The sequence below is a fragment of the Marivirga sericea genome (genome assembly GCF_900177665.1).
GTDB classification, from domain to species: domain Bacteria; phylum Bacteroidota; class Bacteroidia; order Cytophagales; family Cyclobacteriaceae; genus Marivirga; species Marivirga sericea.
Genome location: NZ_FXAW01000005.1, coordinates 173,014 through 288,356 on the forward strand (window position 1 = coordinate 173,014; position 115,343 = coordinate 288,356).

102 protein-coding genes, 1 other RNA gene and 1 riboswitch (1 of these 104 running past the window's edge) are annotated in these 115,343 nt (G+C 35.1%); of the genes, 49 read left to right on the forward strand and 54 right to left on the reverse strand.

Annotated features, from left to right (window positions below; genetic code table 11):
- The 5 genes from B9Y84_RS12580 to B9Y84_RS12600 form a co-directional block, all read left to right on the forward strand.
- Nucleotides 1-857, forward strand: partial view of an MBL fold metallo-hydrolase gene (locus B9Y84_RS12580; protein ID WP_085517734.1) — the 3' portion only. 607 nt of this gene lie to the left of the window's left edge; 857 of the gene's 1,464 nt are visible here — the last part of the coding sequence; its start codon lies off the left edge, out of view; the stop codon is at nucleotides 855-857.
- Nucleotides 858-999: 142 nt separating this feature from the next.
- Nucleotides 1,000-1,983, forward strand: coding sequence for an alpha/beta hydrolase family protein (locus B9Y84_RS12585; protein ID WP_085517735.1), 984 nt, complete (start codon nucleotides 1,000-1,002; stop codon nucleotides 1,981-1,983).
- Between the two features lie 36 nt (nucleotides 1,984-2,019).
- Nucleotides 2,020-2,442: a hypothetical protein gene (locus B9Y84_RS12590; protein ID WP_085517736.1), complete on the forward strand. Its 423-nt coding sequence runs from the start codon at nucleotides 2,020-2,022 to the stop codon at nucleotides 2,440-2,442.
- Nucleotides 2,443-2,548: 106 nt separating this feature from the next.
- A complete protein-coding gene (locus tag B9Y84_RS12595; protein WP_085517737.1) occupies nucleotides 2,549-3,856 on the forward strand; it encodes a serine hydrolase domain-containing protein in 1,308 nt (435 codons plus the stop codon).
- 168 nt (nucleotides 3,857-4,024) lie between these two features.
- The gene (locus tag B9Y84_RS12600) at nucleotides 4,025-5,824 is read left to right on the forward strand and encodes a S9 family peptidase (RefSeq protein ID WP_085517738.1); all 1,800 of its coding nucleotides are present in this window, start codon (nucleotides 4,025-4,027) and stop codon (nucleotides 5,822-5,824) included.
- Here B9Y84_RS12600 and B9Y84_RS12605 read toward each other — a convergent pair.
- Entirely contained in the window at nucleotides 5,821-6,621 is an 801-nt protein-coding gene (locus tag B9Y84_RS12605) for a helix-turn-helix domain-containing protein (protein WP_085517739.1), read from the reverse strand. The two genes, B9Y84_RS12600 and B9Y84_RS12605, sit on opposite strands and share 4 nt — an antisense overlap.
- Before the next feature lie 114 nt (nucleotides 6,622-6,735).
- Here B9Y84_RS12605 and metG point away from each other — a divergent pair, with 114 nt between their 5' ends.
- From metG to B9Y84_RS12620, 3 genes are all read left to right on the forward strand, one after another.
- Nucleotides 6,736-8,802 carry a methionine--tRNA ligase gene (gene metG / locus B9Y84_RS12610; protein ID WP_085517740.1) on the forward strand — a complete coding sequence of 689 codons (2,067 nt, stop codon included), beginning with the start codon at nucleotides 6,736-6,738 and terminating at the stop codon, nucleotides 8,800-8,802.
- Between the two features lie 14 nt (nucleotides 8,803-8,816).
- The gene (locus B9Y84_RS12615) at nucleotides 8,817-9,473 is read left to right on the forward strand and encodes a phosphoadenylyl-sulfate reductase (protein ID WP_085517741.1); all 657 of its coding nucleotides are present in this window, start codon (nucleotides 8,817-8,819) and stop codon (nucleotides 9,471-9,473) included.
- Nucleotides 9,474-9,877: 404 nt separating this feature from the next.
- The gene (locus tag B9Y84_RS12620) at nucleotides 9,878-11,875 is read left to right on the forward strand and encodes a sensor histidine kinase (protein ID WP_085517742.1); all 1,998 of its coding nucleotides are present in this window, start codon (nucleotides 9,878-9,880) and stop codon (nucleotides 11,873-11,875) included.
- Between the two features lie 2 nt (nucleotides 11,876-11,877).
- On the opposite strand, the gene B9Y84_RS12625 is transcribed toward B9Y84_RS12620, so the two are convergent.
- Nucleotides 11,878-12,969 (reverse strand): hypothetical protein, encoded by a 1,092-nt coding sequence (locus B9Y84_RS12625; protein ID WP_085517743.1) that lies wholly within the window; start codon nucleotides 12,967-12,969, stop codon nucleotides 11,878-11,880.
- 187 nt (nucleotides 12,970-13,156) lie between these two features.
- On the opposite strand from B9Y84_RS12625, the gene B9Y84_RS12630 reads away from it, so the two are divergent.
- A complete protein-coding gene (locus B9Y84_RS12630) occupies nucleotides 13,157-14,086 on the forward strand; it encodes an NAD-dependent epimerase/dehydratase family protein (protein ID WP_085517744.1) in 930 nt (309 codons plus the stop codon).
- Nucleotides 14,087-14,158: 72 nt separating this feature from the next.
- Here the strand turns inward: B9Y84_RS12630 and mtaB are convergent, their stop codons facing one another.
- Nucleotides 14,159-15,481 (reverse strand): tRNA (N(6)-L-threonylcarbamoyladenosine(37)-C(2))-methylthiotransferase MtaB, encoded by a 1,323-nt coding sequence (gene mtaB, locus B9Y84_RS12635; RefSeq protein WP_085517745.1) that lies wholly within the window; start codon nucleotides 15,479-15,481, stop codon nucleotides 14,159-14,161.
- Nucleotides 15,482-15,815: 334 nt separating this feature from the next.
- Between mtaB and B9Y84_RS12640 the strand changes: the two genes are divergently transcribed.
- The gene (locus B9Y84_RS12640) at nucleotides 15,816-17,978 is read left to right on the forward strand and encodes a glutamine synthetase III family protein (RefSeq protein ID WP_085517746.1); all 2,163 of its coding nucleotides are present in this window, start codon (nucleotides 15,816-15,818) and stop codon (nucleotides 17,976-17,978) included.
- A 66-nt stretch (nucleotides 17,979-18,044) separates the two neighbouring features.
- On the opposite strand, the gene B9Y84_RS12645 is transcribed toward B9Y84_RS12640, so the two are convergent.
- The 5 genes from B9Y84_RS12645 to tsaD are packed head-to-tail and all read right to left on the reverse strand — an operon-like array spanning nucleotide 18,045 to nucleotide 21,311.
- On the reverse strand, nucleotides 18,045-18,566 hold the full coding sequence (locus B9Y84_RS12645) for an HNH endonuclease (protein ID WP_085517747.1): 522 nt from the start codon (nucleotides 18,564-18,566) through the stop codon (nucleotides 18,045-18,047).
- A gap of 41 nt (nucleotides 18,567-18,607) precedes the next feature.
- The gene (locus tag B9Y84_RS12650) at nucleotides 18,608-19,399 is read right to left on the reverse strand and encodes a C40 family peptidase (protein ID WP_085517748.1); all 792 of its coding nucleotides are present in this window, start codon (nucleotides 19,397-19,399) and stop codon (nucleotides 18,608-18,610) included.
- Between the two features lie 3 nt (nucleotides 19,400-19,402).
- A complete protein-coding gene (smpB, locus tag B9Y84_RS12655; RefSeq protein WP_013452226.1) occupies nucleotides 19,403-19,867 on the reverse strand; it encodes an SsrA-binding protein in 465 nt (154 codons plus the stop codon).
- A 29-nt stretch (nucleotides 19,868-19,896) separates the two neighbouring features.
- Complete coding sequence (locus tag B9Y84_RS12660; protein ID WP_085517749.1) at nucleotides 19,897-20,292, reverse strand: thioesterase family protein; 396 nt, start codon at nucleotides 20,290-20,292, stop codon at nucleotides 19,897-19,899.
- Nucleotides 20,289-21,311, reverse strand: coding sequence for a tRNA (adenosine(37)-N6)-threonylcarbamoyltransferase complex transferase subunit TsaD (gene tsaD, locus B9Y84_RS12665; RefSeq protein WP_085517750.1), 1,023 nt, complete (start codon nucleotides 21,309-21,311; stop codon nucleotides 20,289-20,291). Before tsaD ends, B9Y84_RS12660 begins: the two co-directional genes overlap by 4 nt.
- Nucleotides 21,312-21,316: 5 nt before the next feature.
- Between tsaD and B9Y84_RS12670 the strand changes: the two genes are divergently transcribed.
- From B9Y84_RS12670 to B9Y84_RS12700, 7 genes are all read left to right on the forward strand, one after another.
- Complete coding sequence (locus B9Y84_RS12670; RefSeq protein WP_085517751.1) at nucleotides 21,317-25,930, forward strand: translocation/assembly module TamB domain-containing protein; 4,614 nt, start codon at nucleotides 21,317-21,319, stop codon at nucleotides 25,928-25,930.
- 53 nt (nucleotides 25,931-25,983) lie between these two features.
- Nucleotides 25,984-27,285, forward strand: a complete 1,302-nt coding sequence (locus B9Y84_RS12675; protein ID WP_085517752.1) for a cryptochrome/photolyase family protein — start codon at nucleotides 25,984-25,986, stop codon at nucleotides 27,283-27,285.
- Nucleotides 27,286-27,311: 26 nt separating this feature from the next.
- Complete coding sequence (locus tag B9Y84_RS12680) at nucleotides 27,312-28,190, forward strand: DUF2279 domain-containing protein (RefSeq protein WP_085517753.1); 879 nt, start codon at nucleotides 27,312-27,314, stop codon at nucleotides 28,188-28,190.
- Between the two features lie 11 nt (nucleotides 28,191-28,201).
- Nucleotides 28,202-29,191: a Smr/MutS family protein gene (locus tag B9Y84_RS12685; protein ID WP_176223793.1), complete on the forward strand. Its 990-nt coding sequence runs from the start codon at nucleotides 28,202-28,204 to the stop codon at nucleotides 29,189-29,191.
- Nucleotides 29,192-29,313: 122 nt separating this feature from the next.
- Nucleotides 29,314-29,694, forward strand: coding sequence for a hypothetical protein (locus B9Y84_RS12690; RefSeq protein WP_245830865.1), 381 nt, complete (start codon nucleotides 29,314-29,316; stop codon nucleotides 29,692-29,694).
- Between the two features lie 102 nt (nucleotides 29,695-29,796).
- Nucleotides 29,797-30,215, forward strand: an RNA gene (rnpB, locus tag B9Y84_RS12695) — RNase P RNA component class A.
- A gap of 35 nt (nucleotides 30,216-30,250) precedes the next feature.
- Complete coding sequence (locus tag B9Y84_RS12700) at nucleotides 30,251-31,405, forward strand: sigma-54-dependent transcriptional regulator (RefSeq protein ID WP_085517756.1); 1,155 nt, start codon at nucleotides 30,251-30,253, stop codon at nucleotides 31,403-31,405.
- Nucleotides 31,406-31,416: 11 nt separating this feature from the next.
- Here B9Y84_RS12700 and B9Y84_RS20935 read toward each other — a convergent pair whose 3' ends face one another.
- A complete protein-coding gene (locus B9Y84_RS20935; protein WP_262494121.1) occupies nucleotides 31,417-31,548 on the reverse strand; it encodes a hypothetical protein in 132 nt (43 codons plus the stop codon).
- Nucleotides 31,549-31,827: 279 nt separating this feature from the next.
- On the opposite strand from B9Y84_RS20935, the gene B9Y84_RS12705 reads away from it, so the two are divergent.
- Nucleotides 31,828-33,825, forward strand: coding sequence for a tetratricopeptide repeat-containing sensor histidine kinase (locus B9Y84_RS12705; protein WP_085517757.1), 1,998 nt, complete (start codon nucleotides 31,828-31,830; stop codon nucleotides 33,823-33,825).
- Here B9Y84_RS12705 and B9Y84_RS12710 read toward each other — a convergent pair.
- Nucleotides 33,822-35,843 carry a transporter substrate-binding domain-containing protein gene (locus B9Y84_RS12710; protein ID WP_085517758.1) on the reverse strand — a complete coding sequence of 674 codons (2,022 nt, stop codon included), beginning with the start codon at nucleotides 35,841-35,843 and terminating at the stop codon, nucleotides 33,822-33,824. The genes B9Y84_RS12705 and B9Y84_RS12710 overlap by 4 nt on opposite strands.
- A 145-nt stretch (nucleotides 35,844-35,988) precedes the next feature.
- Between B9Y84_RS12710 and B9Y84_RS12715 the strand changes: the two genes are divergently transcribed.
- The 4 genes from B9Y84_RS12715 to cysM are packed head-to-tail and all read left to right on the forward strand — an operon-like array spanning nucleotide 35,989 to nucleotide 39,589.
- The gene (locus tag B9Y84_RS12715) at nucleotides 35,989-36,816 is read left to right on the forward strand and encodes an ion transporter (protein ID WP_085517759.1); all 828 of its coding nucleotides are present in this window, start codon (nucleotides 35,989-35,991) and stop codon (nucleotides 36,814-36,816) included.
- 54 nt (nucleotides 36,817-36,870) lie between these two features.
- Entirely contained in the window at nucleotides 36,871-37,890 is a 1,020-nt protein-coding gene (locus B9Y84_RS12720) for a pirin family protein (RefSeq protein ID WP_085517760.1), read from the forward strand.
- 3 nt (nucleotides 37,891-37,893) lie between these two features.
- The gene (epsC, locus tag B9Y84_RS12725) at nucleotides 37,894-38,706 is read left to right on the forward strand and encodes a serine O-acetyltransferase EpsC (protein WP_085517761.1); all 813 of its coding nucleotides are present in this window, start codon (nucleotides 37,894-37,896) and stop codon (nucleotides 38,704-38,706) included.
- 1 nt (nucleotide 38,707) lies between these two features.
- The gene (cysM, locus tag B9Y84_RS12730) at nucleotides 38,708-39,589 is read left to right on the forward strand and encodes a cysteine synthase CysM (RefSeq protein ID WP_085517762.1); all 882 of its coding nucleotides are present in this window, start codon (nucleotides 38,708-38,710) and stop codon (nucleotides 39,587-39,589) included.
- Here the strand turns inward: cysM and truA are convergent.
- Genes truA through B9Y84_RS12750 form a run of 4 tightly spaced genes read right to left on the reverse strand, consistent with a single transcriptional unit; the run spans nucleotide 39,579 to nucleotide 42,135 of the window.
- Nucleotides 39,579-40,364 carry a tRNA pseudouridine(38-40) synthase TruA gene (gene truA, locus B9Y84_RS12735; protein ID WP_085517763.1) on the reverse strand — a complete coding sequence of 262 codons (786 nt, stop codon included), beginning with the start codon at nucleotides 40,362-40,364 and terminating at the stop codon, nucleotides 39,579-39,581. The genes cysM and truA overlap by 11 nt on opposite strands.
- Before the next feature lie 6 nt (nucleotides 40,365-40,370).
- Nucleotides 40,371-40,841, reverse strand: a complete 471-nt coding sequence (locus B9Y84_RS12740) for a hypothetical protein (RefSeq protein WP_085517764.1) — start codon at nucleotides 40,839-40,841, stop codon at nucleotides 40,371-40,373.
- An 8-nt stretch (nucleotides 40,842-40,849) separates the two neighbouring features.
- On the reverse strand, nucleotides 40,850-41,275 hold the full coding sequence (locus tag B9Y84_RS12745) for a DUF2141 domain-containing protein (protein ID WP_085517765.1): 426 nt from the start codon (nucleotides 41,273-41,275) through the stop codon (nucleotides 40,850-40,852).
- Nucleotides 41,272-42,135: a hypothetical protein gene (locus tag B9Y84_RS12750; RefSeq protein WP_085517766.1), complete on the reverse strand. Its 864-nt coding sequence runs from the start codon at nucleotides 42,133-42,135 to the stop codon at nucleotides 41,272-41,274. The genes B9Y84_RS12745 and B9Y84_RS12750 overlap by 4 nt, the downstream gene beginning before the upstream one ends.
- Before the next feature lie 244 nt (nucleotides 42,136-42,379).
- Here B9Y84_RS12750 and B9Y84_RS12755 point away from each other — a divergent pair, with 244 nt between their 5' ends.
- Nucleotides 42,380-44,104 carry an alanine/glycine:cation symporter family protein gene (locus B9Y84_RS12755; protein WP_085517767.1) on the forward strand — a complete coding sequence of 575 codons (1,725 nt, stop codon included), beginning with the start codon at nucleotides 42,380-42,382 and terminating at the stop codon, nucleotides 44,102-44,104.
- 99 nt (nucleotides 44,105-44,203) lie between these two features.
- Here B9Y84_RS12755 and B9Y84_RS12760 read toward each other — a convergent pair whose 3' ends face one another.
- Together B9Y84_RS12760 and B9Y84_RS12765 are read right to left on the reverse strand one after the other, a co-directional pair.
- Nucleotides 44,204-44,557: a hypothetical protein gene (locus B9Y84_RS12760; protein WP_085517768.1), complete on the reverse strand. Its 354-nt coding sequence runs from the start codon at nucleotides 44,555-44,557 to the stop codon at nucleotides 44,204-44,206.
- Nucleotides 44,558-44,731: 174 nt separating this feature from the next.
- The gene (locus B9Y84_RS12765; RefSeq protein ID WP_085517769.1) at nucleotides 44,732-45,589 is read right to left on the reverse strand and encodes a fructosamine kinase family protein; all 858 of its coding nucleotides are present in this window, start codon (nucleotides 45,587-45,589) and stop codon (nucleotides 44,732-44,734) included.
- A gap of 147 nt (nucleotides 45,590-45,736) precedes the next feature.
- Here B9Y84_RS12765 and B9Y84_RS12770 point away from each other — a divergent pair, with 147 nt between their 5' ends.
- From B9Y84_RS12770 to B9Y84_RS12790, 5 genes are all read left to right on the forward strand, one after another.
- Complete coding sequence (locus B9Y84_RS12770; RefSeq protein WP_085517770.1) at nucleotides 45,737-46,240, forward strand: dihydrofolate reductase; 504 nt, start codon at nucleotides 45,737-45,739, stop codon at nucleotides 46,238-46,240.
- 126 nt (nucleotides 46,241-46,366) lie between these two features.
- A complete protein-coding gene (locus B9Y84_RS12775; RefSeq protein WP_085517771.1) occupies nucleotides 46,367-48,946 on the forward strand; it encodes a PAS domain-containing sensor histidine kinase in 2,580 nt (859 codons plus the stop codon).
- Entirely contained in the window at nucleotides 48,943-52,965 is a 4,023-nt protein-coding gene (locus tag B9Y84_RS12780; RefSeq protein WP_085517772.1) for a chemotaxis protein CheB, read from the forward strand. Before B9Y84_RS12775 ends, B9Y84_RS12780 begins: the two co-directional genes overlap by 4 nt.
- 49 nt (nucleotides 52,966-53,014) lie before the next feature.
- Entirely contained in the window at nucleotides 53,015-54,022 is a 1,008-nt protein-coding gene (locus B9Y84_RS12785; RefSeq protein ID WP_085517773.1) for a response regulator, read from the forward strand.
- Between the two features lie 57 nt (nucleotides 54,023-54,079).
- Entirely contained in the window at nucleotides 54,080-56,365 is a 2,286-nt protein-coding gene (locus tag B9Y84_RS12790) for a DUF5916 domain-containing protein (protein WP_085517774.1), read from the forward strand.
- A gap of 186 nt (nucleotides 56,366-56,551) precedes the next feature.
- On the opposite strand, the gene B9Y84_RS12795 is transcribed toward B9Y84_RS12790, so the two are convergent.
- Entirely contained in the window at nucleotides 56,552-57,091 is a 540-nt protein-coding gene (locus B9Y84_RS12795; protein ID WP_221406429.1) for a DsrE family protein, read from the reverse strand.
- A gap of 175 nt (nucleotides 57,092-57,266) precedes the next feature.
- Between B9Y84_RS12795 and B9Y84_RS12800 the strand changes: the two genes are divergently transcribed.
- Entirely contained in the window at nucleotides 57,267-58,019 is a 753-nt protein-coding gene (locus tag B9Y84_RS12800) for a methyltransferase family protein (protein ID WP_085517776.1), read from the forward strand.
- A gap of 61 nt (nucleotides 58,020-58,080) precedes the next feature.
- Here the strand turns inward: B9Y84_RS12800 and B9Y84_RS12805 are convergent, their stop codons facing one another.
- Together B9Y84_RS12805 and B9Y84_RS12810 are read right to left on the reverse strand one after the other, a co-directional pair.
- Nucleotides 58,081-58,755, reverse strand: a complete 675-nt coding sequence (locus tag B9Y84_RS12805; protein WP_085517777.1) for a hypothetical protein — start codon at nucleotides 58,753-58,755, stop codon at nucleotides 58,081-58,083.
- Nucleotides 58,755-59,441, reverse strand: coding sequence for an SGNH/GDSL hydrolase family protein (locus B9Y84_RS12810; protein WP_085517778.1), 687 nt, complete (start codon nucleotides 59,439-59,441; stop codon nucleotides 58,755-58,757). Before B9Y84_RS12810 ends, B9Y84_RS12805 begins: the two co-directional genes overlap by 1 nt.
- 305 nt (nucleotides 59,442-59,746) lie before the next feature.
- On the opposite strand from B9Y84_RS12810, the gene B9Y84_RS12815 reads away from it, so the two are divergent.
- Nucleotides 59,747-61,306, forward strand: coding sequence for an OmpA family protein (locus tag B9Y84_RS12815; protein WP_139828031.1), 1,560 nt, complete (start codon nucleotides 59,747-59,749; stop codon nucleotides 61,304-61,306).
- Here B9Y84_RS12815 and B9Y84_RS12820 read toward each other — a convergent pair.
- The 4 genes from B9Y84_RS12820 to B9Y84_RS12835 form a co-directional block, all read right to left on the reverse strand.
- Entirely contained in the window at nucleotides 61,294-61,650 is a 357-nt protein-coding gene (locus tag B9Y84_RS12820; protein ID WP_085517780.1) for an MmcQ/YjbR family DNA-binding protein, read from the reverse strand. The genes B9Y84_RS12815 and B9Y84_RS12820 overlap by 13 nt on opposite strands.
- A gap of 134 nt (nucleotides 61,651-61,784) precedes the next feature.
- Complete coding sequence (locus B9Y84_RS12825; protein WP_139828032.1) at nucleotides 61,785-62,984, reverse strand: hypothetical protein; 1,200 nt, start codon at nucleotides 62,982-62,984, stop codon at nucleotides 61,785-61,787.
- Between the two features lie 50 nt (nucleotides 62,985-63,034).
- Nucleotides 63,035-64,315 carry a DUF2851 family protein gene (locus B9Y84_RS12830; protein WP_085517782.1) on the reverse strand — a complete coding sequence of 427 codons (1,281 nt, stop codon included), beginning with the start codon at nucleotides 64,313-64,315 and terminating at the stop codon, nucleotides 63,035-63,037.
- Nucleotides 64,316-64,536: 221 nt separating this feature from the next.
- Nucleotides 64,537-65,088 (reverse strand): hypothetical protein, encoded by a 552-nt coding sequence (locus B9Y84_RS12835; protein ID WP_085517783.1) that lies wholly within the window; start codon nucleotides 65,086-65,088, stop codon nucleotides 64,537-64,539.
- Nucleotides 65,089-65,254: 166 nt separating this feature from the next.
- On the opposite strand from B9Y84_RS12835, the gene B9Y84_RS12840 reads away from it, so the two are divergent.
- Both B9Y84_RS12840 and B9Y84_RS12845 read left to right on the forward strand, forming a co-directional pair.
- Entirely contained in the window at nucleotides 65,255-66,487 is a 1,233-nt protein-coding gene (locus B9Y84_RS12840) for a nucleoside recognition domain-containing protein (RefSeq protein ID WP_085517784.1), read from the forward strand.
- 86 nt (nucleotides 66,488-66,573) lie between these two features.
- Nucleotides 66,574-66,852, forward strand: coding sequence for a TIGR03643 family protein (locus B9Y84_RS12845; RefSeq protein ID WP_085517785.1), 279 nt, complete (start codon nucleotides 66,574-66,576; stop codon nucleotides 66,850-66,852).
- Between the two features lies 1 nt (nucleotide 66,853).
- Here the strand turns inward: B9Y84_RS12845 and miaE are convergent, their stop codons facing one another.
- Genes miaE through lpxK form a run of 3 tightly spaced genes read right to left on the reverse strand, consistent with a single transcriptional unit; the run spans nucleotide 66,854 to nucleotide 70,371 of the window.
- Entirely contained in the window at nucleotides 66,854-67,453 is a 600-nt protein-coding gene (miaE, locus tag B9Y84_RS12850; protein WP_085517786.1) for a MiaE family protein, read from the reverse strand.
- A 22-nt stretch (nucleotides 67,454-67,475) separates the two neighbouring features.
- Nucleotides 67,476-69,344, reverse strand: a complete 1,869-nt coding sequence (locus B9Y84_RS12855) for a putative porin (RefSeq protein WP_085517787.1) — start codon at nucleotides 69,342-69,344, stop codon at nucleotides 67,476-67,478.
- Nucleotides 69,345-69,348: 4 nt separating this feature from the next.
- Entirely contained in the window at nucleotides 69,349-70,371 is a 1,023-nt protein-coding gene (gene lpxK / locus B9Y84_RS12860; RefSeq protein WP_085517788.1) for a tetraacyldisaccharide 4'-kinase, read from the reverse strand.
- 83 nt (nucleotides 70,372-70,454) lie between these two features.
- Between lpxK and B9Y84_RS12865 the strand changes: the two genes are divergently transcribed.
- Both B9Y84_RS12865 and B9Y84_RS12870 read left to right on the forward strand, forming a co-directional pair.
- Entirely contained in the window at nucleotides 70,455-71,552 is a 1,098-nt protein-coding gene (locus B9Y84_RS12865; protein WP_085517789.1) for a Nif3-like dinuclear metal center hexameric protein, read from the forward strand.
- A 4-nt stretch (nucleotides 71,553-71,556) separates the two neighbouring features.
- On the forward strand, nucleotides 71,557-72,357 hold the full coding sequence (locus B9Y84_RS12870; protein ID WP_085517790.1) for a zinc ribbon domain-containing protein: 801 nt from the start codon (nucleotides 71,557-71,559) through the stop codon (nucleotides 72,355-72,357).
- Nucleotides 72,358-72,419: 62 nt separating this feature from the next.
- Here the strand turns inward: B9Y84_RS12870 and B9Y84_RS12875 are convergent, their stop codons facing one another.
- From B9Y84_RS12875 to B9Y84_RS12915, 9 genes are read right to left on the reverse strand one after another with little or no spacing between them, the layout of a single operon-like run.
- Entirely contained in the window at nucleotides 72,420-73,265 is an 846-nt protein-coding gene (locus B9Y84_RS12875; RefSeq protein ID WP_085517791.1) for a CheR family methyltransferase, read from the reverse strand.
- Entirely contained in the window at nucleotides 73,255-76,170 is a 2,916-nt protein-coding gene (locus B9Y84_RS12880) for a PAS domain S-box protein (protein ID WP_085517792.1), read from the reverse strand. Before B9Y84_RS12880 ends, B9Y84_RS12875 begins: the two co-directional genes overlap by 11 nt.
- Entirely contained in the window at nucleotides 76,160-76,768 is a 609-nt protein-coding gene (locus tag B9Y84_RS12885; protein ID WP_085517793.1) for a hypothetical protein, read from the reverse strand. The genes B9Y84_RS12880 and B9Y84_RS12885 overlap by 11 nt, the downstream gene beginning before the upstream one ends.
- Before the next feature lie 5 nt (nucleotides 76,769-76,773).
- The gene (locus B9Y84_RS12890) at nucleotides 76,774-78,597 is read right to left on the reverse strand and encodes a chemotaxis protein CheA (RefSeq protein ID WP_085517794.1); all 1,824 of its coding nucleotides are present in this window, start codon (nucleotides 78,595-78,597) and stop codon (nucleotides 76,774-76,776) included.
- A gap of 12 nt (nucleotides 78,598-78,609) precedes the next feature.
- Nucleotides 78,610-79,647 (reverse strand): chemotaxis-specific protein-glutamate methyltransferase CheB, encoded by a 1,038-nt coding sequence (gene cheB, locus B9Y84_RS12895; RefSeq protein WP_085517795.1) that lies wholly within the window; start codon nucleotides 79,645-79,647, stop codon nucleotides 78,610-78,612.
- The gene (locus B9Y84_RS12900) at nucleotides 79,647-80,003 is read right to left on the reverse strand and encodes a response regulator (RefSeq protein WP_085517796.1); all 357 of its coding nucleotides are present in this window, start codon (nucleotides 80,001-80,003) and stop codon (nucleotides 79,647-79,649) included. The genes cheB and B9Y84_RS12900 overlap by 1 nt, the downstream gene beginning before the upstream one ends.
- Before the next feature lie 12 nt (nucleotides 80,004-80,015).
- The gene (locus B9Y84_RS12905; RefSeq protein ID WP_085517797.1) at nucleotides 80,016-80,468 is read right to left on the reverse strand and encodes a chemotaxis protein CheD; all 453 of its coding nucleotides are present in this window, start codon (nucleotides 80,466-80,468) and stop codon (nucleotides 80,016-80,018) included.
- The gene (locus tag B9Y84_RS12910; RefSeq protein WP_085517798.1) at nucleotides 80,461-80,976 is read right to left on the reverse strand and encodes a chemotaxis protein CheW; all 516 of its coding nucleotides are present in this window, start codon (nucleotides 80,974-80,976) and stop codon (nucleotides 80,461-80,463) included. Before B9Y84_RS12910 ends, B9Y84_RS12905 begins: the two co-directional genes overlap by 8 nt.
- A gap of 1 nt (nucleotide 80,977) precedes the next feature.
- Nucleotides 80,978-82,906 (reverse strand): methyl-accepting chemotaxis protein, encoded by a 1,929-nt coding sequence (locus B9Y84_RS12915; protein ID WP_176223794.1) that lies wholly within the window; start codon nucleotides 82,904-82,906, stop codon nucleotides 80,978-80,980.
- A gap of 268 nt (nucleotides 82,907-83,174) precedes the next feature.
- On the opposite strand from B9Y84_RS12915, the gene B9Y84_RS12920 reads away from it, so the two are divergent.
- From B9Y84_RS12920 to B9Y84_RS12945, 6 genes are all read left to right on the forward strand, one after another.
- A complete protein-coding gene (locus tag B9Y84_RS12920) occupies nucleotides 83,175-84,587 on the forward strand; it encodes a response regulator (RefSeq protein ID WP_085517800.1) in 1,413 nt (470 codons plus the stop codon).
- Entirely contained in the window at nucleotides 84,580-85,233 is a 654-nt protein-coding gene (locus B9Y84_RS12925; protein ID WP_085517801.1) for a response regulator transcription factor, read from the forward strand. The genes B9Y84_RS12920 and B9Y84_RS12925 overlap by 8 nt, the downstream gene beginning before the upstream one ends.
- 90 nt (nucleotides 85,234-85,323) lie before the next feature.
- On the forward strand, nucleotides 85,324-85,587 hold the full coding sequence (locus B9Y84_RS12930; RefSeq protein WP_085517802.1) for a (2Fe-2S) ferredoxin domain-containing protein: 264 nt from the start codon (nucleotides 85,324-85,326) through the stop codon (nucleotides 85,585-85,587).
- A 132-nt stretch (nucleotides 85,588-85,719) separates the two neighbouring features.
- A complete protein-coding gene (locus B9Y84_RS12935) occupies nucleotides 85,720-86,907 on the forward strand; it encodes an MFS transporter (protein WP_085517803.1) in 1,188 nt (395 codons plus the stop codon).
- Nucleotides 86,900-87,982 carry an aminotransferase class V-fold PLP-dependent enzyme gene (locus B9Y84_RS12940; RefSeq protein WP_085517804.1) on the forward strand — a complete coding sequence of 361 codons (1,083 nt, stop codon included), beginning with the start codon at nucleotides 86,900-86,902 and terminating at the stop codon, nucleotides 87,980-87,982. Before B9Y84_RS12935 ends, B9Y84_RS12940 begins: the two co-directional genes overlap by 8 nt.
- 35 nt (nucleotides 87,983-88,017) lie before the next feature.
- Nucleotides 88,018-88,491, forward strand: coding sequence for a hypothetical protein (locus tag B9Y84_RS12945; protein WP_085517805.1), 474 nt, complete (start codon nucleotides 88,018-88,020; stop codon nucleotides 88,489-88,491).
- 27 nt (nucleotides 88,492-88,518) lie between these two features.
- Here the strand turns inward: B9Y84_RS12945 and B9Y84_RS12950 are convergent, their stop codons facing one another.
- The 4 genes from B9Y84_RS12950 to folK all read right to left on the reverse strand — a co-directional run bounded on the left by B9Y84_RS12950 (nucleotide 88,519) and on the right by folK (nucleotide 90,648).
- Nucleotides 88,519-89,118 carry an MCP four helix bundle domain-containing protein gene (locus tag B9Y84_RS12950; protein WP_085517806.1) on the reverse strand — a complete coding sequence of 200 codons (600 nt, stop codon included), beginning with the start codon at nucleotides 89,116-89,118 and terminating at the stop codon, nucleotides 88,519-88,521.
- A 99-nt stretch (nucleotides 89,119-89,217) separates the two neighbouring features.
- Nucleotides 89,218-89,871, reverse strand: a complete 654-nt coding sequence (locus B9Y84_RS12955; RefSeq protein ID WP_139828033.1) for a hypothetical protein — start codon at nucleotides 89,869-89,871, stop codon at nucleotides 89,218-89,220.
- Nucleotides 89,872-89,882: 11 nt separating this feature from the next.
- The gene (locus B9Y84_RS12960) at nucleotides 89,883-90,089 is read right to left on the reverse strand and encodes a hypothetical protein (RefSeq protein WP_085517808.1); all 207 of its coding nucleotides are present in this window, start codon (nucleotides 90,087-90,089) and stop codon (nucleotides 89,883-89,885) included.
- Between the two features lie 73 nt (nucleotides 90,090-90,162).
- Nucleotides 90,163-90,648 carry a 2-amino-4-hydroxy-6-hydroxymethyldihydropteridine diphosphokinase gene (gene folK, locus B9Y84_RS12965; protein ID WP_085517809.1) on the reverse strand — a complete coding sequence of 162 codons (486 nt, stop codon included), beginning with the start codon at nucleotides 90,646-90,648 and terminating at the stop codon, nucleotides 90,163-90,165.
- 134 nt (nucleotides 90,649-90,782) lie between these two features.
- Here folK and sppA point away from each other — a divergent pair, with 134 nt between their 5' ends.
- The 3 genes from sppA (at nucleotide 90,783) to B9Y84_RS12980 (ending at nucleotide 95,435) form a co-directional block, all read left to right on the forward strand.
- Complete coding sequence (gene sppA, locus B9Y84_RS12970) at nucleotides 90,783-92,534, forward strand: signal peptide peptidase SppA (protein WP_085517810.1); 1,752 nt, start codon at nucleotides 90,783-90,785, stop codon at nucleotides 92,532-92,534.
- Nucleotides 92,535-92,600: 66 nt separating this feature from the next.
- Nucleotides 92,601-93,599, forward strand: a complete 999-nt coding sequence (gene bioB, locus B9Y84_RS12975) for a biotin synthase BioB (protein ID WP_085517811.1) — start codon at nucleotides 92,601-92,603, stop codon at nucleotides 93,597-93,599.
- A gap of 171 nt (nucleotides 93,600-93,770) precedes the next feature.
- The gene (locus B9Y84_RS12980; RefSeq protein ID WP_085517974.1) at nucleotides 93,771-95,435 is read left to right on the forward strand and encodes an alpha-amylase family glycosyl hydrolase; all 1,665 of its coding nucleotides are present in this window, start codon (nucleotides 93,771-93,773) and stop codon (nucleotides 95,433-95,435) included.
- 61 nt (nucleotides 95,436-95,496) lie between these two features.
- Here B9Y84_RS12980 and B9Y84_RS12985 read toward each other — a convergent pair whose 3' ends face one another.
- The 12 genes from B9Y84_RS12985 to B9Y84_RS13040 form a co-directional block, all read right to left on the reverse strand.
- Nucleotides 95,497-95,847: a 4Fe-4S binding protein gene (locus tag B9Y84_RS12985; RefSeq protein WP_085517812.1), complete on the reverse strand. Its 351-nt coding sequence runs from the start codon at nucleotides 95,845-95,847 to the stop codon at nucleotides 95,497-95,499.
- A 170-nt stretch (nucleotides 95,848-96,017) separates the two neighbouring features.
- Nucleotides 96,018-96,641 (reverse strand): hypothetical protein, encoded by a 624-nt coding sequence (locus B9Y84_RS12990; protein ID WP_139828034.1) that lies wholly within the window; start codon nucleotides 96,639-96,641, stop codon nucleotides 96,018-96,020.
- 17 nt (nucleotides 96,642-96,658) lie between these two features.
- Complete coding sequence (locus B9Y84_RS12995) at nucleotides 96,659-97,150, reverse strand: YybH family protein (protein ID WP_085517814.1); 492 nt, start codon at nucleotides 97,148-97,150, stop codon at nucleotides 96,659-96,661.
- Between the two features lie 15 nt (nucleotides 97,151-97,165).
- Nucleotides 97,166-98,392 carry a DUF418 domain-containing protein gene (locus B9Y84_RS13000; protein ID WP_085517815.1) on the reverse strand — a complete coding sequence of 409 codons (1,227 nt, stop codon included), beginning with the start codon at nucleotides 98,390-98,392 and terminating at the stop codon, nucleotides 97,166-97,168.
- A 4-nt stretch (nucleotides 98,393-98,396) separates the two neighbouring features.
- Nucleotides 98,397-99,290, reverse strand: coding sequence for an amidohydrolase family protein (locus tag B9Y84_RS13005; RefSeq protein WP_085517816.1), 894 nt, complete (start codon nucleotides 99,288-99,290; stop codon nucleotides 98,397-98,399).
- A gap of 58 nt (nucleotides 99,291-99,348) precedes the next feature.
- Nucleotides 99,349-99,948, reverse strand: a complete 600-nt coding sequence (locus tag B9Y84_RS13010; protein WP_085517817.1) for a nuclear transport factor 2 family protein — start codon at nucleotides 99,946-99,948, stop codon at nucleotides 99,349-99,351.
- Between the two features lie 49 nt (nucleotides 99,949-99,997).
- Nucleotides 99,998-100,492 (reverse strand): YybH family protein, encoded by a 495-nt coding sequence (locus tag B9Y84_RS13015; protein WP_085517818.1) that lies wholly within the window; start codon nucleotides 100,490-100,492, stop codon nucleotides 99,998-100,000.
- Between the two features lie 88 nt (nucleotides 100,493-100,580).
- On the reverse strand, nucleotides 100,581-101,627 hold the full coding sequence (locus tag B9Y84_RS13020) for an amidohydrolase family protein (protein WP_085517819.1): 1,047 nt from the start codon (nucleotides 101,625-101,627) through the stop codon (nucleotides 100,581-100,583).
- 118 nt (nucleotides 101,628-101,745) lie between these two features.
- Complete coding sequence (locus B9Y84_RS13025; protein ID WP_085517820.1) at nucleotides 101,746-104,691, reverse strand: tetratricopeptide repeat protein; 2,946 nt, start codon at nucleotides 104,689-104,691, stop codon at nucleotides 101,746-101,748.
- A 184-nt stretch (nucleotides 104,692-104,875) separates the two neighbouring features.
- On the reverse strand, nucleotides 104,876-105,301 hold the full coding sequence (locus tag B9Y84_RS13030; protein WP_085517821.1) for a response regulator: 426 nt from the start codon (nucleotides 105,299-105,301) through the stop codon (nucleotides 104,876-104,878).
- Nucleotides 105,294-106,430: a sensor histidine kinase gene (locus tag B9Y84_RS13035; protein ID WP_176223795.1), complete on the reverse strand. Its 1,137-nt coding sequence runs from the start codon at nucleotides 106,428-106,430 to the stop codon at nucleotides 105,294-105,296. Before B9Y84_RS13035 ends, B9Y84_RS13030 begins: the two co-directional genes overlap by 8 nt.
- 23 nt (nucleotides 106,431-106,453) lie before the next feature.
- On the reverse strand, nucleotides 106,454-106,933 hold the full coding sequence (locus B9Y84_RS13040; protein WP_085517823.1) for a hypothetical protein: 480 nt from the start codon (nucleotides 106,931-106,933) through the stop codon (nucleotides 106,454-106,456).
- Nucleotides 106,934-107,149: 216 nt separating this feature from the next.
- Here B9Y84_RS13040 and B9Y84_RS13045 point away from each other — a divergent pair, with 216 nt between their 5' ends.
- Nucleotides 107,150-109,399, forward strand: coding sequence for an FUSC family protein (locus B9Y84_RS13045; protein ID WP_085517824.1), 2,250 nt, complete (start codon nucleotides 107,150-107,152; stop codon nucleotides 109,397-109,399).
- Between the two features lie 12 nt (nucleotides 109,400-109,411).
- Here the strand turns inward: B9Y84_RS13045 and B9Y84_RS13050 are convergent, their stop codons facing one another.
- Complete coding sequence (locus B9Y84_RS13050; protein ID WP_085517825.1) at nucleotides 109,412-109,975, reverse strand: YdeI/OmpD-associated family protein; 564 nt, start codon at nucleotides 109,973-109,975, stop codon at nucleotides 109,412-109,414.
- 109 nt (nucleotides 109,976-110,084) lie between these two features.
- Between B9Y84_RS13050 and B9Y84_RS13055 the strand changes: the two genes are divergently transcribed.
- Nucleotides 110,085-110,555, forward strand: a complete 471-nt coding sequence (locus B9Y84_RS13055; protein WP_085517826.1) for an OsmC family protein — start codon at nucleotides 110,085-110,087, stop codon at nucleotides 110,553-110,555.
- Between the two features lie 13 nt (nucleotides 110,556-110,568).
- Here B9Y84_RS13055 and B9Y84_RS13060 read toward each other — a convergent pair whose 3' ends face one another.
- Both B9Y84_RS13060 and sucD read right to left on the reverse strand, forming a co-directional pair.
- Nucleotides 110,569-111,033, reverse strand: coding sequence for a YehS family protein (locus B9Y84_RS13060; protein WP_085517827.1), 465 nt, complete (start codon nucleotides 111,031-111,033; stop codon nucleotides 110,569-110,571).
- Nucleotides 111,034-111,174: 141 nt separating this feature from the next.
- On the reverse strand, nucleotides 111,175-112,047 hold the full coding sequence (gene sucD / locus B9Y84_RS13065; protein ID WP_085517828.1) for a succinate--CoA ligase subunit alpha: 873 nt from the start codon (nucleotides 112,045-112,047) through the stop codon (nucleotides 111,175-111,177).
- Between the two features lie 148 nt (nucleotides 112,048-112,195).
- On the opposite strand from sucD, the gene B9Y84_RS13070 reads away from it, so the two are divergent.
- The 4 genes from B9Y84_RS13070 to B9Y84_RS13085 all read left to right on the forward strand — a co-directional run bounded on the left by B9Y84_RS13070 (nucleotide 112,196) and on the right by B9Y84_RS13085 (nucleotide 115,074).
- Complete coding sequence (locus B9Y84_RS13070) at nucleotides 112,196-112,345, forward strand: DUF2256 domain-containing protein (RefSeq protein WP_221406430.1); 150 nt, start codon at nucleotides 112,196-112,198, stop codon at nucleotides 112,343-112,345.
- 49 nt (nucleotides 112,346-112,394) lie between these two features.
- A complete protein-coding gene (locus B9Y84_RS13075; RefSeq protein WP_085517829.1) occupies nucleotides 112,395-113,885 on the forward strand; it encodes an NAD(P)H-hydrate dehydratase in 1,491 nt (496 codons plus the stop codon).
- 41 nt (nucleotides 113,886-113,926) lie between these two features.
- Nucleotides 113,927-114,292: a T9SS type A sorting domain-containing protein gene (locus B9Y84_RS13080; protein ID WP_085517830.1), complete on the forward strand. Its 366-nt coding sequence runs from the start codon at nucleotides 113,927-113,929 to the stop codon at nucleotides 114,290-114,292.
- A gap of 107 nt (nucleotides 114,293-114,399) precedes the next feature.
- Nucleotides 114,400-115,074, forward strand: coding sequence for a lysoplasmalogenase (locus tag B9Y84_RS13085; protein WP_085517831.1), 675 nt, complete (start codon nucleotides 114,400-114,402; stop codon nucleotides 115,072-115,074).
- Nucleotides 115,075-115,222: 148 nt separating this feature from the next.
- Nucleotides 115,223-115,315: riboswitch (SAM riboswitch) on the forward strand.
- The last annotated feature ends 28 nt before the right edge of the window (nucleotides 115,316-115,343 follow it).

Consider the following 115,343-nt stretch of genomic DNA (forward strand, 5'->3'; position numbering starts at 1 on the left):
ATTCTACTATTAAAAACCTTTATTATCCTAAAACTATTCAGATTGAAAAAATAAACGGTAAAGTTAAAGATGAGGTGAAAATTGTAAATGAAGCAAGTATTATCAAAGAAGTTCAAGGACTTTTAGAAAAACCGATTGATTATAAACTAAAAGAAGAAACAGAAATAATTCCAGACATCACTGTTGAAAAGTATAGCGAGAATATACATTTCATTAAACTGAAACACACGGATGACAGGGTAATGGTCGTTGAGTTTACTGATTTCCTAGTAGTAGCAGAAGCCCCTTTAAATAGCAGAAATGGTGAACTAATTATTACTGAAGCAGAAAAAATTTCGCCTAACAAACCCATCAAATATTTTGTATTTGGACATTACCATCCGCATTATTTAGGTGGCATGCGACCATTTATACATAAAGGAGCAAGAATTATCTGCCCAAAAGCAAACCAAGATTACGTTGCATACTTAGCAAATGCCCCTCATACTTTATCTCCAGACAGCTTACAAATTGAACCTAAACCAGTGCTAACCGAAGAAATAAAAGACAGTTTATCTATAACTGATGGAAAATTTGAAATGAAAATTTATTTCATTGGAGAAAAATCAGAACATACTAATGACTATCTCATCTATTATTTTCCGACTGAAAAATTATTGTTTCAGGATGATTTAGTTTGGATACCCAAAAAAGGAGAGATAAAAAAAGCAAGCGGCCGACAAGCTGGACTTTATAAAGCAATTATGGACCTAGGGTTAAACGTTGAAACAATCATTCAATCTTGGCCTGTTAAAGATTATGGCGTTAAGACAGTTATTCCCTTTTCTGACCTTGAAAAATCTATGACTATAAAATAAGCATTGAGTTAGAAAATTGTTCCTGCAATCTGGGAAACTGTTCAACTCGAAGGTTTGATCCAAGCACCTTCACTACCGACTTCATTAAAGTTTTTTTAACCTCAAACTCTATATTCTAAAGATTCAATAAACTACTAAACACATGAAAAAACACCTAATCTTAATCATACTAAAGCTTCAAGTCTTAATTATATTACTTCCATTTTCTGGCTTCAACCAAATAAGCCCACTACAGAAAGGTTTTAAAGCCTATTCAATTAAGCATGCAGAAGACACCATTGATTTTTTCATTTATAACCCTAAAAATCTCGATAAGAAAAATCTATTTATACACATCAGTGGATCATGGCCGGCTCCGTTATGGATTGAGACTGACCCTTGCTGTGTAACCGCTGACCCTTTCAGCTATAATCTAATACCAGAAGATTATGCATATGTGGTAATATCGAAATATAAATTTCCTTTTAGTGAAAAGGAAGATTTTAATATACCAGATGGTTATTGGAAAAAAAACACTTTAGACTTCAGAGTAAATAGAACAAATGAGGTCATTAAATATATACAGCAAAATCTTTTTAAGCCTGAAAAAATTGTTCTAGTAGGTACCTCACAAGGAACTGATGTAGCTGCAAAATTAGCCACATTAAATAAAGATGTTACACATTTAGGTTTTTGGGCTGGAGGTGGCTTACCCCAGCTGATGGAATTCATACTTTTTGCAAGAAAAGAAGCAATTGCTGGTAAAATCACCGAAAAAGAAGCAACCGACAAAATAGACTCATTGTTGGTTCAATTCGAAAAAATGTTTGCTGATCCTTCTCCAGATAAAATGTGGGACGAAAACAGCTATTTAAGCTATGTGAGTTTTTCTGAACCACCTGTTGAAAATCTTCTCAAATTAGATATCCCGATTTTTGTAGCGATAGGAACTAAAGATGAAAATGTTGCTATTGAAAACTCCTATATTATTCCTGTTCAATTTATAAGGCATCAAAAAAAGAACTTGACATTCAGACATTATCCCAATTACGATCACAGTTTTTATGAAAAATTGCCAAATGGAGAAGAAATGGACAGATTCGATGATGTTACTAAAGAATTTATTTCTTGGCTTGAAAAAAAATAATACTCTTAAGATTTTAAATTTCTAATCCAATAAAATATGAAATACGTCTTGACAATAATACTGATGTTTGCACTCTATCAATCTGAACCAGAAATTATCGGAAGATGGCAGATTCAATCTTTTGAAGCAATTGACAAAATCAAGCAATCTCCAGCTTATACTTATGGTGATGCTGATGCACGAGAACAGCTAGATAAGCTATTCAATCTCATGCTAGAAAATGGCGAATATTATTTCAAAAATGATACGCTCTATTATTCCGACATAGAGCATGGAAAAATTATTAAAAGAAGGGCTATTTGGACAAAAAAAGATGATATCTTAACTATTAATGAAATAGATAGAGTATTTGAAAGACAAGCCCAAATTAATTTTCTTTCAAAAGATTCATTTGCTATTTCACTGATTATTCACGGAAAAGCTGGTGACTCAAATCTGATATTCACAAAAATTAAATAATAATTCTATCCACATATTGATTAAATAAAAAAGTAGTAGATAGTTTACATTTATACAATTAATGACGGATAGACTACAGTAGTTTTGTGAAAAAATACTCTATAAAATGAAAAGAAAATCACTAATTATTCTTTTACTTGTTAGCCTGACATTTGTTTTCTGCAAAGAAGAAGGTAAATCAAATAAAAAAGTACCGCAGCCAGAAAGCTTTAGTATCATCAATACCTATATGAGCGCATTAACAGAGCTAAAGCAATTCAATGGTGTACTTTTAGTTGAAGACAGTGCAGGCCATGTTTTCTCAAAGGCATACAATATAGAAACGGAAATTCCGACATTAAAAGTAAGTGTGCTGCATCAATTTGACCTTCGCTCTATAGCAAAACTATTTGCAAAAGCTTCTTTAGTAAAACTGGAACATGAAGAGAAAATAGCATTTGATCAAAAGCTTTCTGATTTTTTCCCTGAATTCCCACGAGGCGATGAAATTACCATTGATCAATTAATGCATCACCAATCTGGTTTAGGGAGAGAACTTTCAAATTTTGATGAAAATACTGCAGAATTATCTCCAGAAGAAGTTATTTCATTAATTCATCAAGAAGAATTAGAATTTGAACCTGGGACAGATACAAGATATTCAAATTTAGGCTTTCAACTTTTATATAAAATCATTGGTGATGCAGCTGGAGGGACTTATGCTGACTATTTGAGAAACAATTTTTTTGCTCCACTTGGAATGACAAATTCCGGCAGTCATTATCTAAATCCCAAAGGTCAATTAAATAATAATGCTTTTGGACATACTGAAAAGAATGATTCCATTCAAATAGTGGGTGAGGACGAATCAGATATGCAACAAGGGCATACTTATTCTACAGTTGAGGATATGAAAAAATTTCTTGACTTTATAACTGAAAATAAAATCTATCATGAACTAGCGGAAGATAGTATTATCACCCATGCCGGAGGGTCTAAGGGTAAAAGAGCTTGGGTATATGCGAATTTAAGTAAAGGATACAAAATTGTTTTCTTGGCCAATTATGACAATATCCCATTTTCCAATCTAACCAAAGATTTAATTGCAATTATGGAAGGCAATGAAGTTGAAATCCCCAAGGAAGTCAATAGAAAAGCAGTTGAAATTTCAGAATCTATATTAAAAAAATACGCGGGTACTTATGACTTTGTAGACGCAGGACATATTATGATAAGCATCAAGTTTGAAAATGGCCAATTGAAGGCTTATCAAAAAGGAGAATTCGCAGGCGATCTAATTCCAGAAAATGATTCTACATTTTTCTGGGATGCAAAAAGTAAAGAATCATTTATTTTCACTAACGATGAGGAAGGAAATCAGAAAGCGCTGATGGATTTTCAAGGTGTTAGATGGGATGGGGTTCTTATTGAGTAGTGTATGGTTTATGGTTTAGTTTTAAGGGCGCTTTATAAGGCGCCCTTTTTCACAGATAATAGGATAAGGTAACGGCAACTAATGAAAAAAGAATCGAATGCTAGATATTCTGTAAAAAATATTTTTCTAAAAATGGTAAATATTATATAAAAATTAAGTCTTCCAATAATGAAACAGATCATCGTATTAAAAATCAATATTCTTTTTGTTCTATTAACATCAAGCCCCTCTTTAGCAATAGGCCAATCAGTAAATCAGATTTCTACAAGCCCAAAACAGAATTATATAGCTTATGTGAAAGATCAAAAATCCTTATGGATTAGCAGTTTACTTAATCGGAATAAAGAAAAGATGGTCTATTCCAATTTAAATGACTTTAATGAGCGATTTTTCATATGGTCAAAAGAAGATGCTAAATTCATTTTTGAATCTAATCATACCGTCTACATTTACGACTTGGAAAATCAAAAATTAGATAGTATTCCTTTGAATCCAAACCTTAATTTATTCAAATTCTATTTAATTGATCAGGTGGCATTAGCAAATAACAAACTGTATTTCTCCGCCAATGAAAACAATAAATTAAACAAGATTTACTGTTTGGACTTTGCGAGTGGAGAAGTTCAGCTTATTATCCAAGATTCTGAGGACATCGGTAATTTGGCAATTTCAGAAGATGGAAAATATCTTGCTTACCAACATTACAGTTCTACTTATGATAGAGGCTCAATTTCTGGAATAAAGATTGTAAATCTAACCAAAGATGAAATTATATATTCTTACCAACTTGATACCAAATCATTTCTGACCAATCTATCATTTTTAGCAAATGAGAAGTTGCTCTTTAGGAATGTATACGGTAATAACTATATTTTAAGCCTTAATTCAATGAATATCGATGAGTACAAGCTGGATACTTACGGATATTTCTTAAAGTTTCACGAAAAGGAAGTAGTAACCTTAAAATATGAAAAAGGGAATAAAAAATACTCACTTTTCAATCCTAAAGTCAATTCATACCAATCTCTGCTAATCACCAAAAATGGTATATTAAAGCATGTTGAATCAATCGAAAATAATACATTTTATACTTATTACATCGATGAATCTGGGAACGAGCCTAAAAGGTTAATGAAAGAAAATAGTAAAACTAAAAAATCTGAGATAGTCTATGATTTTATAGCGCAAAATCCATTGAAAGATTCTAAATATAAAATCATAAGTTATCTTAACAAAGATCAAAACTATAGCGAAAGTTATCTATATCTTCCAGCTAATTATGAAAACATTACTTCAGAACTACCTTTAATCATTTTGGCTTACGGAGGCTATCGAGATCGGTTCCCTGACTTCAGCTACTTCATGAATGAAATCTTTTTTAGGTACTTGAACAAAGGTTTTGCCATTGCACTAGTAAATACTAGAGGATATGCTAGCGAAAGAAGAGGTGATGAATACGGCAAAGCACAGTTAGAAGATACTGAGCTTTTTATTAATACTATAACTGCTGAATTTAATATTGATAAAGAAAATATTATAGTTGCAGGTCATAGTCATGGTGCCACTATGGTTTTCTACTACCTCACGCATTCTAGTATTTTCAAAGGGGGTATTGCTATCAATGGTGCAGCTGATTGGATAGAGCAATCTAAGTTAAAAAGCATGACCGGCCTTCCTGGAGAAATGGGAGGTGAAGCAAACGAATTCATGGAAAAATATGAGCGGTATTCACCCTTGACAAATATTTCAGAAGGCATGTCACCTATTTTGATAATCTCTGGAGAGAACGATAGGCAAATACCATTCGAGATTAATTCTCAGCGCTTTTTTGAAAAGACTCAGACAATGAAGCTCCATCATGAATACATTCATTTTAAAGATGAAGGACATCTTATTAAAACTCAAGAGAATATTAATCAATTAACATCAAATATCGAGAGATTTCTCTTAAAATTAACCAGTCTTTAATTAACCTTGTGTCTCCTAAAAAAAGCTCCATTCAGATTAAAGAAATTTTTGGGAGACATACCTGCTACTTTCTGAAAGTCTCTTACAAAATGGGCTTGATCAAAGTAGCCGACTTCATAGGCTAAGGATGTCATAGAAATATTAGGTTGGTTTACTTGAATTTTAACAGCATTGACGACTCTTACCATCCCAATAAAATGCTTGATAGTGTAATGAACTTCTTCACGAAAAAGCCTATTTAAATATTGTCGGCTTAAACCAAATTGAATTTCTAATTCACTTACTTTTAGTTGCCCTTTTTCTTCATAAATTTTTTCAATTATCGCCTTTATCAGAATTTGCTTTTCATTAAGACATACATCTTTCAAATAAGTTGAAAGCCTATTTTCCATTTCAACAAAAGGATTTTCTAACTCAAATAAGCTATTAACCTCTTCTATCTTTACTAAAGCAGCAAATTCCTCTGATAAATCAAAAACGCCAGTCTTTTTAAATTTGGAAAAGATCAAATTATTACACCAAGGCTGAAATTTGATGGTTAAAAAACTTAGTGATTCCGCAGGTTCTATGGCAAAGGGTGGCGTTACCTTAAATAAGCTGAAAATAGAATATGGAATTAAGGTACCCTGTTCAAATTCTTTTGAAAAAAATATAGCATTGGCCTCCTTAAAAATTACTAAATCATGACAGCAGTCATCTAAAACAGGAATTCTATCTTCATTAATGAAATTACTTTTATAGATTTCTTTAATAAAATTTGATAGCTTTCCGCTTGGTGTATATTTAAGAATTGACATCTTTCTGTTTGAATTATTTCTATAATTCCAGTAATTTTTAAATATAGGGCAAATTGAGTATTTGAGCTATCATTCTCTTTATATTCTTCCTATATTTGCAGCAAATTACAAGCAATGCAAAAATTGAATAATAGATATACCATTACTGCAGCATTACCTTATGCCAATGGACCTTTACATATAGGACATATCGCAGGCGCCTATTTGCCTGCGGATATTTTCGTGCGCTACCTCAGATTGCGGAAAAAAGAAGTAGCTTTTATGTGCGGAAGTGATGAGCATGGTGCTGCGATCACTATTCGTGCTAAAAAAGAGGGGATTACACCTAATGCCATTATTGATAAATATCATGAATTAAACAAAAGCACATTTGAGAAATTCGGAATTGCTTTTGATATGTATCACCGTACTTCTGCCCCCTCTCATCATGAGCTTTCACAAGAATTCTTTACCAATTTATACGAGAAAGGAGAATTTGTAGAACGTGAAAGTGAGCAATACTTTGATGAAGAATTTAATCAATTTCTGGCTGATCGATACATCACCGGAAAATGCCCTAAATGTGGTAATGAAGGAGCTTACGGTGACCAATGTGAAAAATGCGGAAGCTCCTTAAATCCCACAGATTTAATCAATCCGGTTTCGACCTTAAGCGGAAAAACACCTATCATAAAAAGCACCAAACACTGGTTTCTTCCTTTGGATAAGTATCAGGAATGGATGGAACAATGGTTGATTGAAGGCAAAAAAGGAAAATGGAAATCCAATGTTTATGGACAATGCAGTTCTTGGTTGAAGCAAGGTCTGCAACCAAGAGCCATGACTCGTGATTTGGATTGGGGTGTAGACGTGCCATTGAAAGGGGCTGAAGGAAAGAAATTATACGTATGGTTAGATGCTCCTATTGGTTATATTTCAGCCACTAAGCAATGGGCACAAGACGAAGGGAAAGACTGGGAGAAATTTTGGAAAAAGCAGCCTAATCCTGAAGATAACAGTACGTTAATCCATTTTATTGGTAAAGATAACATTGTATTTCACTGTATTATTTTCCCAGTGATTTTGCATGCGCATGGCGATTATATTTTGCCAGAAAATGTGCCCGCAAATGAGTTTTTAAATCTTGAGGGAGATAAATTATCGACCAGCAGAAACTGGGCCGTTTGGTTGCATGAGTACCTCAAAGATTTCCCTGGACAGGAAGATGTACTACGATATGCTTTAGCTGCTACTTTACCAGAAACTAAAGACAGTGAATTTACCTGGAAAGATTTCCAAACGCGTAATAACAGTGAGTTGGTGGCTATTTTCGGTAATTTCATTAACAGAGCCGTGGTATTGACGCATAAGTATTACGATGGAAAAGTACCAGAAAGAGGCGAATGGTTTGATTACGACCAAGAAATTCTGGATGAATTAAAAGGTTATCCTGATCTGATTGAAGAGAAAATTGTAAACTATAAATTCAGAGAAGCATTAGCGCACATGATGGAGTTTGCTCGTTTGGGGAATAAATACCTAGCAGAAACAGAGCCATGGAAGCTTCAAAAGGAGAACCCAGAAAGAGTGAAAACCATAATGAATCTGGCTTTACAGATTGCAGCTAATTTGAGTATTGTTTGTGAGCCGTTCTTACCATTTACGGCTACAAAGTTGAGAAACATGCTCAATATTGAAGCTTATGAGTGGGATTTGGCCGGAAGTGCTGACTTACTTGAAGCAGGGCATCAAATCAACAAAGCAGAGTTACTATTTGAAAAAATTGAAGATAAAACCGTGGAAGAGCAAGTCAATAAATTAGAAGAAGCTAAAAAAGCCAATGCAGGCGCAAGTCCGGATGTGGAACCTATGAAAGAGGAAATCAAATTCGATGATTTCATGAAAATGGACATGCGCGTAGGAACCGTTTTAACTGCTGAAAAAGTTAAAAAATCGAACAAACTTTTAAAACTTACTATCGATACCGGTTTGGACAAACGCACTATTTTAAGTGGTATTGCAAAACACTTCAAAGCAGAAGAAGTGGTAGGAAAGCAAGTAACCGTATTGGTGAACCTAGCACCTCGACCTATGATGGGAGAAGTTTCTGAAGGCATGGTATTAATGGCAGAAGATTCGGAGGGAAATTTGCAGTTTGTGCAGCCGGGGGATAAAGTGAATCCTGGGAGTACGATTTCGTAAACTCAATAATAAATATGGTATTCAAGGAATTAGAGAAAAGGATAAAAGCTTATCAGGAAGGAGGTAAAAAATATTTTACCACCTCTTCCTTTCAATCGCACAGCTTGGTACTTTTGCACATGCTGAGTAGGATTGATGCTGATATCCCCGTTTATTTCATCAATACTGGCTATCATTTTCCTGATACTGTTGCTTTCCGAGATAAAATCATGTTGGATTTTGGTTTGACCAATTTAGTTGATTTAAAGCCATTAACGCCTAAAAACATGCAGCGGGATGCAAATGGAAAAATGTTCTTTACTTCTGACCCTGATTATTGCTGCTACCTCAATAAAACGCAGCCCATGGATGCAGTTTTGATGCAAAATGATATTTGGATTAACGGAGTACGCGCTGATCAAAGTAAAACACGATCTGCCATGAAAGTGGAACAAGCCGCTCCTCATAATTCAACCCGTCTCCATCCTATGCTGGACTGGAATTCCAAAATGATTCATGATTACAGAAAAGAACATCGTTTACCGGAACATCCCCTTGAAGCCCAAGGCTATTTCAGTATTGGATGTGAGCCTTGCACAAGGAAGTTTGACCTTGATATGCAGGAAAGAGAGAGCCGTTGGTACGGAATGAACAAAACAGAATGCGGTTTGCATACTGATTTGGTGAAATAAACAATTTATATGTTGATACATCTAAATATTACAGAGGTGGGATTTGTTAGGTATGCATAATATTTCAGCTATTTATCACGATTTTAAGAGTCAATTTGCAAAACAAGCTTAATTCAAGTTTCAACACTTAAAAAAGTCAAACTTCAATATAAATTTTCTTATATTTCATTTCGTCCTAAAAAATCATTCGTTGATTATATCATTTTCTACATTCATAGAAAATTAGAAAATTCATATTCCTGATAAATATTTAAGGCTCTTCTTAAAACTATAATTATAACGGAATCGGTTGATTTATATACTTCTTGTACTTTTTAAAGTAAAAAGCAAATCCATATCTTTGATTCAAGTATTAATTTTGCATTATAAATAATACTTCATTCTTCCCTTGAAGAAAATTAATTATGTGGAAACATATAGTGACCTTTGTATTCATTCTATCCTCTGTAGCATCTGTAAGTTATAGTCAGCAGACTTTTTTCCAACTTCAAGATAGAAACCTAAATGAGGAGATTGCATTACTCCAAGGACAATGGCAATTTGAATATGGTCAATTGCTCACAGCAGAAGAAATGCAAGCTATTGATTCCCCAATTTATACCGAAATTCCACACACCTGGACAGGCATGGAATTTAGAGGACAAAACCTTCCTTCCACTGGCTATGCCACTTATTATACCACAATAATTATAAATCAAAACTACAGTAGATTAGCTATTAATGGAAAAGTTCAAAGTACTAATTACAAACTATTTATAAATGGAAAAGAAATTGGAGAAGTAGGAAGACTAGGTACGTCACAGGAAACCGCTAAGCCAGATTATCGAAATAAAGTGTTCCAAATCCCTTCAGACCAAGACACTTTAGAGGTCATTGTGCAGATCTCTAATTTTCATTATAGAAAAGGTGGAATGTCTAGACCACCTCAAATAGCAGACAAAGAATTATTGCTTGAAGACAGAGGGATGAATATATCATTATCATTTTTCTTAATTGGCTCTATATTTTTTATGGGCCTCTATCACATAGGATCTAATATTTTTCGGACAAGAAATAAAATGAACTCCTATTTTGCGCTGGTTTGTCTCTTTACTATATTAAGGGCATTAAGTGTAAATGAGTATTTACTGATTGAATACTTGAATTTCCCTTGGTGGTTAAGCGTTAGAATAGAACTAGCTAGTTTCTATCTCATTTTTGCATTTACTATCCGCTTTATCTATTATCTGTTTCCGGAATATATACCAAAGTTTTTTGCTAAAACCCCCTATTACATTGGCATATCTGCAACTTTCATCACACTTTTTACTCCAATCCTTTATAATTCTAATCTGGTGCCAATAATGCAACTGGTGACTGTAATCACAAGTTTGGCGATATTATACTACATTTTCAAAGCAAGTTTAACAGGAAATAAAGAAGTACTTATAGCACTGGTCGGTTTTATTTTACTTTTTTCTGTAACGGTTATAGAAATTCTTATTCATCAATCTCAAATCGTAGGAGATATGGTGTTTGCTCTTGGGATTTTCTTCTATTTATTCAGTCATGTTATTATTTTAGCCAACAGACAAAATCAAACTTATATCAAAAATCAAGACCTTAGTTTAGCGCTTAAACAATCTAATCAACGACTGGAGCAAACAGTTGAAGAAAGGACAAAAGAATTAAATAAGCGAAATAAAGAACTTCTTAATAATAATGATGAACTGAAAAAAATTAATGATGAGAAAAATGGTTTAATACACGTGATAGCGCACGATCTGAAATCCCCCTTGAACAATAACAAAGGATTAATTCATTTAATAAAAATGCCAGAGAACCTAAATGATGACCAAAAGGACTTTTTGGATAAACTGGAGAAATCTAATCAGCAAGGTGTTCAATTAATTGAAGATTTACTACAGTTATACAAGTTAGAATCAAAACAGCAGCCAGAAATTGAAGCAATTTGTGTTAAGACTTTCTTAGGTGAATTAATCAAAAGGTATGAAGATACAGCAGGACTTAAGAAAATTAAGATTAACGTAAATATTGAAAGTGATCAAAATCAGTTTTATACCGATACTGAAAAACTTCAACGCATCATGGACAACCTCATTTCCAACGCACTGAAATTCTCATATGAGGGTACAGCTATTCATATTAAAGCAATACACCTCAAAAACAAACTTCATATTGAAGTAAGAGATGAAGGAATGGGGATCATGAAAGAAGAGCAATCTAAACTATTCCAAAAATTTCAAAAAATGAGTAATAAGCCTACAGCCGGAGAAAGTTCTTCTGGATTAGGTTTATCCATAGTAAAAACATTAGTAGAGCAATTAAAAGGAACTATAGAGTTTGATAGTGTTCCTAGGAAAGGGACTAGTTTTACTATAGTCCTGAGCGACTTAGCTTAAGTTTATCGAATCTCGGCCTCCACTAATAATAATTGCTCTTTTTCAATATCATTGGGTGAAAGCAAAAAATAGATTTTTCCATCCTGAATTTGTGGAATCATTCGTTTTGTTGTGCCTACCAAATTACTTCCACCTATTAAAAAAGTATTGACCGATTCATTCGCCAAATCCAACACTCCTAATTTGTATTCAAGTGATTCGTATCCTTCAGGTGGATTTTCATTATCATAACGCTGATACGAAAAATAAATCAAAGAATCGTCTCTTACTACATCTTTGCCAATTTGGGTGATTTGATCGTTGATCTTGGAATCGAAGGGACTATTTTCATAGTAATAGATTTCCTCATTAAAATCTTCTAGATGAAATTTCTCTGAATTTATCGTTTTACCCGTCAAATTGTATTGGATTAATTCGGGGGGCCCAGTAGAACCTAAAGTGTAGATCACCTCCTCATTTACAAGGTAATTGTAGAATTTAGTCAGTACCATACTGCCCTGCTTATACACTTCAGGATAACTTCCAAAAGATGCTAAAGCACTTCCATCTTGATTAAAGATTCCGATTTGTTTCGTCTTTTGAAACAAATGCTGTAAAGATTTTGCAGCATTGTATTCTTGATTCATAATGAATTGACCCTCATCTGTTATCTCAAATAATTCACGCCCCTCTGCATTTGAGCCCTCATCAGAATGCTGAATAGATATTTTCTTTATAAAATTACCCAACAAATCGAATTGGTAAACCTCATAAACTGCTTTGTAAAACATGTAAATATATCCTTTATACAGCGTATAATCATGTAGAGAAACCGCTGGCAAGTGCGTGCCCTTAATAAAATCATTATCCCAGATTATTAAAGAATCTGAATTAAGATTATACATGAATAAATTTTGGTATGCACCATCCATGGTAAATAGAAGACTATCTACGTAAATTTTAGGATTGATTGCTGCAATAGAAATATCTTGATTTACTACTTCAATCGTATCAGTGAAAATTAATTTCTGGAATGATTCAGTATTTTCTATCACTCTATTATCAGGTGAGCAACTTACAAATCCCAGAAACAATAGGAAACATAATAATTTCATAATGTGCGAAATTACTATAATTATTAACCTATGAAAACGGCAGAGATCTGAGGTCTCCAATTCTAAATGCCATAAATAGAAAAAATTGATTTCTATATTTTTCCCAATTTTAAACTAACTAAAACTACCCTAATTTTTACAACCCCCAATAATAAGTTACTTTTGCTTTGTTTAAATCGAACACAGCATGAAGAAAGTATTGATTACAGGAGGGGCCGGCTATATTGGATCCGCTTTGATTGAAAAGTTATTACCATTGCCTGAAGTAGAACAAATTGTTATATATGATAACCTCAGTCGCAATAACTATCATTTCTTTTTAGGCGAAAAACTCCCCAATCAAGACAAAATCAATTTTATTCAAGGGGAATTATTAGATACAAGAAAGCTTAAAAAAGCTTTAAAGGGAATTGATACAGTCATCCATTTGGCAGCGAAGGTAACCACACCTTTTGCCGATGCCGATCCTCACTATTTTGAGCAAAGTAATCACTGGGGCACAGCCGAACTGGTTTATGCTGTAGAAGAATCAAATGTAGAACATTTTGTATTTGCCAGTAGCGTTTCAGTCTTCGGGTCTTCGAAAGATATCATAGAGGAAAATCATCCCCCTAATCCTAGGACGATCTATGGCATTTCAAAACTACGGGGGGAAGAGCATGTGGCGCGTTTGATGGAAAAAATCAACACACAAATTTTAAGACTAGGCAACGTTTATGGGTATGCTAATGCTGTTCGATTTGATGCAGTGATCAATCGCTTTATGTTTGATGCCAATTTTAATAAGCGAATTGCCATCCATGGTGACGGCAAACAACATCGCCCTTTCGTCCCCATTCAAAAAACATCTGAAATTTTAAAGCAAGTAGCGATCCAAAATGATATTCCATCAGGCTACTACAATGTAGTGGACAAAAATTTACAAGTATTGGATATAGTAGATGCATTAAAGGCTATTTATCCTGAAATGGAATTCACTTTCATTAATCAGCATCTGAAACTAAGGGAATTGCTTGTTAATCCTGAAACTAAGCTTCAAAACCATATCGACTTTACAAATGATAACTCTAGCCTGAAAGACGACTTATTGCTGTTTAAGGAGCATTTAAGGTTTTAAAGTTTGGAGAGCGGGAGTAATAAAAGCCCGCTCAAATTGAAGTATACTTTAATACTTTTTAAAGCAAAAAATTTAATGTAGCAATACTTCTCCCTCTACTTCAGAAACTTCCATCAAACCTTCAGGGGTTAAATTAGAAAGCTTGACCTTTTTTAATTCGTTGATCAATATAGGGTCATATTTGGCTACCACTCTCACATAATTATCCGTAAAGCCTTCCATCAAACCATCATGAATATCATTTTCGAAAAGGACAATTTCTTCCCTACCCATATTTTCTTCATAAAAAGCTCTTTTCTTTTTTTCTGAAAGACTTCTTAACATTTTGGATCGCTCATTCCTTACTTTCATAGGGACAACTTCATCCATGTCGTTAGCATCAGTATTTGCTCTTTCCGAATAGGTAAAAACATGCAAATAAGAAACAGGTAATTCTTGCAAGAAGCGATAGCTGTCCAAGAAATCATCTTCCGTCTCACCTGGAAACCCTACTATCACATCTACTCCTATGCAACAATTAGGCATTAGTTGCTTTATCTTAGCAACCCGGTCCTCATACAGCTCCCGTAAGTATCGCCTCCTCATCTTTCGCAGAATCTTATTGCTTCCACTTTGAAGGGGTACATGGAAATGAGGAACAAATTTTTTGGATTGACTGACAAATTCAATGATTTCGTTTGTCAATAGATTGGGCTCTATACTGGAAATTCTAAACCTCTCTATTCCCTCTACCTTATCAAGTTCTTTGATCAAATCAATAAAACGCTCTTTTCTTTTGCCATCTTGAATTCCAAAGTCTCCGGTATTGACCCCTGTCAATACGATCTCCTTCACATCTTCACTCGCAATTTGCCGAGCACTTTTTACGATGTTTTCAATAGCATCGCTCCGACTTTTACCTCTCGCCAATGGAATAGTACAGAAAGCACAATGATAATTGCACCCATCCTGAACTTTCAGGAACGTTCTAGTCCTATCATTTATAGAAAAGGCATTATTAAAACGCTTGGCTTCTTTTATATCCGAGGCTAAAACTTGAGGTTTATCTGTTTTGGTGAATCCGTCCAGTATATCAATCAGCTGGAATTTTTCTGCAGCTCCCAATACTGCATCTACACCTTTGATTTCAGAGATTTCTTTGGGTTTTAATTGTGCATAACAACCAATAATCGTCACAAAAGCATCAGGATTGATCTTTTTAGCTTCTTTTACGACCTTTTTGCATTTCTTATCAGCGTTTTCTGTAACTGAACATGTGTTGATAATAAAGATATCAGGAGTGGTCTGAAAATCCACTTTTTCATATCCCCTATTTTCAAACATTCTTGAAATGGAGGAGGTCTCAGAGAAATTTAGTTTACAACCAAGTGTATAAAATGCAACTTTTTTGTTCATGCCTAACTTTTTGCAAATGGAAACACAAAGTTAAGGCTAAAATTCCTGAATATAAATCTTTTTAGCATTAAGCACTGCTCAGAATGAGATTTACACCTATACCTATTGGTCACTCCAAAAAAAATGTTAACATTCTTATTATCAGCTAAATTGATATTTTACGTTAGCAAAACTCGACACATGAAAGCTTTTTATGTAACACCCATATCATTAAGCTAAAAAACCGTGTTTTTCACTTCATTTACTGTATTTAAAATAATTTTCAACCCTAAAATCAAATGTTTCACAAAAATTTACCTAAATTTGGTTTAAATTTAAACCAATAATCATAAATATGGCTCATTTAAGATTTAATGCTCTCGATATTGTTTCTAAAAGAACAACAGACAGAATCGAAGCTCCATCTAACAAAATTTCTGACTATTTTGCACAGGATGTATTTACATTGGAGCAAATGAAAGCAACTCTAGCTCCTGATGTTTTCAAAAAAGTAAGTAATGCCATTGATAAAGGCAAAAAGATAGATATGGAAACTGCAGATCAGATTGCTTCTGCTGTTAAGTCTTGGGCAATCTCCAAAGGGGTAACTCACTATACTCACTGGTTCCAACCTTTAACCGGTTCTACTGCAGAAAAACATGACTCTTTCTTCAATGCGCAGAAGGGCTTGGAAGTGTTCGCTGGCTCTATGTTAGTGCAGCAAGAGCCTGATGCCTCGTCATTTCCTAACGGTGGTTTAAGAACTACTTTTGAAGCAAGGGGATATACGGCTTGGGACCCATCTTCTCCTATGTTTGTTTGGGGACGAACCTTATGTATTCCTACCATATTCGTAGCTTACACTGGGGAAGCTTTAGATCATAAAGCACCTTTATTGAAGGCGGTAGAAGCAGTCGATAAAGCAGCTACTAAAGTGGTTCAATTATTTGACAGAAATGTCAATAAAGTAAATGCGTCTTTAGGTTGCGAGCAAGAGTATTTTGTAGTAGACAAAGCGCTTTATTCAGCACGTCCTGATTTATTGATGTCAGGAAGGACTTTATTTGGTCATAATCCGGCAAGAGGTCAACAATTAGACGATCACTACTTTGGTTCTATTCCAAGTAGGATTTATAATTATATGAAAGATTTTGAAATTGAATGTTTAAAATTAGGCATTCCGATTTCAACCCGACATAATGAAGTAGCTCCAAGTCAGTTTGAGGCGGCACCACTATTCGAAGATATTAATGTGGCAACTGATCATAACAGTTTGATGATGGATGTAATGAACCGAGTTGCGGAAAGACATGATTTACAGGTTTTATTCCATGAAAAACCATTTGCAGGGCTAAATGGAAGTGGAAAACACAACAACTGGTCATTGATTACGAACACTGGTGTTAATTTATTCCAGCCAAGCAATAGTGCTAGGGAAAACTTATTGTTCTTAGTCTTTTTAGTGAATACTATAAAAGCGGTAGCTGAAAATGGAGAGTTATTAAGAGCTTCAATCGCTTCCGCAAGTAATGACCACAGATTAGGAGCTAACGAAGCACCTCCTGCAGTAATGTCTGTCTTTATTGGTTCTCAATTAACAGCCGTTTTAGACGAATTGGAAGAAAAAGGTAATATTAAGATCGATAAAGGGGATAATATGTATATGAAGTTAGGCATAGACAAGATTCCTCAAATTATCTTAGATAATACAGATCGAAACAGGACTTCACCATTTGCCTTCACTGGGAATAAATTTGAGTTTAGAGCGGTTGGTTCAGACCAGAACGTGGCTCAGCCTATGTCAATATTGAACTTAATCATGGCAGAGCAATTAAATGAATTCCATGCGTCAGTTAAAGCTGAAATGCAAAAAGGAACTGATAAGAAAATAGCGATTGTCAACATATTGAGACAATACATTAAAGATTCGAAAAAAGTCAGATTTGAAGGTGACGGTTACTCAGAAGATTGGGAAAAAGAAGCAGAAAAAAGAGGGCTAGCTAATGTAAAAAACACACCTAGAGCCTTACAGTCGTTCGTAACTGACAGGTCTAAAAAGCTTTTTGCAAAGCATAACGTGATGACTCCTGAAGAATTGGAAGCCAGAAACGAAATATACTTGGAGAATTATATGATGAAGATTCAAATAGAAGCCAGATTGATGGGTGATATTGCATTGAATCAAATCATCCCGACAGCAGTAAAATATCAAAATACATTAGCTCAAAATGCTAAGAACTTAAGCACTTTAAAGCTAGATAATAGTGAAATCGTGAAAAACATAGAATTGATCAGCGGTTACACAAAAGATTTAAGAAGCTTGGTGCATGATATGATTGAGAAGAGAAAAGAGCTGAATAAAATTGAGGATGTAAATGAACAAGCTATGAAGTATTGTGATGAAATAAAAGAAGCTTATTTTGACAAAATCCGTTATGCGGCTGATAAGTTAGAATTATACGTAGATGATGAGCTTTGGCCATTGCCTAAATACAGAGAATTGTTATTTTTAAGGTAACATCTTACACCAACTATTCACTTTTAGGAAAGCCGTTCTGCGCCAGCAGAGCGGCTTTTTTGTGGATTAAGCACTGAGTTGCTTTGTTTTCAGAAACGGCATCCATTTCTCATCTATCTGCCCAGAAAAATCCCTGATAAACATCACATAATTAGGTTTAAAAGGTCTTCTTTTAAGCTTCAAATCACTCTCTTCTGGTGAGTTATTTCCCTTTCTAGCATTGCATCTTTTACAGGCGGTCACCAAATTAGTCCAAAGTGATTTCCCTCCTTTTGATCTTGGAATCAAATGATCCAAAGTCAAGTCCTTGGAAGTCCCACAATATTGGCATTCATGCCCATCTCTTTTGAAAATATTTTGACGGGTAAGCATTACGCCTTTGTAAGGCATGCTGACATATTTTGTAAGACGAATGACGGAAGGAAACGGAAATGAACGATCAACGGTACGCAATTGCAGCGATTCATTATTTTCAATTAGCTCTGCCTTTTGCAAATACAATAAAAGAAAAGCTTTAGGGATGCTGCAAACCGTAATGGGACTATAATCCTGATTTAAAACTAATGCGCGCTTGGAACCAATTTTCATGCTTATAAATTTTAATCAAGCACGAAAAGCATTTCAATTTTTCATGCTAAAACTCTTTTTATGTCAGTCAAATAATGTGTATAACCTTTTTGTTCAGCATTGAAGATACCATTTTCATCTAAAAAATCAATTTTTACTTTACCAGAAGCATGAATAATTTCCTGATTATCAAGTAAAATACCGACATGCGTTACTTTCTTATGCTCATTTCTAAAATAAGCGAGATCTCCAGAAAGTGCATTTTCTAATCCTTCAATCGCTTTACCTTGCTCTACTTGTTGCGAGGCATCTCGCTTTAAAGTGTATCCGCAGATTTTAAATACAATTTGAGTAAAACCAGAGCAATCAATACCAAATGGCGATTTTCCTCCCCATAAATACGGAGCATTCAAATATCTTTTTGCAATGTTTTTAAGGAAATCGAAATCTCTTCTGGCACTCAGAGACTTTGCTTCACCGTTGAATCCTAAATGCTCCTCCACTGCAAATATTTCATTTGTAGAAATGGGAATAATGGCACCCATGGTTACAGGCAGTAAATGCTTATGATATAGGATACTTGCGGTTAAATCTGTACAAATTTTATAGTCAGAATTATTTATTTGTTCAAAATACTCATCGGTGATGTAATGGAACTGCTTAATATCAATCCACCCTTCATAACTATCAAAGTAAATTTTTATCTTCACCCACTTTAAGTCTTTTGATAGGTCAATAACGCTATAGTGATCGCCAAACAACAATTGTGTTACCATTTCCGCAGCATCAGAAGCTGCTGCACGAACAGGAACTATACTTAATCTACAGATACCTTTTTCTTTAACCGAAATCATAGATTAAAATTTCATTTTCGACAGTTCACGTTTCATATCTTTTTCTTTAATACTGTCCCTTTTATCATGCATTTTCTTCCCTTTCGCTAATGCAATTTCTAATTTAGCCAATCCTCTATTATTAATAAACAGCTTGGTAGGAATTAGGGTTAAGCCTTTTTCCTCCATTCGCTTTCTAATTTTTTCTATTTCTTGTTTTTTTAGCAGCAATTTACGTTCACGCTTTTCTTCATGATTATAATGAGTACCTAGCTCATAGTGTCCAATATGCATACCTTTTACAAAAACTTCTCCTCGGTGAATATAGCAATAAGCTTCTTGTAAACTTACTTTATGCAATCGAATAGCTTTTATTTCAGTTCCTTGTAAAACAATTCCCGTTAAGTAAGTGTCCAACCACTCGTACTCAAATCGGGCTTTTTTATTTTTTACTGTTACTGAAGTACTAAATTCTTTTTTATCACTCATATTTCACAATTCTAACAAAAATTAACACTTTATTCCGAAAGTCTGTTAAAAATCTTATTCAATTTTTCCTTCTGAAGGATTTTCTGACCTGTTGTTCCCTTTGCAACAATTCTTTCGTTAACCTTCACAATAAAACTACATAGTATTTCTCTCTCTTTGACTCCTAGATATTCTGCCTCAATATTTACCTCACTACCCACCAGAGCAGGAGATAAATGCTCAATATTTAGATGCGATCCAATTCCCTCCTCTCCTTTTTCCAGCATATCCAAAACAAATAATCGCGTAGCCCATTCAATCTCTCTTGCCAAAGTAAAGGTAGCACAAACATCATGTACGGCTTCTTGCTCAAAATGTGCTACATCTTGAGCTTTTACTAGAAAGCTATGAATTTTTTTATCTCCTTTTTGAAAAGTCTCTTTCATGCTTTTTTATCAATAGAAAATTTCATTCTAGGAATTGGCGCTGCATCCATACCCAAAAACTCTTGCTGTTGATATTTAAAATGGGCAGTCATGGCGATCATTCCAGCATTATCAGTACAATACTCAAATTTGGGAATGTAAGTATTCCAATTTAATTCCTTTCCTGTTTCCGCCAACATTTTCCTTAAATGAGAATTGGCGGAAACTCCACCCGCAATTGCTATTTCTTTGATTCCAGTATAACTGGATGCTTTTTTTAATTTCTGTAATAATGTTGTGATTAGACGATGTTGTACACTTGCACAAATATCATCCAGATTATCGCTTACAAAATTAGAATCTTTTTGACTGTTATTCTGCAAAAAATAAAGGACTGCTGTCTTTATTCCACTAAAAGAATAATTAAATCCCTGCATTTCAGTTTCGGGAAATTGAAATGCCATTTGATCTCCTTTTTTCGCATGTTTATCAATCATCGGACCACCTGGATAAGGTAAGCCGATAATTTTTGCGATTTTATCGAAGGCTTCACCTACTGCATCATCTTTTGTCTCACCCAGTATCTCCATATCCAAATAATCACTTACTTTCACTATTTGGGTATGTCCTCCACTGACTGTTAAGCACAGAAAAGGAAAATTAGGCTTCGGATCTTCAATATAGTGAGCTAAAATATGTGCTTGCATGTGATTCACACCGATTAATGGAATTTGCAAAGCGGATGCCAGAGACTTGGCAAAACTACTCCCTACTAATAATGCTCCCAAGAGACCAGGTCCTTGCGTAAAAGCTACTGCTTTTAAATCCTTCTTGCTTATATTTGCAGCGGAAAGCGCTTGTTCTACAACTGGTACAATGTGTTGTTGGTGTGCACGAGATGCCAATTCGGGAACTACTCCCCCGTATTTTTCGTGAACCGACTGAGTAGCTATAATATTATTAAGTACTTTCCCGTTTTGTACAACTGCCGCAGAAGTTTCATCGCAGGAAGATTCGATGGCTAAAATATTGATATCCATAAAATTTGAAAGAGGAGCAAAATATAACGCAAGGTATTAAAAAAGGTATTGCAAAAGCAATATTATGGGTGTTCCTTATACTTTTTTTTTCGATGAGTGTTTTGGTTTTAGCTATGCAGTCTTCTACTGTTCAAACCAAAGTAGCTCAATACGGCAGTGACTATTTAAGCGAAAAATTAGGCTTTGACATTAGTATTGAAAAAATAAATATTGAATGGTTTGATCAGATTACGCTATCGGGACTACATGTTAAAAACAAGGATCAAAGCACCTTCATAAACCTTCAATCAATTTGGATTGATTATGATATCAAGCAGCTAATTAATGATGAAAGCGTTTTGCTCGATAATTTAAGACTTAATGAAGGACGAGTAATGCTGATAAGGGAAAAAGGTGATGACTATTTTAATATAGATTACTTAGTTGAAGCCATTAGGAATTTATCCGCCCCTAGAAAAGATACTTCGGAACGATCAGCAAAAAACCTATTAATTAGAGAGGCCTCACTTTCCAATATTACATTAGGAGTTGCTAATTTAGATACAGATAGTATCCAAGAAGGCTTTAATTATAATCAGTTTATTTTGCATGATTTAAACGCTGATTTGAACAGATTTTCGAGTAGAGCAGATACCATCCAAATCCAGATCAATCAGTTATCAGCAATCGATTCAGTTACAAATCTTACAATTCATCATTTAAATACAAATTTTGAAATATCTCAAAGTAGACTTTCCCTTACTGAGTTAAATCTAGAATTGAATAAAAGCACCATTGCCGATTCTGTTGTCTTCAATTATAATAGCGTTAGCGATCTTTCCTACATCATTGATTCTGTGAATATAAATGCCAATTTCAAAAATTCTATTATCTATTCAGAAGATCTGGCGCTCTTTGCACCATATTTACTAAAATATGATGAAAAAATTAATCTTTCTGGAAGATTCAATGGGAAAGTAAAAAAATTCAAAGCGCGAAATCTTGACATGAAATTTGGGAACTCCAGCTTTATTAAAGGAGATTTAAGTATGGATGGACTACCAAATTTTAGTGAAGCATTTATTGATATAGATTTACTAAATTCCTCCTTAGTTCCTGCAGATATTAAACAATATGTAAATGACAGTCTAGCCTTTCGAAGAATACAGAATTTTGGCATTACTAATTTTAGAGGAAGCTTCATCGGATTCCCTTCAGATTTTGTGGCGGATGGAGTTTTTATTTCACCTTTAGGAAGAGTGGAATCGGATTTAAATCTCAAAATAGCGAATGATTCTAAAAACTCCACTTATAAAGGAAGCATCTCCACTTACAATTTTGATTTAGGTAAGTTTTTAGATGCTGATTCCATTTTCCAAAAAATTCAAATGACGGGTAATATACGCGGCTCAGGTTTTGCCTTGGAAACTGCTAAGGTGAACCTAAATGCAAATATTAATTTGATTGGCATCAATGGATACGAATATCAAAACATTACTACAAATGCGGAATTAGCCTCTGAGTTTTTCAATGGAAAACTAAAAATTAAGGATCCGCTTTTAAAGTTTGAAATGGATGGTTCAATTGACTTAAGAGATAAAAAAAACTTAATCAATATTACTGCAGATTTAGACACTATTAACTTTAAAGACTTGAATATCACTAAAGAGGATTTTATACTAACAGCGAAAGGAAATCTTAATGGTAGTGGTATAACATTAGATAGTATTGAAGGAAACACTTCCTTGCAAAAAATCTATGCTGTTTATAGAGATAATTCTGTTCAATTAGATTCTCTAATCCTAAGCACTTCCAAAGGAAATGGATATAGAAAATTAAAGATTAATTCTGACCTCTTTAGAGCAAATATCGAAGGTGATTATCAATTTACTCAGCTTTACAAAGATGTCTTTAGAACTGTAAAAGAATACCAACTCAATATTGAAAATAATAAAGTCAAAATTGAAAATTACTATTCAACTATTGACTCGACTGTAAACTTAGAAGAATATACAGTGAATTTTGATTTCCTTATTAAAGAGCTTAACCCCTTATTAAATTTATTTATCCCTAACTTATACGTGCAAAAAGGGGCTGCCATAACAGGCCAATTCCAAAACGGAGAAAACAGTAACATTTTTATCGAATCTACCTTCGACTCTTTGAGTTTTGAAAATTACGAATTCTCTAATAGTACAATTGATCTGAATTTTAGCAAATATCACCTGAGCCAGGATGTCTTAGGAATTGGATTTATAAACTCATCTAATCAACACTTAAATTCTAACATACAAAGTGAAAATCTAAGTATGGAGCTATATTGGACTGGAAGGGAAATTAATTTCACCACTTTTCTCGACCAGGTAAATAGCGAAAATCACCTTCAAATCAGCGGTAAATTAGAATTCCTAGAAGACACTATAAATCTGAATATTGCACAATCCGATATAAAGTTTTTTTCAAAGAACTGGAATTTTGTAGAAAACAATAATTTAATGGTCAGTCAAAATAATTATGTCTTTAAGAATTTTGGTATCGCCTCAGAAAATGAGCGTATCATAGCAAATGGGGCCCTTTCCACTGATTCTACTAAATCCTTATTAATTAATATCGATAGTTTTAATATAGAAAATATAAATGAGCTTGTAGAACAGCATAACTTCAGAGGCACTGCCAATGGTTTTATTGACATCCAAAATTTCCAAAATCAATTTCTACTTTCTACTGAGTTAAGCTTATTTAATTTCTATCTAGATGAGTTTTTAATAGGTGACATTAATGGATATTCAAACTGGGAACCATTAAGTCAAAAATTAATGATGGATTATATTGTAAGACGACAAGAACAAGACATCATAAAAATAGAAGGGAGTTACTTACCAACTAATGAATTAAACCCACTGAATTTAAAGGCAAAATTAAGCAAAACGAACTTAGTGATAGTTGAACCTTTTATTAACACAATCTTTTCAGACATGAAAGGAGAAGTAGATGGCGAATTCAAAATTACAGGTAATTTAAAAAGACCTATAGTTAATGGCACTGGCAAGATCACTAATGGTGGAATTAGAGTTAATTATTTGAATACCTACTATGATTATACCGGAAACATTGATTTTGATCAAGACAAAGTTTCTTTTGTAAACATGCAACTCACTGATGATCAAGAAAACACAGCATTACTAAATGGTGATCTCTTACATGACGGCTTTACGGACTTAAGATTGGACCTGAAAGGAGTAATGAACAATCTTAAAGTGCTGAATACCTCTGCAAGGGACAATCAACTTTACTATGGGACGGCATTTGCAAGTGGTGAGGTTTCGTTTTTAGGAAGTGTAGGGAATCTGACCATAAATGCTAATGCCAAATCGGAAAAGGGCACAAGAATCTTCATCCCAGTAGAAAGCACCTCTTCTGTAGAACAAGAAGATTATATAAATTTTATAAATGTAGCTGATACAGCCAATACTAAAACACAAATCATTAATAAATCAGAAGGTATTGATATTAAAGGAGTGACCATGAACCTCGATTTAGAACTTACACCTGACGCATATGCAGAAATAATATTCGATATAAAGTCTGGCGATATAATCAGAGGTAGAGGAAATGGCAAATTAAGCATGAACATAGACACGAATGGGGCCTTTTCAATGATCGGAGACTATACACTTACAGAAGGAGGCTATAATTTTACTCTATACAATATAATCAACAAAGAATTTAGCATCCAACCCGGAAGTCAAATCACTTGGGATGGAGATCCGTACCGAGCAAATTTGGATATTAAAGCAATTTATGAACAAAATGTTTCCTTGTTACCCATAGTTGATATGGGACAAGATTCAACCATTGCTGACTCCCCAGAGCTAAAAAGAAGATATCCTGCTAAAGTGATATTGGATTTGCAAGGTGATTTATTACAGCCGGAAGTAGATTTTGATATTAGCTTTTCAGAATATCCAGATTATGTTTTAACCAACAGCGGACAAATACCACTTCGAACAAGTATTGTTGCATTTGAATCAGAATTAGAAGCAAACGAACAAGAACTTAAAAGGCAAGTATTTAGCTTAATTATTCTAAGAAGATTATCTCCCAGAGCTTCATTTGCTGTGAGTGGATCGGTCGGCAATTCAGTTAGTGAATTCTTATCGAATCAACTAAGCTACTGGGTAACGCAAATCGATGAAAACCTTGAAATTGATGTTGATTTGGGCTCATTTGATGAAGATCAGTTCAATACATTTCAGCTGCGCTTATCTTACAGTTTCCTTGGTGGCAGACTCAGAATAACAAGAGATGGTGGATTTACGCAAGGCGAGACTGATAATGTGAATCAAGAAATTCTAGGGATACTGGGGGACTGGTCAGTGGAGTACTTACTAACTCCAGATGGAAAACTAAGGGCCAAAATCTATAATAGAACTAATTTTAATACTCTAGATAGAATTAACAATACTGCCTCTACCAGTACGGGGGTCAGTTTAGTGCATGTAACTAGTTTTAATCAGTTAAAAGAAATTTTCGAATCTGAAAAGAAGAAACAAAAAAGAGAAGAGGAAGAAGAGCCATCAGAGCCACAAAACATCAATACCGATGCTGTGATTAGAGAAGAGGACGAAAATTCAAAGTAATGAAAACCTATTCATTAGTTGGTTAGTTAAATTTGCAAACAAAAACTTTCGCTGTGAGTAAAATTTCAATTTTTTGGTTTAGAAGAGATTTAAGACTTTTTGACAACACTGCTTTATACTATGCCCTGCAAGAAAATGAGCCCGTTCTACCTCTTTTTATTTTTGATTCAGACATTTTAGATGATCTAAATGATAAGTCAGACGCCAGAGTTAATTTCATTCATGATCAACTGACGCACATCGATAATGAACTGCAAAAAATTGGTTCTGGCGTTCTCGTAAAACATGGAACGCCAGAAGACGTCTTCAGGGAGTTAGTAGAAGAATATGATGTTCAATTTGTATTTACTAATCGTGATTATGAACCTTATGCCCTTGAAAGGGACGAAAAAATCGATAACATATTACAAAACAAAGGAATTGATTTTTATCACTTCAAAGATCATGTGATTTTTGAAAAAGATGAAATTTTAAGCGGCAGTAATGAACCTTATAAAGTATTTACACCCTTCAAAAATAAGTGGATAGAAAAACTGCAATCAGGACATCTTCATCCTTACAAAATTTCTTTAAGCAAAGCGAATTTCCATCAATTCGAAGCAAAATTACCAAGCTTAGGAGATATTGGATTCAAAAAATCTGACATTCCAATTCCCAAGAAAAAATACGACAGCAGCATCATTGAGAACTACGATACCCAGCGAGATTTCCCAGCAAAAAATGGAACAAGCAGGTTAGGAATTCACTTAAGATTTGGTACTATTAGCATCCGTGAGGCAGTTTCTCATGCTCAACAACTAAATGATACATGGCTTAATGAATTAATCTGGAGAGACTTCTACAGCATGATTTTAGCCAATTATCCGCACGTTGTAAACAAAGCCTTCAAGTCAAAGTACGATTCCATTCCGTGGAGAAATAGCCAAGAAGATTTTCAAAAATGGTGTGAAGGCAAAACAGGTTATCCTATCGTTGATGCTGGCATGAGAGAATTGAATCAAACCGGCTACATGCACAATCGTGTTCGTATGATTACTGCTAGTTTTTTGACCAAACATCTCTTAATCGATTGGAGATGGGGAGAAGCATACTTTGCTGAAAAATTATTGGACTATGAATTAGCCTCTAATAATGGGGGATGGCAATGGGCCGCTGGCACCGGAACTGATGCTCAACCCTATTTCAGAATCTTTAATCCTTACAGCCAAACTGATAAATTCGATAAGAACAAAGCCTACATCGAAAAATGGGTACCTGAGGTAAATTCTTCTGATTATCCTAAACCAATGGTTGATCATAAAGAAGCAAGGCAGCGCGCGCTTGACACTTACAAATCAGCCTTAGATAATGCTTAATTATTAAATATCCTTAATTTTGGATCATGAGGATATTCATAAAGGCTTTTATTGTTATTATTCTGTTCCAAAGCTCTGCCTTTACACAAATTAAAACAGATAGCATCGACAAAAAGCAATTAAAGAATATCATTATTGCTGAGAGTGTATTGTATACAGCTGGTATGGTAGGCCTAGGATTTCTTTGGTACAAAGATAGCAACTCACAATCTTTTAAATTCTTCAATGATAATCAGCAATGGCTCCAAATGGACAAAGTTGGCCATGTTTACACTTCCTATCATCTAGCTGATCTTAATTATCAGCTACTGAAAACTTCAGGAATGGATCCTAATAAAGCCATGCTTTACGGTAGCATAGGTGCAACAATTATGATGCTTCCGATTGAAATATTTGATGGTTTTTCCGCAAGCTATGGTGCTTCTTGGGGTGATGCTTTAGCAAATACAGTCGGAGCTTTCCTCCCCTATCAGCAATTTCTTTTCGATCAGAATTATATATATCCGAAGTTTTCATTTTCACAAAGCTCATATTCTAGATTGAGGCCTAATACTCTTGGAAATAACTACATTGAACAATTAATTAAGGACTACAATGGCCAAACATATTGGTTGAGCACTGATCTCAATATTTTTAGTCCAAATAATAAATTCCCTCCTTGGCTGCAGTTTTCAATGGGCTACAGTGGAAATGAAATGGTTTATGGAACTCCAAAAGATAATCTTAGTAATGGATATAAGGCTAACAGACAATGGTTGCTAAGTCTTGATCTAAACCTGAGCAAAATTGAAGTAGAACAACAATGGTTAAAGATTATACTTAAAGTAATCAATACAGTTAAAATTCCGTTTCCTGCTGTAGAATGGGATGGAAAAGCAGTAGTTTTGCATCCTTTATATTTTTAAAAGAAGTAATTATGCAAATAGGTGATAGAGTAAGGTTAATGAAAGGCACAGAAGAAGGCATTGTTGTTAAGATGCTGGATAAGTCTTTAGTTGAAGTAGAAATTGAGGATGGTTTCGCTATTCCTGTACTGGAATCTGAACTAGTAGTGGTATCTTCTGACGAAAGTACTGCATTTGACACGCCAAACTACGAGAGTCAAAAGCCCAGTAAGCAAAAAACGGTATATGAAAAACCTAATCAACTAAAAGGCTTTCATTTAGCTATTATTCCACTGAATGATCATCTAAATAGCATCTATTTTTTGAATCCATCAAGTGAAGATGTTCTACTTATGGCAAATGAAGTAAATGGGAAAAATGAAGAAAAGACCATTTTATCTGAAAAAATATTTGCTGAAAAATTCACTAAAATAACGGAAAGAAATATGGATCATCTCAATACCTGGGCTCCACTTTCGTTTACAATCCTAACTGAAAATAGCAAATGGTCTATTCCTATGAGACCAGAAAAAATAATTGTTAAAATTAAATCAAAGCACTTTCAGAAAGAAAAAGGTGAAATACCATTTCTCAATAAAAAAGGCTATCTAATCGCTCTAAATCAATCTCACAAAGAAACGGTCGAACCAGAAAAAATTGACATTGATAAATTAAGAGATAGTTTTTTTACTAGCAAAGAGGAAACAAAGGATTACCGAAACACTAAAAAAGGTACTGCTAAGACTCCAGAAATAGATTTACATATTGAGACAATTGATCCCTATTATGAAAATCTACCAAAGGAGGATATTTTACGAATTCAGCTCTCAAAATTTGAGGAAAAGCTAAATGAAGCCTTTGTGGCTGGCTTAGATGAAATCATCTTCATTCATGGGGTAGGAAATGGCGTCTTACGAGATAATATTCATAAACAACTATCACAACACCATAATATTCAATTCTTTAAAGACACTCATAAAGAGAAATTTGGCTATGGAGCCACATTAGTAAAGATTAAATAAAATTTTATCTAAATTTTATACTATAATTTACTAAATTTGTTATTATATAAATTTCCTCCATTAAGGAATTATGTATTTTTTAAATAAGAAAATTTTACTGCTTTATGAACTTTAATCAATTTATGGAATCGTATGCCAACGAGATAGGTGGCCAATTCCAAGAATACGACACTAATAAATCAGTTGTGATTTATCCACTAGGAGGAAATAGATATCAAGCAGTGCTAGGTACCTTAAAAACAAGCGACATTACCAATAAACCTAGCATCGAGTTCACTTCAAAGGTTTGTGAGTTTAGTACAACAATTAATTTGGAAAACCTTATTCGTGCGAACGCAACCTTTTGTTCTGCGCGCTTTGTTTTAGTAGATGATTTTATCCGAGTAGAAGCAGCAATTTTAGAAGAAAGCGCCACTGAAGCGGTATTAAAAGATATAATAGAAGAAGTTGCAACAGTAGCAGATGCTTGGGAACATAAACTAACAGGGCAAGATGTGCATTAAACTTGCCTTCTTTTTGGTTTAATAATTTCAACTAATTCCCTCCTTTACTCTTCCAAATCCATAATTTGGTCTTATTTTTGCCAAAGGTATACAATTATAAAAATTACAAGCTGTCTTATCGCCTTCCGATTTATCGGGGGGAGGAAAGTCCGAGCAACATAGAGCACCGTACCTTGAGAAACCAAGGGTCTTGATATAATCAGGAACAGATAGTGCCACAGAAAACAGGTAGCCATGTTGATCAGCTTGCTGATATAACACGGTCATAGTGAAAAGGTGGGGTAAGAGCCCACCGTCTTGGATAGTAATATTCAGGTGCACGGTAAACCTTTCGGGTTGTAAGGTCACATACATTTTTGCTTCCTCAGCTATTTTGTAGCTGGGGAATAAGGGCTGCTCGTCCGAAAATCCTGAATTAATTGGGGTGGTAAAAAGGGGTAGACTGCGTTAGATAAATGATAAGAGCGCTTTCAAATTTATTTGAGGGCGAACAGAACTCGGCTTATAGGCTTGTAATTTTTTTTTTTTGATTATAATTACCGAAAACTGTATAAATATGGCAAAAATATTATTGATAGATGATGAAGCCAGTATCCGCCAAACCTTAAAGGAGATATTGGAATACGAAAAATATGAAGTAGAAGAAGTTGCCAATGGTGCTGATGGATTCAAAAAGATTGAAAATGAGCATTATGATCTAGTTCTTTGCGATATTAAAATGCCAAAAATGGACGGCATGGAACTTCTTAATGAAGTTTACGAAAAAGGTATTGAAATACCATTCATTATGATTTCGGCTCACGGAACAATTGACAATGCAGTGGAAGCCACAAAGAAAGGAGCCTTTGATTTCATTTCTAAACCACCGGACCTAAATAGGCTATTAGTTTCTGTAAGAAATGCCCTGGACAAATCAACTCTGATGGCGGAAACTAAAACACTGAGAAAAAAAGTTTCCAAAAAATATGAAATGATCGGCTCTTCAAAAGAGTTAGAAGAAGTAAAAGGTACTATTGCTAAAGTAGCCCCAACAGATGCGAGAGTGCTAATCATTGGTGAAAATGGAACTGGTAAAGAACTAGTTGCGCGTCAAATCCATGAGCAAAGCGACAGAGCAAAACTACCTATGGTAGAGGTGAATTGTGCAGCGATCCCTTCTGAATTGATAGAAAGTGAATTATTTGGGCACGAAAAAGGATCTTTCACTTCAGCTGTAAAACAGAGAATAGGAAAATTTGAGCAAGCAACGGGTGGTACCTTATTTTTAGATGAAATAGGTGATATGCCACTAGCGGCACAAGCAAAAGTTCTCAGGGCTTTGCAAGAAAGTAAGATTAATAGAGTGGGTGGAGATAAAGATATAAAGGTGGATGTGAGAATTATTGCAGCCACAAACAAAAATCTCAAAGAGGCTATTGATAAAGGTGAATTTAGAGAGGATCTATTTCACAGATTGAGCGTCATTAGAATAAATGTACCCCCTTTGAAAGAACGAAAAGAGGATATTCCTGAATTGGTTGAAAGATTTTTGGGCGATATTGCAGAAGAGCATGGATCAAAGAAAAAGTCGATTGATAAAAACGCACTAAATCAATTAAAAGAATATAGTTGGGGTGGTAATATTCGAGAGCTTCGAAATGTAGTGGAGAGACTTATCATCTTAGGAGCTGACACAATTACAGCTCAAGACGTAAAAAAATATATTGAATAGTCTATTGAAAACTAAACTGACTGCTCTACTGAAGAAGCTTCTTGATCTAAGTTCAAATCATTAGAAGAATAAGTAGGGCAGGTTTTCTGAGCACATGCACCAAGAAATAATGCTGATAATAGTACGAGTAAAAGTCTCTTCATGTCGAAAGTGTTTAAATATCTTACATTCAAATATAAGCCCATTAATCTAAAATTTAAAATCTATTATTAAATTAATTACATTTTTACCTAAATTTTAAATTCTAAATGAGAGCTAACTTCTGAAAAATGACCTAAAAACCCAAATTAAGGCGATTAGGAATCAATTAGCTGAATTAATAATTCATATCCATAATTCTTAATTATCACTTAAAAAACACTTAGACTCATACATACTATCAATATTTTTTTTCTTAATTTGATATTTAATATCAATTCATAATGCTTAAAAAAGCGATCTTCTTAATTATAGTCTTCATTACCTCAGTCTTAAGTGTTGAGGCGCAAAAGGCAGATTTGGCTGCAGAATGGGATTGGTTTGAAGCATTAGAAAAACATATTCATGAAGCTAATGCAGAAGAACTACTTGAAAACAAACAAGAGAAGCTTCAGTCTGCTAAAGATATTGAAAGAAGTGACATTGAAAGCAGGCTTTCAAAAGAATTGGCTTTCATTCATATCAATAAAACCAATGATTTAGAAAAAGCAATGTCAATGCTGATCAGAGCATTAGAAATCGATGAAAGCGTAGATAATGAAACTGCACTAATTTTTACATATTTAGGCTTCTATCAACTTTTTGAACAAGTAGAAGATTACTATTACGGTAAAGAGTTTTTAGAGAAGGCTTCCAATATTTTGAGAAACTATGACTTCCCTCCTCTTCGACTCTACATTAATCAGAAATTAGGTTTAACTTATTATTTCATCGGAGAAACCGGAAAATCCATAGAACAACATCAGAATATTCTGGAATACGCCGAAGCAGAAAGGATTCCCAAGATTGAAGCAGAAGCACACACAGATCTAGCAACTATTTACGCAAACGAAAATGTGTATGAAAAAGCCCTAGAGCATTTTAAAAATGCTTTGACCATCTACCGGAGAATAAAATCACCATTTAAAGAAGCAGAATGTCTTAATGCAATAGGTGATATATATCTAATGCAAAACAATCAAGATAAAGCATATGAAAACTATTTAGTTGCTCTTGATATACTAAAAAATCTTCCAAAAAATAATGCTCATTTAGCAGTTCTCTATAACTCTGTAGCTCGCTATTACTTGAAAGAAAATAATGCTGAAAGAGCTTTAGCAAACCTGAGATTAGCCAATCCTCTGGCTCAAACTTCTCAAAATCAAGGACTCATTCAGGAAACTTATGCTTTGTTGAGCAAAGCCTATAAAGTAGAGAAAAACTACAAAATGGCGCTAGAATACAGCGAATTGTACAAAGCCCTAGAAGACTTTTTACAAAAGGAAAAGAATGACCGTAGTATTCTAAAAATGCAAAGTCGATACTCCTTAAATCAAAAGCAGAGCTTGATTGACAAATTAGAATTAAATAGAATTCAAAAAGAGTTCGAATTAGAAGAAGAAAAGCGGTTTAAAAATTTCTTAATTATTATGGTGGTCTTAATTGCCATTATATTACTATTAATACTGACCCTGTTTATTTTACAGCGTAAAAACAATAGGAGGTTAAAAGTGGCAAATTTAAAAGTGAAAGCCCAAAATGATGAGTTAGAAGACCTAAATGCTACTAAGGATAAATTCTTTTCTATTATAAGCCACGACTTAAAAGGCCCTTTAAATTCACTCACTTCTTTTTCTGGCTTATTAATGAACCACACTAGCAGCTTAAGTACGGAAGAGATTCAGATGCTAGCAAAAGATCTCGATAAATCACTAAAAAACTTATTTGCGCTACTAGAAAACCTATTACAATGGTCTCGTTCTCAAACCGGCAATATAGAATTCACAGCAGAAGAATTTAATGTAACTGAAATGCTACTCGAAAATAAAAAGCTTTTAGAGAAACAAGCTCAGAATAAAAACATAAGTATAGAGGTTAAAAATACAAAACCGATTTCAGCAAAAGCTCATATAAATTCAATTAGCACGGTGATTAGAAATTTGCTGTCGAATGCGATAAAGTTCACTGCTGAAGATGGGCAAATAAAAATGGGCATAGTCGAGGAAAAAAATCGATATGTAGTCAAGATAGCCGACAACGGGGTCGGAATGCCAAAAGAAGTTGCCAGCAAAATCTTTAGAATTGACACTAAACATTCAACGCAAGGAACTGCAAAAGAAAAAGGCACTGGCTTAGGTCTTATTTTATGCAAAGAATTCGTAGAAAAAAATGGTGGTGAAATTTGGGTAAAAAGTGAAGAAGGTAAAGGTACAATCTTCTCCTTTTCAATTCCTAAAAACTAATTGTAATTTAACGTCTCGGTAATTTGACGGACAGGTAGAATGACTTCTATGGTAGTTCCATGCTCTAGTTCACTTTCTAAATTTAACTCCCCACCAAGACGAGACACAACCTTTTTGGCCATGTAAAGCCCCATTCCTACATTAATATCACTTCTCTTTCCTTTAAAAAATACTTCAAAAACCTTCTTTTGTAAGTTTTCAGGTATTCCCACCCCGTTGTCTTTAAAGTAGAGTTTATAATAGGATGCGTTATCCTTTTCAAACGTGATTTTCAACTCCGTAGAATAATAATTATTATGCTCAAATACATTCTCGATCAATTGATAGAATAACCTTTTCACCAAAGCCCTATCAGAAGTCATATATTGCGAATCAGATAATAATTGAAAATCAATCTGTGCCTTGGAAATATCTTTGTTTCTTTTCATGAAAACTGAGACCGACACTTCCTCAATAAGCTCTCTCAAATCAAAAGTTGTTATATTCAAGTCACCATGCAAAATAAAGCTGACCTCTTTGAAGTCATTGAAAATATGTTCTAATTTCTCGACACTTTTCGCAATCAAGCCAAAATAACCTTGAATTTCTTTATTTTTAGAAGTCATATTCCCCAGATTTACTAACCCTAATACATTCGCAATGGGTCCTCTGACGTCATGAGAAGTTTTATACATGAAATTTGCTAACTCAGCGTTCAAGTCTTTTAAATTTAAATTCGCCTGTTTTAGAGGAGTTATATCTCTTAAAAATTGCTTAAATCCTTTTATTTTATTTCTTTGATCATAAAGTAGCGAAGTACTGCTATCTATCCATACAGCTGTATTTGCACTGGTTTTGAATTCAAACTCTGCATCCAAATAAGGAAACTCCCTATTAAGTAAAACAGTCTTAATCTCTTTATCTTTAGCCACGGATTTAGTAGTTAAAAGCTGACGAATGTTTACACCTAAAATGTCATCTTCTTCAAAGCCTAAGATTGTATAAAAAAGTTTGGGAGCCTGCGTGATATTGTGTTCTAAATCTGTTTCCACAAGCATTACTGAAGTGAAATCCTCCATTTTTTTTCTTAAATTCTCACTTTCAATTAGTTCCCATTCTGTTTCCGCTCTACTCTGAATTTCCCTCTTGATGACTTGCGATTTTTTCCTGACCAAATTTCGTAAGGAATAAATATAAATTAGAGCTGCTACTGCCATCAGAAATAAAATGAACAAAAACATGATTACTAAATCTTGATTTTCTGACCACCATCCTTTTTTAGGCGTCAGCCATTTTTGAAATAATCTATCGTATTCTCCTGATGCTTTTACCAACCTTAAGCCCCAATCCAAAGAATCAAGCATCGCAGCATCCTGCTTCTTAACAACAAAACAATATTCAGTAATAAACACTGGGTCACTAGAGGACTGAATATTTTTAATGTTTTCCACTTCCATTTTATAGCTGGTCGTCATAAAAGAAGTAATTGCACAATCAGCATCACCTCTCACTACGGCATCAATAGCCTCAGATTCAGAAGAGTAGGCTTGAAGTGCTTGTAAATCTAGAAAACCTAGCTGATCAAAGTATTCTTCAACGATAGTAACTTCTTGGATAGCCACTTTTTTTCCTGATAAACTGAATAAGTCCTCTACTGGCTCTTTGTCAGCGCGGGTAAATATTGAATAATACACCAAACTGATGGGTCGACTGAATAGGATGCTATCTTCACGAGCAGCACTTTTAAAATACGCAGCCACATCAAGCTCTTTTGTAACTTCTAATTTTCTCCTCACAATTTTCCAATCATCAGGATAAATACTAACATTCCAATTAAGCTCTTGTCCGATTGCCTTAATTATGTCGACATTGAACCCATCTGCATTGCCAACTTCATTTACAAATTCGTATGGTTCATAGGTCTTATCTATTCCATAATTAATTGATTTTTCAGGCAAAGTATTATTACTTTTAGCCTGTCCGAACAAGCTAAAGGGAAAAAAAGACAGTAAAATTAAAGCACTCGATATAAATTTCACTTAATTGAGTTTAGTTGAAAATATTGAAAATATAGCCGCAATCAATAGAAGTTATAAACAATATAACCAAAATACAAAAACAAACCCATAGTTTGTATAATTTTAACAAGAAAAATATTAGATTTTAGATATTCTTTAATAGCTCATGGAAGAACAAGCCAATACAAACGCCCAATGGAAGATCAAAACGTTTAATGTAATTTTCAAAGCAGATACTTTTTGGGGGAAACTGTTTGACGGAATCCTTTTAATTATAATTTTTTTAAGCGTTCTAGCTGTTGTACTAGAAAGTGTGGGAAGCATTAGATTATCCTATGGATCCTATTTTTTATTAGCAGAATGGATCTTTACAGGTTTCTTCTTAATAGAGTATATCCTGAGAATAATCATTGTTAAAAAGCCCTGGCATTATATCAAGAGTTTTTTTGGCGTAGTAGATTTACTATCAATTTTACCCTCACTTTTTGCTTTCTTTTTTGTTGGAGCTCAATCTCTAATGATTATCAGAAGTTTAAGATTATTAAGAATATTTAGAATATTTAAACTTACTCAATATTTAGGTGAAGCCTCTCAGCTTTCTTCTGCTCTATTAGCCAGCAGGAAGAAAATAACATTGTTTATTGGAACAATATTAATACTTGTCTCAATTTTAGGTGCTATAATGTATTTGATTGAACCGCCTGAAAGCGGTTTCACAAACATCCCTAAAGGCATCTATTGGTCAATTGTGACGCTCACCACTGTTGGATATGGTGATATAGCCCCAATAACGGCATTAGGTCAAATAGTAGCTTCATTTATTATGATTATGGGATATGGTATTATTGCAGTACCAACTGGGATCGTTACATCAGAAATGAACAAAAGCAGATTTAAAATGGACAATAGAAGTTGTTCAAACTGTAAAGCAACGGAACATTCGGACTTTGCAAAATTTTGTCATAATTGCGGGAAAAAATTACCCGAACTTTAAAAAGACCTACTCCGTTTGTACCAACATAATAAGTACGATAATCGTTGTAGGTACATGGAAAATTCAGGAATTATTAAAATAGAAAAATTAAGCTTCCCTTGGCAAACGCAAGACCCCTTTTTGTTTTGTGTTCATCATGAGGACTTTTTCCCTAAGGGAAATAAAGATTTAGGACCTTCAGCTTCTTTGGAGGGCAGGATGATAGGACAAGACTTTAATATTAAGGACGGTTGGAGAATGTATCATGGTAGCAAAGTTCCCGGATTCCCGGCTCATCCGCATTGCGGATTTGAGACTGTGACTGCCGTACGAACAGGACTTGTAGATCATTCTGATTCCTTGGGTGCTGCTGGTCGATTTGGTAATGGTGACGTGCAATGGATGACAGCTGGAAAAGGAGTGCAACACTCTGAAATGTTCCCTTTGTTAAAGGACAATGAAGAGAATCCGCTTGAACTATTTCAAATTTGGTTGAATCTACCAAGAGATAGTAAAAAAGTAGACCCGCATTTTGCAATGCTATGGAAAGATACTATTCCAGTTCATAAGTATACTGATGCTAATGACAAAACTACTGAAGTGGAAGTAATGGCTGGACAATTAGGCGATGATTACGCACCTAAACCCGCTCCAGATTCTTGGGCTGCTAAGTCTGAAAATGAAGTGGCTATTTGGCATATAAAAATGGAGCCGGGAGCTGAATTCTCTTTACCTACCAGCCAAAATAAAATCAATAGAAACCTATATTTTTTCCAAGGAGAGAATCTCAAATTAAATGATGCTGATTTACCTCATTATCATAGTGCATTCCTTGACGCTAGAGCAGATATTGTATTGAAAAATGGTGATAAAGAAGCAAGATTATTATTGCTTCAGGGTAAACCTATTAACGAGCCAGTAGTTCAACATGGGCCATTTGTCTTGAACTACCCTGCTGAAGTAAGAGAAACTATCATGGAATTTCAAAAGACTGAATTTGGGGGTTGGCCGTGGCCTTCATATGAAAATGTTCATGATAAGAGCAGAGGAAGATTCGCAATTCATGCAGATGGTAGAGAAGAAATAAAAGAATGATTTATGCAAGAAGATTTTTTAGATAGCATCTACAAAGAACATAAAAATGCGCTGGGCTGTCCTTCGCCAGACAGTATTATTTCATTTTATGAGGCATTATTGGGTTTTATTTTCCCCGACTATGGAAATGAAAAAATTTCAAATAGGTCTGAATTAGAAGCTAGATACGAAGAACTAAAAAATGAGTGGCATTATTTATTAGAAAAGAGATGCAAGAATCTTCAAAAAAAATATCCTGGTGAAGAGCAGATTCTGTTCCTTGATTTAATTAAAATTAAGGCCGCTTTGGAAAAGGATATTAACGCAATTTACGAAGGAGATCCAGCAGCTAAAAGTAGATTGGAGGTTGTTAAAACTTATCCTGGCTTTAAAGCTATTGCCGCTTATAGAATAGCTCATTGCATTTATAATGCCGGTTACGTTTTAATAGCACGTATAATTAGTGAACATGCTCATAGCAAAACTGGTGTAGATATTCACCCAGCGGCCAATATCGGTGACCATTTTTGTATAGACCATGGCACTGGGATAGTAATTGGGGAAACCACGGACATTGGTTCTTATGTGAAAATATATCAAGGTGTGACCTTAGGAGCTACTAGTGTCCGGAAGGAAAATGCTAGTCAAAAGAGGCATCCAACTATAGGTAACCATATTGTTATTTATGCAAATGCAACAATTTTGGGTGGTAAAACATTTATTGGTGATCATTGCATCATAGGTGGCAATAGCTGGATAACCAAAAGTCTGCAGGCTCACTCGAGACTTTATTATGATTCGGAAAATAAACATTTACATAGAAGCACTTTAGAATAATATGTTTGTAGAAGATTTAGTAGGAAATACGCCAATAGTTGAGCTTAAAAGCATCCCGACCAACAAGAATGTAAAAATCTATTGCAAACTTGAAGGACAAAATCCGGGAGGAAGCGTGAAGGATCGCGCAGCTTTAGGAATGATAGGTGCAGCCTTAGAAAGAGGTGACATAAAAGAAGGTGATAAATTAGTAGAAGCCACCAGTGGTAATACTGGTATTGCTTTAGCAATGATTGCAAAACTGAAAGGTCTTCACATGACCTTAATAATGCCTAAAAATTCAACTGCGGAAAGGATCCAAACCATGGAGGCTTACGGTGCGGAAGTGATTTTAACCAAAGCAGAAGGCACCATCGAGTATTCAAGAACAGTGGCCGAAGAAATGGCAGCCACTGGTGAATATTATATGTTAAACCAATTCGGAAATCCTGATAATTACAAACAGCATTATAAAACTACTGGTCCTGAAATATGGAAAGATACAAAAGGAAAAATCACGCACTTTGTATCCGCTATGGGAACTACCGGTACAATAATGGGGGTTTCTCGCTATCTTAAAGAACAAAACTCTGCAGTTCAGATAGTAGGGACTCAACCAACAGATGGTTCTAGAATCCCTGGAATTAGAAGATGGTCTCCTGAGTTTTTACCAAAGATATTTGAGGCTAATCGTGTAGATAGAACAATCGATATCAGCGAAGCAAATGCTACTAAAATGACGCAAAGAATGGCAAAAGAAGAAGGTATCTTGGCAGGTATGAGTAGTGGTGGGGCCTTATATGCTGCTTTGCAAATTGCTCAAGAAATTGAAACAGGCGTAATTGTATGTATTACTTGCGATCGAGGAGATCGTTACCTAAGTTCTGACCTATTTAAGTCTTAAATTCAATATTTTTCACCATCAATCCAGAGGCAGCTGCATTTAACTTGTCGAAATTTGGTGTCTTACCTTGCAAGGTGTTTTCAATATCCTGTAAGGTGATTTCGTTCCTACCAATTCTTATTAAAGCACCCATCATCAGTCGGACTTGATAACGCATGAAGCCTTTTCCCTTCACTTTAAAAATATAACTTTTCTCGGGAAAGAAACTGGCAGTTAATTCTGAATTCTCTTCAATCCTACTGTATTCAATTGTTCGAACAGTAACTTTATTCTCAGCCTCACCCATCACAAAATAGTTGAAATCACGTTCGCCTTCAAACAATTTGGCCGCTTCTTCCATTTTTGAAATATTCAAGTCATTATGAATACAATTCATAAAAGGAGATGCAAATGGAAATTTCTTTGTAACAGATGCAAAAAAGTAATGGTAGGTTTTAAGCCTTACATCCTGAATCACATTAAATTGTTTATCAGTTTCTTTAAAGTTAATGACACTAATATCTGGAGGAAGATTGTAGTTTAATTCATGTTGAAAATCTACTACATCAAGTCTTCGGTCAGTAAATAATTCAAAATAAGCAGATTGAGCTGAAACCATTGCATCAGTCCTTCCAGCTCCTAAAATCTTGAATTTCTCTCCTTCAAAAAGAAAATTAAATGTTTTTTCAAGCATACCTTGAAGGGTCTTCAATCCGTGCTGAAACTGCCAGCCATGATAACGAAAACCTAGATATTGAATCTCTACTAAATAGAAATAATCAAACCGAGATGCCATAAGATTTTATTTGCAGAGTTCCGCATTAACTACCTGATGTCCGCGGTTAGCTTTGCAAGTCCAGGCCTTTTTGATATCCATAACTTGCCAAATGCTGCCGGCCAGCTTCAATTCTATTCTATAGTATTGATTGTTTACTGAGTCATCTTGCAAATTTTTCTTCTCAATCATAACTACAGCGTGGGTAATTAACTCATTACCGGATTTGCTTTTCGCTATAATTTTTACTTGGGGACTAATCATTTGTTGGCCAGCAACTCTAATTGCAATAGTGATCGGACTGTAGGCCCAGCTCAGTCGCATTGTGGAAGCTTGTTCAATTGATTGATTGATATCAGCAATTTCAATATTCTCACCATTTTCGTAGACTTGTTGTTCTAATTCCCACAAAGGGTCTTGAGAGCTTTCTCGCGTAGTATCAGCCCCACAAGATAAGGTAAATAGTGCTGGAATCAAGATCAAAAAATAAGGTCGCATAAATTTGATTAATAAAATATCTTCAATTTTAAAGTTTTCTTTTCACCTTGCAAAAGGAATTTCGCCTCTTTATACTTCGGTGCACTAAAAGTATTAACTGCATCATTGCTTGCTCCATATCCCTCCTCTGGTGCACCAACGAAATTGGTATCCATTTCTTCATTATCGTTCTCATCATGCAAAAAAACCACCGCATATTCTCCTTGAGGTAGATCTTCGATAGTAATTACGTGAGTCTTGTCTGTTACTTTAACTTTTTTATTAGCTATTGCTTTTTCTTCCTGATCGGGAAAATCATTTGCACTATTGAAAACGGAAATTAAAACATGTCCATTCGTATTTCTAAACTCACTTATTTCTAATTCTAGAGTAGAATTTGAGGGCTGCGTAAAGAATGTGAATAAAAGAAGGATGTAGTGGCTTAATATCATCATAATGGTTTTATTGTAAGTAACAATTTGTCTAAGTCAATGTTCACTTTCCCGAAACGTTCTAAAACATCAAAGCTTATGAACATCGATCTCGAAATGTCTTCTGAAATAACGGTTTCAAGATTAGTTAATTGTCCTTCGCCTAATGCTAAGGAATTTAAACTAAAAATATGCGGTGGTGCAAAAGCTTTCTTATCATCAATGAACTGGTAGTAATTACCTTCCTTCCACTCCTTGTAACCTAAAGTCTTAGTCTCAATTAGTGTTTTAGCAATATCCTTAGAGACAATTACTTCCTTTGAAGTCTTTTTCAAGCCCACGTATATTTTCAGAACATCGTTAACTAAGACAGGTATCTGTACCGAACCTGAATCACTTAATTGAATAGGAATGGAAATCTCATCCCTTTTAAAGGCTTCATCCATAAAGACCTTATCCATATCTGTCGGTTCTGTCGCTTTTTCAGGGTAAATCATTTTAAACTCGTCAATGGACCAATCAGACCAATAAAGAATAAACTTCTTGTTACCAAAAACAATTTTAATATCTTCCAAATTGGGTTTAGTCGGTTTTCCTGCATTCCATCGGCCTTCGTACATCTCTTCCGACCTTGCAATCATTCCTTTCAAATCACCATATACCCAATTCTCTAATCCTCCTTTTAAGTAAACTAGTTTATAGACATCCTCATCCTTGGCTAGTGCGATTGAATACGACCTACTACTACCAGAAATAGAGTAAATGCCCTCTATGGGTTCTCGTCCTATATTTTCCCACTTCTGCTTGAGGCTATCTAATTCAAATTGTGCCAGAGAAGTAAGTGGAAAATAAAAAAGTGCTATAAAGATTAGTAAATGCTTCATGGTCCAGAGTTCGTAGTTTTAAGATTTATCCAAAGATAGACTCAATTCAGTTAATTATAAAAATATGTTAATTTGAATTACAATCATCCCCGCAATTACCAAATAAACTTACATTAAAAAACATAAACTCATCATTTGTTAATACCAATTATAAAAACTGTGGTATCAAAACGATTATCTAAACTAAAATTTGTTAGTTTTGTCCCCATTCACAACAAATTTGACTGATTGAACTATAAGCTTTATGCAAGAAGTAGATAATATTCTAAAATTTATTGATAGTTTTATTGGAAGCGCTACTTGGTTTCCATACGCCCTTTTAGGTACAGGTTTATTTTTCACTATCTATTTAAAATTTCCTCAAATAAGATTTTTTAAACATGCTATAAAGATTGTGAGCGGTAAATTTGATAAAAAAGATTTACCTGGAGACACCTCTCACTTTCAAGCTTTAGCTACCGCACTATCTGGAACTGTAGGAACCGGTAATATTGCAGGGGTGGCATTTGCCATTCACTTAGGTGGACCTGCAGCATTATTTTGGATGTTAGTAACCGCTGCCATAGGTATGTGTACAAAATTTGTCGAAGTATCGCTTTCACATAAATACAGAACAAAACTAGATGATGGCACCATGGCTGGCGGACCTATGTATTACATGAAAAACGCCAATTTCAAATTCAATGGTAAAAAAGTGAATTTGAAATGGTTAGCTGCCATATTCGCCTTTGCAACTGTGCTTTCATCATTCGGTACCGGTAGTTTACCACAGATCAACAGTATTTCAAGTACATTATTAGCTACTTTCGGTATAGATCAAGTGGTAACGGGAGCTGTTCTTGCCGTTTTATTAGCATTAGTTATCATTGGAGGAATCAAAAGAATTGCTGCTGTGACTTCCAAGCTAGTGCCGGCTATGGCCATTATTTATTTCATAGGCGCTTTTGCTGTGATACTTTTCAATTATGAAAATATCATACCATCTTTAATGGCAATCTTTGGTGATGTGTTCACCGGCTCTGCTGCCACAGGAGGATTTATTGGAGCAAACATTGCTTACGCTTTTAATCGAGGCGTAAATAGAGGATTATTCTCAAACGAAGCTGGTCAAGGATCTGCTCCAATTGCTCATGCTTCGGCTAAAGCAAACGAACCACTTTCAGAAGGAATGGTAGCTATTTTAGAGCCATTTATCGATACAATTATTATATGTACTGTGACTGGTTTGGTATTATTGTCATCAGGTGCGTGGAATGAAAAACATGTAAATCAGTTCGAATATTCTGAAATTGAAGTTTTACAAAATCAGTACGTAGAATCAAATGAGGAGCATAAAAATAAAATCTATCTTCATATCAATGATGAAGAAAAATTACCGACCTATACCGGTGACTTGAAAGTGGTAGAGGGAAAGGTTCAAAATGATAATTTCACCTTTATTCATAGCAGAAGTTTTGCTGATAACATCATGGTTTATAAGGATGAAGACCTTTTAACAGACGAGGTTTTCACAGGTTCTGTTGCAATAACTAACGGCAAGGTATCAGATGAAAGACCAATCAAATTTATTGGTGAATCCTTAGTACACAGTGCTCCATTAACCGCCTTGGCTTTTAAAAGAGGGTTCTTTGGTGATTGGGGTCAATATATCGTTTCCATAGGTTTGCTACTTTTTGCTTTTAGTACAGCTATTAGTTGGTCTTATTATGGAGATAGAGCAATGACTTATTTATTTGGACCTAAATCTGTAATTTATTACAGAATTGTCTATGTAGTGGCTTTCTTCTTTGCTGCATTCCAGGATACTACAATAATTTGGACCTTATCTGCGATTACTATTGCTTTAATGACACTACCAAACTTGGTTGGGATTCTATGGTTGAGAAAAGATATGAAAAGGACTATTGCGGAGTATGGTGACTTTTTTGAAGAAAATTTTCCAGGTAAAGATCATCCGAAGTTTAAGTAGAGGGCAAATTTTATGGCAAAAACAAAGGCTGACCGTTTTGCGGGCAGCCTTTTTTATAGATATTCCATAAAATTACTGTTTAGAAGTGAAAATCAAACTTTAGAAAACTTTGTAGAAATTTTTATTTCCAGAAGACATGATAAAGTCTGCTTTAGTCAAAAGTCTTGTTAAAAAAGCATTGTTTTCATCTTCCAATTGATGACTTCCCTGATAGACTATTTCATCATCTTCTCCTAATACTACGATGATCTCAGTATTTTCGCACTCTAGTATCCCTTCAGCTCGAAGTGTACTCTCAAACTGATTTAATTCTGAATCTAATTCCAGCATGTTAATAATTTCTGTATCAGAGTAAAATGGATTTACAGTGTTTGCAAAGGCAGTAACATTTATTGTTAAACTCATTAATAAAGTTACTGCAATCATTTTGGCGGTGGTCTTAAAAGTTTTCATTTTTTTTAGATTTTTTGTTAAAATTTTATTTTGTTATTGTTTCTATAGCTAAGACGCTGCCAGAAATTAATTAGTTGCAGATAGGCGTTTAAACAGAATTAGAAGGGTTTTAAAAATATAGAGTGGTCATTATTGTTCATAAATGAACACTATTTTTTCCACTTGCGGACAATTTCACACATATTGATTTAGGTTACTCATTAGAGAACCGTAATATCCGGTGCCAAATAAATTCAAATGAACTAAAAGTGGGTAAATATTATAAAGCGCAATTCGATCTTGAAATCCTTTCGCCAAAGGATAATACGAATTGTAGGCATCATAGAATTGCCTATCAAAACCACCGAAAAGATGCGTAAAAGCTATATCCGTTTCTCGAAAATTATAATGAATAGAGGGGTCGATCAAAAATGGAGTATCCTCCTCTCCTATCATGAAATTCCCACTCCATAAATCACCATGCACTAAAGACGGCTGAGTTTCGGGTAATATATCTTCTAGTTTTTGAAACAAGCAGTCGAATTTTTTAATCTCTTCTGCAGAAAAGTAATCATTCGCTTTTGCCAACTTAATTTGAGGTCTCAGTCTTTCTGAAATAAAAAAATCAATGAAATCCTCATATTTCTTATTGGTCTGATGGAGACTTCCTATAAAATTATCCTGGTACCATCCGTAGTAGGTAGCAGGTTTCAAATGCATTTCAGCCAATTGCTGTCCGAAGCTCTCCCACGCCTTAGGCGTTCTTAATCCAGAATTTATAAATCGTAAAACCAGAACTTCATAATCATCTAATTTCTCATAGGCAATAATCTCCGGTGTCTTTATACAATTCAAATTGGCAATTGCATTCAGCCCGTCCACTTCCCGATTAATTATCCCCTGTACTTGATTATTATACTTCACAAAAAACTCTTCATTTCCGACAGAGTAGCGAAAAGCATCGTTAATACTTCCTCCTCCTACTAAAGCAAAGTGATGAATATCCCTTTTATGTAGCGCCTGTAAAAATTCTTTAATTAACTCAGGAATCATATTTCTCTTACGATCATTTGATAAACTATTCGATTTAATTTATTTAAAATTCCCTGAAGAAGTCAAGAAAAATATCCGTAATTCACAATGTGATTAAACATCATCACTATTTAATCATTCTATAAGCTAAATAAAAACACTAACAACATGAAAATATCTATGATCGTGGCAAAAGCCAATGATAATGCTATAGGAAAAGACAATGGTATGATTTGGCACTTACCTGATGATTTAAAGTATTTTAAAGACAAAACGCGGAATCATCATATACTAATGGGAAGAAAAAACTTTGACTCATTAGGGGAAAACTATCAGCCACTTCCTAAAAGAATCAATATTGTGATTACAAGAAATGAAGATTGGCAGCATGATGGAGTAAAAGTATTTCATGATATTGAAGATGGGATTGCATTTGCTAGGGAAAATAATGAAGAAGAATTGTTCATTATCGGGGGTGGTCAAATTTATGAAGCATGCTTACCGCTTGCCGATTGCCTATATATTACTGAAGTCGATGCTGAATTCCCTGATGCAGAGGCCTATTTTCCTGTTATTGATAAAACTCAGTGGAAAGAAGTAAGTAGAGAACATCACTCCAAAGATGAAAAGCATGCAATTGAGTTTGATTACGTGATTTATAATCGAAACTGAGAAAACTTACATCTTTCAAACTTACTTCTAAAATTTATTCTATTGATATAGGCTTAGTTTTCATTATATTTAATGACAAATGTAATAAAGCTGCATAAACTAAATGCAACCTTTGAAAACTAGTTAATGCCTCATAATAATCAAATACATCTGCAAGATTTCATGGACTTATCTTTGGATATAGTTTGCGTGATTAGTACAGACGGGAAATTCATTAATGTTAGTCAAGCCAGTAAAAGAATATGGGGCTATGACCGTGAGGAGTTAATCGGTAACTACTTTATAAATTACGTAGCAAAAGCTGACAGAATAGAAACCAAAGAAGTCGAAGAACAAATAAAAAACGGAAGAGAGGTAACTCATTTTGAAAACAACTATATTCATAAAGATGGAAGCTTAATACCCATAATTTGGTCAGCCAAGTTTGAGCCAAAAAAAGGACTGATCTTTTGCATTGCAAAAGATAACAGCCCAATAAAGAAAAGAGATATTGAGAAAGAGGAAATTATCCAATCTTCGCACGACATCATCAACGGCACTCAAAATTTAATCTGGTGTATTGATAAGAAGTATCAATTGCTTGACTTTAATAAGGCCATGAAAACACAATTTCAGGACAAATTCAACGTGCAATTAGAAGTTGGACAAAACATGGTCGATTTTCCACCTGATCATCAAGAATATATCAACAGATGGAAATCGCTTTATGATCAATGTTTAGCAGGTGAAACTATTTCAGTAGAAATTGCTCCATCAGAACACAAAAATGTGGAACCCTCCTGGGTTCACGCCAATCTTACGCCCATCTATGAGGGTGATGCAGTTAAAGGACTTGTCTGCCACAGCACCGATATTACTGAAAAAAAGAAGATTGAATTAGAATTACAAAAGCAAAATGATCTAGTACAAAACATTTTGAAACATATTCCCATGGGTGTGGCGGTAAACAAAATCAGCACTGGAAATCAAATTTTAATTAACCAGGAGTTTAGTAATACCTACGGCTGGCCAGAAAGTGAACTAACTGATGTCAATTCATTCTTCAAAAAAGTATATCCTGACCCCATTTATAGAAAAGAAATATCAGAAATGATAATTGAAGGGATTGAAAGCGGGGACATAAACAAAATGCGTTGGAATGAAATAAAAATCACCACTAAAAAAGGACAATCAAAATATGTAGATGCTAAAAACATCCCCTTAACCAATCAAGATTTGATGATTTCCACCGTAATGGATGTCACTCAAAAAGTTAATAACAAGAAAAAGATTGCCAATGCATTGGAAGAAAAGCAGAATATTTTAGAAAGTATTTCTGACGCATTTTACGCATTAGATAAAAATCTTAATTTCACTTATGTGAACGAAAGTGCTCTTAAAAGCATGAATAAATCACAAAATGATCTGATTGGCAAAAATTTATTTGAAGAATTCCCTCAACTAGGCAACACTGTGTTTAAGGAATTTTTGAAGGAAGTTAAAAGAACCGGAAAACCTTCACAGTTTGAGTTTTACTATAAATACTATGATTTATGGTTTGACGAAAGCATTTATCCAAGCCGAGATGGCTATTCGATATACTACAAGGATATCACCAAAAGAAAGCTCATTACTGAAGCCTTAGAAGAAGCCTACGAAAAAGAGAGCCAAATATTAGAAAGTATATCTGATGCTTTTGTTGCAGTAGACCGAAATTTCAATTTCACCTATTTCAATAAAAAAGCAGAACAACTCTTAAATATTACAAGAGAAGAAGCATTGGGCAAAAATCAATGGGACTTATTTGAGTATGCGAAAGGTAGTATTGCTGAGCAAGAATACAATAAATCAATTCAAAACAACGAAACGCGAACTTTTGATTTCTATAATGAACGCTTGAATATATGGCTGAACATCAGCAGCTATCCCTCAAAAAACGGATTATCAATCTATTTTCGAGATATCACTCAAGAAAAAAAACAGCGAAAAGAATTAGAAAGATTAAATGCCGAATTGAAAAGCTACACGCAAAAGCTAGAACAAAGCAATAAAGATTTAGAGCAATTTGCCTATATCGCTTCGCATGATTTGCAGGAACCATTGAGAATGGTATCAAGCTTCATGACTCAATTACAAAAGAAATATGAAGACCAACTCGATGAAAAAGGACAGACTTATATTAATTTCGCAGTTGATGGCACACGAAGGATACGCCAAATAATTATTGATCTTTTAGAGTTCTCCCGAGCCGGGACACAAAATCAAAAACTTGAGAAATTAGATCTAAATGAAGAATTAGCTGAAGTTTTGAGTTTGCATCACACAAATTTGAATAAGTACAACATTAATCTAGAAGTAGAAGACCTACCAGAATTAGTTTATACAAAAACGGGCATTAGGCAGCTTTTTCATAACCTAATAGGGAATGCTATCAAATACAGAAGGAAAGAAGGGCAGGCAAATATCGCTGTGACCTGGAAAGATCATGATGAAGAATTCTTATTTGAAATAACTGATAATGGCATTGGCATAGATGAGAAATATGAAAACAAAATATTTCAAATATTTCAAAGATTACATTCCAAATCAGAATACTCTGGTACAGGTATAGGATTGGCGATTTGCAAAAAGATAGTTGAAAAGTATGGTGGTGAAATTTGGCTTAATTCTAAGCTTGGAATTGGCAGTACTTTTTGCTTTACTATACCTAAAAACATAAAACCATGAGCCAAAACAACAGTCCTATAATTGGAATAGGAGCCTCAGCTGGTGGCTTAGAGGCTTTAGAGCTATTTTTTAATCAAGTGGATAATAATGCAGGATATGCTTATGTGGTGATTCAGCACTTAGCGCCCAACCACAAAAGTCTAATGGATGAGTTATTGGCAAGACATACAACCCTACCAATAAAAGTTATAGAGGATGGTATGCCGGTTCAAGTCAATACGATTTACTTAAATCCTCCCAAAAAGTTTGTATCAGTTTCTAATGGGAAGTTAAAATTGAACGAAAAGGAAGATAGAAAATTAAGTTTTCCTATTACGACCTTTTTTCAATCATTGGCAGAAGAACAAAAAGAGAATTGTGCAGCCATCATACTTTCCGGGACAGGCAGTGATGGTTCAGAAGGAATAAAATTTATAAAAGAAAAAGGTGGGATCGTCTTAGTTCAAACACCTGAATCTGCAAAATTTGATGGAATGCCAAAAAACGCTATTCATACTAATTGTGTTGATAAAGTATGTGTGGTTGAAAATATGCATGAGGAAATAAAAGTGTTTTTCAACAGTCATAAAAAGCTTAGTTTGATAGACTTCCAAACCGAGAAAAACACCGAGCAAATCAAGAATATACTCAAGGAAGTCAACAAAAAAACGTTAATAGATTTTTCCGGTTATAAATTCTCCACCATGTACAGGAGAACAATCCGAAGAATGGGCCTGCAAGGATTTAAAAATCTTGATGACTACACGCACTACATTCAAACCCATTCCAATGAAGCCCCCCTTTTGGCTAAAGAACTATTGATCGGAGTTACTCGCTTCTTTCGCGATGGAGAAACCTTTGAAGTGCTGATGGATCAAGTTATTCCTAAATTAGTAGAGCAAAACTCCGAAACTAAAAATATTAGAGTTTGGGTTCCTGCTTGCTCTAGTGGGGAAGAAGCTTATTCAATTGCCATATTGATTAAAGATTATCTAAAGAAAAACAGCTTGCAGTATGATGTGAAAATTTTCGCTACTGATTTGGATGTTGATGCAATAAAGGTGGCTAGTAATCAGATTTTCCCAGAAAGCATAAGCAATGAAATCAATCCTTATCTACTAAATGCTTACTTTATTCGTCAGAAAGAAGGTTTTAAGGTTGCAAAAGAGATCAGAGATATGATCGTCTTTTCAGTGCATAATGTGATTCAGGACCCACCATTTAGTAAAATTGATCTATTAAGCTGCAGAAATTTTCTGATTTATTTAGAATCACCTATTCAGCAAAAATTATTCTCTTTATTTCGATTTACACTGGTTCAAAATGGCTTTTTATTACTAGGGGCTAGTGAGTCATTAGGAGAAACCCTGAAGGACTTTACAGAATTCGATAAGAAGCATAAAATCTACATCAATAAAATAAACATAAAAGTATTAAAGACAAACGGTCAAAACACGAATGAGAATACTATTCGAATGAAAAGGATGGCTAGTAGCTATAAATCTAGTAGTCAGGAAATTGAATCTCCCAAGTCCACTAAGAGAGTTTTAGAAAGTATTCATGAGCACCTAATTCAGCAATATGTTCCAGACGCAGTTGTTTTCAATGACTATTTTGAGCTTATTCATACTACAGGAAATACTAATAAATGGCTTAGGCTTCCGATTGGTGAAGTAAGTATCAATATCATCCGAATGTTGCCAGAGGAATTCAGATTACCTTTTGAACTCGCGAGTAATAAATTGATGAGTGAACATAATTCCATCAATCTCAAGAATGTTGAAATCCCTAAGGAAATGATGGATATTTATGATAGCAAATTCATTAATATTAATTTGCGAATATTAGATGTCAGTCATTCCCCATTGTATATTGCTCTATTTGAAAGCCCAAAAATCAAACCAGATAAGAGGAAGATTAGAGAAGCTTCAGATATCGACTTGGACTTAGCCTCGAAAGAAAAAATTGGACTACTAGAAAGGGAATTAATAGTTAATAAAGAGAATCTTCAGACCACGATTGAAGAATTAGAATCAAGCAATGAAGAATTACAGGCTTCAAATGAAGAATTGCAAAGCTCAAATGAAGAATTAGAATCAGTAAATGAGGAGTTATACACTGTCAATGCAGAATTTCAAGAAAAAGTCGAAGAATTAACGATTACAAATAATGACTTAAATCATCTCATACAAAGTACAGATATAGCTATCCTATTTCTAGACACTGAATTGAAAATTCGGAAATTTACTCCTGCCATTAAAGAAATTTTGAACTTGGAAAATTCTGACATAGGTCGGCACATTAGCCATTTCAAGTCACATATACAGTTAGAAAAGTATGCTCATGAAATAGAAGAAGTTCACCGTAATTTGCAACCGTTTGAGACAACTATTCAGGATCGATTTGAACGTAAGTTCATGGTCAGGATATCTCCATTTAGAACGGTTAAAAATGAAATTAAGGGTGTTGTGATATCCTTTATTGAAATTACTGCTTTTGCACAGGCAAAAGAGGATTTAAAATTTTCTAAAAGGGCACTTGATCAAGTTAATTTAAAATATGACACTCAATTAGAACTGTTTGAAATCATCACTAATAATTCTAAAGATTTAATTGCTTTGCACAATGTAGAGGGCGCCTTCGAATATGTTTCACCCTCCGCTATAAATATCTCAGGATTGAACCAGACTGAACTGATTGGCATTCATCCTTTTGATTTTATCAAAATTAAAAGTGAACAAAAGATCTGGAAGGAAGCGTTTGAAAAAGTAAAAAGTGGAAAACAAGTTGGCCTCATTCAGTTAAAAATTATCAATAATAAAAAGCAAAAAAAATGGATTGAGGTAAGTTTCAAACCTGTAGAGGATCCTTCTGACAATATCAATAAGATTCTAGCTACCTACACCGATGTAAGTGATAGAATATATTTTGAAGAAGAACTACATAAGTTGTCACTTATTGCAAAGCAAACTAAGAATTCAGTTATCATTACTGATCTAGGAGGAAGAATAACCTATGTCAACCAATCATTTTTAAAGCTCACCGGATATGATGAGTCATTTGTGATGGGTAAAAAGCCAGGAAAATTTTTACAGGGAAAAGAAACTAATCCAAAGACCGTAAAAATCATGCGCGATGCAATAGAAGCCAAAAAGGGTTTTCAGGTTGATATTTTGAATTACAGTAAAATTGGATACAAATACTGGACGACAATTACCTGTGAACCACTGTTTGACCAACACGGAGAGACAATAGGATTTTTTTCTATTCAATATGAAATCAGTCACCAAAAAGAATACGAAGACCAAATTGAATCTTTAAATGAATTACTAAAATCTAGAAACAATAAATTATCCGAATTGAACAAATCACTTGAAGAGTTTGCTTACGTAGCTTCTCATGATTTGAAAGAACCTGCTAGAAATATCAAAAGCATGCTAGAATTAATTCTTAGGAAATCTGAAAACTCCTTGGATAAAAAATTAATGAACTATATGCAAATGGCTGCAGGAGCAGGTGACAAAATGAATCAAATGATTAATTCATTATTAGAATATTCCCGATCAGGCGTGTTAAATGAGGAGTTGAAAACCATTACTATTAAAGAGTTGGCAGAAGAAGTGGAATTCTCTTTACAGAAGCTTATTAAGGAAAATAACACTGATATTATAATTAATGATGAAATTGGGAGTTTCAAAGCTTATCCTATCCTCTTCGGAAGATTATTGCAGAACTTGATTCAAAACGCGATAAAATATCGTTCAAAACAGAACCCAGAAATAAAAATTAATACAGCAGAAAATGAGCTATACTATTTGTTCTCAGTGGCTGACAACGGAATAGGTATTTCTGAAAGAAATTTTGACAGAGTATTCAAGATTTTTCAGAAGTTACATGATGGTGATCCCAACAGCTACGGCATTGGATTAGCTATTTGCAAAAAAATTGTGGAAACGCATCTAGGCGAGATTAAAATTGAAAGTCAAGAAGGTCTAGGAACTACTATTCATTTTAGCATTAGCAAGCAACTAGAAAACTAAATTAAAATGCTTAAATATTTATTTTTAAACTACAGTAAAGTACTTTTTTATGTCATTAGCTGAAACCAACGGACTTAGAGTTTTATTAATTGAAGATAATGTTGGAGATCAAACATTAGTAAAAGAGTATCTTCAAGATGAGTTTTCAAAATTAAGTCTTGATATAGTGGATACTTTCAAAGCGGCTAAAACTTTACTTCAGACTGCAATAAAACCTTACAAAATCATACTTCTAGATTTAAGGTTACCTGATATTGATTACCATTCCTTATTAAATGAAATTATTTCGCTATCCCCAAGATCACCCATTATCATTTTAACAGGGCAAGATGATATTCACATTGCAATTGAGGCTTTGACTTTAGGTTATACGGATTACCTTCTGAAGGATGAAATCACTAGTGAAAAGCTTAGAAAAAGTATTATTTACGCTTTTGAAAGAAAACATATTGACAGGCAATTAGAGCTCTCAGTAAAAAGGTATCAAGAACTTTTTCAGTTAAATCCTCAACCCATATGGGTCATTAATGACAAAACTCACGAATTCCTAGAGATTAATAATGCAGCTATAAAAAAATATGGTTTCAGCAAAGATGAATTTCTGAATATGAAAATTCATGATATAGATGCAACTTACAAAAAAGAGAACTTAGAGCGCCACTTAGAGGACGGAGAGATTCGAATCAATGATGACCTGCATGAACAGCAAGTGAAAAGCGGAGCTAAAATTCATGTTAAACTTTATGGCAATCCTATTGAATACCAAGGAATGGATGCTACTCTATTAATGGCAATTGATGTAAGTGAAACTGATTCCTATATCCGGAAAATCGAATTTCAAAATCAACAACTTCAAGATATAGCATGGGAACAATCACACTTAGTGAGAGAACCTCTTACCCGAATGATGGGGATTATTAACAGGTTAGAGGAAAAACATCTAGAGCATCTAGATAAAGAATGTCAATATCTACTAAAAAACGCCTTGAGTTCTGCTCATGAAATTGATAATGTAATAAGAAGTATAGTACAAAAGGCAAGTGGTAAGAATAAATAAGGCCACTTATAAAATTTGTCTTAGAATCAATCGCTACTTTTAGTAGTATTGCATTCGATGAAGAAACCCATTCCAAGTACAGCATTAATATTCATTCTTTTAGGAATTTATTCCGTTGCCTATTGTCAAAATAAGCCGCAACAAACCCAATATTCACTGCAAAAAACAAAAGAAAATATTATTCTAGACGGTGAATTAAATGAAACCATCTGGGACAATTCGGAGGTTGCTACTGATTTCTATATGACTATTCCTAATGATGACCGTCCGGCATCGCTTCAGTCTGAAGTACGAATGACCTATGATGAAGAAAATTTCTATTTTGCTGTTACTTGCTTTGATGGAAAAGAGGGTTATGTAGTACAATCTTTAAGAAGAGATTGGGAAGGCTCTATCAATGAGAATTTCTCAATCTTTATTGATCCCTATAGTGATTTCACAAATGGATTTTCTTTTGGAATAACGCCATTTGGCGTGCAGCGTGAAGCAACTATAGATGAAGGTGCTAACACGAACTCTGATTGGGATAATAAATGGTTTTCCAATGTAAAAACATATGATGATCGATGGGTTGCCGAAATCGCAATCCCATTTAAGTCGATTCGCTACAGCGAAGAAAACATGATCTGGAATATACAATTTACACGCAACCATTTGAAAAGAAATGAACAAAGCAGTTGGATAGCAGTACCACAACAGTACAATGCCAATGCATTAACTTTTTCAGGTCAAGTAAAGTGGCCTGAGAACCCGCCACCTGCAGGAACCAATATTTCATTCATTCCTTACACTCTGGGAAATTACGACAGAAATTTTGAAGATCCAGAATTAGACAACGGTTTCGGGGCCAATGCAGGATTTGATGCAAAAATAGGCCTCTCTCCCTCCTTAAATTTGGATTTGACGGTGAATCCTGATTTTTCACAAGTCGAAGTAGACCGTCAAGTTATTAACCTTAGTAGATTTGAAGTCCAATTTCCAGAGCGAAGACAATTCTTTCTCGAGAATGCTGACCTTTTCAGTAAATTTGGATTTCCTCAATCGAGAGCTTTCTTTTCTAGAAGAATTGGCATAACAACTGATACATTGGGTCGCTCAGAACAAGTGCCAATTCTAGGAGGTGCAAGGATGAGTGGTAAAATCAATGAAAAATTGAGAATTGGAGTCCTGAACATGTTGACAGACAAAAGAGATGATTTGCAATTGCCGTATCAAAATTATAGTGTAATAGCACTTCAACAAAACATCCTTAAAAGATCCAATGTTGCTTTTGTATTTGCTAATAAAGAAAATTTAGGTATTGAAAAGGGACGAGACATTAGCGAATATAACCCACAAGTAGCACGAAGGGAAATTCAAGGAAATGACACTGTAACTAGCTATAAACTCTATAATAGAGTCTTAGGAGCTGAATTCAACCTTTTTACTGAAGATACTCGATGGGCCGGTGATTTCTATTATCAGCGGTCTTTTGATAATTGGAATCAAAATGGAACCTATAATCATGGGGCTTTCCTTCGCTATCAAAGAAGAAATTATTCCGTTCGATGGGTACACACTGCTATTGGAGATGGTTTTAATGCAGAAATGGGATTTGTACCTAGAGTGGGTTATAACCAAGGATCCCTAAGTCCTTCCTATATATTCTACCCGGAAAATGACAAAATCATCAACCACAGTTTAAGTTTTGATATTTCTTACACATCAAATGCTGATTTTAGCAGAATCACTGACCGATCATTTAACCTATCTCACAATTTCAATTTCACCAATACTTCCTCAGCTTCTATTAACTTGACTAGAAATTATGAATATATGTTTTTTGATTTTAGTCCAATAGCGCCTTTTAGTGAAAGCTTATTGGAACAGGGCACTGACTATGAATGGAACGTAGTTCAAGCTAATTACACCTCTGACAGACGATCAGTTCTGAACTATGATATCAGCACAAGCTATGGTGGATTTTATAATGGGAATCGCTTTAATGTAAATGGTAATATTGGCTATCGCTTTCAACCTTACGGATCTTTTGCTATTCGTTATGATTACAACTCCATTCAGTTAGCTGAAGGATTTGGAAGTGCTGATTTCTATCTCTTAGGTCCTAGATTAGATCTTACCATGACAGACGCTATATTCTTTACTGGTTTTGCGCAATACAATAATCGTTTTGATAATGTCAATTACAATTTACGTTTCCAGTGGCGTTTTGCACCTGCATCTGATATATTTCTAGTCTATACAGAAAATTTCGCTCCAAACGGACCGGTTGATTTCATTCCAGGTGATAATACCAAAAATAGGGCTCTGGTATTAAAACTAACTTATTGGTTAAATTTGTAACATATAGCATGCGCTAAAAAAGAAGGCGAATCTTTTAAAAATTGCGTTAAATTTAATCCGATTCGTAACAAAATTATGTTTATTTAACTAAATAAAGGATAGCTAAGCCCAACCGGGATCAAATTATTTACAATTCCAAAAAGTGATGATCACCTACTCGCATCAACACATAAGCTCTTAAGCCCTTCAAAACTTGAGCAGAACATACCCATCTGCTACATTTTTTGTAATAGTAGTTAAAGCTGAAGTGGCAACAAGTGTATTTTTCCAGATTTCATTTCTTCCCAATTCCCTAGCTACCAACGATTGACCACAAACAATAACATCTGCTCCTGCCTCAGCTAAAGCTTCCCAAACTACTATATTTGGATTTTTAGGGATTTTGTATTTTTCAAAATAATTACCGTGCGATAGCAAATCGAAAACAGCAGGACCATGAACAATCACTTTTACATCTAGATTAGCTGAAGAAACTCCCTCAATTCCGTGCAAATTCATAAGTCTTGCAATGTTATTTACCCAAAAAGAATACTGCTCTGGAGTCTCATTTCCCGAGACAAGCTCTACCACGATTTTTACTTTCTTACCAGCCACAAGCTGTTCTACCACATCATCAATTTGATAAATACCCCCAAATCCTTTAACAATCGGAAATTGAGGCTCTTGGGCAAAAGCAGGAGTATTAAAAAGTACAATGACACATAAAATGGAAACGAAATATTTCATCTTGAAAATGCTTTAAAGTTTAAATCACAAATTACATCAAAATTCGGATTTTAACTTCTTTCAATTCCTTAAAAATATGATTTTTCATTGGAGCCTGATATTTTATATGAATTCACTTAATTTATTGCTGATATAATGGTTAATTTGCAACTTTTTAAAATGAACTTCACAATTAATGGCATTACAGGAAGAATTTGAACAACAAGGTGTTTGGCTTTTTAAATATAGAGGGACTTTACCGGTAGTAATTTTATTTATTGGAATGGGCATTTATGTTTACACAGCTTTAAATCCCGAACTATTTATTATTCAAGATGCTACAATAAAAAGTTATTTTCTGATTTTTTGTATTGCAGTAAGTCTGTTTGGCCAGTATATCAGAGCATATACAGTGGGTCACACTCCAAAAAACACCTCAGGCAGAAATACCGGCAAACAAATAGCAGATACGCTCAACACCACCGGAATCTACTCAACTGTTAGGCACCCTCTCTATTTTGGTAACTTTTTCATGTGGTTAGGACCAGCTCTATTAACTGAAAATATTTGGTTCGTTGTTGCTTTTATTTTATTCTATTGGGTGTACTATGAGCGAATCATGTTTGCCGAAGAACAATTCTTAAGAAGAAAGTTCAAAGAGACTTATACGACTTGGGCTGAAAAAACACCTGCCTTCATTCCTACATTTAAAAGTTTTGTGAAACCTAATTTAACATTTAGCTGGAAGAAAGTATTGAAAAAAGAGAAAAATGGGTTTGCTGCCATTTTTATCATCTTTAGTGCATTCGATGTAACAGCAGAGCTATTGAAGGGTACTCAAAATTTTAATATCTATCTCTTAATTGCTGCTGCAATTTCTATTGTTTTGTATTTGATTTTGAAAGCTCTAAAGACATCTTCTCTCTTAAAATTGGATGCAGATAGATAAAAACCAAACAATTTTTGCTATTAAGATTTTAAGCTGCTTCAGAACGAATCAGCTTTTTTTTTTAATCCTCGCTCAGGGCCTCTTCAGCTTCGGATTCTTTTGATTTTTCACCCTCGTCATTATCAGATTTATCTTTCCCTCTGAAAATTCGCTTAAAAAAGCCTTTTTTCTCATTTGAAGTCGAATCAGAAACATTTTCAACTTCATTACTTTCGGCTTTTGCTTTAGCTGAATCTCTTTGCGCTGCTTGTGCTCTTAAAATGTCATTCCCGACTAGCAACATATAGTTTACAAAATCTACATTATATTTAAATCTCTTTGTATTATCCCAGGCATCTTGTCCTTGTGCAATCTGTGCTGAATCAAGTTGTGGGGTAAATGGTGATTTTTCCTTTATCTCTCCTCCCTCAGCCATTTCTGGTACGCCATTTTTTCGAACATCTAGTAATGAATCAACCTCTTCACTGTATACATCTTCCTGTTTCACTTTGAGCAATCCTTGTTCTTTCCAATAACCGTACTTCTTCTCGGAAATACCATAGATATTGGTTTTATAGTTACTTGTTGCGGTTGAGGCAGTTAAAACCAACGAATCCCCTTGGAATAAGGAAAATCGTTTCCTTTGTTCCTCCTCATCTAATATATAACTACTTTGGAAAGCAGCACATACCATTTTGTCTTTACAGCCTGTAAAAACAAAGAAAACAAGTAGATATAAATGGATGTGCTTTTTCATTAATCTTTCAGTAATTGAAAAACTCCAGGTTCAATGTATTCTGCCCATTCCGCATACATTTTCGCTGAAGGATGTAATTTATCGCTGGCTACATATCCTGTATCCCAAAAGGCTTTTAAAGAAATTGGAGTAATATCGAAAAATGCAATGCCATATTCATGACAGAGGTTCCTAGCAATTCGATTATATTCGTTTAATTCTTTAGCTATCAGTGCAGCATTCTTATTATTTTCTATTGCGAAAGGCGTAACACCATAATCAGGAATACTTACAACAAACACTCTATCTGTCTTTTTGCCTGCTAAATTGATAGCCTTCTTTAAAAGCAACTCAAATTCTTCTTGGTATTGCTTGATTCCATATCCTCTATATTGATTATTAACTCCGATCAACAAGCTAACGAGATCAAAATTAACATCTTGAATCAAGGCGTCATTTTCAATTGCCTCTAATAACTCATCTGTTGTCCATCCTGTGGTAGCAATAATCTTATTAAGTTCTAAGTCAATTCCTCTGCTATGTAGCTTTTCTACGAGCACCTTCGACCAAGTATTTTCACTTTCCACCGCCTCGCCAATTGTATAAGAATCTCCTAATGCTAAATATGATTTTGAATCTTGTGCCATAATATTATTGGATCCATTCCAAAACAAAATCAAAATTACTAGAGATTTTAGGATTTTCATAATCGTCATTATAAATAAAATGCAATTTAAAATATATTAGTTGAAATAAAAATAATCTTTTCATATAGTTGTAGAGATGAATACGTACATAGACCAACTTAATAGCAAATCTTTACCAACTAAAAAATATGCAAAAGAAGGAAACGGGTTCCAACAAGTAAAATTACCAAAAATCAGAGAAATTCATATACAATTATAGGCGCTTAGTCGAAAAAAGCTCTATCATCTCATAATTTTTCCTTTTTTTTAATATTTAAAACATTGAATAGTTGTTTTTCATTCAAACCTTCAAAATACATTTTTCTTTGAGAACGTTTATATCAGTTATCATTCTCTTTCTACCTTTTTTAGCTACAGCTCAAGAAAAAGTAACAACTGAAGGTGTCCCTGGAGCTATCAATAGCACCTCTCAGGACGTAAGGCCTATTATTTCAGATGATGGCAAAAAACTATATCTAAACAGAAGATTCCACCCAGAAAATATAAAAGGTAATAAGGATTTTCAAGATGTATGGGTAAGCCAATTGGATTCTAGAGGCATTTGGAGCAAACCTAAAAATCTTGGTACAGATTACAATGACAAAAGACCTAATGATCTGGTGAGAGCAAGCAAAAATGACGACTCGCTCATCTTTGTAAATACCAAATATCGAGGTGTAAATTCGGAATTAGCGCTTTTTACAAAAGGAAGTACTAATCCCAAAAATTTCCCTATTGATGGATTCTATAATAACAATCCCTACGTAGATTATGACTATAACTTTAAGCATCAAGTTATTTTAATGGCTGTCGAACGGAAAGATTCTGAAGGTGATCAGGATTTATATTATAGTGTTTATCAAGAATCTTCCAAAAGATTCAGCACCCCTATGAATATAGGGAAAGTCATTAACTCAGATAAAGCAGACTTTGCACCCTTTCTTACAAATGATGGTAACACTCTTTTTTTTGCCAGTTACGGACATGGAGGTCGAGGTGCCGCTGATCTATATATGTCACACCGAACAGGAGATGGATGGGATAAATGGACGGAACCTCAAAACTTAGGTAATGTAATTAACACAAAATTTGAAGAAACATTCGTTTCTATTGATCCTAGTTTTGATTATTTGTATTATGATTCTTACCCACCTGGCGCTGGAAATCGCAATATCTGGCGAGCAACGCTTTCAACAGAAATAAAGGATCAGATAATAGCCGCTAGAGACCGGACTAAGCAAAAAGTGAAAATCGAACAGGAAGTAATTCGAGAACCTCAACCTGAGAAAGTTATAGCAGAAAACACAACAGCTAATGAAGTTGATACTAATGAAAAAATAGTGACAGACTCCCTTCAAGAAACCGCTTTCATTAATGAGAATGAAGCTGTTGCTTACGATCCTAAACCTGACCCTGTAACTATTGATCAAGAGATGGATTATGCTAAAGAACAAGAAAGAAATAATCAAGGATTTCTATCACAACTTGGTGCAAAACTGGGCCTAGGTGAGGAAGAAGAAATTGAATTAATAGAGGCTGGAACTAAAGGAAAGAAAATAAACCGTAATATTTATTTTAGATTCAATTCCGACAAACTGCAAGGAAAATTTAGTGTTCTTTTAGATATGATTAGTGAAGAATTAGAAAAAAACCCGCAAGTAAAAATTTTACTTGAAGGTCATACTGATGCTATTGGGGGAGAGGATATAAATATTGACTTGTCTTGCAATAGAGCTGATAATATCAAAGAAGCTCTTATTGCAAGAGGTGTCAATCAATATAGAATAGAGATTAGCTGCGAAGGAAAAGAAAGACCTATTGCCACGAATGATGATGAATTTGAAGGAAGAGAACTTAACAGAAGAGTAGAGTTCTATTTGTTTTGATTTACTTCCTCTCTAAGTCTTTTTGGTAATTTCGAAACTACCAAATCGTAACTGTGGTTCACCCAGTGGAATATTTCTCTATCCGCTAAACTACCATCAAAGTTGATAGTATTCCAATGCTTCTTATTCATATGATAGCCGGGTTTAACTGCTTCAAATCTTTCTCTAAGCTTGACCGCCTCATTCGGATCACATTTCAGATTAACACTTTGAAATAACTCAACATCGATCAAAGCAAATATTTTACCCATGACCTTGAATGCTAAGGTATTTTCATCAAATGGTAACTCTTCAGTCACTCCATATTTTTGGATACAGAAATTTCTAAAATCTTCAATATTCATAGAAAGCTACTTCGATTTCAATTCATCTAAACTAAGCTTAAACAAAGATACTGAACATATTAGCTACCGCAAGACGCAAAAAATAACTAATTGGAACATTTTCTTCATTTCATGTCTCCACTGCAGATAGGAACTCAAACAGTGTTTTTATTTCTATATTTATTCAAAACAGTTAAAACCAAGAGCCATAAAAACGGCATATAAGCCACTTCATATCGAATCAAACTTCCAAAGTTCGGAGTAGCAATTGTAATAACAGCCGACAGCACTGATCCGTAAATCAAAATAGCTATTCCCCACCACAACTCAGCCTTATTGAATATTAGCTTTCTTGAAATAATAATTGCCGAAATCACTGCAAGACTGAAAAATGTTTTTTCTATAGCCCACAGTAAAGAGAAAACACTAAATGATTCCCAGATAAAAGGTCTGAAAATTCCAGTAAACCAAGAAATAGGAAGATTTTTAATAAAAAACCATACATCATTTTCTGCATTTTGAAAATGAATTATAGCATCCGTAGAATTAACAACTATAGCATCATGGCTGATACGGACTAATTCAAAAAAACGACCACTGTTAAATACAGGATGGATAAAGGCAATCCCGAATCCCCCTATTATTAAAAGCGCAAAATAAAGTATGAGCTTTTTTGAAAACGAAAATCGCCTTAAAAACCTAGCTCGATAGAATACGAGGGTCAAAATTAGGACAGGCATCAAAGTGATAGGGACATAATACTTCACCTTCCAAAGTACATATATACTGAGGATAGTAGGTATGAAATACCACCACTTCTGTCGCTTCTTTAACCATCTTATTATTACTATACCTAGCACATAAATAGCAGTAGTCATCAAGCTCTCCTTTAATAAGCCAGAACTCCAAAATGTAATAGAGGGAACGAAAAGTATAGCTACGTAGATCACTAATTTATTGTCGCTAGTACTTCTAACTAGTTCACGAGCAAAACCCCAAGTAGCTAAAGCAGAGAAAAAGCTCACATAGGCACTCATTATCAAATAATTGCCTTGCGTGAAGGCTGTTAACATACTCAAAAATCGCACAAAAAAGAACGTTCTTGGTTCTGCCTGAGCTGAAAAATCAGCATGAGTTAAGCTTAGAGGAGCAATTCCAACCCATTCAGAAAAGGAGATCCTATCGGTTTGAAAAAAGTTGAAGAGCACTTGAGCTTGTTCGTGGAAATAAATTGTGTCTCCAACACCCTCATAGTAGGTCCAGTATAAAAAGCCCATTAATAATCCGCAACTTATTTTCAGCACACTAAAAATAGCAAAGACAATTCGATCATCTCTTCTTGTTTGTGCCCTCATAATCAAGAAGAAACCTACTATAGTAAGCAGTGCAAGTATGAAAAATGACATCATCTTTTAAATATGGATAAGCCGATGCTGCAATCCAAGCATTTCTTCGGTTGACAATATTCGTTATGAAGCTGAATCATCGCTTGCGAATCAAATGCAGATTTAGTTTCCTTTCCTAAGACAGTGAATTTTTTGGTAATATAGTTCTTTTCTGCTTTAATATCATTTAATAAAGTAATGGCTTTATCCATATATTTATCTTCCCCTATGCTCTTAGCATAAAGTGCTAAAAGTGGCGGAATGCAATTTATAATCAAGGTTTTTAAAGAAGTTTGACCTAATTGCTTGAGACGAAATTTACTTTGTCTGTCAAATTGGTAATGGTTTAACCAATAGTCAGATAAAGTAGCTCTCAATTTTTTTTGAATCACTTTCAAATCCATGTTAATTACAAAAGCATCAAAGAGGGACGGGGAAATATGTAAAATTTGAGCTAATTCTGCGATTCTTATCGTGGGAAAATTGGCAGGTCGCAACCTGAGAAACCGCCATTCATGGGCATTCATTTCACCGCTGAAAACAGATTTGTGTTTATGCTTCAAAAACTGCCATTCCTGTCTCAATTCATTCGGATAATCATCTTCAAAATCCTGCGATAGAAACCCAGCTGCTCCGAAAAGTAAAGCCTCTAGCTGAAAAATCGAAGAACTATATTTCTTCAATAAACTAAAAGGTAAAACTTCAGCTAAACGTTCAAAGGGATGTTGATTAACCTTGAATCCCATCGCAGACAATAACATAAAATAAGATGCTTGATCCCAATCTTGACAAACTTCTTCAAAATGCTTTTTAACCTTATTTGATTTCTGATGAAGTCGTTCTACCAATACTTTTTCAAACATTTCTATTTTGAACAAGTCACTGGTTTGAATCCAATGTTTTGTACATGGAATTTCATCTTTTGAGCTTTTAAGTTGTTGATATTTTTCGATCAAGCTATAATCTACACGATTTTTCAATTCAATAGTGGGAATATTGCTGCCGTCAGGATGTTGAATTGGTTTATCATTTTGCCAAACCACGTGTAAAATCACATTTTCGTAGCTAGGATCAAGTTGGTGCTTATGCCTATTCCAGTCGGAGGATTTGATATGAATCTCTACGGCTCCATTCCATTCAATATCATCTATAAAAACTTTTGCTTGTTGAAAGTCGGGACCTGCATGAGTGTGTCCAAAGCCTGCATTGATGGTTTTTACTTTACTTCCATCAGTACTTACCAAATCAGATTTATCAAATTTTTGATAACGCCAGACATAGTGTAAAAAATCTTCTTTCATTAGGTCAATAGTTGGTTGAAAAATGAATATCTGAAAACTATGAATTTATTACAAGTTGGGCTTGGTTTTTATCCATCAGCTGATGTCATGACTTTCTAATTAAAAGCTTTTGGAGGACGCTTAAGTTTTGATGGTAGAAACCCCTTTAATTACCTAAAGATCTATGCTCTCTAATGAACACAAAATCAACTTAAGTCCAGAAGAACAGTTGGTTTAAATTTTTAAAACCTGAAGTTTATTCCTGCAAATGCCTTTCTATATGATGTCTCTTGGAAAAAATCATATTCCAGAAACAGTCCGAAACTTCTGTAGATACTGTACCTTGCTCCTATTCCTAACTGGATATCCTTACGTTTACTTTTTGGAAACAAATACGCATCGGGATAATCGTAAACAAATCCTTTACGAAATTTTAGAGCGATATAAACTTCGAATTTATCTTGATGTCTTACCTCCGGAATCAATTTTGTTAAAAATATATTTGAATTAAAACCTATGGTAAAGATAGGTCTTTGAACGTCTTTGTATTCGTTTGTAGAATCATTGTAAGCGACAGGAATCAGAATTTTATCATATCCAAAATGGATACCCACCTCCAAAATATTCTTAAAAACCTTTTGATTATACTCGATCCCAATGTAAGAGTATGAGGATAAAGTTGTGAAGTTGTAAGCCGATACCCCAGATTTTATTTCTCTTTTTAAGTCTTGAGCAGTTATTGTAAAAAGCGATACTTTAAGTACAATGAGAAGCAAAGGAACACCTTTTTTCATAAATGAATTATTCAACGCTATTTTCTTATAATGTTAATGTTAAAATAAATATTATAAAAGTTGTTTCCTCTAATTTGTTATCCATGGTTTCATCATAACTCAATTTCTTTCTACATATTTCCACCTCATTATTGTAAAATCATCATTTTAGTGATTAATTGCGCACATGGTTCTGAACTATATTTGGATTGCATTTTTTCTGATTGCATTTGTCTTTGCTCTTGTACAATGGATTTTCATGGGCGACATGGAAATATTTCCAGCACTAACCCAAGCTACCTTTGATAATGCCAAGCTCGGTTTTGAAATATCATTGTGGCTTACTGGAGTGATGTCTTTATGGCTAGGTATTATGAAAATAGGTGAAAAAGGAGGAATGGTAGGCATTCTAGCTAAAATCACCTCTCCTCTTTTCTCAAGACTTTTTCCTGAAGTTCCTAAAAATCACCCAGCAATGGGCGCCATGTTGATGAATATTTCTGCTAATATGTTGGGGCTAGATAATGCCGCTACGCCATTAGGCTTAAAAGCAATGCATAGTCTGCAAGAATTAAATCCTAAAAAAGATACAGCCAGTAATGCGCAAATCATGTTTCTAGTTCTAAATACTTCTGGTTTAACCATTATTCCGATAAGCATTATGGTTTATCGATCGCAATTAGGAGCAGCCGATCCTTCAGATGTGTTTATCCCTATTTTATTAACCACATTTTTTTCAACTTTAAGCGGATTAATAGCGGTATCGCTTATTCAAAAAATCAACCTATTTCATAAAAACATATTACTTTCATTGGGGATACTAAGCTTGATCATAGCAGGAATTATATGGTTTTTCAGTAGTTTAAGCCAATCTGAATTAGGACCAATATCATCAAACATTGCTAATTTTATTTTATTCTCAATTATCATTGCTTTTATCGTTTTGGCAGTTCGTAAGAAGGTAAATGTTTATGATTCCTTTGTGGAAGGAGCTAAGGAAGGTTTCAATTATGCTATTATGATCATTCCTTATTTGATCGCAATTTTAGTTGCTGTAGGAGTTTTCAGAGCTTCAGGAGCAATGTCTGTTTTAAAAGACGGATTAGAGGCAATGGTAGCTTTCGTGGGACTAAATACAGATTTTGTACCAAGTATTCCTACTGCACTTATGAAGCCTTTAAGTGGAAGCGGTGCGCGTGGCATGATGGTAGATGCAATGGAGACTCATGGAGCTGATTCTTTTGTCGGTAGACTAGTGAGTGTAATGCAAGGCTCAACAGAAACTACATTTTACGTGTTAGCGGTTTACTTCGGTTCGGTCAATATCCGTAATTCTCGATATGCATTGACGTGTGGTTTAATAGCTGATGCTGTAGGAATTATAGCGGCAATTTTGATTAGTTATATGTTCTTTTATTAAGGCTCACTTTATCTTTTTCGGCAATAAAACTTAAAAATTTCCTTCATCTAGGAAAAACAATGATGCTGTCGATCTGTTCTTTTTCTATGAAAAAAATTAAAGATTTAAAACCAGAAGAGATAGATAGAATAATTGAAATGGGTTGGGAAGATCGTACTACATTTGATGCAATTTTTAATCAGTTTGGCATTTCTGAAAAGCAAACGATCAAAATTATGAGGAAAGAAATGAAGGCTTCAAGCTTCAGAATGTGGAGAAAAAGGGTACAAGGCAGAAGAACTAAACATGAGGCCTTAAGAAAAGATGAAGTAAAGCGATTTAAATCAACCCGTCAAAAAGCCATTAGTCTTAATAAATATAAATAATCTAATGCAACCTATCTTCTCTTAGCTCTAGATTCTTCATGATTTCAGCTTCCGCAGCTAAAAGTGCAGCCCATCGTTTTTTAACTTCTTCTTTCGGTTGATAGGTCTCTGCTAACTTTAAGAAATTTTTATAATGCCCTGCCTCAGAAACCATTAACTCATAATAGAATTTCTTCAGTTCCACATCCTGTATATGAAGATGCAACTGCCTGAATCTTTCACAACTTCTGGCTTCAATTAAGGCATTGATCAAGAGCTTTTCCATCAACTGGAATTTTCTACTCCCTCCTTTAATCTCCAGCTTCATCAGTTGAGAAACATACTCATCTTTACGCTGAAAGCCCAGCTTGTAGCCTCTCTTCTCCAATTGCTCTAAAACTCTTTCGAAATGTGACCATTCTTCTGCAACTACTGGCGTCATAACCTTCACCATTTCATCCATCTCAGGAAAATTGATAATTAAGCTCATGCATGAACTCGCTGCCTTTTGCTCACAATAGGCGTGATCAACTAAGATATCCTCAATATTCTTTTCAGCTATATTAACCCATCGAGGATCGGTAGGTAGTTCTAAACCTAAAGTGAATTTTTCCTTTTCCATTTATCGATTATGAAAATTTATTTTAATCAAAAAACGACCAACTTAGTCCAAAATCCAGAATTCTCTCCTGCCCTGTATAGTATGGAGTCGTGAAATATCCACCAGCAGTGACATCTTGATTGAAATGCCTAAACTTAACAAATAACTGGGCTGTATTTATTTTTGCACTAGCGTAAAAATCCAAAAACATATATCCAGGAACTTCAAAGTAATTTTGTAAGTGAAATTGTTGAACCACTGGATCATAATCATCTGCAAAATAAGTTGACTTATAGTGTGCCTCAATACCAATTCTAGCTTCTAACTTTCCTTCAAATACTTTATGATAGTATAAGTCCATCGTCAAAAAATGCTCCGGAATCCTAAAAAGATCTGCATCTGCTCCTTCTTTCAGAGTGTAAACATAGTTGGCATCCAAGTTCATAGATCTGTATTTTGCTTTTGCTTCAATGCCAGGGTGAATCAATGTAGCAGTTGCATTAGATTGCTGCGGCATCGCCAAAGTGTCAAAATACATATGATTACTCACCACCTTAAGGTCTAGCTTCGGTTGAATCCTGAAAAAATCTCTCCACTTAAAATCTAATTTACCACTAAGCTGTTGCACCTGTTCGCTTCCAAAATTATTCCGCCAGTAATCATGATTCCCCAAATGCTGCTCATAAAAGAAAGGCGAAGCAAACTGCATACTAGAAGCAGTAACCGTAAGAAATGGTACTTTCAAACTAGCTCCAATCCTGTAATTCCCACTTAGTTCATATTCAGCATTTGCATTTAATTGCCAATTCTCTCTAGGTGCAAATCTTGCATATCCTCCAGCATAATTTTCTACCAAGGCATTAACTGTCGGAAGGTATTTTCCAGTAAATCGCATATCTTTACTTTTACCGTAAAACCTGTAAAATACATCTCCTATACTCCCCTTAAATCCAACCTCATTCTGAAAGTATACATATCTGCTTAAATCCACAGTGGAATCAGTTCTTATTAAAAATTGATCAAAAAACTCTTCATCTGTTTCTGCTGATGGATCGGTGTTCAAAAATGAGTTCATTCTATTGGACCTATCAAAAACATGGTAGAGCTGCAAGAGCTTTTTCCATTTATATTGCTGATACAAATGATATTGCTGCCTTAACTCTCCGCCTTGGGCGTTCCTTAAATTAATGTCTTCATCGTCATAATCAAATAGTTCATCATAAATGATGACTTCCGCAGTATCTCTAATTCCTCCTGTTTCGTTCACTGCATGGAAGGTTCTAGCGAAATTGAACATGACATGATATTTTCTGTCAGGTGATCGGTAATCAGTTTGCAAATCATAAGAATGGCTAAGGACGTTCAAATCCCCGCGACTCTGAAGAGGGCCTATTTGCTTATCTACAGTCCATCGTCTAAAACTGAAACCCACATTCCAATTTTCATTCACATTTCTTGAAAAATCAATCCCTATAAATGCTCTATAATTACCACCAAATACTGATCTCAAATTAGTATAAGGTGATTTTGTATCAAAATATTTGAACTTCTCAGGGGTCTTGATATAATAATCATAAACTCCAAACCCACTTCTTTTACCAATTACATCAGGAGCTTGATAAAAAACAGGTCGCATTGCAGTACCTATTGTCCCAAGGTTTTGATAATAATAATCACTAATATTTACTGGATTCCAGTTATGATTATTGGTTAAACTAGTATCCAGCACTTGGTACTCAATTACATTATTCTTGATGTTTTCTTCTGTTGTAAATAAGGTCGTTTTAGCACCGTAAACATTTTGAGTAGAATCATCAGTTACTTGGGCGAAAACTGAGCCTATTCCACTAGCAAAAACCGATATGATAATGATAAATTTCTTCAAAACAGATGCGAAATTAAGTAAAGTCATTGATTTATTCGACTCTAATAATAGAATCTTCTAAGATTCGGTGAAAAGATTCTTCATCTTCCAAAAACTGTACCATAATAGGAATATAAAACAGCTTGTTTTGGAATGACTCACCTAATTCAGGCATTGACATTAATCTTACCCAATCCTTTTCTGTCGTAATAATATCCGCATTTTCTTGTTCTGCAAGTCTTTCAATTGCATTTATTTCCTTAGAATTAAAAACATGATGATCTGCAAAATCGAAATGTTTCATAATTTCAAATCGTTCTTGACTTAAATACTCTTTAAATTTCTGTGCATATGCTATGCCTGTTACTAGAATAATTCTCTTTCTAGCTTGCCTTCGATTCATAGCGGCTACAGCTTCTTTATACTTTATAGTAGTGAAGAATACACTTTTATCTGTATAGATGGAAATATTATCCCTTATGATCTGCATTTCATCTTGACCCAAATCAGGAGGACACTTGGTTACCATCACAACATCTGCTCTTTCAGCCCCCATTCTGCTTTCTCTTAGTGTACCAGAGGGCAATACATAATCCTTGTAAAAAATAGAATTATAATCAGTCAACAAAACTGAAAAATTGGGTTCTACACTTCTATGCTGATAGGCATCGTCTAGAACAATAACTTCATTTTCAGGATGCTCATAAATTATACTAGGTATTGCCAATACCCTATCCTCTCCAACTGAAACTGTGACATGATCTTTAAATTTCTGATAAATTTGAAATGGTTCATCTCCTATGGTTTGGGGTAAATCATGATCATTTGCTAACCTAAAACCTTTGGATCTCCTCCCATAACCTCTTGATAGAGTTGCAACCTTATTTGAATAGCCTCTTTCAATCAAGAATCTAATTACATATTCAACAAATGGCGTCTTCCCGGTTCCTCCCATAGAAAGATTTCCAACGGAAATTATCTTTGTATCAAATCTGAAAACAGGCTTGTATTCAATATCGTATAAGTGATTGCGGAATTGCATCACAAACTTGTATAAAATACTAAAGGGGGACATTAATAATTGCCAATACTTCTTTTTAAACACTTGCAAGGGCTATAAAACTTTTTAACTTTGACCGAACTGAAACAAAAGCAAATATGAGCAAAATAAAGGATATCGTCCAACATTTAGAAAGCATTGCACCTTTAGCTTATCAGGAATCGTATGATAATGCAGGTCTGATTGTGGGCGATGCCAATAAAAAAGTAAGCAATATCTTAATTACATTAGATGTAACCGAGGAAGTAATTGCAGAAGCGATTTCTAAAAATTGCGAACTGATAGTGGCACATCATCCGATTATTTTCAAAGGCTTGAAAAAACTTACAGGATGCAATTATGTAGAAAGAACAGTAATCGAGGCCATTAAAAATGATATTGCCGTATATGCTTCGCACACCAATTTGGATAACATCAAAAATGGTGTGAACGCAAAAATAGCTGAAAAACTAAACCTCTACAATACTGAGATTCTAAGTCCAAAAAAAGGCTCTCTAGCAAAGCTGAGCGTATTTGTTCCGAAAGAAAATGCAACTGCATTGAAATCAGCTTTGCATGACGCTGGAGCAGGCCAAATTGGAGCATATGAAGATTGCGCCTTCGAGAGCGTGGGAATAGGTAGCTTCTTACCTACTGACAAAGCCAATCCAAGCATCGGAAAACAAGGCAAGTTAGAAACTGTTGAAGAGCATAAAATAGAAGTGATTTTTCCAATGCACTTAAAAAATAAGGTTTTGAGTGCGATGAATCAAGCACATCCATATGAAGAGGTAGCATACTATTTGCACCAGTTAGAAAATACCTATCATGATTTAGGTTCCGGAATGATCGGAGAAATTGAAATGGAAATGAAAGCGAAAGATTTCTTCGACTACCTTAAAGAAAGGATGGGCTTGACAGTTATAAAACATACTAAAGAGATAAACCGTAAAATTAAAAGAGTTGCAATTTGTGGAGGATCAGGAGCATTCTTAATTTCGCAAGCAATAAATAAAAAAGCAGACATCTATATCTCATCAGATATAAAATATCATGAATTTTTTGATGCTGAGGAAAGGCTGATTATAGCCGACATAGGGCATTATGAGAGTGAACGTTTTACAAATGAGATATTTTATGCAATATTGAAAGAAAATTTTGCTAATATTGCACTCCATTTAGGACAGACTGTCACGAATCCGATAAAATATTATTAACTGCATGGAAAGTACTGTAGCACAAAAACTTGATGCCTTGAAAAAATTACAAGGTATCGATTCAAAATTAGACGATATTAAAAAAGTGAGGGGAGCACTACCTGACGAGGTAGCTGATTTGGAAGATGAAATTGCAGGCTATGAAACCCGTATTCAGAAATTTGATGATAGCGTTCAAGCTATCAAAGACGATATATCGGCGGCTAAGCAAGGAATCAAAGATTCAGAAAAGTTAATCGCCAAATATGGCGAGCAACAAATGAGCGTTAGAAATAATCGCGAATATGATGCCATCACTAAAGAAGTTGAACTACAGCAATTGGATATTCAAATCCATGAGAAAAAAATAAAAGAAGCTGAAGCAAAAATTGAAGATAAGGTAAAAGGCATAGAAGAAACGAAAGCCTTGCACGAAGACCGATTAAAAGATTTAGATAGCAAACGCTCTGAATTAGAAAATATCGAGTCGGAAACAACAGAAGAGGTTGCAAAGCTTGAAAAAGATAGAGAAAAAGCGCTAAAGAAAATTGAAGATAGATTAGCTGCTTCCTACGAAAGATTAAGAGGAAATGTTAGAAATGGCTTAGCTGTTGTTCCTGTCAAGAGAGGTGCTTGCGGTGGATGTTTCAATACGGTTCCCCCTCAAAGACAAGCTGACATAAGAGATCGAAAAAAATTGATCGTTTGTGAGCACTGTGGGAGAATCTTAACAGATGTTGAAGATGAAATCGTAGAAGAGAAGCCAAAAAAGAAACGTACTACTAGAAAAACTACAACTGCCAAGAAGAAAAAAGCAGAAAAGTAGATTAGAAAAGATTCTATGATGAAAAGCCCGTTAAATATAAATTTAACGGGCTTTTTTGTGAATCAACGCTTTCTAAAAACCCTTTGCCGTAAATCATAGTATTCGAACTTTTCGTCAGTTAAATAACTCAGCATACTATCAAGAAACCCAATAATAAGAAACCCGCCAGGCTTTAAAGCTCTATAAATCTTTGCAATTACTTTTTCTTTAGCAGGTCCATCGAAATATATCAAAACATTTCTACAGAAAATTATATCATATTGATTATCCCCATAGTCCTCCATAATTAAATTAGAGTTCTTGAAAGTTACCTTCTCAAGAAATTTTGGTATGAATACAATGCCCCCCTCTCCTTCGGTGAAATACTTATCCAGTCTAGCATTAGATTGGTATAATTTCAAATTTCTTTCGTACTCCGGTAATTTGGCTTGAATAATCTTCCCGCTTGCTGCCGTTTTTAATGCATTGGAAGAAATATCAGTTGCTATACTTTTCACTTTTCCAGTGAACCCTAACTCATCCCAGACAATAGCTGAGGTATAAATTTCCTCTCCAGAAGAGCATCCGGCATGCCACACATTGATTCGATATTGTTCTGAAAAATGATCTTTACAAACTTTTTTAAAGGTTTGCCAAAATTCAGGATCTCTAAAAAGAGAAGTTAAGCCAACAGAAACCTCGTTTATAAAATCATGGACAAAATCTTTGTCTTTCAGAGTTCTACTCCACAAATCAAAGCTTGACGTGAAATTGAATTTTCTATATATTCTCTGTAATCTTCTTTTGAAAGATTTGGGTTCATAATTAAAAAAATCTATGCTGTACCTTTTCATAATTGCATCCTGAATAGAACGCATTTCTTCATCAGTAATCTCTACTCCCGTTGATATAGTGTTATCAGTTGACATTTTTCAGTTTTAATTGTTGCTCTACCATACCTGTGAATAGAATAATAATTTTATCTAACTCTAAATCCAAGTTTTGGACAGCTGCTATACTGACATTTGACTCTACCCAATCACCCTGCTGAGTTTGAAACTTTAGAGTAGTTTCCACTCGTTTACCATTCTGTAATTCCTTTAAAATAGATTTAGACGAAAATCCTTTCTCAAGTTTAAAGCTATCACTAAAATCAACACTTTTTAAACTCATTCTACTATAACCGGATGCTTCAAAAAACAAAGGATTAGCATTTTTTAAGCTGAAATCTGTATTCAATTCCAATATTGGAATCACTCCTTTCATGGCTGTTACTGAACCACCAAGGTCATTAAGCTTCTGCTTTTCTTTAGTGGTAAATTGAGCCAGTAAAAGTACCTTTTCTAAATTGTTGGCATTATCGTAAATTGGATTGATAGTACCTGAAAGCCAAACTTCATGACCTTGCTTATCCACTTGTTTAAATTCCCCTGAGAAAAACTTTCCGTTCTGAAGACTCTCCCACATTAATTGATATTGAGGTTTAAACCTATCTTTTTCCGGTAATAAATCAAAATACGACTTGCCTTGGATATCCTCCATTTTAAAACCGGTTATACTTAAATAGATTTCATTAGCCGTCACTATTTTTCCTTTTTTATCAAACTCTAGAGAACCAATGGTTTTATTAATCGCTTCCATGTGGTTCATGAGTTCAACTTGTTGTCGTTGATTTTCCAATTCCAGCCTTTTCTCTTGGGTAATATCAGTAGCAAACTTCACCACTTTAATCGCATTACCATTAATATCAAAGATTGGATTAAAAACTCCTTTTAATATCACTTTCTTTCCGGATTTAGTATAGCGTTCAAATTCTCCGGTAATAAATTCACCCTGTGCTAATCGCGACCACAAATTCTTATATTCTGTTGATTTCGCCATATACTGATCAACCATTACTTCGTGATGCTTTCCAATCAGCTCGTCTTTTTCAAATCCCACTATATCTAAATAATTTTGATTAGCATCGAGTACAAACCCATTAGTATCAAACTCAATGACAGCATTTGATCTACCAATAGCTTCCAGCTTATATTTAGCATCCAAAGCGGACTTCTTAGTAGCAGTAATATCAGCCTGAACAGCTATGTAATTCTTCAATTCTCCGTTTTCATCTCTTACTGGATTGATAGCTAAGGAAACCCAGTATGTCCTTCCATCTTTACTGTAATTAAGAATTTCCTCGTAAATTGGTTTTTGCTCTTTCAGTAGCTGACTGATTTTCCACTTCGTCTCTTGATTAGTTTCAGGACCTTGTAAAAATTCACCAGGCTTTTTCCCAACAATTTCATTAAGTGTGTAACCAGTCATATTTTCAAAACCAGAATTGACATATTCTATCAACCCGTCTTTATCAGTAATAATCACTGAGTTATCAGTATTATCTGCCACCAATGATAACCTTCTTTGTTCTTCTTCATTAGCTATACGTTCTGAAATATCCTGACCTAGCAAAAGCACCTTACTAAGATTACCAGCCGCATCCAAAACAGGTGAATAGGAAGCTTCAATCCATACTTTCTCTTTTTTGGAGGTGCGGGTCTCAAATTCAACAATATGGTTATTCCCTGTCTGCACTCTACTCCAAACCTCATTGCATAGATCAGCATTTTTACAAATATGGCTATGCCTTTTATTCTTAATCTCCGTTTCTTCCCATTTCAGAAAATCAATAAACTTTTGATTGGTAGCAATAACATTACCTTCAATATCAAATTCCGCTTTAAGTAAAGTGTTATTAATTGCGCTGAATACACCATCCAATTCCATTTGATTACGCGCCATTTCTTCCTGAGTAGCCTCCATTTCTTCCATATTCTGGCGCATCTCCTCTTCATTGGCCTGCAATTCGCTGGACATCTTCTGCGACTTTTCAAGCAATAACTGCGTATTCTCATTAACTTGAATCACAGCTACCGAAGCAGCAATGTTTTTGGCCAAATCTTTCAAAAAATCAATTTGATAATCTTCCAAAATTTGAAAAGACGCCAGCTCCATTGCTCCTACCATCTTCTCATCGCTTATTAATGGAATAATTATGATGTGTCGCGGTAGTGCATGACCTAATCCTGAGGTGATTTTAACATATTGCTCAGGGACATCAGTAATGTAAATCAAATCTTTTTCCTGCATGCACTGACCCACAAGGCCCTCTCCTTTTGAAATTCGCTTCCTAGCCAGCTTTCTTCGTTCATATGCATAGCAACCTATCATATCTAGGTATTCTTCGTCTTCATCCTGGCCGGCCAAGAATAGAGCTCCCTGATTCCCGTTAATGTACTTTACAGTTTCACTAATAATGTGGAAACCGAAATCTTTTATATTTTCATTATAGCTGCGAAGTAATTCGGAAAATTTAGCTAAACCTTCCGCTTGCCAGGTACGCTTCTCTTCTTTACTTCTGAATTTGATTAGCTCAGACTGGAGATTTACGACCGCTTTAGAGAGTTCATCATCATTCTCAGCTGCCAATTCAAGCTTCCCACCTTCTGCTATAGTGTTGATCCATTCGGTTGCTTGCTTTATTTTCTGCCTGTTGGTCAAAATATCCTGATAAAAATTTCGAGTCCATGTATTAGAAGACTTGATTTCAAATACAGTGTCCGATACGCTCAAATCAGTACCTAAATCAGAAATCTGCTTTATTGCACTTCTTTCTCGCTTATAGCTTATCATCATTACGAAGAAAAATACAAATGCCGCAGCGTAAATAGTAAGGTGGTAGTAAGGATTTAAATTTTGTAATACCAGAGTTAGCAAAATGCTGGAAATGAGCATCACCAGAATTCCACTAAGGCCTACTATTAAAAATTTATGGGTTCGATCAATTTGCATAATTTAGTTTTTTTTGGTTCAACACTGAGTAGAACTGCTTATCTAAAATCCAGATAAAATATGGATTGATTTTCATATTTCCCTCAAATGAAAAATTGGCTGATGATAGAATGGCAAACATATCTTCATGATGCTCAATTTCATTTTGCAACCAAGCTCGATCTGCTTCCTTAGGAAAGATCATTTTAGGAACATCTCCATATATTTTTAAATCCAGTTGATTGGATAATTCCGTAATCACTGCAGCAGACACCATATTATCAACCTCCTTGAGGATAATCTCTGCATAATCAGGATTGGATTGCAAACTCTTCATTTTTTGAATCAACATATCAGGGACAGCCTGCGCATCTGCCTCACTAAAAACTAAATAACTTCGCCCTTTTGCTTCACCAATAATATCTGTTGTCAAAATAGAGGGGTTCTTTGTTTTAATTATTTTTTGTAAGAAATCTGGTCCTTCTCCCAAAAACAATTCGAAGTTCTTAATGCTTACAGGTGCTCCTGATAAACTAGAAAAGGACTGACTTGCCTTTTCGTATCCTTTAAGGAAGATCTCCTGCGCTACCGATTTTAATTCTTTACTAATTTTTTCCATATGATTTAAGCTACAGCAGTAGCGTTTACGTTGACTGAATGATTGAATAGTTTTTGCACAATTTGAGGTATGTTAATTACAAGACATACCTTACCATTTCCCAGAATGGTTACGCCACTAACGTAGCGTACAAAATCGACAGGCTTCTTTAAAGGTTTCTCAACTATTTCTTTCTGCTGCAATAATTTATCGACTACCAATCCTAATTTTTTACCATTGTAATGTACCAAAACCACATTCCATTTTTCATTGGATTTTAAAGCTTCAGTTCGCGAAGAAAACTCTTCTGGAAAGAATAAATCTTTCAGAAAAACAGTTTCTATAGTTTGATCCTGATGATTAATCATCAACCGATTCTGTATTTTGTAAACCTCTTTTCTTTCCAATGAAAGAACTGCATCAGTGTAGGTAAGTGGCACTGCATATTGACTATGACCTACTTCAAATAAAAGTGTGGATTTTACTGCCATAGAAGAAGGTAAAATCAAAGAAAATACAGAGCCTTTTCCCGCTTCAGTCTGTACTTTTATATTACCCCCCACAGAATCTATCGCTTTCTTTACGACATCCATACCTACTCCACGACCCGAAATACTATTAACAGCATCATTAGTAGAAAAACCTGGCTCAAAAATGAAAGAAATGATTTCCTCCTGCGACATTTTTTCCAAAAATGAAGTTTCCACCCAGCCTTTCTGAGCCACTTTCTTCTTGATTTTTTCTACATCAATTCCCTTTCCATCATCTTTTATATCAATGACTACACCCTCACTTTCATTCCTTGCGGACAGCGTTAATTTACCAATTGCCTCTTTCCCTTCTCCTGTTCTATCCGCCTCACTTTCAATCCCATGACCAATAGCATTTCGAATTAAATGGATAAGAGAATCAGATATGATTTGTAAAATATTACGGTCAATTTCCGTTTCGCTACCTTCTATTACCAAATCCACTTGCTTTTTCTCAGTAGTGGCTGCATCACGCACTACTCTGTGGAATTTGTTAAACAGAAAACCCACTTGAACCAATCGAACATCCATTACAGAATATTGAAGATCAGAAGATACTCTTTTTAAGCTGTTGAATTCATTGCGAGAGACACTTGCTTCGTGAGTAGTAATTAAACGATCTCTTTCAATAATCAACTCCCCCACCAAGTTCAAAAGATTATCTAATTTCTCAACAGGCACTTGCACCATATCTGAGAAACTGATCTTCTTCGCATCCTTTTCTTCAGCCGTAATCATTTCTTTTTCCTCTTCTAGTGTCATGGCTTTTTTAGGCTGTTTGGCTTGATGCTGGTGGACTTGAGCTTGCAATTCTTCTAACTGCTGTTTTTCTTCTTTCTCAGGAACTGTTGAAGATTTCTTAGCCTTTGAAACTGACTTCTTGGCAACACCTTTTTTAGTAGGAGTTGGTTCCACTTGAGGCTTTTCAGCTTTTCGGCTGTTTTCAGCAATTACTTCTAATTTGCGCTGAACACCTCTATACCGAACATTCAATTTATCATCAGAAAGTGACTGCACTAATTCCTTAAGCGTATCAACGGCTTTAAAAAGGGTTGTAAAAAGCTCCTCTTCAATTTGAATCTTGGACTGTTTAATTTCAGAAAACAAATCCTCTAGGGCATGGGCAAACTTCGAAATCACTTCAAACCCCATTCCGGCTGCGTTCCCCTTCAGAGTATGCATGATTCTGAAAATAGAATCAATGGTCTTTTGATCAGCAGGAGATTTTTCCAATTGCGTTAAGAGCGTTTCCAGCTCCTCCACATTTGCATCTGCTTCTGAAATAAATAACTTTCTATATTCTTGTTCTTTGTTAGACATCTCTGAGTATTTTTATAAACAACTTACCAAATAACCCCCCAGTTGATTCAATGGAACTAATTTATCGGTAGCACCAGAATCAAATGCGCTTTTCGGCATTCCATAAACCACAGAAGTGTTCTCATCCTGTGCAATGGTTAACCCTCCTTTCGCTTTTACTTTTTTTAAACCTTTAGTTCCATCTTTTCCCATTCCTGTGAGAATACATCCAATCATTCTGTCCCCGTAAACTTCAGCTGCAGATTCCATCAAACAGTCAATAGAAGGATTGTTGAATTCAGTAAAGACTTTATCCGTAAAGTGCACTACTACACCTCCCGTGTGGGGATTTTTCCGTAACCTCATATTTGAATGACCCGGAGCTAAATAAATGAAACCGGCTCTAATCTCCTCACCTGAATCAGCTACTTTCACCTTTAATGCTGTCAGCTCATCTAATCTTTTAGCAAAGGAACTGATAAAACTATCGGGCATATGCTGCGCAATGATTACAGGTAAAATCAAATTTTGAGGCATCTGCTTTAATAAATTTTCAATGGCACCGGGCCCCCCTGTTGAAGCTCCGATCACTATGGCTGCGTAAGCCGCTGAACCGTGAAATGCATGACTATTTCTATTTACCTTAACATCAATTTTCTTGATGTTAGATTCAGCTGCAGCCTTCACTAAAGTAGTTAAAGGATAATTTTTTGCCTTAATGGAGTTTGTAATATCATCTTTTGGCTTATCCAGAAAATCGAAGGCCCCCTTTTGGAGCGCATCGAACACCAAGCCATCATTCTTTTCCAAGGAACTTAGAAGAATAACAGGTGTCGGATTCTCTTTCATCACCTGTTCAACCAGATACACCCCATCGTAATCGGGCATTATCATATCCGATATAATGACATCCGGCTCCAGTAATCTCGCTTTTTCGACTCCTTCCTTTCCATTCTTTGCAGTGCCCAACAATTCGATATCAGGATCTGATTTTAGAATATCAGAAAGCAGGATGCGCATCAAAGCGGAATCTTCTACGATTAAGGTTGATATGGTTTTTACCTTACTCATTACGCCTTAGCCAAAGCCTGAACGAGTTGTTCGGAAGTAAAAGGTTTTACGATATAATCTTCAGCACCAAGGGTCATTCCTTCTTCGATTACGGAATTTTGTCCTACGGCACTGATCATATATACTTTTGAAGGTAAGCCCTCATCTTTGTAAACCTTTAGAATATCAGTACCAATCATATCAGGTAAAATATTATCCAGAGTGATGATATCCGGCTGTAATTCAAATGCCAGGTCAATCGCTTCTTCTCCATTGGCAGCTTGTCCCACGACTTCATAACCTCCCTCTTCTAATGCATCTTTTATTAGTGTTCGCATATACAGCGAATCATCTACGATTAAAACTTTCTTTCCCATTATCTTAAATTTTTAAATTGCGTAATTTGTATTTTGTGAGGAAACTGACAAGTCTCCATTTAAAGTATTGAAGCGGGCAGTCCGGCTTTTATTTCCACCTACATCTTGCCCTGCCAAAAAGATTTTATTATCCAAAATCAGCTTGCGAAGTGCCTTAACATTTCTTTCTCCCGTTTTAAAACCTGAATTAAAAAGGTTAGCTCCTCCCACAATTTTAGCTCTAAGTGCATTTCTATTTCCTCCGATTTTCTCAATCTCTTCAATCAATTTTTCAAAGGCAGTTTTTGCATTGTAAGTCGTATGTTTCTCTAACTCATCGGATAAAACTACGTGTGCAGCAGCTGATATTTTATTAATTCTATCATAAATAAACAGCCCTACGCATGACCCTAAGCCATAACAAGCAATATTAGTGGAGTCCTTGGTGACAATAAAATCACCCAAATTCAAAGCGTGCTCAGACATTTTCAGTTACTTTATTATTTTTAAAAACACCATTCAATTCACTCTCGCTCATGGTTTTGAATATATCCAACATAATGATTAATCGATCATCTAATTTTACAATCCCTTTGATATAAGATTGATCTGCACCACCATCTTGAATAATATTGGCTGAATCCTCAATTTGAGATTGCTTTACATTTAAAGTGTTAGGCAACTCTCTCACCAAAACACCCATTTTCACCTCATCACTTTCTACTACCAAAGTATAGTTGTTTGCAGAATCATCTTCTTCTTGTTTCAAGCCAAATTTTTCTTCCAAATCTACAACTGCAATAATATTTCCTCTGATATTGGCCACTCCTTTCACATATGCAGGTGTTTGAGGTAATCGAGTAATATGAGGTGTTGGTACTACTTCCTTAATCTGACCAATCTGTAAGCCATACTCCTCATCACCTAGTCGAAATACAATTAATTGCGATTTCTGCTGATTTTCTTTAATTCCCTGTTCTTTTACTGCTTCCATCTTAAGCTTTAGTTAAAGTGAATTTCTTGATACCTGACTTCAAGTCTTCTGCAATTTTGCTCAACTGATTGCTGGCATCGGTCACTTCGACCATACCCGCATTCAATTCTTGGGAAGAACTTGCTACTTGTTGTGTTCCTGCTGCTGTCTCCTCCGCTACCACTACTATTTGCTCAATATTCTTCACCACTGCTTCAATGGCTTCTCTCTGTCCGTTTGAGGCTGATAGTATTTCTTTAGAATGTTGGAAAGTAGTATCGCTAGAACCGGCAATTTCCACGAAAATGTTCTCAGCGTCTTTAGTAGCACTTCCGCCTTCCTTAACACTGGTCTGCATACTTTCTATTGCTTTTCCGGCAGACACCGTATCTTTTTGAACATCACTTATGATCTTCTCAATGTCTACTGCAGATTTTCTAGAATCTTCTGCTAGTTTTCTTATTTCTTCGGCCACTACTGCAAAACCTCTACCTGCATCTCCAGCTCTTGCGGCTTCGATAGCTGCATTTAATGCCAATAAATTGGTTTGCGAAGCGATATCGGTAATTACATTCAAGGTTCTTGCGATTTCTTCAGCTCTTTCCGTAAGAATAGCGATAGATTCAGAAGTTTTCATTGCAGAACTATCAATCCCCGTCATATTCTCTACCAAATTCTTGATGATTTTCAAGCCTTCTTCAGATCGTTTCTGCCCATCTTGAGCTGTTTTATTAATGAAGTCTGCCTTAGATTGCATTTCCTGAGAAGATTTCATTACACCATCCACTAATTTGGAAGATTCATCAGTTCTTAATGCTTGGTCTTGCGCACCTTTTGCCATTTGAGAGATAGCAGATGCCACTTCATTTGAGCTATTCTTAATACCTTCACTTCGCTTCAATAAATTTCCAGATGATGTAGAAACTACTTCAGCTCCATTATTAATACTGTTCAACACTTCATTCAAATTATCAAGTGCCCCGTTTACTTCACCAGCTACTTCCGAATCATTCTGAACTCGTTGAGTTAAATCTCCTTTCGCCATAGCACGGATAACCTCAATGACATCAGACTGCTCTTCCATCGCTTGCTGGATTTCCTGCTCCTTCAATTTTTGCTCCGTAATATCATATCGAACGCCTATATATTTTACTGGCTTTCCGTTTGGACCCAAAACGGGCGCGATAATGGCATCTACAAAATAAGGATCCCCATTTTTCTTCCTGTTCTTAATTTCTGCGCGGAAAATATTTCCTCTTCCGATGGTAGACCACATATCTTTAAAAACAGATTTTGGAGAATCAGCATGACGAAACATACTATGTGGCTGCCCTATACACTCTTCTCGAGTGTAGCCCGTTACTTCTAAAAGTTTATCGTTTACAAAAGTGATATTACCTTTCAAATCAGATTCAGAAACCAAGCAAGCAACATTTATTTGATCCATGCGCGTTTCTAACTCTACTTTCACTTTCTCATATTCTTTAGCAGTTTCAATTGCTTCCTGCTCTACTTTTTTCTTCTCAGTGATATCAAAAGCGTATTTAATTACTTTAGCTACTTTACCATTATCATCAGGAATGGGAGTGTATGAAGCTTGTAACCATAGTTCATTACCATTTTTATCAAATCTTAAAAATTCTCCATTTTGATGGTCACCTGCCGCTAATGCTTTCCAAAAACCTTTGTAATCATTGCTGTTTGCATAGTCATCGGAAACGAAAATACTGTGATGCTTTCCTTTCAGTTCATTTAAGGAATAGCCAACGGTAGTAAGAAATTGATCATTTGCCTTTATAATAAAACCTTTGGGGTCAAATTCTATAGACGCAAATGCATTATTCACAGCAGTGATGTGATTCTTTAAATCCTGTCCGTTAGAACTGGAGGACGAAGCGGTCTTTGATTGAGGCGCTACATTTTCTTCAAGTTTTGTGGCTGCTTTTACCATATCATTTTTAGATTTTTTTATGATATAAAGGTAGGACCTCGAAAAAGTGTAATCAATCGAGAAAAACATGTATTTTTCTTAGTACTAATTACGCAACTAGCATTAGGTATAAATACTTAGAAAGAGGGTTTACAGTGAATAATGGGGCATTACTTAAAATAAATAAAAATATTCTATGACAAAATATTAATATATCTTTTGCTGTAGACTAGAAATTTACCTATAATTAATCAACCTTTGAAAAAGCAAGAACAAACCCAAAAACTCAATGCCTAAAAGCATATTGATTGTTGAAGATTCAGAAATAGTAAGTATGCATTTGCAAAAAGTATTGCAAAGAGCTCAGTACAAAGTGCTTGATATAAAAAATTCCGGAGAAGACGCAATACATTATATTAAGGAACATACCCCGTCATTAATCATTATGGATGTAATGCTGGAGGGTAAATATGATGGTATCGAAACATCTATAGAGATTAATAAAATAAAGGATATACCCGTCATATACCTTACTGCACTTAATGATCGAAAAACATTTGATCGAGCAAAGCTTACATTCCCAAATACATTTTTGAGTAAGCCTTTTGCAGAGGCAGAATTGCTAAGCAATATAGAGTTGAGTCTTTTTAAACACGAGGCCGATAAGCAGAAGAAGGAATCGCAAAAACTGCTTTCAACAATTTTAGATAATATTAAAAGTTGTTTAATAGTAATTGATTCAGATTACAAGATAAAATATTTGAATAAGTTTACAGCAAATCTACTGAACACTTTACCTGAAATACTACTAGAATTTAAACTAGGAGATGATATAAAACTCTCTGACTTAAAAGATGAGCCATTATCTATTTCTCTTCTGAAAGAAATTAATCAAAATGATATCCTGACTCAAAAAATTATCTATATCAATTTTGCTGGTAGAAGATTTCCAATCAACAATGTCCATATTGCAAAGGCAAAATTTTTCAATCTTCAGCAAGAGCAATTTCTAATAATGTTCAATGACGCTAGTGAAAGCTTACAAAAGCTTGAAAAAGAAAAAAAAGAAAAAAGAATGAGATTGGCTGCTCAAATTGAAGGGGCCGAAACTGAAAGGTCAAGAGTTAGCCGAGAGCTTCATGACGGCTTGGGACAAATGTTGAATGTGGTGAAAATGAATGCCAAAAGCTTAATAGAAGAAAAAAGCATAAAAGATAAACTGGTAGAACTGATAAATGCCTCTATAGAAGAATCGCATAAAATTTCAGAAAATCTTATGCCTTCCAAATTGAAAATATTTGATTTAAAATCTAGTCTGGAAGATTTATGCAGTACTTTTGACTCAAAAGAATTCAAAATTAATTTCAATACCAATTTGAATAGTGGAGATTTAGAGCAAATAAAAATCAATATTTACAGGATTGTACAAGAGGCCTTGAGCAATATTCAAAAACATTCGAAGGCAAAAAATGTATCGATCCAACTTTACAAACAGTCAACAGAAGTTAGATTGAGTATAGAAGATGATGGTAAAGGCTTCGATTTGGAAAAAGCAAAAAGGGATAGTGGAAAAAATAAAAGTCATGGCCTATTTAACATGATCGACCGAGTAAAATCGATGGGAGGTACCATAGACATTGATAGTAGTTCAAAATTAGGGACGAATATTATCATTAACATTAATTCAAAGACACATGCTTAAAATACTACTAGCAGATGACCACCAATTAGTTAGAAATGGCATCAAAATATTTCTAGAATCGGAAGAAGACTTTGAGGTGATAGGAGAAGCTAAAAATGGAAACGAAGCAATTAAAAAAAATGAAGAATTAGAACCGGAAGTAGTATTGCTAGATATATCTATGCCAGAAAAAAATGGGCTTGAAGCTGTACCTGAGATACTTTCAGCAAAAAATAAGCCCAAAATTGTAATGCTAAGTATGTATTTGGACGAGCAATATATTAATTCATGTATGGAAGCTGGTGTGCACGGCTATATTCACAAAGGGGCTGATAAAGAAGAACTAATCAGTGGAGTCAAAAAAGTGATGGACGGAGTCAGTTTTTACAGCAAAGAGGTTCGAGATGTAATGGTCAATAATTACATCACAAGCCTGAAAAAGAAAAAACAGCAACTTACGCAACCGAAAATAAACTTAACCAAGAGAGAATTGGAGATTGTAAAATTAATAATGAAAGGTTATACAAGTAATCAGATTGCCGAAGAACTTTTTATCAGTAATAGGACTGTTGATACGCACAGGGCAAATCTGATGCAAAAGCTCGAAGTCAAAAATTCCATTGAATTAATTAATAAGGTGACAGAAGAGAATCTGTTGAATAATTAGAAATGTTCTAAAATCGAATTCGAAACCTTAGCAAAATATTTTCGCTACATGTTAGAGTTACTATAGCAATTCATCACGAAATAATAGCAATTGAAACCAAGTAAGAGCCACAATAACCATATCTTTATCTGTACAGGAAAAGACTGCCAGAAAAACGGATGCGATCAGCTAAAGTCTGACCTAAAGAAAAACGTTAAAGTTCATAAAATCAAAAACGTAAGCTTGGTAAAAACAAAATGCATGGATTATTGCAAACTAGGACCCAACTTGGTGGTCAATGGAGAATTACTTCATGATTGCCAGTCAGAAGATATTCCTGAAATTCTGCAAAAACTTGAAAACAGGCATCCCTAAAAGATATATAAAGCGCCTAATCCAAATACTATTTCCTTACAAAAAGCAAACCTAAGATGCTATTTAAGAGTTATTACTCCCGAATTCAATGTATCAACATTAATTTCTGACAAATCCAGACAAGAGATTCATATGACTAAAGCCCCTTTATATACGAAAGATTTCTTACTCCACTGCTTTAGTTATCTTCTGATGGCGGTTTCATTTTATTTTTTACTTCCTACCCTACCCACTTTTGTTACTGATGTATTAGGTGAAAGTGCTGATAAAGTGGGTTATATAATTGGTATTTATGCATTATCGGCCTTGGTGGTAAGGCCTTTAAGTGGCTATGCTTTTGATAAATATGGAAGAAGGAAATTATTTCTTTTTGCCATGTTTTGCTATGCTTTAGTGATGGCTGCTTATGGGTTAGCTGCTTCTTTCATGTTCCTGCTATTTTTAAGATTAGTAAATGGAGGATTCTGGGGAATTGTAACGACTGGTGGTGGCACGATAACTTCTGATCTGGTTCCAGATAGCAGAAGAGGAGAAGGAATCGGTATATTCGGGTTATCTATGACCGTGAGTATGGCTATAGGCCCACTTGTCGGCCTACAAATTTTAAAGGAAACTGGAAGCTATCAAGCCCTTTTCATTACATCAGGAGTACTATGCTCTTTGGCTGTTGTCATGTCCTTCTTTGTGAATCACCCTAAGATCAGTAACAGAAAAAACAAGCTAAGTTGGGAGAATGTATTTGAACCAAAAGTACTTAAAGTTTCTATGGTGATGCTTTTATTAGCATTTCCTTTTGCAGGTATCATGTCTTTTATCACCCTTTTTGCAAAAGAGCTATCCATTGAAAGCACAGGAATGTTTTTCCTCATTTATGCAATAGGAGTTAGTATTATTCGGCCTTCTACAGGCAAGATGATGGATAGGAAAGGACCCGCTTTTGTAATGTTGCTAAGCTTTATTGGTACCATATCAGGATTGATTCTCTTATCGCAAAGCACAGCTGAGCCCAGCTTTTTAGTGGCAGGCTTTGTGTTGGGTTTAGGTAATGGTATTGTGATGCCAACGCTACAAACCATGGTCATCAATATGGTAAAACCTGAAAAAAGAGGAGTTGCTACTAGCACTTTCTTTTCTTCCATCGACTTAGGAATAGGAATTGGCGCTTTTTTCTTAGGAAATATTGTAGAAATTTTTTCGCTATCGCAGATGTACTTATTTTGCGCTATCGGTATGCTTATTCCAGCTGCACTGTTCTTTGGAATAACCTTATCCGATTATAAGAAAAAATCCAAAATAAGTTTAGAAACTGCCAATGCTTGAATTATACTTTACCCCAGGTCCATCAGCTTTATATTTCACAGCTGAAGAGCATATTAAAACTGCTTTGAAAAAAGGTGTGTGCTCCACTTCGCATAGAGGGCAACAATTCAAAGATATTTATAAAGAATGCCAACAAAACTTGAGAAAGTTAATGGACATTCCAGAAGATTATCATGTGCTGATTACGTCATCAGCCAATGAGGCTTGGGAAAGAATAATAGAAAATTGCGTGGAAGATGAAAGTTACCATGTAAGTATGGGGGCCTTCTCTCAGCGTTTTGCAAAGATAGCTACTCAGCTGGGTAGAACAGCACATGAATTAGTAGCAGAGGATGGTACTGTGCCTGATTTTAAAGCAATTGAAGTGCCTATAAGTGCTGAACTCATTACAATTTGTCTAAATGAATCTGCTTGTGGAACAACCTTTCCGCTGGACAGCATAAATGCACTAAGAGAAAAATATCCCGATAAATTAATTGCAATTGATGGCGTTTCAGGAGTACCTGTTATACCGATTGATTTCAGAAATATTGACACGCTATATTTTTCAGTCCAAAAAGCATTTGGGTTGCCTGCTGGATTAGGTATTTGGATAGTGAATAATAGATGCTTAGAGAAAGCTAAAACTTTAGAGGCCAAAGGCAAAGTCACCGGTTCTTATCACCGGTTACCAGACATGGTCGAAAAAGCTCAAGTTTATCAGACCGCTGAGACACCCAATATCTTAGGAATCTACACTTTAGCAAAAGTAGCTGCTGATATGCTGGAAAAAGGCACTTTAGCAATCAGAAGAGAAATAGATTATAAATCAGCTATTCTAAACCAAGTAATTGATGCACATCCACAACTCCATCATTTTGTGGAAAATGACAAATATGTTTCAAAGACTGTAAAGGTCATAAAAACCGATTTTGATAGTGGCTTGCTAATTGAACACCTCAAGCAGCGGAAAATCCATGTCGGAACTGGCTATGGCGGCTATAAAAACCAGCAAATCCGTATTGCCAACTTCCCCACGCATTCTAAAGAACAAACTGAAATGTTGGTAGATTTGATTGAAGCTTTCAGAGCATAAAAATGAACTAAACCTCAACTTTAAACTCTCAACCAATGAAAAATTTATTACTAATTCTATTTCTTGCAATTTCTCAAGTAGGAATTTGTCAAAATGATGTACCCCTAATAGAACGAGAAGGTAATTTGGTCAGTAACCGTTATTTCATTTTAGGTCAAGAAGTATCAGAAAGGCAAGTGCTGAGAATGATGAAACCCTTTGAAGTTTCGCACAAAAGAATGAAGTCATCAAGAAGATGGGCTTTTACTTCATCAATTGTAGCGGGCTTTGGTGTTGGGGCATTCATGCCTACCTTTTTCGATCCAACTCCAGAAGTTACACTTCCATTGCTGATCACCGGAGTTAGTCTAATTGCTATAGCAGTCCCACTTAAAAAATTAGCCAATAGGAAAGCGGACGAGGCCATAGAGCTCTATAATTCAAGAAAATTGCTAGGGGAAAAGAGATATAAACCTGAGTTCAATTTAACTTTTGCTCCTTCTGGAATAGGGCTAAATATGATTTTTTAAAAATTGGTCAAATTGAACACTTTGGATTTAGCTATCTTTCTTAGGACTGTAGATTATTATGATTTGAATTACGATAGCCAGAAAAATAAGAATATATATTTCAATTTGAGTGAACAAATCAACAGTACCCATTGCTCTGCGACTTATTTCAAATTGTCGACTTCCCTCCGCAAGTTGAATTTCGGCCAAGTTTTTTAAGTCTCTTTTAACAACTTGGAACAGATTTAGAAGCGTTGAATCTTGAACGTAATTGGATTGAATAAAGTCCATTTCATTTTTTCTTAACTCAATTAAATTCCTTTTGAAGTCATTCAGAAATAGTTCTTCTTTATTGGTTAGTTTAGTTTGAGCATAACTTAAAAGATGTCCATCTATCTCACTATTTATTTGTTTATTTTGCTTGGCGTAGAAGCTAGCATCTGCCTCGATGGCCGCAATCTCTTTTTGGTGAATATCAGTGGTTATTTTAAGAATTAAATCCTTGACCACTAATCTGTCTTCATAAATTGTTTCAACAGCAGCATTCATTCGGGAGAAATTACTCCTATCAACTAGATTAGTTGTTATAATAAGTGACAATATCATCAGTATACCTAATATCCACTTTATTTTATCGAATAGCTCCATCTAGTTTTTTTTTTGTGTAATAATAAGTATATGTCTGATTATAAAAAAGGCTATCTTTTATTATTTAAGATAGCCTAACAATCTTGGAGAGTCAAATCATTATTCTTCAATTTCTACCTCTTCCACTTTATTAATTTTTTCCTTTTGAAGTTTCTTTGTTTCCATCATTTTGTCATGCACCCGATTATGCTGTACTTTTAATCGTTCTTTAGCTTCAGCCACTTTTTGTTCAGCTTCTCTAATTTTTTCTTTCTTTTTGGCTAAGTCCTCATCAGAAATAGTTCCCTCTTGCTCAGTCTTTAACAATCTTTCTTTAGCTTCCGCTATTTTCTCTTCCGATCTTATTATGGCTTCTTCCGCTTTTTGCATATTTTGATGAGTAGCCATCATTTTCTTTTTTGCTTCTTCAGAACGAATATGTCCAAATTCCTGTCCCGACCCATCTCCGCTCATTTTTCCATGATGCTTCTCATAATGATCATCTTCTGATTTACCTTTTCTCTTTTGCAAAGGTTTACCCTCCATATGCTTATCAGATTTATGCATTTCTTTATGCTCTTGATCCATTACCTCCTGACTCTCCAACTCTTTTTCTATTTCTTCACTAATTTCACTTGAAGTTTTACTTTTCTTCATTTCCTTCTTCTCCTGAGATTTTTCGGATTTACCTTGGGCATAACTTTCAAACTGGAACATTGCTATAAATAAAAGCAGAGAAAAATAAATAATCGATTTTTTACAAGTAGATTTCATAGTCTTGTTATTTAAATATCTTCTAATAATTTTTCAACTTCTTCTTCTGTTTCTTCTGCTTGTTTCTTTGCTTTTTCAGAAGATTTTTCAACTTCATCCGCAATCTTTTCTTCCTCCATCTTAAGCTCTTCAGAGGAATTATCTTTCGATTCTGATCCACCGCATGAAGCCATTAAAAAAATCGTAGCAGTGCAAAGCATAAAAATATACTTTTTCATAGTTTCAAATTAAGTTTGGTTTTCATCTGAATATAAGAATAATTTTAATTCAAGAATACCAATTACCAAATAATTAACTTGTAAACACAGAAACCTCCAAATCATCTTTACAATTATCCAATAGTTCCTGTTGCGACTTATACATCGTAGGATGAACTAAGTCCGGGTTAATCTCAACTAACGGTATTAAAGTGAAACGTCTTTGAGGAATTCCAGCGTGCGGAATCTCCAAATTATCATCTTTTAAAATGAAATTATGATAATACAAAATATCAATATCAATTAATCGCTCTCCCCATTTCGCCTTCCTTATTCTCCCTAATTCAAGTTCTATTGCTAAAATGAGTTTTAATAATTTCTGAGGTGGATGCCCAGTGTCTACCTGCAAAACTTGATTTAAAAATGCTTGCTGATCCGTTTTACCCCAAGCAGCAGTTTCATAAACCGAGGATTTTTTCAAAATCGTAATACCATTATTTTCTAAGGATTCGATCGCTTTCACTAATACTTTCTGCCTATTTCCCATGTTGCTACCAAGTAGTAAGAATATCCCTTCCATAATTAAGTTTTGCCATCAATACAAATATGCTTTTATATCAAATTAATTTATAGCTAATTTGTAAGTTGAATGCAATATTAAGTGTTTTAATACTGCAGTAAAATTTAATCGATTATCAATCCTTATTTTATTTTATGAAAAGTTTCTTTAAAATCCTTTTTGCAAGCCTACTTGCTTTGATCATTTTCTTCGTTGGCTTCTTTCTAATCTTTGCTGGAATTGCTTCACAAGACAGTGAAGTTAAAATTTCTGAAAACTCTTTTTTAGAAATTAAGCTTAACCGCCCAATCGTAGAGATGACCTCAGATGATCCTTTTGCTGAATTTAGCCAAGCGCTTACCAATGAGCCTACTCCTATCAGTTTAAGAGATATTTTAGAATCCATCGACCATGCCAAAACAGACGACAAAATAAAAGGCATCTATCTGGATGCACCATTTGTAATGGCAGGTTTTGCTCAAATTGAAGAAATACGAAATGCATTGATTGATTTTAAGACAGCAGGGAAGCCCGTTTTAGCATATAGCGAATCCTTTTCCGAGACAGGCTATTATATCGCTTCTGTAGCAGATAACATCGTTTTAAACCCTGCAGGAATGCTTGACATGAGCGGATTAACTTCCGAAGTCACTTTCTTCAAAGGAACTTTTGAAAAACTTAATATTGAACCTCAAATATTCAGAGTTGGTACCTTCAAAAGTGCTGTTGAGCCCTTCATCAGAAAAGATATGAGTGAAGCAAGTAAAGAGCAAATCAGTGTACTTTTAAACTCCGTATATGGTGTTTTTATTAATAATATTGCTACTTCTAGAGGTATAGACCCTACCGAACTAAGAGCTATTTCTGATAAACTGAAAGTAAGAACTACGGAAGATGCTTTGAATTATAAGTTAGTAACTCAATTGGGCTACTATGATGAAGTACTAACTAAAATGAGAGAAATTGCTGGATTGGAAGAGAATGCTAAAATACCTGTAGTTTCAGTAAAAAAGTATAGCAAATCCTTTGTAGCAGATAAATACAATACAAATAGAATTGCAGTGATTGTAGCTGAGGGAAATATTGTATCCGGAAAAGGAGGAGAAGGAAGCATTGGATCTGATGTATTTGCTAGAGAAATCAGAAAAGCGCGTCTGGATGATAAAATTAAAGCTATAGTTTTGAGAATAAACAGCCCAGGCGGAAGTGCATTAGCATCTGACGTAATGTGGAGAGAAGTTAATCTAGCCAAGAAAGTAAAACCTGTCATTGCTTCTATGTCAAGTGTTGCTGCTTCCGGAGGTTATTATATGGCCATGGCATGCGACACTATAGTGGCTCAACCTAATACTATCACAGGCTCTATCGGTATTTTTGCAATTATTCCAGACTTATCGAAATTTATGGATACCAAACTAGGAATCACTTTTGATAGGGTGAGCACTGGAGAGTATTCTGATTTATACACTATAAGTAGAAGTTTAAGTGAATCAGAAAAGCAAATCATCCAGAATTCTGTAGAAAGAGGATATGAAGACTTTACTTCAAAAGCGGCCGAAGGAAGAAATATGCAGATAGATCAATTGCTAAATGTGGCTTCAGGCCGAGTTTGGTCAGGAATTGAAGCGAAAGATAACGGCTTAGTGGATGTACTAGGTGGTTTTGAAGATGCGGTGAATATAGCTGCTACTTCCGCTGGACTTGCTGAAAACGACTATATGAAAGTGTATTATCCAGAAAAGAAACCATTTTTTCAGCAATTGCTAGAAGAAATGGGCTCTTCTGCTAAAGTTTTGCATAAAAAATACACTTACGGAGAAATGGCTCACTATGTAGAGGAGTTAGAATTTGTAATGGAAAACAAAGGATTGCAAACAAGAATGCCATTTGATTTGGAAATCAAATAATTTGCCCCTTTTTTTACATTATAGTCTAAAAATCAGCTTGGCTGATGTTAAATTAAAAAAACTAAGATGACAGAAATAAGGAACGACTGGACAAAGGAAGAAATAGAAAAAATATATAATCAACCTATATTAGAATTGATCTATCAGGCAGCTACTGTTCATAGAGAGTTTAATGATCCCTCTGAGGTTCAGGTTTGCACCTTATTAAGTGTGAAAACTGGTGGTTGTCCTGAGGACTGTGCCTATTGTCCGCAAGCAGCTCGTTATCATACGGATGTAAAAGTGCATAAATTATTACCCACTGAGGAAGTGCTAGAAAGCGCTAGGATAGCGAAGGAAAATGGCAGCACCAGATTTTGTATGGGTGCAGCTTGGAGGGAAGTAAGAGATAATCGTGATTTTGATAGAGTCTTAGACATGGTAAAAGGCATTAATGAATTAGACCTTGAAGTATGTTGTACGCTTGGAATGTTAACGGAATCTCAGGCTCAGAAATTGAAAGAAGCGGGACTGTATGCTTACAATCACAACTTAGACACCTCTGAGGAGCACTATGACGACATCATTAGCACGAGAACTTACGATGATAGATTAGATACTATAGGCAATGTAAGAAAAGCAAAAATTTCAGTTTGCTCTGGCGGTATTATTGGTTTGGGAGAACAACATGAAGATCGAGTAGGAATGCTCCATACACTAGCTACCATGGAAGAGCACCCTGAATCAGTTCCGGTAAATGCATTAGTACCTGTTCCGGGTACCCCTTTAGAAAAGCAACCTAAAGTTTCTGTTTGGGAAATGGTGAGAATGATCGCAACAGCAAGAATTACTATGCCAAAAGCGATGGTTCGTTTATCAGCCGGAAGAGTAAGAATGAATCAAGAAGAACAAGCAATGTGCTTTATGGCAGGAGCGAATTCAATTTTTGCAGGAGATAAATTATTAACTACTCCAAATCCTGAAGTAAATGAAGATGCCGAGTTATTCCAGACTTTAAACTTAAAACCAAGAAAAGCATTTAAAAATGGTGAACCTGCTGTTGAATTTCAGCAAATACCGAGTTAATTAATTAGTAATTAATAATTTAAGGGTAGCTATTTGCTGCCCTTTTTATTTTGAGCGCAAGCTTGGAAGCTCGTGATAGCTGTTACATTTCCACTAACATACCTTCAAAAATTGCTTAAGCCAATTTTTCTTAGCAAATTCAAAAAATATTTTTTTAGTAAACCAGCAATAATGAAAACCGCACCTCTACTCCTTTTTTTTATTCTAATTTTTGGATGCAATACACCGCATGAAAAGAAAGCTACTCCTAAATACAAGGCTCCTTTTATGTGGGAGAATGCCATTGTATATTTTCTGTTAGCGGATAGATTCAATAATGGGGATCCCAGTAATGATTACAATTTTGGGAGAGAGCAAGATGGCGCTACTTTACGTAGTTTTATGGGGGGCGATATACAAGGTATTACTCAAAAAATTAAGGACGGGTATTTTCAAGATTTGGGTGTAAATGCCATTTGGGTTAATCCTCTCGTTGAACAAATTCATGGTTCAGTGGATGAAGGCACTGGCAAAACGTATGGCTTTCATGGTTACTGGGCTAAAGATTGGACAGCATTAGACCCTAACTTCGGAAGCATGAAAGATTTGAGTGAACTAGTGAAAACCGCTCATGAAAATGGCATCAGAATTTTATTAGATGTGGTGATGAATCACACTGGACCAGTTACTGAACAAGATCCCATTTGGGATGGCTGGGTCAGGACAGGCCCAAATTGTACCTACCAAGATTGGGAAAGCACTGTGAAATGCACGCTTGTTGACAATTTACCAGATATACTTACTGAATCAGAAGAAACTGTTGAACTTCCCCCGCATTTATTAGACAAATGGGAAAAAGAAGGGCGTCTAGAGAAAGAATTAGCTGAATTAGACGAATTCTTTGAACGCACCGGTTACCCAAGAGCACCAAAATACTTCCTGATTAAATGGATAACAGATTATATCAGAGAATTTGGCGTAGATGGCTTTAGAGTAGATACTGTAAAGCATACGGAAGCCGGAATATGGGGCGAATTATATGCAGAGGCATTGAAAGCTTTAAGAGATTGGAAAAGTGAAAACCCGGAAGAAAAATTAGATGATTTAGATTTCTATATGGTAGGTGAAATTTATAATTATTCTATTTATGATGGATTAAATTATACTTATGATGGTGACACTGCTGTTAATTTCTTTGATGAAGGTTTCCATAGCATGATTAATTTCTCCTTGAAATGGGAATTAAAAGACAAGCATCCAGATAAAGTTTTTGCTACTTACGATAGCCTCTTAAACGAAGGTGAATTGAAAAACAAATCAGTTCTAAATTATCTGTCCTCTCATGATGATGGTAATCCTTATGACGCTGATAGAACTAATGTTTTCAATACTGCAACTTATTTGATGCTAACCCCAGGAGCCGCACAAATTTACTACGGAGATGAAACAGCCCGTTTACTAAATTCTGATGCTGAGGGTGATGCCAAATTACGCTCTTTAATGAATTGGAATGAGCTAGAGGCAGATGCCAAAAGAGAAGGGTACAGCATAAAGGAAATCCACAATCATTGGCAAAAATTAGGACAGTTTAGAAAAAACCATCCTGCAATTGGGGCTGGTACTCATCAAAAAATATCTGATGCTCCATATACATTCAGCAGAAAGTTAAATATAAATGATTACGATGAACAAGTAATGGTAGTAATGGCTGAAAACGTTAAGGAAGTAGAGGTCGAAAAGGTTTTTGATGAAAATCAGGAAGTTCGGAATTTTTATACTGGTGAAACCGCTACAGTTGAAAATGGTAAACTAATGTTCTCAAAAGACAGCAGACTGCTACTTTTGGAAAGTCTATAAAACAAAAAACCCGCAAGCTGTTAACACTTGCGGGTTTCAATATTTTGAAATCAGAAATCTCCTATTCCTGATGCATCCATTCTTTTTTAGACATTAACTCTCCATCCGTCTCTTCATTATCTGGGTCGTCCACACAACAATCAACAGGACAAACAGCCGCACATTGTGGCTCCTCATGGAAACCTGTACATTCAGTACACTTGCCCGTCACGATATAATAGAATTCATCAGAAACGGGCTCTTGCATTTCTTCTGCATCCACTTCTGTTCCATCTATTAATTTAGCTTTTCCTGAAAGCGAGGTCCCTCCTGCCCAATTCCATTCTACACCACCTTCATATATTGCTGTATTAGGGCACTCAGGTTCGCAAGCACCACAATTAATACATTCATCTGTTATCATTATTGCCATAACTGAAAAAATTTAAGCTTGTTAGCTAATTTAGTTAGTATAACAACAAAATTACAAAGAATAAGTTTGAACGGGCAATACTTATGTGAAAATTAATTAAAGAATGTACTTATTTAAACAAGTTCTATATTGTTTCCTCTTAGCAATTTGGAATCAAGTGAAAATTTACATTAAGAAAGAATTATATAAACCCCTAGAAAAAAAATGAAACCCAGATAGAGAATAGGATGGAGTTTCCTTCTTAAGATGATATCATACATAAAAATTGATATCCATAGTCCTAACCAAATAGGAAATGCGAACACCATAGGGCTCAAGTCCAGATTTGCACAAAAACGACTCAGAATCGGCTCCATACAAAGTAACATTCCCACAAAAATAAAATATTGATGGAGTAGTTTATTGTACCTGTTCAAATAAGCAAATAGCAACATTAAGGCAAAAACGGGTACAAATATCCTATTGGCCTTGCCAAAGAAGGGCAACTGATTAAAATCGGGGCCTAGGTAAGCCAGATAATTGATACTCAAAAGCATAAGAACGGCAATCAAAAACCCTGTAATTCCCAATTTCTTATGCTGGGCAATATTCAGCTTCCGAATGTGATTCGTTTGAATAATTAGTACGATGGTCCAGGCAAACATAATAAGGCCATGAACAATCATTTTCGGATCGCTATTACTTGTCTGCCCTACATCTGTTAGCCAATTGTCCGAAAAGGCAATTACGCTCATGATAAAAATGGTTATGCTTAAGCCAAAGAAGTAGTTTTTAGTATAGAAATTCTTTTTCATATTAGATTAGTGTAAGATTACTTTTTTAGGTGAGCCTGACTTATCATATGACTCACTATTTTCCATTGTCCATCTATCTTTTCGTACACTCTCAGGTGATTAATGTCACGATCAGGCATGGCTTTACCAGAACTATATTTTTGCCCTTCTCTGAGATTTCTTGATCTTAAGAGTGCAATATGATCACTAAGAAAAGTCAGATCATGGCTGGCATAATTTTGCTTGCCAGACATCACAAAATCAAGACTGAAGACTTCTTTCAATAGAATGCTTAATTCTTCCTTGGTGCGTACCCGATCCCCAAAAGCATTGGTCCAGTCTGTAGAGTCAGCATAATCTTTTATCGTCAACTCTACATCTCGTCTTTCCCAGCCCAAGTTATAATTTTCAAGGGTTTTAAAAATAGCTTTCTTGTCAGCCGCTTTATCATGCTCTTTCTGGGTGAAGGAACCTACAGCTGCGGCTGTTAACAGTAATAATGCAATGGTAATATTTTTAAGAGTTTTCATATCCAATTAATTTAGTTACGCAGAAATTCTTGTTTCACTGTGTGGCTTAATGAAAGGCTGCCATTTTTTATAAGTCAATGATCTCCAAAGCCATTCCGCTGGTCCGTATTTGAACTTGGATAGCCACCAATGGCTAAAAATGAATTGGACGATCATGATACTGAGCCCAATAATGGTAAATAAAATGGGTCCAACTGCTCCAAATAGCCCAAATCCATAGCTCATAAATACAAAACAACTTAAAACACTCTGCATAAGGTAATTGGTGAGTGCCATTCTACCGTAGGGAGCAAAGAAACTTAGCGTAGCTTTATACTGAGATTTTTGATAAAGTAATAGTACGCCAACAGCATAAAATATACCCAAAGCAGGGACCCCAAAAGCGTAGACCAAAGGCTGAATAATACCACTGGGATCAAGATTATAATAAGCTTCGGTAGACATCATTTGAGCTAAAACAATATTTGAAGGAATGCCAATAATCGCAGTCCAGAGTAGAATTCTTTTATACAAACCTCTTCGGTCTTCTCGGGACTGAAATAACTTTGTTTTAAAAATGTAAAACCCTAATAAGAACATCGCAAGCACCTTAAAAAAGCGACCAGTAAAAATTAAATCAGGATATCTCCCAAATAGCGTCCCCCCTATATTATTAAAAAGGATATCTGCAAAATTGCCTGTTTGGTAAGTGAGCGTTATTTGCTCGAAGAAAGCTAAATCAGCAGCATTAGCTATGGGAGGAGCTCCCTGGGCATTCCACCAAACAAAAGCATACTGCAAAACAGGCAGACAAAGTAAAATCACTGCAGTCCTGAGTAAAAATTTCCCAGATTGATTTCTAAATAATAAAAGTAGAAAACCTGTTAAGGCGTACATACTTAAGATATCCCCTACAAAGAATAGAAAGGCATGAAGCAGTCCGAATAGCAATAATATCAATAAACGCCTGCTGTATCTGCCCATAAAGGGCTCATTTTTATCCATAGATCGTTGCATCTGCATAGCAAAACCGATTCCGAACAGGATGGAAAAGATGGAATAAAATTTACCATCCGAAAAGAAGTGGATAAACCATAAAAGGCCCTCACCTGCAGTCGAAAACTGTAGGGCAGCCTGCTTATCTGGCAATAAAAACCAATAGCCAGAATGATAGGCCATATTAGCAATCAAGACTCCACATAGAGCAAAGCCTCGGAGCACATCTAAAATTTCAAAGCGTTCATTAGGTTGAGTAGGTTGCATAGTTTCAACGGTTTAAGAAATTGTTAGCATTTGAATAGAAAATTTTTCTCTTGTCATCATAGGTCAAAAAATCATAGGAATTAAGGGTTTCAATGCTTTTCCCAATGGCATGTGGCCAGACCATTTGATCAGAACCATAAAGCACGCGATCGATTAAATTATATTTTTTAGCTTTGCTTAAGAAGGCCTCTGCATAGTCCATTGGCTGCTCATCAACCCAGAGTATAACCCCCAAATCTGCATAAACCTGGCTGTATTGCGTCATTAAACGCAAGGCGTGTTCATAAAATGAGCCTCCTGCATGCATTAAATAAATTTTGAGCTTAGGGTATTTTGCTAATACATCTTCTATAGTGTAAGGGTCTCCATACTTCAACCTAAAGTTAGGGCAGCATTGATAGGTAATATCCATTGCGCTCCCACTGGTATGTACTCCGACCGGAATACTGTAGCGTTCACAAATCTTTAGAAAAGGATCGAATCCTGGGTCTGAAAGGTAGTAGCCACCGTAGATGGCTCCTATTTCACCAAAAACTTCGATTGCTCCTGACTCAATCTTCTCTATAAAGTCAAGCGTATCAGTAGGTGGTTTACTGGTATAATAACCACGAATAATCAGATCATCTGCTTTGAAAATGTCTTCTCCACCGATAGTGCTCACTACAGCCCTCTTGATTTTGAATTTATTAATCTCTTCCAGTAAGGCTTTATGATATTCAATGAGAGAGGAAGGAGACTGAGTGCCATCAGGGGCAGTTCTTACCGCATAGCTCATTTCAGTATAGTCATGCATATGCATGTCTACGATAGGGCCTGTATACTTCTCTGATTGTGCCTTTAGGTTTTCGGAGAAAAATGAGAGCAGCACAAGATAAATAATGAGGTTTAGCTTATTCATTTTAAATGTTTTTATAGATTAACTTTAATTGAATTAAACACGAGCTGAATAAGATCACCTACATGGTCATGCTAGCCTGCTTTTTCAATTTTCTTTTGAGTCGAATGGCAATAATTGTTGGAATGAGAGCGATTAAAAGTCCGATCAATAAGCCTTTTATGGTAAACATCATGGTTCGATTGGTATCGATATCATGCCTATGATTCCATATCTCTACAATTTTGCCTTCTTCATTAAAGCGAAATACATTAATAATAGGAATGGTGCCAGCACCAAAAACAACCTTTCCCAGTAATGTTTCGGGTTTGTAAGTTGCTTCCCAGCGTGTCGCTACCAAATCTCCATCAGCTATTTGGTAATTGATTTTTGAATCCCAGGTGCCGTTTTCCCAAAGGCGGTCGGCTATGATTTTCTGTTCTATGGCAGGTTCGGTTACTCCTTTTCTGTCGCCAATATCATGAACCACGTATGTTTCGGCCACGTACTTTTTATAATTATCGGTGTTGTCGGTGAACCAGAGGTCTTGATAGAAACCCAAAGTAAGTTCTTTGTTGCGATTTTCGATAAGCTCATTATCTATGAGCTTCAAAGTGTCAGTTTGAGCATTTAAATGAATGAACAAACTGGTAAATAATAGTGTAAGAATAGATCTTTTCATCCTTGTTTAGTTTATAGTTAGAAGTTTATAAGCTGCAGTCAAAAAGCAGTTAATTAATAATTTCCATCCTCACATGATGTACAATCTTCCATCCTTCTTTATCGGTTTTGTGAAGAACAAAAGTAGAGTGGGTTTCAGGGAAGGCTTTTTCAGTTTCAGATGAGGCTGGTGTACCTCTGGTAAAACTGTGGTAGACGACCACATTATCTTCAATATATCTGTATGAAATACGCCCTCCTGAAGTTTGCGCTCTTATAGTATTTTCCTTAAAATAAGTGTCAAGATATTCTTCAATATTTTCCCTTCCGTATTTTATCATAGGATCAGAATTTGAAAAAGTACCATTTTCAGTAAAGGTAGAAGCTACCATACGTGCGTTTTCCGACATCCAACCCATTGAATAATTATCCATAAGTTCGATGATCTTATCCTCATCAGCTGGAGTGGCTGCTCGTCCGAATCTGGCTGGGGAATAAATATTATCTTGTGCCATAAGGATATGAGATAAGGCAGCAAAAACTAATAGTAGTGTTAAATTTTTCATAGTACAATTTCTTAAGTTGGTAATGCAAGGTTTTCGAATCAGTTTGAAATCTATATTTTGCAACTTTTTCGAAATAGAATATGGAAGCTTAGTTTCCGTGGTGTCTAGCAATTTCAGCTTCACTTAAGCGTAGAAACCTCGCAGCGTTATTATAGAAAATATCTCGCTTCTGTGACTCACTTAAAAATGAAGCTTCTTCAATGACTGCAATGGAGCGTTCGATCGCCTCTGGCCATACCATTTGGTCAGAACCAAACATGACACGATTGTGAAAGCCTGCTTCACAGATCACTTTTAGCCATCTATAAAAAGTCTCTCTCGGCTGAGTGAAAACAATCACACCGACATCTAAATGCACTTGAGGATGTGCATAAAGTAAGGCTAGCAAGTCATCTATCATAGGAAAGCCACCATGCATGATGTATAGGCGTAATTTAGGATACTTAACCAATACCTCCTCTAAGGTTAAAGGACTATGCATTTTTGCTCTGTATTCTTTTGCTCCCAAGTAAATCACACCTGGAGGACCTGGGCCAACATGTATACCCACAGGGATGTCTAATTCCTCGGCTAAAGCGAAATAAGGTTGTAAAACTTCATCAGTTGGATAAATACCTGCATATTGAGTGGTAACTTCACCTATCACTTTCAGATCTCCTCTTTCATACATTGCTCGCAATGTATCGGGTGAAGGGTCGGAGGGTTTGCCTGATATTTCAATTCCCGAATAGAGGCGTTCAGGCCGAGCACTTTTCCATTTCTTGAGCATATCCTTATGGCCCCCAATAACGCCATAAATATTCCGTCCATCTAATACCTCTATGGTTTGTTGCATTAGCTCATCATCCGTTTCAGGTGACCAAATTGGATTTTCACATGGAGGCTCTTTCAGCATTTTCATGAATGTATTTGCATATGGCTCAGCAGGATCCCATACTGGCATAGGATAAATAGGGGTGCACATAGCTACTGGAGGTGGTCCTTGCCGATTAGCTTTATGAGCATGTAAATGCATATCAATAATTGGCAATTTTTGTTGGCTTAAGACGGGAAAAGTCCAAAGCGCAAGGATTATGAGAACCAAATTGATTTTGATAAACCCATTTTTCTGAAAGGAATTTAAATATGTTAGCATTTTCTTGAAGTTTAAGAGTTCAAAAAGACTGATGTAAACCTAAGAGCTTTATCAGCATTCCATTATCAGAAATCTCCCAAAAACTAATACAAATGTAACATGACCAAATAACGGCCTTTCAAGGAACTATGGACTCATATTGAGAAGGAATCACCCCATACTTTTCTTTAAAGCATTGAGTAAAATAACTTAAGCTGTTGAAACCTGTTTTGTAAGCTACTTCGCTGACCTGCATACCGTTGGAAGATAACAGATCAGCCGCTCTTTGTAGTCGAAGGTTTCTAATAAATTCGCTAGCGGAAAAATCCGTAAGTGCTTTCAACTTCCTATGCAACTGCATGCGGCTCATTGCCATTTCTCCCTGGAATTTTTCTACAGTAAATTCATTATCTTCAATATGCGAATCTACTATTCCAAGAGCTTTCTGAAGAAATGCTTCATTAGGATCTGTAACCTCTATCTTGGACGGAGAAACAGTTATTCTTTTGCTATAAATCGACTTTAAATGGGCTCGTTGGGAGATCAAATTCTCCATTCTTGCTAGTAACTCTTCTGTATTAAAAGGCTTTGTTAGATATTCGTCTGCACCAGTTTTCAAGCCCTCTAACTTACTACTGACATCCGCTTTAGCCGTCAGCATAATAATAGGTATGTGACTAGATCTTTGATCCTCTTTTACTTTTTTGCAAAATTCCAAGCCATCCATTTTAGGCATCATCCAGTCAGAAATGATAATATCAGGAATTAGTTCCATTGCTCTTTCTACTCCAGCTACTCCATTTTTAGCTTCAAATACAGTATACTTTTCAGAGAGCACAGACCTAATATGATGGCTGAGATCGAAGTTATCCTCTACTATCAAAGCAATTGGAATGCCTTCCTTCTCCTTAATTTGATCCCATTCTATTGAATCATTAAACGTACTGGCTGGCTTTAAAGGCTCAGTCAATGATGCATCTATTTCTTTCTTTTGGTAAGCACTTGCCTCAATTGGGATAGAAAATTTAAAGGTGCTTCCAACACCTACTGCACTATCTAGCGATATGCTGCCATGATGCAATAGGACCAATTCCTTTGTAAGTGTTAGTCCAATGCCTGATCCACCGCCTTGCTCATTATTATCATTTTGATAAAATCGGTCAAATACTTTTCTCTGTTGCTTTTCTGAAATACCAGGCCCAGTATCTTTTACAGTAATATTTAAGTGTTTTTTCGCTGCATCAGCTTTCAGAATTATACATCCTCCGTCTGGAGTAAATTTGAAAGCATTTGACAATAAGTTATTGAGAATCTTTTGTAAATTATCTTGATCAAAATAGGCAGAAGTTGGCACATCTTTTAACTCGATTTTAAAATCGATATTTTTTGATGGTGCAAATGATTCAAAAGAAGCAACACTAACTTGTAAAAAATCATGCAGATTGTACGGCCTTACTGTTAGCTTTAATTTACCAGCCTCCAATTTAGACAAGTCTAGTAGTTGGTTAGTAAGTTCAAGTAACCTCTCGGCATTTCGCTGGATCAATTCCAAATCATGCTTAATCGGACTGTTCTGTTCGCTCTTCAACGCTTTACTGACAGGACTTAAAATAAGCGTGAGTGGAGTACGGAATTCGTGAGAAATATCAGTGAAAAAGTTAGTTTTTAACTGATCAAGTTCTTTTAATTTATTATTTGCCTTAGCTTTTACTTGTACTCTATTGTAGGCAACAGCTGCCAAAATTGCCAATATGAAAGCAATAATTATGACATAATTCCGAAAGTTAGTTTGTTGTAATACATTCAGATTGGCAATTTGATTTTCTGCACTTAGCAAATCGATTTCTTGCTGCTTTTGCTTCGTTTCAAAACGGGTCTCTAATTCATCAATCTGCTCCTGCTTTTCTTGATTTAATAAGCTATCGCTTAACTGCTTATATAATTCATGATATGCTAAAGCCTTTTTATACCTCCCTGAATTCTTATAAAGAGTACTAAGCGTTAATACGATATCGTCCTTAAGTGTGAGTAACGTATTCTTATCAGCAATATTCAGTGCTTCAATTAAGGTTTTTTCACTAGCTGAAATATTGCCCATAGCCAAATACACCTCCCCCATGCCATGTAAGCTATTGCACCAACCAGCATAGTGACTAATCTCTTTTTGAATTTGAATGCTTTCATTATAGGCAGCAAGAGCCTTTAGGTACAATTTCTTCTCATAATAAACTGAAGCAATACTAGTCAGTACCTCTGAATAAAATTGGCGCTCATTGATCGATTTATAGATATCCATGGCCTTCTGGTAATAATCCAGTGCTTCTGGTAGATTACTCTTTGATCGTTCCAGGGAACCCAAATGTTGATGGATGAATGCCAAGGCATACCAGTTTTCGGATTGACTGGTCATCTCTTTTGCTTCCAATAAGTAATCCATTGCTTTTTCCGGATTATTTAATTCAATATGCACTAGTCCAATATTAACAAGTGCCACCTCCTCGATAGAAGGGGGACCTATATCAGCCGCTTTTTGATAATAAATTAGCGCATCTTGTAAAGCCCCTTGAGCAAGGCTAATATTACCCAAATTGTTATTGGCACTGGCGGCTATACGTAGATTACCACCTGAAAAAGCAAGCTCTTCGGCCTTCTTGAATTCGATAATCGCTTGCTGCCATTTACTGAGTTGATTATACGTATTACCTAATCCCACATAAGCATCGAGAATACCCAAGTTGTAATTTATTGGTTCAGCAAGTTTAAGAGCTTTCCCAAAAAAATGGAAAGCTGAGTCGTTTTCGCTTCTAACCCTATAAATATAACCAAGAGAGTTGTAAGCCTCTACCTCTCCTTTGTGATAATTTATAGCTCTACTAAGGTCAGCTGCTTCTCTAGTATATTGAATTACTTCTTCAGGATTAGAGTAGTATAAATCGGTATAAAAAAATTGAAGATAGGTCTTTACTTTGTTTGAATCGTTATCCTGATCGCTCAGGATCTGACGAAGTGAGTCAATTTGGGTTTGACCAACAGAAAAGAAGCCTAAAAGAAAACTAACTAAGAATAAGAGAATTATTTTTTTCACAGGACAGCATCTTATCCTTATGAAGTTATACGTTTTGTTTGATTAATACAATATAAAACAGTAGAAAAGTTAAATTCAGAGCGAGAAAGTAGTAAAATTTCAGATTAGAAAATCGAGCAGCACTAAAACGTCTGAACTTAATTACACCACTATAAACAGTTAAGGTAAATTCAATATATTATCTTCAATTAACAACAAAATTTTCTTTCGCAACTTTCCAAAACGCTTCAGGTGTAAGAGGTTTGTGTACAAATTCCTTAACAATAGGAATTTTGGCTGCACGTTCTTTATCATCAGGATTATCACTGGTGGTGAGTATAGTAACTACTGACCTTTCATGAATATCTTTAGATAATTCATTATATTCTTCTAGAAAATCCCAACCATTCATACCCGGCATGTTAATGTCTAAAAAGATTATTCCAGGTAGCGGATAACCTACGAAATCACCTTTCGACAGTAAAAAGTCTAGACCTTCTTTAGCCGACCTTGCGGATTGTATATGCATATCAATTCCCTCGTCCTCCAAAATCATTTGGTGGTAAAAGTTTGTTGCCTCATCATCGTCAATGAGCAAAATGCATTTCAATTTCTCAATTTTATTAGTCATAAGGTTTTTCAATAGTAAAGTAAAAAGAGCTACCTACTCCCTTGGTTGATTTGATCCATATCTTCCCACCATATAGCTCAATAATCTTACGACTATAGGCTAATCCTAAGCCAGTTCCATCATATTCTTCTAATGGATTTAAACGTTGAAAGATTAAGAAAATTTTATTGTAGTCTTCTTCGGCAATCCCAATCCCATTATCTGTCACGCAAAATTCTACATGATTGTTACTTTCCCTCGCAGACACTTCAACCACTGGCGATACATCTGGTTTTCTAAATTTAAGTCCATTAATGATCAAATTTTGAAAAAGCATCCTTAATTCTAGGGGATTGCCTTTGACCATTGGTAATTTCCCAACTATAATCTCTCCATTATTTTCTTTTAAGTAAGAATTGAGATCGAGTACTATATCTTCAACCATTTCCTGACAAGAAACTTCTTGGACTTCTCTTTTATTCCCTAACCTACTAAATTCTAGCAGACCTTTAATCATAATAGTCATCCTATCAGAAGCAGAATTAACATAATCTAAAATTCTCCTCCCTTGATCATCAAATTGACTATAATACTTTTTTGAAAGCAATTGAGTCATATTTCCTATCGTCCGAAGTGGCTCTCTCAAATCATGACTTGTGATACTCGTAAAACGCTCAAGCTCCCGATTCTTAATAACTAAATCGGCATTCAGATTTTCAAGCTTTTGTTTATTTTTTGATAGCTTTTCTTGCTGAATATCCAATTTAATAACTTTATCAAGTAAAATTTCCGAACTCTCCGAAAGCTGTTTATTAATAATTTCAAGTCTTGAAAAACCACTTTTAGCAATAAACACAAGCATCACACTTATCCAAATAACGACCAAAGAAATAACCATATTCATTTGAGATATATCACTAGGATCGCTAAGCATTTCCTCTGAAAATCCCATAGCTATAATAGTCAGAATCGTGCAGAGTAGAGCAATGTAGATACTGGTATACCTTCCAGGCAGGAGCCAACTGTATAAAATCACAATAGTGTATACACTAGCTACCGCCACAGTGCTATCTGTATTTAAATCTATTATAAAAATAACAGCTGTAATGAGTGCCGCCATAATAACTAATACAGCATTTTGTAGGCGCATCATGGATTTACGGTCGGAAAGCATTAACCCTCTTGATTATGCAATTTCTGCTTAAGTGCTTCAATCTCTGCTTCATACTGTTTTACTTGTTTTTCTAACTGATAGGTTTTGAGTTTATCCTCAGGCTTAGTTTCTATTAACTTTGGCAAATCCCGAATTAAAACAAAAGCTGTTGCCAAACTTACAATAGCAGTCAACGCCCTTAATAATGCACTAAGTCTGTAACCAGGCCAATAAAACATAATGGCATCAATTAAATGTGTGCTTCCACATAATATAATAAATGCACCGAACAACCAAAAAACGGGCAAAAAAGGTAGGTTATGTCTTTTTTGAATAAAGAAAATAATGATAGCAGGAATAACAAAATAGGCCAACCAAATGGCAATATCACTTGTTATATATAGCCAACCATGAAATGATGACCATTCTCCACATACCCAGCGTGCTGGCCAATCTTCTGCTGAAAAAAGTTTATTAAAAAATTCTATTACTTGTTCCATATGTCAATTAAGTACTTACAAAAGTAAATATAAGCGTTCCTTTGATAAATAAAAACTCACACTTCACCGTGAAAGTACTTTAAATATTCTTACAGATTTTCCGCTGACTTATTAAAATACTGACTATTTGTTAGGACATAATCTTAAATAAAAAATAGTTTTAAAACTGAACTGTTTTGACTTCTTTTGAGTACAATAGAGCAGGCATTACTTTCTATGACAAAAAGCTACTTCCAAAAGATTCAAAATTTTCTCAAAAGCCCAGATTTTCTTAAATCAGCTTTAGTCACTTTTGGAATTGTTGTGCCGGTTTTGATTGGTTTGAAAATTGAGCAACTCCCCTACTTCCTAAGTATTTCGATAGGTGTATTTTTAACATCAAGTAGCGATGTTCCGGGTAGCCGCAAGCATAAAAGCATTGGGATTTTAATTGCTACAGCAATAGCGGTATTATCGACAATTATTGTCACTTATGCAGCTTCAAACCTCTATTTATTGCTTCCTGTACTGGCCTTGGTTATTTTTGGAATATCCTATATTTCAGTTTATGGTTTTAGAGCTTCTTTAATATCTTTTGCCGGTTTATTGGCTATAGTGTTGAGTTTTGCCCATCAACAGATTGGATCTGAAATTTTTATTAATGCCATGTTTATTGGATTTGGAGGACTTTGGTACCTATTGCTATCAAGCCTTTTCCATTCTCTACTTCAAAAACGCCAAATCAATAACAATTTGACTGAATGTTTTCTATTGACCGCTCAATACATTCAAATCAGAGGAAAACTAGCTGTTGCAGAACAAGATGAAAAAGAGTTGAAAAACGAATTGTATGATCTACAAGTCAATATAAATACTATCCATGAATCTTTGAGAGAGCTATTACTTACCGACAGACAAAGTTCAGGTTTCTCGAATTACAAAAGAAAGCAGTTGCTCATATTTATTGAGCTCATTGATATACTGGAGCTTTCAATTGCCAATCCAGCAAATTATAGTAAAATTAACAGCCTATTCAAAAATCAGCTGCACTTTGTCAATCCATTTATTGATTTGGTGTTTAAACTGTCTGAAAGAATGGAAGAAATGGCAATAGCCATGCAAAAAGGTAGAAAACTTGAATCTAGTGAAGACTTAGCACCTATGATTCAAAAGTGCCTAGACAGCATCCAAGACTATGTCGAAGAAATTAAGCTCCCAAAAGCTCGCGAAGGGGCTCTATTACTACATAATTTGCTTGACTATGAAGAAAATCAACTGCAAAAACTCCGATCTGTCGAAAGAGTTTTCTATAACTTAGAAAATCAGGATAAAGTGGGTTTGAAGAATAAGGAGGGAAAACAGTTTATTACACAGCAAGATTATGATCCCAATATTCTAAAAGAAAATTTTAGCTTTAAATCACCGATCTTTAAGCACGCTGCCCGCCTTACCATAGCTATGGTACTTGGATTTAGCATCGGTACCTATTTTTCTTTGCAAAATACTTATTGGATTTTACTGACGATAGTAGTCATCATGCGCCCGGGCTATACTTTGACCAAAGAGCGGTCGAAGCATAGATTATATGGAACATTAATTGGGGCAGCCATTGCTGCTGTCATCGTTTTAATCACACAAAACAGTTATGTCTATGCTGTTTTGTCCATAATATCGCTCACCATGGCATTGAGCTTTATTCAGAGAAACTATAGAACCTCTTCGATATTTGTAACCACTAGCATCGTTTTTATTTATGCGCTTATCAATCCTGACGCCTTTGAGGTAATCCAATTCCGGGTTGTGGATACATTGATTGGCGCTTCCATTGCTTTTGGCGCAGGATCACTTCTTTGGCCAGCTTGGGAATCTGATAGTATTAGAACCAGCATTATCCAAACCTTAAGAGCCAACCGTAAATACCTGAATGAAATAAATCAATTCTATCACCAATCCGAAGGCTTGACGGATTACAAATTGGCGAGAAAAGAGGCCTTTCTGGAAATGGGAAACTTAAATGCAGCTTTTCAACGAATGAGCCAGGAGCCTAAATCCCAGCAAGAAAATTTAGGTAAAATCAACGAAATTGTAGGCTTAAATCACACTTTTTTAGCTGCTATGGCTGCATTAGGCACATTTATTCTGAATCGACAAAATGATAAAGTATCAGAAGATTTTGAAATCATTTTAAAAACAGTCGATACTAATTTAAGGCAAGCCTTGCAAACTCTTCTTCAAAAAGCACATACAGAAAATATAGCAGCAGAAAAACTAGAAGAAGCTTATCAACACCTAGAAGAAAGATTCGAAAATCTGGTGGCTATTCGAACGAAAGAACTGGAAAAAGAGGAATCGAAACCCATCGACCCTGAATTCAGAAAGAATTTGCAAGCAAGTCGGCTAATAACCGACCAATTGAAATGGTTAGTGAGCATATCAGAAAATCTGAAGAAAGTGATGCTTTCATTTGATAAAGATTCTGAAAACTAAAATAACATAATCTCACTTTCTATACTGATCATTTAGCCCAACACCTTGGTGCACCATAGACTTTATTTTCTCTAGCCTGCTGATTTTTGTCGCTTCTCTTTTGGCTGTGTCGATATACTCAGCAAATTCTTTCTGCTTAAAGGGCGTGAGTTCTTGGAAAGCTATTTTAAAAGCTTCTTCAGATTCAAAAGCTTCTTCTAAAAGAATAGGGATTTCAACTTTATCAGATTTTTCAGCTTTCCACCTTATCCCATTCTTTTCATTTTCAATAGCTTCATGAATGTATTTTGAAATTTTCTTAGCATCCATTTCATTAATTGCTGCAAATTTCCAATGACGCATTGCTTTGGTTTTGCCTTTCTGCACATTTTCTAAAACTTCGTAAGGATCCTTTAAATACACTCCGCTATAAAACCACAAGCCCACGTGATTTTTAAAGGCTCTTATCATTAATACATTTCCATTATTAATAGTATAAACTTCTCCTCCCCATTTTCTCGTTTTTTCTAATGATGTCTGATTGATTAGGGCTCTCAAAAACTCAAGCTCATCATGCCATTTTTCGGATTTTCCCATAGACAATTAGTTGAAAAGTGATACAATTTAACAAGTAAAATCTGGAACCTATTTAAATCAGCACTTGAATTTTACTAATTTCACAAGCAATCAAATCACCATTAGTAAAATGACATCACACCATTATCAATCTCAAATCAAATGGACAGGTAATTCTGGATCTGGAACAAAATCCTATACTTTTTACGAAAGATCATATGATATTATTGTAGCCAATAAACCTACTTTAAAAGGAAGTGCTGACTCAGCTTTTCGAGGCAATGCCGAACTCCATAATCCCGAGGACTTGTTTTTAGCCTCCATCTCTTCCTGCCATATGCTTTGGTATCTTCACTTATGTTCAACCCATCAAATCACAGTACTAGCCTATAAAGATAAAGCGACAGCCACCATGAAAGAAACAGCGGAGGGAAAGGGACATTTTACGGAAGCAATACTAAATCCGGAAGTTGAGATTATAGAGCAAGACAAAATTGAATTAGCACAATCACTGCACGAAAAAGCAAATGAGTTTTGTTTCATTGCTAATTCATGTAATTTCCCTATTCATCATAAACCTACCACAATAATTCAGAATTGAATTCCAATTTGGTTTACCTATTACCTCTGTATTTTAATTGTAGCCCATTAAGAAAATTTCTAAGATACTGATCCAGAAAAGGCCTATATTGTGATTGCTTAGAATTTCTTAAGAATGCAGTAATCTCGTGCTGACCAATTGGTTTGCCTGCTAATTTAAAGACTTCTGCAATATCTTCGGTTCTCATTGTTAAAGCAATTTTGAGCTTCTTGAGAATGGTATTGTTATCTAATATTTTTTCAGGTTTAGGTTGTTCACCATCTCTTTTGCCCCTTTTTTCATTTATCAATCCATTTAGAAATGTAGCCAATTGATCATCGTGAATATCTTTATAATCTGCATGGTCATCATTTTTTAACCAGTCGGTCACAAGTGACCTAGTAACCTTATAATCTGCACTTTCAAAAATAGCCATCATTTGTTCATCACTAAAATCAAAAGTATAGCGGATTCTTTTCAAAATGTCATTATTGGTCATCTTTGATAAATTAGATTGCTATAAATGAAAAAGACTGTTTCAATATCGATGATAACTCTGTATGAAAGTATATCTCAAATTTTGAAACAGTCTCTAAGTATATCATTTTTCTAGATTCCTGAATCTAGACTCTTGATTTTATTATGATAACGCTTTTTTCATAGTCTCTCCGATATCAGCAGGGGATTGAACTACAAATATACCGCATTCATCCATGATTTTCATCTTAGCTTCTGCGGTATCGTCTTTCCCACCAATAATTGCCCCAGCATGCCCCATTCTTCTTCCTGCAGGAGCCGTTTTACCAGCGATAAAACCTACAACAGGTTTTTTGTTGCCAGTTTCTTTAATCCAACGAGCAGCTTCAGCTTCATAGTTTCCACCAATCTCGCCTATCATTACTATAGCTTCAGTTTCATCATCTTCCATTAACATTTTTACTGCCTCTTTTGTAGGAGTACCAATAATTGGATCACCACCAATACCGATAGCTGTAGAAATTCCGAAACCTGCTTTCACAATTTGATCTGCTGCTTCATAAGTTAAAGTACCTGATTTAGAAACGATTCCAATTTTTCCTTTTTTGAAAACAAAACCCGGCATTATACCAACCTTAGCTTCCCCTGGAGTAATTACACCAGGACAATTCGGGCCAACCAAAGTTAAATCTTTACCTTGTATGTAAGTCTTAGCTTTCATCATGTCTTTCACAGGGATCCCTTCTGTAATAGTAATTATCACCTTAATTCCAGCATCAGCAGCTTCCATAATGGCATCTGCAGCAAATGCAGGTGGAACAAAAATGATGGATACATTTGCACCAGCTTCTCTTACAGCATCTTCCACTGTATTGAACACAGGTCTGTCCAAATGTTTTTGACCTCCTTTACCAGGAGTAACACCACCTACCACGTTGGTACCATATTCTATCATTTGCTCAGCATGGAAAGTCCCTTCTGACCCAGTGAAACCTTGTACAATTACTTTAGAATCTTTATTTACTAAAACGCTCATTATGCTCTGTTTAAAGTTTTTGCAAAAATAGAAGAAAAGCCTTCATTCACAAAGTAATTTCGTGCTTGTTTCCGAATAACTTATAGAATGATAATCCAAACAATCATTAAACTCTTTGATTATCATCAGTAGAAAACAAATACAAGCAGTGTCTAAAATCGTTAAAAAAAGTAATCTACCTACCAAGATTTGTACAGTATGTAACAGACCCTTTAGGTGGCGCAAAAAATGGAGAAAAGACTGGGAGAATGTTAAATACTGTAGTCAAAGTTGCAGTAGAAAGGCTAAGAAGCTATAGTTGACTTCTAGGTGATGAAAATTTCCCCATTTTTGCTAACTTAACTTTTATGAAAATCTTGAGTGTTGAACAGATCAGAGAAGCGGATCAATATACCATCAAAAACCTACCCATTACTAGCATTAATTTAATGGAAAGGGCAAGCGAAGAAGTAGTGAAATGGATTTCCCCCTATTTCTCAACAGATTATGATATAATCATTTTAGTTGGGTCAGGTAATAATGGTGGGGATGGTCTAGCTATTGGCAGGTTATTATCTAAGCTGAATTATAAAGTACGCATACTCTTGACTATGGGAGAAACTGGATCACCCGACTTTGAAGAGAATTTAAAGAGATTAAAGCTAATCAAAACAGTAAGAATCTTGAACGATTTCGATTTCATAAACGCTGATAAAAAGAGCATTTACATTGATGCTATATTTGGCTCAGGTCTTTCACGACCCATAAAAGGTGAAATTGCCAGCTGGATACAAAAAGCAAACGAGGCCAGCGGTACTAAAATAGCTATCGACATACCGTCAGGACTGTTTGCTGACAAGCCAAGTCCAGATGAAACAATATTTATATCAGACTACACACTAAGTTTTCAAGTTCCAAAACTTGCATTTATGATGGCCGAAAACCAAGCATTCATTGGCCATTCTGAAATACTAGACATTGGTTTATCAAAAGAATTTATTAATAATTGCTTAAGCGATTATTCAATTTTTAAAATTACAAATTATCATAAATCATCATTAAAAGTGGCCTCTATAGCTCATAAAGGAATAAGAGGACGAGCTGCAATAATTGCAGGTGGACATGCAAGGATGGGAGCAGCAAGTTTAGCCGCAAAAGCAGCACTACATTCGGGAATTGGCTTAATATCAGTCCAAGTATGTCCACCTTGTATAAACATAATTCAAATTCAAATACCTGAAGCCCTAATTCTAGCAGATGAAAATGAATATGCCCTTGGATCTTTTCTTGACTATGAAAAACAGGATGCTCTGGTTTTTGGCCCTGCCATTGGTTTTGCAAATAAGACAATCAAACTTCTTGAAAAAATCCTTAGTCACTATAAGGGACAGTTGATTTTAGATGCTGATGCTATCACAATTTTAGCTGAGCATAGAGAATTACTAGAACTTTTACCTAAAGGTACCATTTTAACCCCCCATCATGGAGAATTTAAAAGACTGGTCGGAAAATATGATAATAATTTTGAGGCCTTGATGCAACTAAAGTCCTTCTGTAAGCATCATAAGGTTGTAATGATTTTGAAAGGACAACATACTGCTATTTGTGATGAAAAAGGTTTTGTTAGTTTCAATACGACTGGCAATAATGGTATGGCAAAAGGTGGAAGTGGAGATTTATTGTGCGGAATCTTGGCAGGAATAGCTCCAAGAGTAAAAACACCTTTTGAAACAGCAAAGTTGGCAGTATATTTGCATGGAGTAGCGGGAGACCAAAGTTTGAAGGAATTTGGTGAGAACTATATGACTCCTTCAACTATGATCTCAAATTTGAAAGAAGCGTTTAAAAGTATCGAATAAAAATTAATAACATAAAACGGCTTTTGTCGTAAAAAATTGTAATGAAATATCTTATCAACATATTAGTCTTAACCATATTCTGCTTTAATTTATTTAACGCAAAAGCAGCAATTAACGACCCTACGGGTAAGAGTGATAATGTTGAAATCGTTAAAGCGCTTCATTCGGCAGAAGTTTACCCTAATCCTGCTAATGATTATATTTATCTCAAAATAAATGATAAAGCTTTTTCTGCAGATGTCAAAATTGAGGTAATGAGTATCATTGGAAATAAGATGACGGTCTCCAATGATAGAATTGAATCAGGCCTGTACAAAATAAATTTGAAAAACATCCCAAGCGGCCATTATTATGTTATGGTTACCATAGACTCAGAAAAAAGCCTAAAGAAATTTGTTAAAAAATAGTTTAGGACTAGCCAGATCTATTTCAATTGAAGAAATCTAATCCTTCTTTAAATAAATTCTCTTTTTTTATCGAGTAATAATAATTACTTTTCGATAAATACTTCAGCATGAATTTTAAAGCATATTTTTATTGGATAGTAGGGATTCTTGAAATAATTTCACTCACTTTCGAAATTGATCTGCTTCACCAAATATGCAAGCCCCTATTGATGATTGCTTTACTAATCTATTTCTGGGAAAAATCAGATAATAGAAAGGACGAAAAGTGGGTTAGCTACGTAACTCTTGCTTTAGCATTTAGTTGGATTGGCGATATCATGCTACTCTTCACATTCAAGCATTTTATGTTCTTCTTTGCTGGAATAGGAGCCTTTTTGAGCGCTCATATTGTATTTATAATAGCTTACAAGAAAGCTACCTTTAAAGATAAATTAGCAATTAAATGGTCAGTTTTTCCTTTCATCGTTGTTGCCTACCTAGCATTAATGGCCTATTTAATTTTACCATATATTGACAGCGTAATTCAAGTACCCGTTACTTTATATGCCTTAGTATTGGCATTAATGATCTTAGTTGCATGGTTTCGAAAAGGTAATACTACGGACGAAAGCTTTCAATTAGTGGTTTTGGGAGCTACTTTGTTCACTATTTCAGATTCAATTTTAGCAATCAATAGATTCTCCCACACCATCCCTTTTTCGGGAGTTGCTATAATGGGTACTTACATTATCGCTCAGTGGTTAATTGTGAACGGACTACTTAAGCACCGAAGTAATAAGTAAAAAATCAATAAAATAATTACTATACAAATTAACTTTTTACCATATTTTATTTGGTTTAAAATTTAATTTCAAAATAACTCATTTTTATTTCTTGTCACATTTGTTTTAATCGAAAAGCTTTTTCTACATTTGAAGTATTATTGAAATCAATTTATAACGAAGAGGTAAGAGACAGGCTCTATGATCCTCTGGCAACCTGATTCAAGGTGCCAAATCCTGCCCGAACAGGGAAATATAAATATGAAAACATTGCATAGCTCACTTAGAAG

Bases quoted from the DNA above. Each gene is read 5' to 3' on its own strand.
- B9Y84_RS12745 (WP_085517765.1), bottom strand. From the start codon at position 41,275: ATGATGATATTAAGCCACTACATCCTTCTTTTATTCACATTCTTTACG.
- B9Y84_RS12960 (WP_085517808.1), bottom strand. From the start codon at position 90,089: ATGAAAAAGTATATTTTTATGCTTTGCACTGCTACGATTTTTTTAATG.
- B9Y84_RS12980 (WP_085517974.1), top strand. From the start codon at position 93,771: ATGAAAACCGCACCTCTACTCCTTTTTTTTATTCTAATTTTTGGATGC.
- B9Y84_RS13060 (WP_085517827.1), bottom strand. From the start codon at position 111,033: ATGACCAATAATGACATTTTGAAAAGAATCCGCTATACTTTTGATTTT.
- B9Y84_RS12995 (WP_085517814.1), bottom strand. From the start codon at position 97,150: ATGAAAACTCTTAAAAATATTACCATTGCATTATTACTGTTAACAGCC.
- B9Y84_RS13050 (WP_085517825.1), bottom strand. From the start codon at position 109,975: ATGGGAAAATCCGAAAAATGGCATGATGAGCTTGAGTTTTTGAGAGCC.
- B9Y84_RS12800 (WP_085517776.1), top strand. From the start codon at position 57,267: ATGGCATTACAGGAAGAATTTGAACAACAAGGTGTTTGGCTTTTTAAA.
- smpB (WP_013452226.1), bottom strand. From the start codon at position 19,867: ATGAGTGATAAAAAAGAATTTAGTACTTCAGTAACAGTAAAAAATAAA.
- B9Y84_RS12900 (WP_085517796.1), bottom strand. From the start codon at position 80,003: ATGGGAAAGAAAGTTTTAATCGTAGATGATTCGCTGTATATGCGAACA.
- sucD (WP_085517828.1), bottom strand. From the start codon at position 112,047: ATGAGCGTTTTAGTAAATAAAGATTCTAAAGTAATTGTACAAGGTTTC.
- B9Y84_RS12625 (WP_085517743.1), bottom strand. From the start codon at position 12,969: ATGAAATTATTATGTTTCCTATTGTTTCTGGGATTTGTAAGTTGCTCA.
- B9Y84_RS12775 (WP_085517771.1), top strand. From the start codon at position 46,367: ATGCCTCATAATAATCAAATACATCTGCAAGATTTCATGGACTTATCT.
- B9Y84_RS12685 (WP_176223793.1), top strand. From the start codon at position 28,202: ATGCAAATAGGTGATAGAGTAAGGTTAATGAAAGGCACAGAAGAAGGC.
- B9Y84_RS12700 (WP_085517756.1), top strand. From the start codon at position 30,251: ATGGCAAAAATATTATTGATAGATGATGAAGCCAGTATCCGCCAAACC.
- B9Y84_RS12740 (WP_085517764.1), bottom strand. From the start codon at position 40,841: ATGCGACCTTATTTTTTGATCTTGATTCCAGCACTATTTACCTTATCT.
- lpxK (WP_085517788.1), bottom strand. From the start codon at position 70,371: ATGTCCCCCTTTAGTATTTTATACAAGTTTGTGATGCAATTCCGCAAT.
- B9Y84_RS12920 (WP_085517800.1), top strand. From the start codon at position 83,175: ATGCCTAAAAGCATATTGATTGTTGAAGATTCAGAAATAGTAAGTATG.
- B9Y84_RS12910 (WP_085517798.1), bottom strand. From the start codon at position 80,976: ATGGAAGCAGTAAAAGAACAGGGAATTAAAGAAAATCAGCAGAAATCG.
- B9Y84_RS12945 (WP_085517805.1), top strand. From the start codon at position 88,018: ATGAAAAATTTATTACTAATTCTATTTCTTGCAATTTCTCAAGTAGGA.
- B9Y84_RS12870 (WP_085517790.1), top strand. From the start codon at position 71,557: ATGGAAAGTACTGTAGCACAAAAACTTGATGCCTTGAAAAAATTACAA.
- B9Y84_RS12830 (WP_085517782.1), bottom strand. From the start codon at position 64,315: ATGAAAGAAGATTTTTTACACTATGTCTGGCGTTATCAAAAATTTGAT.
- B9Y84_RS12935 (WP_085517803.1), top strand. From the start codon at position 85,720: ATGACTAAAGCCCCTTTATATACGAAAGATTTCTTACTCCACTGCTTT.
- B9Y84_RS12840 (WP_085517784.1), top strand. From the start codon at position 65,255: ATGGTTCTGAACTATATTTGGATTGCATTTTTTCTGATTGCATTTGTC.
- B9Y84_RS12855 (WP_085517787.1), bottom strand. From the start codon at position 69,344: ATGACTTTACTTAATTTCGCATCTGTTTTGAAGAAATTTATCATTATC.
- B9Y84_RS20935 (WP_262494121.1), bottom strand. From the start codon at position 31,548: ATGAAGAGACTTTTACTCGTACTATTATCAGCATTATTTCTTGGTGCA.
- B9Y84_RS12950 (WP_085517806.1), bottom strand. From the start codon at position 89,118: ATGGAGCTATTCGATAAAATAAAGTGGATATTAGGTATACTGATGATA.
- B9Y84_RS12690 (WP_245830865.1), top strand. From the start codon at position 29,314: ATGGAATCGTATGCCAACGAGATAGGTGGCCAATTCCAAGAATACGAC.
- B9Y84_RS12600 (WP_085517738.1), top strand. From the start codon at position 4,025: ATGAAACAGATCATCGTATTAAAAATCAATATTCTTTTTGTTCTATTA.
- B9Y84_RS12720 (WP_085517760.1), top strand. From the start codon at position 36,871: ATGGAAAATTCAGGAATTATTAAAATAGAAAAATTAAGCTTCCCTTGG.
- B9Y84_RS12865 (WP_085517789.1), top strand. From the start codon at position 70,455: ATGAGCAAAATAAAGGATATCGTCCAACATTTAGAAAGCATTGCACCT.
- bioB (WP_085517811.1), top strand. From the start codon at position 92,601: ATGACAGAAATAAGGAACGACTGGACAAAGGAAGAAATAGAAAAAATA.
- B9Y84_RS12585 (WP_085517735.1), top strand. From the start codon at position 1,000: ATGAAAAAACACCTAATCTTAATCATACTAAAGCTTCAAGTCTTAATT.
- B9Y84_RS12785 (WP_085517773.1), top strand. From the start codon at position 53,015: ATGTCATTAGCTGAAACCAACGGACTTAGAGTTTTATTAATTGAAGAT.
- B9Y84_RS12650 (WP_085517748.1), bottom strand. From the start codon at position 19,399: ATGATTTCGGTTAAAGAAAAAGGTATCTGTAGATTAAGTATAGTTCCT.
- B9Y84_RS12755 (WP_085517767.1), top strand. From the start codon at position 42,380: ATGCAAGAAGTAGATAATATTCTAAAATTTATTGATAGTTTTATTGGA.
- B9Y84_RS12715 (WP_085517759.1), top strand. From the start codon at position 35,989: ATGGAAGAACAAGCCAATACAAACGCCCAATGGAAGATCAAAACGTTT.
- B9Y84_RS12765 (WP_085517769.1), bottom strand. From the start codon at position 45,589: ATGATTCCTGAGTTAATTAAAGAATTTTTACAGGCGCTACATAAAAGG.
- B9Y84_RS13035 (WP_176223795.1), bottom strand. From the start codon at position 106,430: ATGCGCCTACAAAATGCTGTATTAGTTATTATGGCGGCACTCATTACA.
- B9Y84_RS12890 (WP_085517794.1), bottom strand. From the start codon at position 78,597: ATGTCTAACAAAGAACAAGAATATAGAAAGTTATTTATTTCAGAAGCA.
- miaE (WP_085517786.1), bottom strand. From the start codon at position 67,453: ATGGAAAAGGAAAAATTCACTTTAGGTTTAGAACTACCTACCGATCCT.
- B9Y84_RS13020 (WP_085517819.1), bottom strand. From the start codon at position 101,627: ATGCTAACATATTTAAATTCCTTTCAGAAAAATGGGTTTATCAAAATC.
- B9Y84_RS12620 (WP_085517742.1), top strand. From the start codon at position 9,878: ATGTGGAAACATATAGTGACCTTTGTATTCATTCTATCCTCTGTAGCA.
- B9Y84_RS12770 (WP_085517770.1), top strand. From the start codon at position 45,737: ATGAAAATATCTATGATCGTGGCAAAAGCCAATGATAATGCTATAGGA.
- B9Y84_RS12880 (WP_085517792.1), bottom strand. From the start codon at position 76,170: ATGCAAATTGATCGAACCCATAAATTTTTAATAGTAGGCCTTAGTGGA.
- B9Y84_RS12955 (WP_139828033.1), bottom strand. From the start codon at position 89,871: ATGAAATCTACTTGTAAAAAATCGATTATTTATTTTTCTCTGCTTTTA.
- B9Y84_RS12605 (WP_085517739.1), bottom strand. From the start codon at position 6,621: ATGTCAATTCTTAAATATACACCAAGCGGAAAGCTATCAAATTTTATT.
- B9Y84_RS12630 (WP_085517744.1), top strand. From the start codon at position 13,157: ATGAAGAAAGTATTGATTACAGGAGGGGCCGGCTATATTGGATCCGCT.
- B9Y84_RS12705 (WP_085517757.1), top strand. From the start codon at position 31,828: ATGCTTAAAAAAGCGATCTTCTTAATTATAGTCTTCATTACCTCAGTC.
- B9Y84_RS12985 (WP_085517812.1), bottom strand. From the start codon at position 95,847: ATGGCAATAATGATAACAGATGAATGTATTAATTGTGGTGCTTGCGAA.
- B9Y84_RS13030 (WP_085517821.1), bottom strand. From the start codon at position 105,301: ATGACTAATAAAATTGAGAAATTGAAATGCATTTTGCTCATTGACGAT.
- B9Y84_RS12780 (WP_085517772.1), top strand. From the start codon at position 48,943: ATGAGCCAAAACAACAGTCCTATAATTGGAATAGGAGCCTCAGCTGGT.
- metG (WP_085517740.1), top strand. From the start codon at position 6,736: ATGCAAAAATTGAATAATAGATATACCATTACTGCAGCATTACCTTAT.
- B9Y84_RS12905 (WP_085517797.1), bottom strand. From the start codon at position 80,468: ATGTCTGAGCACGCTTTGAATTTGGGTGATTTTATTGTCACCAAGGAC.
- B9Y84_RS13075 (WP_085517829.1), top strand. From the start codon at position 112,395: ATGAAAATCTTGAGTGTTGAACAGATCAGAGAAGCGGATCAATATACC.
- tsaD (WP_085517750.1), bottom strand. From the start codon at position 21,311: ATGGATATCAATATTTTAGCCATCGAATCTTCCTGCGATGAAACTTCT.
- B9Y84_RS13055 (WP_085517826.1), top strand. From the start codon at position 110,085: ATGACATCACACCATTATCAATCTCAAATCAAATGGACAGGTAATTCT.
- sppA (WP_085517810.1), top strand. From the start codon at position 90,783: ATGAAAAGTTTCTTTAAAATCCTTTTTGCAAGCCTACTTGCTTTGATC.
- B9Y84_RS12590 (WP_085517736.1), top strand. From the start codon at position 2,020: ATGAAATACGTCTTGACAATAATACTGATGTTTGCACTCTATCAATCT.
- B9Y84_RS12805 (WP_085517777.1), bottom strand. From the start codon at position 58,755: ATGAAAAAGCACATCCATTTATATCTACTTGTTTTCTTTGTTTTTACA.
- B9Y84_RS13045 (WP_085517824.1), top strand. From the start codon at position 107,150: ATGACAAAAAGCTACTTCCAAAAGATTCAAAATTTTCTCAAAAGCCCA.
- epsC (WP_085517761.1), top strand. From the start codon at position 37,894: ATGCAAGAAGATTTTTTAGATAGCATCTACAAAGAACATAAAAATGCG.
- B9Y84_RS12845 (WP_085517785.1), top strand. From the start codon at position 66,574: ATGAAAAAAATTAAAGATTTAAAACCAGAAGAGATAGATAGAATAATT.
- B9Y84_RS12875 (WP_085517791.1), bottom strand. From the start codon at position 73,265: ATGTCAACTGATAACACTATATCAACGGGAGTAGAGATTACTGATGAA.
- cheB (WP_085517795.1), bottom strand. From the start codon at position 79,647: ATGAGTAAGGTAAAAACCATATCAACCTTAATCGTAGAAGATTCCGCT.
- B9Y84_RS13010 (WP_085517817.1), bottom strand. From the start codon at position 99,948: ATGAAAAGATCTATTCTTACACTATTATTTACCAGTTTGTTCATTCAT.
- B9Y84_RS12835 (WP_085517783.1), bottom strand. From the start codon at position 65,088: ATGAAAAAAGGTGTTCCTTTGCTTCTCATTGTACTTAAAGTATCGCTT.
- cysM (WP_085517762.1), top strand. From the start codon at position 38,708: ATGTTTGTAGAAGATTTAGTAGGAAATACGCCAATAGTTGAGCTTAAA.
- B9Y84_RS12915 (WP_176223794.1), bottom strand. From the start codon at position 82,906: ATGGTAAAAGCAGCCACAAAACTTGAAGAAAATGTAGCGCCTCAATCA.
- B9Y84_RS13040 (WP_085517823.1), bottom strand. From the start codon at position 106,933: ATGGAACAAGTAATAGAATTTTTTAATAAACTTTTTTCAGCAGAAGAT.
- B9Y84_RS12825 (WP_139828032.1), bottom strand. From the start codon at position 62,984: ATGAGGGCACAAACAAGAAGAGATGATCGAATTGTCTTTGCTATTTTT.
- B9Y84_RS12790 (WP_085517774.1), top strand. From the start codon at position 54,080: ATGAAGAAACCCATTCCAAGTACAGCATTAATATTCATTCTTTTAGGA.
- folK (WP_085517809.1), bottom strand. From the start codon at position 90,648: ATGGAAGGGATATTCTTACTACTTGGTAGCAACATGGGAAATAGGCAG.
- B9Y84_RS12795 (WP_221406429.1), bottom strand. From the start codon at position 57,091: ATGAAATATTTCGTTTCCATTTTATGTGTCATTGTACTTTTTAATACT.
- B9Y84_RS12615 (WP_085517741.1), top strand. From the start codon at position 8,817: ATGGTATTCAAGGAATTAGAGAAAAGGATAAAAGCTTATCAGGAAGGA.
- B9Y84_RS12645 (WP_085517747.1), bottom strand. From the start codon at position 18,566: ATGAAAATTGGTTCCAAGCGCGCATTAGTTTTAAATCAGGATTATAGT.
- B9Y84_RS12990 (WP_139828034.1), bottom strand. From the start codon at position 96,641: ATGAAAAAGAATTTCTATACTAAAAACTACTTCTTTGGCTTAAGCATA.
- B9Y84_RS13015 (WP_085517818.1), bottom strand. From the start codon at position 100,492: ATGAAAAATTTAACACTACTATTAGTTTTTGCTGCCTTATCTCATATC.
- B9Y84_RS12760 (WP_085517768.1), bottom strand. From the start codon at position 44,557: ATGAAAACTTTTAAGACCACCGCCAAAATGATTGCAGTAACTTTATTA.
- B9Y84_RS12680 (WP_085517753.1), top strand. From the start codon at position 27,312: ATGAGGATATTCATAAAGGCTTTTATTGTTATTATTCTGTTCCAAAGC.
- B9Y84_RS12750 (WP_085517766.1), bottom strand. From the start codon at position 42,135: ATGAAGCATTTACTAATCTTTATAGCACTTTTTTATTTTCCACTTACT.
- B9Y84_RS13085 (WP_085517831.1), top strand. From the start codon at position 114,400: ATGAATTTTAAAGCATATTTTTATTGGATAGTAGGGATTCTTGAAATA.
- B9Y84_RS12940 (WP_085517804.1), top strand. From the start codon at position 86,900: ATGCTTGAATTATACTTTACCCCAGGTCCATCAGCTTTATATTTCACA.
- B9Y84_RS12660 (WP_085517749.1), bottom strand. From the start codon at position 20,292: ATGAAAGAGACTTTTCAAAAAGGAGATAAAAAAATTCATAGCTTTCTA.
- B9Y84_RS12885 (WP_085517793.1), bottom strand. From the start codon at position 76,768: ATGGAAAAAATTAGTAAAGAATTAAAATCGGTAGCGCAGGAGATCTTC.
- B9Y84_RS12820 (WP_085517780.1), bottom strand. From the start codon at position 61,650: ATGAATATTGAAGATTTTAGAAATTTCTGTATCCAAAAATATGGAGTG.
- mtaB (WP_085517745.1), bottom strand. From the start codon at position 15,481: ATGAACAAAAAAGTTGCATTTTATACACTTGGTTGTAAACTAAATTTC.
- B9Y84_RS12810 (WP_085517778.1), bottom strand. From the start codon at position 59,441: ATGAAAATCCTAAAATCTCTAGTAATTTTGATTTTGTTTTGGAATGGA.
- B9Y84_RS13080 (WP_085517830.1), top strand. From the start codon at position 113,927: ATGAAATATCTTATCAACATATTAGTCTTAACCATATTCTGCTTTAAT.
- truA (WP_085517763.1), bottom strand. From the start codon at position 40,364: ATGGCATCTCGGTTTGATTATTTCTATTTAGTAGAGATTCAATATCTA.
- B9Y84_RS12925 (WP_085517801.1), top strand. From the start codon at position 84,580: ATGCTTAAAATACTACTAGCAGATGACCACCAATTAGTTAGAAATGGC.
- B9Y84_RS12595 (WP_085517737.1), top strand. From the start codon at position 2,549: ATGAAAAGAAAATCACTAATTATTCTTTTACTTGTTAGCCTGACATTT.
- B9Y84_RS13005 (WP_085517816.1), bottom strand. From the start codon at position 99,290: ATGAATAAGCTAAACCTCATTATTTATCTTGTGCTGCTCTCATTTTTC.
- B9Y84_RS12640 (WP_085517746.1), top strand. From the start codon at position 15,816: ATGGCTCATTTAAGATTTAATGCTCTCGATATTGTTTCTAAAAGAACA.
- B9Y84_RS13000 (WP_085517815.1), bottom strand. From the start codon at position 98,392: ATGCAACCTACTCAACCTAATGAACGCTTTGAAATTTTAGATGTGCTC.